A 115,343-nucleotide genomic window follows, 5' to 3' on the forward strand; every position below is an offset into this window, starting at 1 on the left:
ACTATGGCCACTTTCTGGTATTTTGGTTGACTGGATGCATGGTGCTGAGAGTTATAAAGAAAAACCTACAGTAAAAGAAGAGTTGGAAACCGCGTCTAACGTCGCTTAAAAAAGACTTTTCAGAAATTATAAAAAACCGGCACTTGCCGGTTTTTTTGTTGATATTGACTATACTTAAGTAAAATAATCAAGGCCGTATTGAAATGCCAGAAATTCGTGAAATAATGACAAAAGCTCCATTCTTTTTGTCACAACAAGCCAATGTCAATCGCGCCAGAATGCTCATGGCCGAAAAGAAAATACGCCACATTCCAATAAAAGATGCCGAAACCGGTAAACTCATTGGAATTTTAGGACAGAAGGCAGTACTGGCTAATGCCATCAGTATTGTCAGTCAACATGGTTTTGAGCAATTAGTACACCGAGAAAAATCAATCGATATTGCCTCAATTATGAATACCCAACCTGATATCGCCCAAGCTGACACGCCGGTATATCAGGTTGCAGATCTGCTGTTACACCAAAGAAATGGCTGTGTTGCAATTTTAGAAAATGAAAAACTGGTTGGTATTGTGACTTCACGAGATTTTGTCAAACTGGCGGCAAATAATATATAAACCTCCAATATAACAATCTAATAGGCAACAAGTCTTTTATTAACTTGGTGGCTTAAAAGACAGTCTGTCACTCAGTAACTGTTTGCCTGACAATTTATACTCATGTCGATTTCAACTATTACCGGATGGCTGTCATTTAGCTGCTTATCTACTGGCGTATCAATCGAATATTTGGCATTTGGTTTTCAAAGTTACTGCGCCAGGGATTAATATCTAAACCACCACGTCGTGTATAGCGCGCATACACCGTTAATTTTTGTGGCCTACAAAATTGCATAATGTCACTAAATATTCGCTCAACGCACTGCTCATGAAACTCATTGTGGTGACGAAAAGAAACCAAATAAGCCAACAAAGCTTGATGACAAATTGGCTGACCTGTGTATGAGATTTGAATTGATGCCCAGTCAGGCTGGTTAGTGATCAAACAGTTACTTCGCAGCAAATGACTAACTAACGTTTCTTTAATCAGAGAGAGGGGGTCATCTTTGTCGGCAGACGATAATTGTAAAAGTTGTGGTGAATATTGGTAACTATCAATCGAAACTTGTTGATCATCTAATAGCACACCTTCCATTTGGTTCACCTGAAGATCGGATGTATTCAGTGATTTAATAATAACCTTAACTTTCACTTGCGTGACACTCTGTAAATCCTGCTCGATCAGTTGTGCCAACGCTTCGACAGTCGGAAAGTGCATTTGATTCAGCGAATTTAAGTACAACTTTAAGGACTTTGACTCAACAATAATCGGGCTATTAGCTGCAAATCTGAACTCTGCAACTGCCACTTGCGGTAAACCTTGCGGATTGAGCCAGCTTATTTCATAAGCATTCCAAATATCTTCACCCCAGATTTCACCTTTAATATAAGGCATTTCACCGTGTGGTAACTCCATTCTTTTGGGAGATCGCTCAATTGCATAGAGTAACTCTTTCGAATAGGGTGATTGATAATCGGTGAATTTACCCAGTGGAATTTCTGAACTCATAATTAGACTCGTTTAACAAGATTTGCTAATTTTTAGACGATTATTTTACCAACACTTTTATGTCGTTCATTGAATAACTCAACTTTTTGAATTATCCGGCTTAGGTAGCGGAAACGGTGTAACAACATTGCCTTTAGCATCCCCTATTTTCGCCACGCCTCGCTTTTCAACCTGATCAATCCTGATAATTGCATGTACTGGCACATGAGTTGCCATAACGCCTTCAAATTCCGCTTTGAGCTTTTCTTCTCCGGGATCAACTACCAGACTGGTTCGCTCATCAAACAACATGCCGCGAATCTCAACAAAACCATAAAGTGCACCTTGACTGACATTTGATGCATATATCTCATAGGTTTTACCATTATTTATAAATACAACCCTATAAACAGGTGCTTTGCTCATTCATACCTCAGCAACAATTCGGCTTTAATTCATTACTTAAACACGATTGACATAATGTTTAAGCAAAATGTGACTTTGAATCGGCGCATTTTATCATATAATAGCGGGCTAATTTAAAGCATCATTAAACAAGCTAACAAATATGTGTCCTTCTCAACATCCAGAAGCAGTAAAAATACGCCAACCCTTAACCGTTCAAGCCGAGTTAGATGGTCAAAATCTAAAGTTTGAAACCAGTTTTGGCGTTTTTTCTCCTAAAGAAATTGATGAAGGGACACGTTTATTAATTCATCATTTATCATTAGAACCTCACTTTGATTGCCTTGATCTGGGGTGCGGATATGGACCAATCGGCATTTGGATGGCTAAAAATGCACCGCAAGGTCGAACGATACTACTCGACAAAGATTTCGTTGCTGTTGAACATGCACAACGCAATATTACACTGAATCAACTCACCAATGCAGAAGCCAAATTAAGCAATGGTCTGTCAACGTTAAAGGATGAAAAATTCGATTTAATTGTCTCTAATATCCCAGCTAAAGTTGGTAATGAGATGTTATATCTCTTTTTATATGACAGTTTGCATCACCTTAAGCCAGGCGGAAAATTTGTTGTAGTCACCATTAATGGACTCCGTCAATTTTGTAAAAGAACCTTCAATGAAATTTTTGGTAACTATGAAAAGATCAAGCAAGGTAAGTCATATACCATTTCGGCTGCAACAAAATTGTCATAATCCATTTAATGGACCATAAATTTGCTTTTTTATACGAGATTTTTGTCATTTTATAATCAATCGAGATTGCTTTTTCACCAATTTGAGTATTCCACAATTTCTGTGGATAACTTTGGGGAAAAGAATTTCAAAAGTCCTTCCAAGCCGCATTATTACTAACGGTTTAACAAATTGGTCACATTTTGCACACGACCTATATATTCTATATAAATCAATAGGTTACACATATTTTTAAGTAGATTGCTGAGATATCGACGGTCAAATCTTTTGTGCAGGGCGAAACTAAAAGCAAAATTTTTTTTCTGTGGATTTTTATTGACAAAACACCGTTACATAGATACGCATGACAACTATATGACAGGAAATATGTCACAATCTTTATTTTTAAGGGATGCAATGTCTAGTGCCTACTTACATTAGCAATTACTGCTAAATCAAACCTTAAAAATGATAATTTATCGGCCCTTTAAAAATTAAAAAACCAATAGCTAACAACTATTGCTGCAACGACACCAGTTAAATCAGCTATCAATCCACAACCAATTGCGTGTCGAACTCGGCTCACACCGACAGCACCAAAATAGACAGTCAATACATAAAATGTCGTCTCAGTACTACCTTGCATAACTGCCGCAACCTTTGCAGCAAATGAGTCGACACCATGTGTTGTCATCGTCTCTACCATCATGGCTCTGGCCCCGCTTCCGCTAAACGGTTTAATCATTGCAGTCGGCAATGCGGCAACAAAAGCGACATCAAATCCTAACCAACTTATTACCCACTCAATTAAAGATACAATTTGGTTTAAAACACCAGAAGCGCGCATCACACCAATAGCAACGAGCATGGCCACCAAATACGGAATAATTTTAACCGCCAACTCAAACCCTTCTTTCGCTCCCGCAACAAACTGTTCGTAAATCGCAATTTTTTTATAAAAAGCGATACTCAAAATCGTAAAAATAGTGGTGAATAAAAGTCCATTACCCAAGGTTGAAGAAGCTATTGCCATTTGTTCATCGGGAATACTCAACATCCACAAAACTAATGCACCAACCAACCCTCCTATACCCAGTAAATAAGCCATTACAGTACGATGAAACAGATTGATTTTCTGGATTAAAGCAACACTGATAAGCCCCGCTAAGGTTGACCCCAAAGTAGCCAACAAAATTGGTAAGAACACTTCACCAGGATGCAGTGCACCTTGTTGTAAACGATACATAATGATTGTTATAGGAAATATAGTGACGGATGAAGTATTTAATACCAAAAAGAGAATTTGTGGATTCGTCGCGGTTTCTTTAACTGGATTGAGCAACTGGAGACTCTGCATGGCTTTAATACCCATAGGCGTTGCCGCATTATCGAGCCCCAACATATTTGACGCCATATTCATACTGACATAGCCCAGAGCGGGATGGCCGCGCGGCACATCTGGCATCAAATGCGTAAATAAAGGCGCAAGCCCTCTTGCCAGCCAGTTGGCTATGCCTGACTGCTCAGCCAGCTTTAAAATACCACACCAAAATGCCAAAACACCGATTAAACCGATAGCGATTTCGGCACTTAGCTTAGCCATGTTAAAGATGCTTTCAATTATCCTGTCAAATACCGAATAATCAGCTAATACAAGAAAAGAAAACAACGCGGAGATAAACGCTATAAAGAAAAATCCAAACCAGAGCTTGTTGAGCATATTGTATTTTTATCTTATTATTCAATCGATTAGTTTTATCATGTTGCTTTGTCAGAGACAAGCGATACGCCAGCAATTACCCGTTGTCATTTATTCTCAATCGACACTAAAGCCAACAAACCAATTTGTCAGAGAGTTCAATTGATCATTGGCTGATCATTTACTGTTCACTTACTGATCATAGGGCAATATTAATAAACCTAGTGGTAAACCGCCCCTAACGCTGTGAAATTAACTTTTTATCGTTATTTTGTATTCATGCAAAAATCTTATTTTCTGGCAACCTCGCGCTCCCTGCACTTTCATTTTGAGCCAAATCCCTTTGCTTTAATCACGGTTTTTTCTGATTATTTTACTTTATGGCTAAACTCTGAAAAGCCTGGTCAAGCACCTACAATCTACCTTGAGTTAAATCACTCGGTAACTTACTGGGTAATGTCTGATACAAATTGAACAAAGGGTTTACCCCATTGATTTGTGTTCTGTATAATTGCCCGCCAATAAACAAATGTGAACTTTAACCAGCCGCCATGCATACAGACCAGTCATTAGCCAACGAGCAACTCGACCCAAAACTAAAGATCGAACTAAACAAGCTGCAAAAACGTTTACGCCGTAATGTCGGCAAAGCCATTGATGATTTCAAAATGATCGAAGACGGCGATAAAATAATGGTTTGTTTATCTGGTGGTAAAGACAGCTACACCATGTTAGAGATATTGCGTAACTTGCAACAAAGTGCGCCAATTCAATTTGAGCTAATCGCAGTCAATCTGGATCAAAAACAACCAGGATTTCCCGAAGAAGTTTTGCCCACTTATTTATCAGGCATCGATATTCCCTTTCATATTATCGAAGAAGATACCTATAGCATTGTTAAAGAAAAAATCCCTGAGGGTAAAACCACCTGCTCACTATGCTCCAGATTGCGTAGAGGTATTATTTATTCATGGGCACACAATAATGGCATTACTAAAATAGCATTAGGGCATCACCGCGATGATATTATCGAAACATTATTTTTAAATATGTTTTTTGGCGGCAAAATGAAATCCATGCCCCCAAAACTACTTAGTGATGATGGCCGAAATGTTGTCATTCGACCATTGGCTTATTGTAAAGAAGCCGATATTGCCAAATTTTCTAAGTTAAAGCAGTTTCCAATCATTCCTTGTAATCTCTGTGGTTCACAAGAAAATCTGCAACGTAAACAAATCAAACAGATGTTACAAGCCTGGGGAAACCAATTTCCGGGACGTCTTGAAAATATATTCAGAGCAATTAACCATGTCACCCCATCTCACTTACTTGATAGTAGTTTATTTCCATTTAAAGAGCTGGATAAAAACTCCACAATTAAGCACGAAGCCGATACCTTGTTTGACGAGCCCAACTTCAATGTTCAAAAAAAACTGGAAATCAATACGGATATTTTGATCAAAGAAGTAAAATAATTTTACCGAGTTTAATTACAGTACAGGATCACAATCCCAGTTTAATTATCTCGCGCTAACAAAGGCTCCAATTCTTTTGCCGCTAATTCAAAGTCCAGAGCGCTGACTTTTAGCTCAATATCTTCTAATACCTGGCGAATATTTGCATTATGACAATGCTTAATTCGCCGATAGACATTAATCGCTTCCATATTGGAAGCTTTTAACAGTTCGTACAAATGCTGAATATCTTTTTGCAAAGCTTGCGGATCAATGTGGATGGTATCATCTTCCGCTTCCCTTTGCTCTAACTGTCGACGCTCTTTATGCAACATACTCAGTGAATCTGCATAAATCAGTTTCATATTTTGTACTTTATCAACATAATCTGCTTTAAGTTTTTCATCAGGAACCATTTGACCCATTAAAGGTACAGCCGAAGCATCAGATTGCACATTGTGCTGCGGTTGATTGGTAGAAGCAGAGTATTGCACTTCACTATTATTCATATTCAATAATTGCTCTATTTCAAAGCAATGTGACGATAACTTATAAGCCCCTAATGTGGCAGATAATCCTTTTAATGAATGAACAGCGATTGTCGCATCTTCAAGATCTGCTGGCCACTTATCAGTCACCTTTTGAATCAGTTCAGGTGAGTCAACAAAAAACATATCCAGCGCACTCAAGTATACTTTTTTATTATTATCTATTCTTTCCAAAGCAGAATGCACATCAACCAGTACATCATTGAGCTTATCGTTATTCAAGGTTTTTTCGGATTGTTTGAGCGTATGATCATCATTAGGTATTTCGGTTAATTCACTTATATTTTTATCATCAGCTTCGAGCTTATGTTCGCCTTCACTATTGCCTTCACCGTTGCCTTCATCTAATTCATCATTAACCACGTGACGATTAAAAGTTTGACGACAAATACTACCAACTAGCTCATCCAAATGAAAAGGTTTCGAAATATGCGCGTTCATTCCCGATTCAATTGCAGCCAATTTATCTGAAGGTAATACATTTGCAGTCATTGCCAGAATGGGTAGCTCAGTTAAATTTAATTCGTCACGGATTCGCTTAGTTGTTTGATAGCCATCGATACCCGGCATTTGAATATCCATCAATACCACGTCAAAATCTATGGGGGGATGACGCAATATTGATATCGCTTTGTAGCCATCTTCAGCTTCAAAAATATTAGCACCCTCATCTTTCAAAATCTCGCGCGCAACCAATCGGTTGGTCGCGTTATCTTCGACCAATAAAATATTAATGCCATTTAAACGCTTAATCGTCGATTTAACCGGCGCTTTTGGCATTTTTTCACTATCATTCGAACCATCACGCGAGAATATTTCAGAAGCCCTGTTCAACAATACCGAGGGTGTAATCGGTTTTTCAATGATTCCTTCAATAACTTTTGCGCCATTATGATAATCAGGCAAGTCTAAATCTTTACCATAAGCAGTAACGATCAAAATGCGATTGGGCGCATTAACATCTTCAATATCTTTTATTTTAAGACTGGTATCCCAACCATTTAGCACCGGCATATCCCAATCCATTAAAATTAAATCAAACGGCTTGGTTGTGGCACTTAACTTTACGCAGTCAAGTGCTTTACTACCATCCCCTGCTTTTGTGACACTCCACCCAAGTGTTTCTACAACATGACTATTGGCTTCAAGTGCTTCCTCACGATCATCAACAACCAAAACATTTAAGGTTTTGAGTGCTTCTGCAACTTTTGCGTTATTGCTCAAGCTGGCAACTTTAAAAGGTACTTTAAAAGAAAAAGTACTTCCTTTATTCAACTCACTCACTACCGATATTTCGCCCCCCATCAAACTAATTAACTTTCTCGATATGGCAAGACCTAATCCTGTGCCACCATATTGTCTTTCAGTCGAGGTTTCGGCTTGGCTAAATTCTTCAAATATCTTTTCTATTTTTTCTTTATCAATCCCAATTCCAGTATCTCTTACATCGCAGCACAACCAGTGGGTATTACGAATTTTTTTATAAAACAGCTTAACTTCGACAAAACCCACCTTAGTAAATTTAATGGCATTACTTGCCAGGTTAATAATCACCTGTTGTAAACGCAGTGAGTCAAGTGTGATATAATCAGGAAAGTTTGGATCAAGATTAATAATCAACTCTATCTCGCTGTCACCTATATTTGAGGTGAGTACTGAACAAACATTATCAATCAAATCACTAACACAAAAAGGATGAGGGTCCAACTCAAGCTTGCCAGCTTCAACTTTTGAAAAATCTAAAATATCATTTAAAATTCTCAATAATGATTGCGCAGCAGCATTTGATTTGACCACAAAATCCATTTGTCTAGCATCAAGTTCAGTCGAGCGTAATAATTGTAATAAACCAATTATTGCATTCATCGGCGTACGAATTTCATGACTCATATTGGCTACAAATTCGGACTTGGTTTTACTGGCTAAATCAGCCGCTTTTTTTGATGCTTGCAGATTTTCTTCATAATTAACCTGGTCAGTAATATCCCAATTGACGCCAATTGCCAATAACGCTTTACCTTGTAAATTACGCTCAATAATTGCTGAAGCTTGAATATGTCGTACGCTACCGTCCGGCTTTTGAATTCGAAAAACTTGTTCAAAAGGCGTATCATTTTCAACCGCCTGTTTTAACTCTGCCACCATTTTTTCCTTTTGCTCTTCAACTAGTGCATTATACCAATGCTCATAGCGTAATGAATCACCTATTTCTTTTTCATCCAACCCGTAAATTTCAAACATCTGCTTGTTCCAAACTAGCGTGTTTGTTTCTATATTCCAGCTCCAAATTCCAAGCTGAGCGACTTCGGCAGCCTTGGTTAACTGGTCTTTCAGCGTTTCTAGAGCTAGTCTATTTTCGACAATTTCAGAAATATCCTTAGCCAGAAAAATATAGCCGGTAATATTTTCATTATCATCCATTAAGGCGGTAACAGACTGATACACCGGTACAGGCATATCTTTGGCATTTATAAAATTCCATTCAAATTCATTCTTTAACTTGAGTTTTGATTTAATCACACACGCATCGAAATCTGGCTCTACCACCATTGCTAACTCATTTGAAAGCGACTTGGCTCGATTAATTAATTCGCTTTGTTGATGCCATAAAGTAGGATTGACTTTGCCCACTATTTGCTCGGCCTCATAACCCAACATTTTTTCAGCAGCTGGATTAAAGTGAGTCACAATTCCAAGATTGTCAGTGACAATCATGGCATGATCGGTATTATCAAAAATTGCCGACTGCATTGCCAAATATTCAGTTATTTTTTCCGCTCTATCTTCAACTTGTTTTTCAAGCGATCGATTAAGCTCTTGAATTTCAGACTGAATTTTCTTTTGTTCACTAATATCTCTAATTATTTTCGAAATACCAACAATTTTGCCCGTGTCATCTTTAATAGGCGATGCAGAAATTGAAACGGTTAACTTCTCTCCTCTTTTAGTTACTCGCTCAGTCTCAAATGGTTTAACCAGACTACCCGTTAATAATTGCTGCCTGACAACACTGTCTTCATATTCATGGTCGCCTTGTATTACATCACGGGTAAATTGATCGAGCACTTCATCTTTGGCAAAACCAAATAATAAAGCTGCCCCCGTATTCCAGTCAGTAATACGGCCTTCTACCGATTCTCCAATGATTGCATCTTGACTGCTATCAACAATTGAGTGATTACGCGCCTTTTCAAGATTTAGTAGTTCTCGCTGACTAATCGTGTGGCGATAAATTAAATAAAAGACAGCCAATAAAATAAAACTGCCCGATACAATTAATGAAGCATAAATAGCGGCATTTTTTGCATTAGCTAATATTCGTTGTTGAGGTAGCATAACAACAGTTTGAATACTATTGCTACCCAAGGTAAGTGTTATATCATCAACAAATGCAAGAAACTCTTCTGTTTGGTATTGATAGTTATTTAACAGACCTTCACGGTTAGTTGTTATAACGCTAAAATCTTCTGACCAGCTTTTAACTTGATCTAGGTTTAATTCGAAAGCAAAGGATTTCTGTGGATCAGGATGATAGAGATAGTGATCACTATCATTTAAAATAAAAAACAAAGCTTCATTAGGTATATTTGTCGCAGCGATTTTAAATAGATTCTCCACATTATAATTAATGATGACAAACCCAAAAGCTTCACCTTGTTCATCAAATACTTTTAAAGCCACACGCAGTGTCGGATTATAGGGAACTTGAATTTGGCCGTATTCACGATTTAAAGTAATATCAGAAAAATAAATTCCTTGAACATAACTTTCAACAATCTGTTTAAAATAATCTCGACTTGACTTCTTTTGCAAACGAGATTCCGGCGTAATGACAATACCTGTATCTAACTTATCAACTCGTACCAACTCTTTACCATCATTGGCAATGCCGACAAAACGAACTTGGTAAGCATCTGAATGGGCTTTTAAGTAACTGGTAAAAATACTTTGTAAGCGCTTTTTCCAGATTTGCCCGGTGCTACCATCAAGCGGATCAACCCCTTGATTATTGCTGGCTCGTATAATTCCCTGAATTGGAGGAACACTCTGTAAAAATAAGATATTACTGCGAAGTTCTCGCAGCTTTGCTTCAATAATGCGGCTGCGGAAGCGCGTCTCAAACGTCAGAGAGTTTTGCGCTTCAAGCAGTGCACTATTCAGGGTGGCATTATATGAAGTATAAATTCCAATACTTAATAAAATAAGCAGCACCAAAACCCAATAATAATAGCGTCCGGAGACATTCATATTTTGTCCATATCGTCATTTTGGCTGTTGTCATTGACAGATAGTTTCAATTAACAATGCAATTGTTTTCTTAGGAATTTTAAAAGTTTAGACAATATTTAAAGTGACTGTAGGGATAGCAAACAAGATTCACTCATTATATTATAAAGCGAGATATAACGAACAAAAAATACACATAAAAACCTATAAGCACACTCGAAACCAACTCTATTCAGCTATAGTTATTATATGTTCACAATAATTCAAGATGTTTATTGATTGAAATGTTGAGTGGACCAATGATAAATCAACCGGCAGCGAAATCTGTTATTCTGATCGTCGATGATTTACCTTCAAATATTCGTATACTTAATGAAGCCGTGAAGGATTTAGGCAATATTTACTTCGCGACAGAGGGCCAGTCTGCCATCCAAAAAGCGCAGGAATATCATCCTGATATTATTCTGCTCGATATTGAAATGCCTGGTATGAATGGTTATGAAGTGGTTGCCAGAATCAAATCAATACCAGAACTTGCTGACACTGCCGTCATTTTTGTAACCAGTCATCAACAAAATACCCATGAGGTAAAAGCACTAGAATCAGGTGGTGTTGATTTTATTCAAAAGCCTATCAACTTATCGGTAACTCGAGCAAGGGTCAAAACACAACTCACGCTGCAAACACAGAAAAAAGCAATTTTACAATCAGCTAACGACTTATCACTATTGGTAAATACCCTACCTGCTTTCATTGCCTATTGGGATAAATCAGAAACGAATATTTTTTGTAATGATCAGCATGGCGCGTGGTTTGGCTTAAAGTCGAGTGAGATGCAAGGCAAAGATTTACAACATATCGTCCCTAATAGTGTTTACCACAGTTTGCGCCCGCTGATTAATCTGGTACTCAGAGGCAAGCATTCAACAATAGACATTCCCTGCTCTGGTCACGAAGCTAACACCATTTATGGACAAGTAACGATGGTCCCTCGAATTGCCAGTTCGCCCGAAGAAGGTTTCTTAATGTTAATTACCGATATTACCCGCCGAAAAATTGCGGAACAATCGCTAGTTGACGAAAAAGAAAGAATTAGAATCACACTAAACTCCATTGGTGATGCGGTAATAGCCACTGATACTGAAGGTTTAATTACCTTTTTAAATCCTATTGCAGAAGATATGACTGGCTGGACTTCTGATAATGCACAAGGACAACCCATTGAAATCGTCATGCCACTATTCGACAGTGAGAACGGCCACGAATTGCGCAATCCGATTCGCGTTGCCCTCGAAGAAAAACGCATCATTGGGATGGATGTCAATTGTGTTTTAGGTCGCAGCAAAAATAACCAAATTGCACTGGAAGATTCTGCCGCACCGATTATCAATCACTTAAACGAAGTAACAGGCGCTATCATCGTGTTTCATGATGTGAGTGAAGCGCGTGCAATGGCATTAAAAATGACCCATCTTGCGCAACATGATGTGATTACAAATTTACCTAATCGACTGCTACTCAGAGACAGAGCACTACAAGCTTTACAAAAAGGTAAGCGTACTGGTCATAAAGTTGCGCTGTTAATGTTTGACATTGATGATTTTAAAAATATTAATGATCTCGTCGATCACGACGGCGGTGACCTGCTACTCAGAAAAATTGCCGAAGTTATCACGCAAGAATTACGCCAGGAAGATACACTTTGCCGGCGCGGCGGAGATGAATTTATAATTCTATTATCCGATATTGAAAACAACATAGAAATTACCCAATTTACCAGCAGACTATTTAAGGTTTTTACGAGAAAATGGGAGATCAAAAATCATCAGTTTCAGCTGACCATTAGCTTGGGCGCAGCAGTTTCTCCCGATGATAGTCTAGACTTAGATGAACTTTATCGACATGCCGATGCTGCCATGTTTACTGCCAAACGTAATGGACGCAACCGTTATCAGTTTTATTCAAAAGAAATTGAAGCACGCTTACTGATTAAAAAACATCTTGAAAATGCGGTAGCTAACCAGGGTGAAAATCATGGATTTGAAGTCCACTATCAGCCGAAAATCGATGTTATTCACAATCGAATTATAGGCGTAGAAGCGCTGGTACGCTGGCGTAATCAAGATAACAAAATAATCAACCCGATTCAGTTTATTCCATTGGCAGAAGAAACGGGATTAATTATTCCTCTTGGTGAGTTAATATTAAAACAGGCCTGTGAACAAGCTTATCAATGGGAAACCAGTGGTCATGGTATTGGCGTTGCTGTCAACATTTCATTAGTACAGTTTGAACACAAGGACTTTTTTAATACAGTTACCCAAATTATTGAACAAAGTAAAATATCACCACATTTAATCGAGCTGGAAATTACCGAAAGTGTATTGGCCAAAGACACTGAAAAAGCTCGAAAGTTAATTTTAAAACTACAAGAATTTGGCGTTAAAGTTGCGTTGGATGATTTTGGTACAGGTTATTCCAGCTTGGCGTATATCAAAGACTTTACCTTCGATGTATTAAAGATCGACCAAAGTTTTGTTAAAAATACTCTAGAAAATAAAAAGGACCAGGCGATTATTTTTGCCATTATTCAAATGGCCAAAGGTCTCGATCTTAAACTGGTAGCAGAGGGTGTAGAAACCAAAGAACACTCAGACTTTTTACTTAATTTGGGGTGCAATGTCATGCAGGGTTACTATTACAGCAAGCCGGTAATTGCCAAAGAAATTGATAAACTACTACAAGAATTTTCTGCCGTTGCGCCTGCAAAAAATTAATTAAAAACTTTATTGATAAATTGAGAATTTCATAAAGTAATTTAACGTTGACTTTTGCTTAAAACAAAAGATAAATCGTGTGCGTCCGGTCAACCACGCCTAGCTAAATTATTTGAATGCTATTAGCGTCTTTTCAACAAGTTAAAAAGGCGAACCAATCATTCGTACTGAAAGACCAAACTAAGAAATAGTTTTGTTATTAAGAGTGAGCTAGCTGGAAACGATTTTCTTAGTTATAGAAGTTAGGAAAATATTTTCCTATCATCAGATTTTTAGTAATCCGCTTGATTCAAATTATTTTAGTTAAAGTGGCGATGCTATTACTAACAAATCCATTAAGCTGCTTGCGTATTAGCTTAAGCACTTATTTAGTTGTTTTTAATATTTCTCCAACCCAACTTGATGCCTCTACTTGATGATCATTAAGCTTCACTTGTTGATAAACCTCTTTTATATCAAGTGTTCCAAATTCTATTTTTTCCGCAATATCTAGAATATTTCCCATTGGACCAGAGTGATTTAAGATTGCATCATTAATCTCTTTAGAAAGCCCGATCTGTTCTAGCAACCAATGCTTGTCTGCTCGAAGTACAAGATCTATCCCAGAAAAGAGGCCGACTACAAAGTTAGTAGCTCTGGATCAACATCAATATCTTCAAGGATCTCAATGACAATTCTATCTGGTTGTAAGGGGATAAATATATCAGACATAATGAGAGCTCTTGTTAGATTAACAAATATCTTTACATAAGGCTGGTTCACACCGTTTACAATTCCACAACAATAGTTAGAAAGTAGCTCTAAAGTTGCATTGTCTCCATCGACAATATCCACAACATTCTGGTCACTATTGCGATAAAGAATTTCATAGCCATACAAAGCATTAACATCAAAAATGGGTTGTTTTGCAAATAAAACGTCTTTTTTATCATGTTCTAACTGTTCCGAGCAAGGTTACTTGAGAGGTAGTTCAACAATTCGCCAATAGTGATCTAGCAGCTGGGTGAGCGCATCAAAACCAGTGTCTAGATTTTCTTTTACAATATAGCCAGCAATATGTTGCTTATATGCTAAATATTTATCTTCATCAGATTTGCTGGTGGTCAGTACAAAAATAACACTAGTGGATAAAGACGAGCGTTTTCTGACATACTCTAAAAATTCAATGCCATTCATTCTGGGCATATTTAGGTCTAGCAAAATTATATAGGGCTTTTCTACTACCTTATCCTCTAAGAGTTCGAGTGCTTCTATCCCGTCCCGCGCCCGGATTAATGGATTTGCTATCTTGAGTTTTCGTAAAGCTCTCTCGATGCCTTTGGCATCAACATCATCATCTTCTACAAGTAAAATACTCGCGGTTTGATAGTTTTGCGTATTCATAGGTCATCCTTAGGCTTGATATCTTTAGGCCAAGTAAAAATAAATGTTGTTCCCTTTCCTATATCAGATTTTAATTCAATCATTTGATTAAGGGATTCGAGAGTTTTCTTGACAATGCTCAGTCCCATACCGCTGCCTTCAACTTCGTCACGAGGTTTTAATGTCTTAAACAATTCAAAGATCTGAGCATGATGTTTGGGAGAAATGCCAGGGCCATTATCTGAGACTTCAAATGCGTATTTATCTGGCAATTCTTTATAGTCCACTGTAATTACGCTATCCTCTTTATCGTTATGCTTAATCGCATTTCCAATTAGGTTTCTAAAAATGGTTTCAAGGGGCGTGACTAGCGTAGTCAAAGTTGGTAACGTAGAGTTAATAGCGAGCTTGATTTCACCTTCTGGGTTCATGAGTTCAAAAATTTGGTCGAGCAATAGGTTTAGATCGACGGAACAAATTTCACCTTGTTTTCTACCGATTCTCGAATAAATAAGTAAATCATCCAATAACTTTTCTAATCGCTTTGTTCTACTTTTCAGAAGCGATAAATTTTCTTTAGTATCTTCGCTCGCGCTTTCTTGAATATCCTCTTCTATCCAAGACGACAACTGAATTATTCCTCTTAATGGTGCTTTAAGATCATGAGATGCAACATATGCGAAGTCATCTAAATCTTTATTACTACGCCTTAATTCATTTGTTATCACGATATACGCAGAGATATTGGTTATTGTTGCGATAATTTTGGTTCTGTCTTGAATTTTAAAATTGGCAAGGCCAATTTCAGCAGGAAATGTTGAACCATCTTTTTTTAAGCAAAATATCTCTTTACCATGTCCCATTTGTTTGTCTTTTGGTTTTTTCATAAATTCTGTTCGATATTTTCCATGAGAATTTCTAAATTCTTGCGGAACAAGCATATCTACATTCATCTCAGTCAGCTCTTCCTCGCTATACCCAAACAACTCAGACATTTGTTGGTTCACTTCTGTGAGTTGGCCGAATTGATCAACAATAGCAATACCGCAAGGCGCAGAGTCGATAACATTCTTATAGAACTCTTCACTTATTGCATGTTTTTCAGTCATTAAATTGGCTAAGTTTAACGCGCGTTTATGAGATTTTGAGAGCATAATAAAGAACGCCAATAGCATTGAGTCAATAGATAGTCCGGCTATCAAAATTACTACAGGTTGATTGGTCGATGTCTCTTTCCTAAATGACGCCGCGGTTTGGATAGTAAATGTCCAAGGTCTACCGTACATGCTTAAAGAGACTACTTTTGAGAACTGTGGCTTTTCTTCGAAGCCATTAACGTTAGCTTTAAGTTCGTTATAGAGCTCTACATTTTCATCAAAGACACTAAAAAGTAACCGCCTGTTCTTTTGCTCCAGAGTGCCTGCAATTAATTTGTACATAATGAATGGCGCATATACGTGGCCAACAAAATTACTCCTTCTTTCTTCAAGAGAACTGGCAGGATCACCCCGATAAATTGGCACATATTGCAAAAAGCCTGGTGTTTTCTGTGAATCTTGGACAAGTATTATTGGCGCGGTTATTTGGGTTTCTCCGGTATCACGCGCAAGCTTAGCTGCTGTCCATCGGTTAGTTTCAAATGCCATATCAAGGCCGACGGCTTGCTTATTGATTTCGACAGGTTCTACATAAGTTATTGGCCAAAATTCGTTATTCTCGTGATTGGGTTTTATCTTAAAGTCTGGCCGAAGCCTTCGCTCGTTTTTTAGGAAAGCATCGAGTTTGTTTGGCGGTACATAGTAGATTATGCCAATTCCATTAATTCCAGGATAAGTAGTTTCTAGTTGCAGTATGTTAGCAAAACGCCTCCATTCGATTACGTCTATACCTTGAGATTGTGAGTGATACGCGGCGGCACCGGCCCTAAGAGCGTCTTCATATCTCGACATTCGTTCAGAAATAAGCGCTAGAAGTTGCTCTGATTGAAATTCAAATTGTAATTTAACTTTTTCCTGAACTTGCGAATGTGAGATATACCAAGCAATGAATGTAAGAACGAGTGAGCTAAAAACGATTACCCAGTGATACCAATGCAACCCTTTTAAGTTTTCTTTAGTTTCAGTCATTTTTGTGGTCCATTTAAATGCTAATGAAGGAGATTACAGGAAAAGCTTTTCTGCTTCTGAGGAAGGAATTGGTTTCGAGATAAAATATCCTTGCACAAAATCGATACCTAGCTCTTCGCAAAGTTGCATGTTTGACTCTTCTTCAACACCTTCTGCAACAATCTCTAGTTTAAGTATTTTTGCCATAGATGTGACACCTTCAACGATGTTTTTGTTCTTTGTGTCTTCAATTGATTTTGGCATCAAACTTCTATCAATTTTTAATGTTGAGATAGGGTAATGACGAAGATGCGATAGTGACGAAAAACCAGTACCAAAATCATCAAGTGATATGCGACACCCTAGTTCTGTAAGTTTTATAATTACTTCTTTAACAACTTTGGTATTTTCAAGAAGAACCGTTTCAGTTAACTCAATGTCAATTAAACTTAAATCAACTGAATAACGCGAGCCAAATTCCTTTAATTTATCGACCAACTCAAAGTCATAAAGCTGCGATGAGGAAATATTTATCGCCGCTCTTAGCGGCTTTTCTCTGTTTGTGTTCCATAGGCTTAACTGGTGAATGACACTTTCCATGATCCAAACTCCTATATCACTAATTTGGTTGGACTCTTCCGCAATCTGAATAAATTGATCTGGCGCTCTAATCTTTCCATCAATATTCCAGCGAATAAGGGCTTCGAATCCCTTTAACTCTCCATTTTTAGGTCTTACTATTGGCTGGTAATAAACTTCGAGCTCGTTATTCGTTATTGCCGTTCTCAACTCCGACTCAATTCTTAATCGATTTTGGAATTTATACTGCATTTCAGTTTCGAAGAAACAAACCTGATTCCGACCAAGTTTCTTCGCTTTATACATAGCAATATCGGCGCACTTAAAGAGCTCTTCACTGGTAACGCCATTGTCGGGATGCAGGGAGATCCCGATACTACATGTTGCATTGATTGGGGTAGAAACAATTTCCACTGGTTTTTGCATCAGAGTAATGATTCTTCTGGCCACTAGATTTGCGTGTTCGGCATATTCCAAACTACTAAGCGTAATGGCAAATTCGTCACCGCCCAATCGGGCAAACAACTCGCTTCCTCTTAAACACCCTTTAATTCGAGATACGATTTTTTTAAGCAGAAGATCTCCGACGTCATGCCCAAAGGAGTCGTTAACCAATTTAAAGTTGTCGAGGTCGATTAAAAGTAACGCTAACTTATGGTTGTTACGTTGATTATTTGCTATCGCTTGTTTTAATGTTTCATCGAAGTAATAACGATTAGGAAGATTAGTCAGGGTATCCGTTTCAGCTAACGCTTTAACTTTTTGATAGGTTTTAAATAATTGCTGCTCAAGCTCAAATCGAGTAGTGGCATGTTGGATCGCTCTTCGAAGTCGAGATTCAGTGATTTCAGATTTGATCAAAAAGTCTTGAGCTCCCGCTTTGATACAGTTTATCGCTAGCTCTTCATCTTCCGAAGAACTCATCATAACGATTGCGGTGCTGGATTCTTTGGGTTCGTTTCGAATTTCGACAATCATCTCGATACCATCTCTTTGTGGCATCCGATAATCTAATAGAACCACATCAAAGTTTCCCTCTGAATATGCAGCCAGTCCCTCATCGACAGTTAATGCTTCCGTGATGTTTACTTCTAAGTTACTGCTGGAAAGCGTCCTTTTTATCTGCATTCTGTCCAGTTTGTCATCATCTACAACCAATACATTCATAATTTTATAAACAACCCTTTAGTAAAGTCTGTTTAACTCAGTGTTTTGTTATAAAGTTTACTTAGAATATTGCTACGAATCTGATCTAGATGTTTAGATTGGTAGCACTCCACCCAAAAACAACTCAAAACAAGATTAAGCAAGTTATTAATGTAAGCACATTTACGCCAAAAAACTGTTTATTATTCAAAACCTAAGTATAGAACATTATTATGCAATGTATGGAAATGTTCGTGTTACTGTGCCCCCATTACTTTTGTCCAAAGATAACTAATAACAAAACAACTATCCTTTTCCAATTTGGCGTTCAATTTTTATTAGCGTTTCTAAAATATCAGCCATAATTTCATGAAACACAAAGTCATTATTTTCATCATCTCCAACAATTCTACTAGGTTTATTTAAATAACCTGTCATTTCAATTAATCGACTATTAAGATATTTTCTAGCCTCTTGATGGGTAATATAACGATAGTCTTGGCGTTTTTCCTTTATAACAGGAAAAAGTTTTTCAACTTGCTCTAATGGTAAGTCTCTATATACAACAACCTTAATATCATAACTGACAGGCTGGTGATTTTGTGGATCGGGCCATTGCCAATACCTAACGCCTAGCGGTGAATCATTCTCAGAAGGTCCAAAATCAGAGTAATTAAGTACAATATAATTTTTGGATGATAATGATTGTTCTTTTGCGTTTTTATTAGCAGTAGAAGTACAAGCACCCAATAAGATAATAAATGTACAATATAAAAAATATTTTGTTAAATTATTCATTTTGTTATTTACATTCAGTCAAATTTTTAAGTGTTAGAGAGGCTATTGAATCTGGAGGTACAATTAACATATTTGAATTCCAAATAAACTTACTTATTGGGTGTTTACTATATACATTACTACCAATCGCGTTCCAATGAGCTTCATAAACATAGCCATTTGAATATAACCAAGTGTGATCACCCTGTCTACTAAGACCGTAAGCAAATTTAATTTTTTTTAACTCCGCTAAACCTATAACATTTAACTTTCTAGGGCCTTTGTAATCATATAAGGCTTGAAATTTCGGGTGTTTCTTGGGAGTAGGGTTATAGTCAAGGACTAAGTATGAAAGAGGAACACCAACATATGCGCAATTTTCTATAGCCTTCGCTGTAGCAAAGGTATGCTCTTTACTTCCGTCATTAGGGTGAAACCGATCGGGCGTTAGGTATATTGCCTTCCAAGATAGCTGATTAACTAAGTACTTAGCCAGCATATCACCGTAGAATAATGGTTTTTTATTATTTCCCCTCTTTGCTAAACCTTTAGATGCTAGATTACTTGCAACATCAGTTCTTCCCATTTGAATATATGTGTCTCGGAGTACATTTAATACAAATGTAACACAATCCGTTATTGTGTATTTACTATAGTCACCCGGATTATTCTTTACATAGGTACTCCCAACTTTCATACTTCTATCGTTAAATCGAACAAGCATATTATTACGTGCAATAGTTGAGTTCATTAAAATTCATCCTTATTAAAATGATGAAAAAAATAATATCTATTCATCAACATTACCATAGTCTCATAAACCACTTTCCATTAGATGAAAAAATCTCAAAAAGAGCTGTTATTCTCATTGTCAATCCGCCGCTTTATCGCAATTCTCTTGAGTGTAAAATACTGCTCATCATCAATATCTAAAGCAATCATAGTTTCTCTAGGCTTACCATCTTCAATCGCTTTAAATAAATCATCTTCGGTAATTTTTAATTTTAAGCATCGGATCCACAGCTCCAAATCAGCAATACGCTTATCAATCTTTTTTGCAAAAACCAAAAAATCTAATGACTGAGATTTTTTATTAAGCAATATCTCCATTTTCTTTTCATAGTTCATTCATGTTCCTCCTGTTATTTTAAATAATATCTTGATAACCTTTATGCCAATTTTCTAATTCTTCTAACAACCCATTGAGCATCCACTCAGGAAACCACTCAAGCCGACAAATTTGAATATTTTGGTCATAAGCCTTAATTCTTTGTGTTGACCATTGATATAACCCTTTATCAGAGCCATCACTGATATAACCCTCAAGTGACATTAAAAACCAAAGTTGACGCAACCTATCTAATTGATAAATAGAAACTTGGTTTAATTCACTTTTGATACTTTTTTTCTTTGGCTCAAAGCCAAGCCATTGCATCTTATTGAGCACCTGCATTAGCTCTGAAATATTCATCTCTTCACAATAAATTTTTCCAGTTAATGAATGTAACAAACGGGTGTAAGCAAAGGAGTCTAAATTCAAACTCGCTTTACCGACATCTATCATTTTGATGTAATAATGTTTAGATAAATACACGCTATTGACCTCTGTATAAAAAAGAGAGGGCATCCCCTGCCCTCCAAATATTACTACAGGCTAATTGAATGTTCGTTTTTTATTTCGAAAATGGATAACACCTTTTGAGCAACTATTGTTTTTATCTTCGAGTTCAGAAATACAATCACCACACAACATTTCAAATAACACATCACAAGTTTCTACTTCTCTCCACCCCATATGATGAACCGCACGTAAAAACTCTGTAGGCGTTAAATTTAGTACCACAGGTTTATGCTCAACGCTACAAAGACTACACTTGACACTTGGTGGATCTCCAATCGCAGTTAACTTAATCGTTCTCTTTTTTAAAGCCACTTTAATTTCCTTGTTGTTTTAAAGTTAAGAAATTTCAGATGTCATTAACTTATCTGCTTTTTCTGTTAGCTCTTTGGCTAACTTCAAATGTTGTGCAGCAAGCTGTAAGTTTTGCCCCTTTGGATCAGTTGCTCTAAACTGAATGGGTTTTAATAAAGCATTAACAAACTCAGTACTTTTTAAAGCCCAACATAATGCGGGTAAGTAAGTCATTGGAAAATCTCGATCACTACCAGGGGCAAGCCATTTATTCAGTTTACTTTCTGTAATATTAGATTTACCGCCTAACGATTTATTCATACGGCTAACAACTCGCTTTCGCGTTAAACCGGCTTCAGTGATTGCATGGTTAATTGCATTAAGAAAAATTGCATTCACTTCACAATTCGGTGGTGTTTCACTTTCTAATAAACTGCTTATTAATTCTGGTTGCTTTTTCATTATCTCTTTCCGTAATTTAGGTGGTAAAAAATATTGAAATTATTTCCTTTTAATTAAGCGAAATACGTCATAGAATTGCGGTCGAATTTTGAGCTTGTTTATTTGAGATCCAATAACCTTAAAACATTTATGGCAGCCACTTGGGCAGTGGAATTTAAGTAAATATTTTGTGGGTATTGTTAAATGAAAAACGCTCGAATTTTGTTTTAACCATTTTTCCAATACCAAAGGAGAAATATTACAATTAGTAGATAATTGAAAAAGAGACTTTAGCCAATTTTTAATTGGGATCGATTTATTGATGAAATTTTTCATGTAAACTGTCACTCCCAGAATTGAGTTGTCTACCTATAAGGATTCTAATACATTTCGCGAAAAAATATTAGAATACTAATAGGTATTGTGTCAAGTCTATTAGTGATATTATTATTTTTAAAAATTAGCTAAAGTTTGGATACTCATGAAAAATGCGGTAACTATTGAGTTTGATGAAGTAATTCAAAGACTGAAAGAAGAGCTTGGTGAGGAAAGTGATGCGGCTTTATCTCGCGCTTTAGGCATGTCCAATTCTGGGATCGCTGTTGCGCGTAAAAGTAAATCATTACCTATAATTCCCATAGTCAATACCTGTTGTGAACTGGGTATTTCACTTGATGAGATATTTTTAGGTAAAACAAAAAGCAAAAGCTCTGCCCAAGCTGCTAACACTTTTACTCTTGACGATATTATTCGTGCAAGTAAATTAGTTGTTCGGACGTTGGAAAGAGTTTCAACCAATAACTCACTACCAACTGAACGACAGCTCGATGCTTATAAAAAGTTACACACGGTTTTCATCAAAGCAGTTATTGAAAATGATTTTGATGAATCGATTGTAACTGCCATTGCGGAGGCTTCTATAGAGTTGGTATAAAAGGAGTCTCTACCATGTTATTAAAAGTTAAAGTTTTATTCTCAGTTTTTGTTTTTACCATTTTATTTAGCACTTTAGTTTCAGCCCTTGAACCATTAAAAGAAAATCGAGCCAGAATTTTTGCATTAAAAGCCACACTTTTACTGCCGGAATATGAGTTTTTAGATGTGGATATGAGTTTTGATTGTGGAAGTAAATATGAGAGCACGGCAATGATCATTACTAGTTTTGCAGGTGCCCAATTACTTGCCGCTTCTTATACCCATTTATATGGTAAGGAAGCAGGCGAAATGGTGATGCAAACATGGCAAAATAAAGTGAATAAAGATGATCCTCGCTTGCCAACTTTTATTTTTGTATCACCAGCAACTGGAACTCATTTTGATTGGAGACAGTCGGTTAAAGTTACAACGAATAAAAACTTATCGCAAACTGGCTTTAGCTTAACAACAAGAAATAATAGCGCAGACGGTATGCCAAACTTATATGCGGGGTGTGGTTCTCGTACTCATCATCGAAATTGAATATGAATAAATAGATTGGATAGTCTGCAAGGCTTCTTGGCTTATAACGATAAACTTTACAATACACTTTCAAAAAACAGGGAAGGTAATGAAAACAAAAAAAGCATTAATTCTAATATTGTTTTTTCCTTTAAGCTGGGTTATTTTTGCAAAAAATGCAATGTACTTTATGTCGATAGTAGAAGACTCTGCTGGCTATATTTATTTTATTACAGATACTGGTATCAAGCGATTTGATGGATACCAGTACGTTGATTTATCAGACATTTCCAATTTGCCCTCAACATGGAGTGACTCTGCTGTTTATCGGGAAAGCAATGACTCGTTATATGCTGCTTTTTTTAAGGAAGGTATATGGAAGCTTGATCTAAGTAGTAACCAAGCAAAAAAGATAAGTGACTTAAAGGCTTCAAAAATAGTACTTTCAAGTAAATACCTTATGGCGAAAGTAGAGAAGGAAGTATATTTAATCAATTTGTCTAACCTGAATACTCGTAAATATGACTTACAAGAAGTTATTGATATTGCTGCGATAGAGGACCAACACTTCGCGATTACTCATAAAGGATTATTTAAAGTCAATAGTGAACATTCAGAGTTAATAGAGTCGTTTCAAACAACTAAAGCACATTTAGCATTATTTAATCATAAACTAGCTTATAGCACAGACTATAAATTAACTTTGCTATCACTGAAAAATAACACACCATTAGCTGTCAGAACATTTGAAAATGAAATTACTGCGATAACTTCTTATAATACAAACTCCTTTGCTATTGCTCATGGTAGTAATATAGATATTTTAAGCAGTGATAATCTAGACATCGTAAAGACTTCTATCAATCGTCTTAATCAAGTAAGCCGAATTCTATATGAAGACAAACAAAGTAACTTGTGGTCGACTGATACCACTCAATTTGAAGTGATTGATCCACACTTAACACTGTTAAGACTTCCAATACCTTCTCGTTACAATGTCGTTGAGTTGGTAGAAGAGAAATTATGGATAGGCACAGATCATGGATTATATTATTCAGATAAAGGGCTTTTTAAGCCGATTACTGAAATTAATGACCAGCTACCACTACTAGAGCGTAGTATTACAGATATTCTCTATACCAAGAATAAGCCCATTATCATTGCAACAACAGCAGGTGCATATAAACTAGAAAACAATATTCTGGCTAAAATATACGATGGGTATGTCTTATCACTCAGTTATATTAACTCAGAATTTATTTTAGCAACATCAAATAAGCTTGTTGGATTTGATGAAAATTTTAATCCTGTTAACTTTGATTTACTCAATGACAAATTGCCTCATAAGGAAGTATTGAATGTAAAAAAAATTAATAATACATTATATATTATGACCGCAGATGGACTTGTTCAAAAGACACAGAATATAATTACAACTCATGATATTTCCCCTCATAATTTAACAGATGTATTTGCCAGCTTAGGTAACATCTATGTAACTACATGGGGAGATGGATTATTTAAAAAAGAGGGAAATAAATGGGTAAGCATGGGCGGTCCTAAAAAGATTTCCTCTACTATTGCTTATTATGATGAAACGCTTCTTTCTACATCAAATGGACTATATCAATTTAAAGATGAACAAATAAGCCTTGTACCTAATTCTGCTGGACAAATGTTTATTGCTAACAGTTTAGCCGTTAAAGATAATCTGGCTTATGCGTCAAGTAACAAAGAATTGATAACAGTTGATTACTTTAAAGCTCCTAGTTTAAATCCACCTAAGTTTACTCAATTTCCAACCAGTGATACACCTTATGATCAAACCTTCACGATTGCTGCGAACAGCTTTGATTATATTCATGGAGAACTGATTCGCTATGAGTATAAATTGAATAATGGTGATTGGGTAGATGTGAAGAATGGAAAAGTAAAACTTTCTTATTTAGACACTGGTTACCATAATATTCAGATGAGAGCATCTTATAATGCTACTCAATGGAAATATAGTGAGATGAGATCTTTTAATATTACTGGTCCCTGGTATCGCTCGAAAACCTTTATATTTTTAACGGCTCTAATTTTTAGTGTTGTTGCTATTTTACGATTACTCTATATTTTTAGGCTGAACAAACAAAAAAATAAAGTTTTTAAAATAATTAGCAAGCAACAAGAAAAACAAGGGTTAGTAAAAACCTATGCTGAATTAACAAAGGCAAAAAACGCGCTAAGTAAAAATAACCCAATCATCACCAAACATACACTCAATATTATTGAAAATGCCATTAGTCAATTTGAAGAGCTTTTAGATAACTATAGTGCAATAAAAGCTTTAGGAAACACCAGTTTAGAGGATAGCTTTACTGGCTTAGATGCATTGGCCTGTATGCAAATTAAATCACATGAGTTTCAAATATCACTTTGTGAAAGATGCACAATAGAAACTCGCAACATCATATTTTTTATTGCCCACACTTTAGTACATAATAGTCTACAACATGCAAAAGCTGATTTTATGCAATTGACCGTTACCTGCGATGCAGAAAACGTAAAAATCTTTGTTCAAGATGATGGAATAGGTATCAAATACTCTGATTACACCTTTAACTTTGGTGTTGGTATTGCAATAATTAAAAACATTGTTTACGAGCGAAAAGGAAAACTAAAATTTAAAAACTGGCGAAAAAGCAAAAGCTGGCGAAGTGATAAAAACTGTCGAAGAAGAAAAGGGACCTTTGTATCTGTAGTTATTCCGCTTTTGCCGTCTGAGGTAAGCCGACATGCGCGCCAACTAAAGGAAGCTGAGTCTTAATTAATTTGAGTTAACTTTCCTTCAAACCGCTCCTCACAGACTGGCCCTTGCCATTTGCTAGTAGTTATCGTCTAATAACCTCACAGTGTTCGACGGTGACTTTCCTACAGAGGACTTTCACCTCATTAGTTAATGCCCATGCCGGGAGTATACAAAGCGTTGCACCAGACAAGCCGAAGAACGCGGCGTTAAAAGAGAATTTACTAAAGGAGACTATTTTGAAAATTATTTTTTTGAACGTATTGTTAGTATTAACAATTGGCGTAACGGGATGTGCTCAAGCTGGAGGTGGTGGTATTAAAATGACCGTTTCAGATCAGCAGAGTCTTGCGATTGAAAATTTGAGCCTAATTGCCAAGGATTTCTGGCAGGCATACCGAAGCGATGATGTTAGTAAACGACGTCTAGCCGAGATGTATCTGATAGGTGTTCTTGATAGCACTGAAGGTGAAAAATGGTGTGGCTATAAAATTGCTCTTCCACATTCAGTTTTAGATCAAATTCATATTGGCTTTAAAAACGCTTCAAAAGAGATGATGGACGATAGAGCTTCTAACACCATTAATAAAATAATGTCAAACATACTTCCATGTAAGGAAACAAAATGAAACCAACATTCAAAGCATTGAGCGATAATTACTACTCATCAAATATCAATTCTACAAAGTATGTAGACGGTGAAGATTTATATGCGGAAATAGGATATAAACAGGCAGATTTGATAAAGCAGAATTCTGGTTACGTGAATACATGCGCTACACGGGTAAGTCTTGCGCTACTAAAAACAGGTATATCATTTACTGGCCGCCTCCCGGTTAAAATAGGACCATATAAAGGAAGGAAAGTAGAGACAGGGGCAAAGCTTTTAGCCGATCAACTTATGAGGCGGGATGTCTTTGGCCGTCCTGAGTTGTTCAAACCTTCAGAGTTTTTATCTAAGGTAGGAAGCAGAAAAGGCGTTGTTCTTTTCTGGAAAATTATCGGCTATGGCGGCGGCCATATAGACCTAATAGATATCCAGAATAAGGTAGCAGTGTGTAATTCTGCTTGTTATTTTCAGAGCAAAGAAATATGGTTTTGGGAATTAATGTGAGGTGGTCGGGATCAGCAGCAAAACCTATCAACGCTGGGGGCAACCAGACAACCATGGCGATGGTCGTCTGGAGTACAGCCGAGAGCCTCATAACAAACTGTCGGAGCTAGAGCGGCAGCGTCACTCAGGTGAAGATATTGCGATACTGGCACAGCGCAAACAGGTTTATCTGAAAGCAAAAGAGAAACATCCCGAGCGTTGGAGTAAAGAAATTAAGGATTGGGATGTTACAGGTGACGTTTATCTGAACTCTAAAAAAGGCAAACGATTAAACAGGATAAATTGGCGGCATAATTTATACCTAATGAAAACCACTTTACTTAAATGTTTGGTGAATCCTTCAATTCCTCTTCATAATAACTTGAGCGAGTCGGATATTCGTGAGTTTGTTAAGCGTCGAAAAATTAGTGGATGCACAAAAAGCGATAATGGTCGAGATTCTACGTTATTATAACCCTGTTAGACCACATACTTTTAATAACGGCTTAACACCAAACATAGCGGAAGATATTTATTGGAAAAACTCTAAATCTGTGGCCAAAGTTACTTGACCACTACATTTTTCAAGTTCTCGGCCCCAGTAGTTTGCTGAACCACAAGCTTCCTTCGCAATCACCGCTCCTTCTGGTACTTTTTTTACAATTGCTGCTAACCATTTATTCCGAGAATACTTTCCCTTCCATTGAACTTCACTGAATCGGTCAACAGCATGTATGTGAAAAATAGATTTAGCAATATCAACACCTACTCGAGTTATGCTACCCATGAAATTCTCCTCAATTGTTTATAATGACTATTCAAATACCATTGTCGCTTAAAATAGCCAATTGGTCAGCTTGAGGAGGAGTCCATCCCATTGCTTACGTTTATCTAATAGCTATTTTGCATCAAAAAGTATATCGCGCACCAAGCAACCAATTTTTACCGGTTCGCGGCGCTAAATCTTTTAAGAATGAAGTATGATCTCGCGCCTCTTCATCAAGTAGATTTTTACCCTTCAAGAAAATCAATAATTCTTCATCAGCAAAATGTAGTCGATAAGCCATTTCCAAATCGAGCATCGAAAAACCTTCTGTTGGCAATTCATTTGCCGCGACATCTTTTTGTTTTTGGTGTTCAACCAAACTAAGGTTTGAACTGAAGTCGGCGTAGTCATAGCTGAAATTTACACCATATTTTAATGCAGGAATTCGCGGGATATTTTCACCGTTACTAAACTCTGCTTTGACCGAATCAGCCATTACGCCTATTTTAAATTGATGATTTCCCTGATTGAATAATAAATAAGATAGCTGTAGCTCAATACCTTTGAACTCAGCGTCTCGCTGCTTATAACAAACCAGTTGTAATTCATCATGCTCAGCTTCTTCGATAGCTTCATCAGTTAAACAAGGATCGGTAATTGCCGCATTAGCAGCATAAATAAAATCATTAAATTGATTCCAGTAAAGATTAATTTCTCCGTTCAGTCTTTCATTTTCAAATCGATAAGAAAAATCCAGGTTTTGCGAAACTTCTTTATCTAAATCAGGATTACCAATCTCAAATGATCGAGTGGTAATGTGTGGTCCAAAAGAAAGGACTTCTTCAGCACTGGCAAATCGAGTGGCATGTGAAAAATTTGCCGCAATTATATTGTGTTTGCTCAAGGTATACACTGAACCAATGGAACCACTAAATCCATTATTACTATGCTTAAACCCGGCGGTTGATATCTCTTGTGACTCGAAACGGCCACCTAACTCCCACTTAAAATTACCGTAATCTTTTTCTTCAACTAAAAAGATCGCGCGATTTTTTGTTACCGACTCAGGAACAAATGCTTCTTCTCCAATGGCCGAAAAATCTCGTTGAGTCAGTTGTACACCAACAATGCCACTCCAACCATTGACTGTTTGGTGTTGTAAATATGAACGCAATTCCCAGGCTTCATTTTTAAACTGAGTACCAATTTCATCTTCTTCAATTTCAGCGTGTTTGTAATCGGTTAATGCTGTACCAATAAACCATTGTTGAATACCAGCAAACGGTTCATTTAATTGGGCTTGCAAATCATAGCGTCTTTGCTGCATATCAACCATCACGCCTTCTTCATGCATTTCAGCGGTGTGTTCTTCTTCATTAGTGGTCTCTTCTTCAGCATGTTCTTCTTCATGATGCGCATGGCCCGGTACACCATACTCCTTATTCACCTGGCTAAACGCAACGCCAACATGTCCCCAATCGCCTAACCAGGTTGAACCAATACTCCCGCCTCGTGATTCCGAGCGGGTATTTGCCAGCAGGCCAAACCCTTCTTCTTCAGCATGTTCTTCTTCGGTGTGTTCTTCTTCAGCATGGCCTTCTTCAAGCAGCTCTTGCTCATGCAAAATATGAGACTCGGCCTGCCCAGGAATTTTGATATCATCGGTTTCACTGGTATACCCATCAAGATGCCAGTTCCAGTGATCTTCACCACCATCAAGGGTGACAACCCCCGAGCGCTCACCGGTTGCCGAATCAGCAAGACGCATTTCAACTCCACCGGTAAAACCCTCCATAGGTTCTGAATTAATTTTTCGATCAGAAACATTCACAATCCCACCAATTGCACCGCTACCATATAACAAGGTTGCAGGACCTTTAACCACTTCAATTTGATCAGCAAGCAATGGCTCAATACCGGCATCGTGATCTGCGCTGGTTGTTGACGCATCTTGTACAATCATTTGATTATTCGTAATTTTTACTCGTGAACCGCTAAGTCCCCGAATAACGGGCCGGGCAACAGCAGGACCAAAAGAAGACAGGCTAATGCCAGGCTCAAACTGTAAAATGTCGCCTAACGTACCAGCTTTACGCATAGTCAGTTCATCGCCAGCCATAACAATGGTTGGTGTTGCCATATTCAAAGCGGTATGCTCAAGCGGGTTAATCCGCACCACAATTTTATGTTCAGCTTCATCACTCAACGACACTTGAATAAGATCTTGTTCTCCTTCAATCACTTGAATGTTTTGGTGGAAGTGATTATCCCGTCCTCCTTTGACATCGATAGTGTATTCACCAACCGGTAAATCCAATATGAAAAATCCCTCATCATCTGTTCGCACCTGAATATCGGTTCCGCGAACTTTAACCAAGGCATTAGTTAATGGCACGCCGTCTGTGTCAGCCACTAAACCCTTAACTTCTTTTGCGTTTACTCCACCAGCAAACAATACCGCACTGACAGCGGCGGCAAGCATACATTTTTTCACAATAAAAACTCCGGAAATACATCATTATCAATGTCTAGACCAACCTTAAACGGATGGATATAAAGACCTGCAAACTTATTAATTATTATGGTAAGACTTTAGTGAGTGGGTGGACCGCGCGGAGAAATAGCAAAGCAGTTTTCCTTTTTGAGGTTTCGCTGTAAATTTTGCTCTAAATGCTGATATTCAAACTGCAAAACAGTCAATTCAAACTGATTAAATTCAATTAAAGTATCATCATTGCCATAGACTTGAGAAAGACACTTATGATTAACTGACAATAAATGCTCTGCACTGAATTCGTGCTCAACTGAAGCAAGTTGCACAAACAACCAACCCAGTAACACAAAAACAATTGCAAAATGATGTTTTTTAAGTGCGAACATTACAACAGAAACCTAAAACAGCGTTATCACTAAATGAAACGCCAAATGCTAATTTAATACTTTTAATCAAATATTTTTAATTCAACATTCATTAACTTAACTTTTGCTGATTTAATATTTGCCAATTCAATATTTAAATAAACCAATGTTACATCATCAGTGAGCGCCATTTTTTGTACTCGTAATGATATAACGTATCAATGACAAATAGTTTGCCACAAAGCTTTCATTAAAAACAAGTAAAAAATCACCCTACTAGATAGTGAGGATTAACACGGCTGTTGAAATGCCACCGACTTCCCCATTACAAATCTCCTACCTGGCATCATATTGCCCCTTTAAATAGTGAATAATTGTATTTAGTAAAGAATATTACTGGTGTTTGAACTTTGTGAGTGTGACTGAATTTTATGAATTTATGTTAGTGGATTGTTTTATTGAAATCATTTTAGTCAGTTTATAATTGTAAACCGACTCTTTAATGCTTGCCGATGTAGATAGTCCGCAATCGGGCTATCTTATCAGGCAGGGTAAAAACGCATCGGGCAATTTACTCGGACGAATTTAATCTATTTTAGTAATTCATGATCTTTAGGTAACTGTTTTGAAATCCAAATCGCTAATTTATGCTTCATATTTACCTGAGTTTCCTGATCTTTAGCTAAAGGCTGGACCAATTTATCATGGACCAGCAAACGGTACAAACTCTCAACCTTTTGTTTAGCGGCATTAGTTTGAGAAAACCCTTTGTATCCCCGATTCATCGCATATTTTTCACCAACTTCAATGGCTTTTTTCAATAACGCCGCTTCATTTTTAATCTTTTTCATTATCCTTATTTCACCTGACTATTCATTTTGTACAAAAAGAAACCTATGCATTTAACTGAATTAACTGATTTAAATCACATAACGACTCTTTTAAAAAATCCTGTTTATGAAAGATGCCCATAATTGCATAATCCAGCACAATTGCAAATGACAAACCTGGTAACACGAAATCAGTTATAAAACAGTTAGTGCTTAATCAAGTGGACAGTTTTGCGTCATATTAAATAAAAGTTAGTAAATTCATATAATTACATAAAGCTCTTAATCAAATGGTGGTTTATCAATTGACCAATGATTCAGCAAAATAAAAGCGAACAGCCAATGGCTAATTCGCTTTTGTGCCAGACTTATTTGGTTCTAACTTATTTGTAACTGACTTATTTGTAACTGACTTATTTGTAACTGACTTTATGACTCGGAGGCAATTCATTATGGAATGCCCCCCTGGGCCGTCACTAAATCTTGATAGTTTAGTTTCGCCAGTAATTATTTGCTTCAGCGATTATTGCAAATTCTTTATTTACTAATTCTGCAGCCTGCATCAATAATTGGGGATTTTCGGCATACATATTACGCACTTTCATTTTCGCTGCTGGATCTCGCTGAATTGTACCAATAGTTTTTCTAACAATTTTAATCGCCAATTGACGACCTTCCAGCGGTGTTTTGGTAATCAAACTTGGCATATAGTCTTTCTCAGCCTCTGCGCTGACCGGTGAGATGCCACAGATCGACAAGCTTAGAATGCTGACAACGAAGGTTTGCTTAAGTAGTTTATTCACGTTTATTCCCCAGTAATTGAATGTTTATATGAAATAACAAATATCAAAAACAGTACGTATACATATTTTATTTATACGTATTATGCCTACACATATCATATTTGCACAGACTAACTTTAAACAGACTATCTTTAAACAGACTATCAGTTTAAAGATTTTTTGTTATCATAATATGAGTGAACAAATATTTATCAATTATTTATAATCAGTCAATTGCATTGAACCACTTAGACACCGGTGATTAATTTATGGGCCCAGTACTTAACGATCAAATTTGCTTTGCACTGTATTCAACTTCAAATTCAATAACTCAGGCTTATCGCGAACTTTTGCATCCGTTACGTCTCACTTATCCACAATTTGTTGTAATGATGGCGCTATGGGAGCAAGACAACGTGTCAATCAGCACCTTGGCAAACCGCATTGGGCTAAGCAAATCAACGATGACACCATTACTTAAAAGGCTTCAATCATCGGGGTATATCAATCGAGGCTATAAAGAAGATGATGAACGAGAGAAACAAATTCAACTGACCGAATCGGGTGTTGCGATAGCTCAAACGGCAAAAAATATTACCCAACAAGCATTTTGCGCAACTGGTCTTACCTGTAACGAAGCAGAGCAATTAATTGCAATGTGTCAAAAACTGAAAAGTAATCTGACACATATTGAGTAAAAGTCATCCAGCTTTGTTATTGTGCATGGCAGACTTTTTATCGCTTAACAAGTAGTCGCTAATATCCCAAGTGGTAGTCTGTTTTATTTTACTACAGCGCTTTTATGTGAAAAATTACCTAATATTTTGTTTTATTGGCAAAAAATAAGGTGTTATTTAATAAATTGTTGCATTTAAGTTAAAACTTTTAAAACAAAAACTCTCCTACCACTGGAAATAACCGTTATGATCAGTTAAAAATGCTTCCCAAATTACAAATTCAGTAAACAGGCGAATACCTATATGTCTTTGAATGAAAAGTTTGCCCAACTAAAAAGCACACTTAGTCAACAAATAATCGGCCAAGAGCGGTTAATTGACCGATTACTCATCGCTCTACTTGCCGATGGACATCTGATTGTTGAAGGTGCTCCCGGATTAGCAAAAACTCGGGCAATTAACGCATTATCTAAAGATATCGAAGGTGATTTTCATCGTATTCAGTTCACGCCAGACCTGCTTCCAGCCGACTTAACCGGAACAGAAATATACCGTCCGCAAGACGGCAGCTTTCGATTCGAAAAAGGCCCTATTTTTCATAACCTGATTTTAGCCGACGAAATTAACCGTGCACCGGCTAAAGTTCAATCAGCCTTACTCGAAGCAATGGCTGAGCGTCAGGTCACCGTTGGCAGTAAAACCTATCCTCTTGCGCCATTATTTTTAGTCATGGCCACGCAAAACCCAATTGAACAAGAAGGAACTTATCCACTGCCTGAAGCGCAATTAGACCGTTTTTTAATGCATGTGAAAGTTGAATACCCTAATGCAGAAGCTGAAGCCTTAATTTTAAAGTTAACACGTGAAGAAGCACATAAATCCTATCGTGAAGTACAGACTAATGAATTAAGACAAGAAGATTTATTTAGTGCCCGCGATCAGGTACTCGACATTCATATGTCTGATGAACTGGAAAAATATATTATTCAGCTGATTGTCAATACACGCGATACAGCTGCTATTGATAGTGATTTAAACCGTTGGCTAGATTACGGTGCTAGTCCACGGGCAACAATTTCCCTTGACCGTTGTGCAAGGGCAAGTGCCTGGTTAGCTGGCCGAGACTATGTCACTCCGGAAGATGTCCAGGATATTGCCAGCGATGTATTGCGCCATCGTTTAATCTTGACTTACGAGGCGGAAGCAGAAGGCATCAATACCGATCATGTTATTGAGCGGCTAATTCAAATAACGCCAATTGTCTAAATGCGGTCAACTAATTTATTCATAGGCCATCATGATCAATGTATAACGACACTAATTTACCAGGTTAAATGACAACCGTTTATGAGCGAATGGGCTAAATCACCACATCATATTATTGCCAGTCATCACGAAGAACTCGCTGACGATTTTAAGCTGGGTATTGATTTAACCTTGGGGCAATTAATTGAAGCCAGACACAGCCCCATCATTCAATGGCTGTCCCCCAATGCAAAAGTCAAAACTAATCGAGTCGGAGGTTTTCGGTCGCGTTTTAAAGGGAGAGGCATGGATTTCGATGAGTCGCGTATTTATCAAATTGGCGATGATATTCGTAACATTGATTGGCGCGTTACTGCAAGAACGGGCACAACTCATACTAAATTATTTAAAGAAGAGCGCGAACGTCCTGTATTTGTTATTCTAGATCAAATGCCCAGTATGTTTTTTGGTACAGCGCAAGTATTTAAATCAATATTAGCCAGTCGTATTACTGCACAGTTAATGTGGCATACTTTGACTAATGGTGATCGCTTTGGCGCATTATTATTTGGTGAAAAGCATCACCTTGAAATGAAGCCATCAAACAATCGACGTAATTGTATGCGGTTGTTAAATCGTATTGTAGAAAGCCACCAACAAACTTTACTTGATGTATTTCAATCAAATAAACAACCCGAGGCAAAACCAGATTTTGCATTTGCCGATACGCTCAAACGGTTAAAGTATTTAGCAAAACCAGGTACTTTAATCCACATTATCAGTGACTTTAATCATTTTGATGAACAAAGCCGTGCGCATTTAAGTAAATTATCACAACACACCGATGTTCATTGCATTTTAATTAATGATCCGATTGAAAAAAACTTACCACCAGCCGGTTTTTACGGTATTTCAAATGGCTCGCAAGTTGGACTGTTAAATACCACCAACAATCAGATTCGCCAACAATACCAAAATGCTTATCAAGCCAAGGTTGAAAAAATAAAAGCGTTTGCGCTAAGTCATAAAGGAATATTTACTCAGGTTGATACCAACTTTCAACAAAACTCATTAGGTCATCAACCTACAGTTGCTCAGCCAATGACCCAACAGGAAAATCCGTCAAGGGGAGTAAAATGAGCCAACAAGCCAACCCACTTGATCAACTACGCGATATTCATTTACCAGCAGCCGTAGATCCCTGGCAACTTGCACCGGGTTGGTGGATCATTATCAGCTTAATCATCATTGGGCTTATCATGGCAATCACCAAATTGATCCGCAAGCGGCGCCAGTTAAACCGATATTTAAAACCGGCGGCAATCGAACTTGAGCAGCTTGCAGCCTTACCTGCTGAGAATCTTTCTGTCATTAAGGTTTCAGAATTAATTAAACGGGTTTGTCTGGTATTTTATCCTGCTGAAAAAATTGCCTTATTAAATGGTAAAGACTGGGTAACGTTTATTAATCAGCAAACTGGTAGTGCTGTATTTGATGAACAAATTGAGCGTTTATTCAGCCAAGTGATTTATCAGCCGCAGCAGCCTATTGATGGAAAATTATGGCAAAAAACAATTCAGCAAAGTCGCCAAGTAATTGAGCATATTATTTACCAATCACTGCGCCGGAAAAAAGGACAGCAACATGCTTGAAATTGCTTATCCTTTAACGTTTTTATTATTACCATTACCGTTAATTATCTGGTTTTTTAAACGAACTAAAAAACCCGAACTGGCAGCGATACGAACACCACTGTTTGATAGCTGGCAATCTCTACAAACCCAGACACAATCTAGTCGTACTGATTTGCTCAATAAACTATTCGTGTTGTTAGCTTGGTGCGCTTTAGTCACAGCTGCGGCGCGTATTCAATGGATTGACGACCCCATCACCTTACCTAACAGTGGTCGAGATTTACTGTTAAGTATTGATATTTCTGGCAGTATGGAAGAAGAAGACTTAACTCTAAATGATAAACCCGCTAATCGGTTAATGGTGGTTAAATCGATCATTTCTGACTTTATTACACGGCGCGAAGGTGACCGTATAGGACTGGTTTTATTTGGCGAAAATGCCTATTTACAAACTCCACTGACTTTTGATTTAAAAACCGTCCGTTATATGCTCGATGAAACAGAGATTGGTTTAGCTGGTGCATCACGCACAGCTATTGGTGATGGGATTGGGCTATCCGTCAAACGTTTGCGTGAGCGAGCTGAGCAAAATAGAGTGTTAATTTTGTTAACCGATGGGCGTAGCAACTCAGGAGAACTCGAGCCAATTGAAGCGGCTAAATTAGCAAAACATGCCGGTATAAAAATTTATACTATTGGTGTTGGTGCAGATGAAGTCATCCGACGTTCATTGCTTTTTGGTACGACCAAATTTAATCCTTCAGCCGAGCTTGATGAAAAAACCTTAATTGAAGTGGCAACCTTGACAGGTGGAAAATATTTCAGAGCACGCTCAACTAAAGAGCTTGCCGAAATATACGCACTCCTCGATGAATTAGAGCCTGTTGAAGATGAACCCGAAGTTTATCGTCCGATCCAAGAATTATATTATTGGCCTGCCCTACTCGGCTTACTATGTTTTTTTATGCCCATGTTAATCAATAGTCTGCACACATTGTTTCGGCGAATGACCAACTCACCCAATGCTCCTACGACAGTTAGGATAGACAGTCAGCAGGAAAGCAAGCGAGGAAGTTATGCAGATTGATTTAACCCAATTTCATTTTATACGCCCGGAATGGCTGTATTTGCTGATACCCGCGATCATTTTAATTGTCAGTGCCAGACATTTATCGAAACAGCGTTCGAACTGGCAAAAAATCATTTCGCCGCACCTACTTCAATATCTAGCAGTTGGTTCACATCAACAAAAGCTGCGCCATCATTTTTGGCTAACCAGCCTGATTGCTATTGTAACAATTATTGCAATTAGCGGTCCGAGCTTTCGACAAGTACCTGTTCCCATTTTTCAGAATGAATTAGCGCGCGTAATTTTACTCGATTTATCTTTATCGATGGATGCAACAGACATTAAGCCTTCAAGACTAGAGAGAGCCAAATTTAAATTAATGGACTTACTGGAAAAATCAGATGAAGGTACTGTCGGCCTGATTGTTTATGCGGGTGATGCTTTTGTTATTAGTCCATTAACTTCTGATGCAAAAACTATCGCCAATATGGTACCCACTTTATCAACAGGAATTATGCCTGTGCTTGGTAGCCGTCCAGATTTAGCGATTGAAAAGTCAATTGAACTGCTGCAAAACGCCAAACATAATCGCGGTCAAATAATCTGGCTTACTGATGGCGTCGAAAGCTCACAGGTTAATCCCATCATTAAGCTGGTGAATCAGTCAGATTACTCGTTATCAATTTTAGCCATAGGTACCGATCAGGGAGCTCCCATTCCATTACCCGATAAAAGCGGATTTTTAAAAGATGCCAGCGGCAAAATTGTGGTACCGATGTTACAGCTTGGTGAACTCAATGAAATTGCCCAAAACACTCAAGCAGGAATTATCAAAATGACGGCTGATGAGCAGGATATAGCCTATTTAAACAAAGCACACGAATGGCATACGCAGGCTAACGAAGCAGAACAAGACAATGAACAATTGATCAATCGCTGGGTCGATGATGGTTATTGGCTTATCTGGCTAGTCATTATAGGATTTATTTTTAAGCTGTTACGCCAGCCTGTCAATCAAGGCAGCGCTTTAATGCCCTTATTCGCGGCAGTATTATTGAGCAGCGTGTTTGCAAAACCAGCTCATGCACTCGAATGGCGTGACCTTTGGAAAACCAAAGATCAACAAGCACAGCAAGCCTATCGCGAAGGCGACTATGGACAAGCTGCACAACTTTTTAAAAATAAGCAATGGCAAGCGACATCACAGTATAAAAATGGTGATTACTCAAATGCTGCCGGAAATTTCGATCCAGCACTTTCCAATGAGTCACTTTATAATCATGCCACCAGCCTGGCTAAAGCTAACCGACTGCAAGAAGCGCTCGATGCATACGACCAGCTACTTGCGAATAATCCTGATCATGAGGATGGAAAATATAATCGCGATATTGTTGAACAGTTACTCAAGCAACAACAAAATGAACAGCAAAGTAATCAGAATTCTGATCAGGAAGATCAAGATCAAAATCAGCAGCAAGATGAGCAGGACGCAGAGTCAAATTCAAACAGTGATCAGCAGGAAAATAATGCTGAGCAGCAAGATCAACAACAAGGCGAACAACAAGAACAAGAATCCGCCGAAGATGAACAATCACAGGCGCAACAACAAGCCGAAGTCAGTCAAGATGAACGAAGTAAGTCAGAAAAAGATCAAGCACTTGAACATTGGCTCGAAAAAATTCCTGACGATCCCGGCGGTCTGCTCCGTCGCAAAATGTATCGGGAATATCAAAAACGTGGTCGCCAACAAAAAGAAGAGAAATTGTGGTAATGCATCAGTTAAAACTTATCTTTTTTATATTATTTATTAACACACTGTTAATTGCCAACAGTGAGGCTAATGAGGCAGTTGCTACGCTTGATCGAACTGACATTGCAGCGGGTGAAACCTTTGTTTTAGATATACGAATCGACTATGAGACAGATGAGCAGCCGGATCTATCATTAATTCCGCAAGACATTACGATACTTTCAAATAGCCAATATCAAAATATACAAATCGTGAACAATGCACGTTCCGTTGTTAAAGGTTGGAAATTAAAACTAAAAACGCTCAAACCTGGAAAACTGACCATTCCTTCAATTACTGTCGGTAATCAGGCAACTCAACCGATTGAATTAAATATTAGAGATGCCAGCGATGAGTTAACTTTAGGTGGCCAGAAAAAAACCATTTTTTTAGAAGCAGAAATCGACCAATATGAGCCTTATGTACAGCAACAAATTATTTATACCGTCTCATTGTACCGCGCAGTTAATACGCACTATGCCAGCCTGAGCGATCCCACTGCCAATAACAGTATTGTTGAAAAATTAGGAGACGATAGCCAATTTGAAAAAGTTATCAATAATCGCCGCTACAGCGTGGTAAAACGCCAATATGCAATTTTTCCGCAACAAAGTGGTGAGTTGACCATTAGTGGCGTTAATTTTAATGCCGATGTGAACGATAATAGTCGACGCAACTATGGCACATTTTTCAATACAACTCGTCCAGTCAGTATTTCAACAAAACCAATCAAAGTGAATGTACGCCCACAACCAACGAGCGCACCTAACCCTTGGATTCCAGCGCAAGACGTTATTTTATCTGACAAGTGGACGCCTAATACCAACTCGTTAACAGTTGGAGAGCCGATCACTTGGACACTGTTGCTAAGCGTTCAAGGTTTATCAGAATCGCAACTACCTGAAATTGCAGTCCCCAAAGTTGATGGCTTACAGTGGTATCATGATACGCCGCAAAAAGATCGACAAATCAATGGTAAAGGCATTGTAGGTCAACGCGTCGAAAAGATCGCAGTCATACCGGCGACACCTGGCAGCATCACCATTCCAGAAATCAGTATACAGTGGTGGGATATTAAAACTGATTCACTGAAAACAGCAACTATTAAGAGCAGAACTTTTGAAGTATTGCCCGCTGAAAATAGCGCAACAAATACACCCAATCTTAATTTGCCTTTACCGGTTGAATCAATACCTCACCCCATACAACCTGCCAGTGATGAACAATTAACACTGTGGCAAAACATCGCAACTGGCTTTTTCACACTCTGGATAATCACCCTATTGGCCTATTTCAATAAAAGATCAACTACGCCAGCAAAACTGGTTAATGCCGAAGAACAACAGAATCAGCTTCGAGAATCTTTGAATAGCAAGCAACAATACCAAAAATTATGTGGTTCACTAAAGTCAGGTAATGCGCAGGCTATCGAAAAAGATTTACTGCGATGGTTAAACACCTGTGGATTTGATCAATTGCAATCCCTTGGTGCAGTAATCAAGCAAGTTAAAGTCGATACTATTCGAGATAAATTAGCCGCGCTACAAGCTCAACGTTATTCGGCAACATCACAAGAATCTGTTGCACCGCTAACAGAGAAAGAATTAGAACAGTTAATTTCTGATTTATCACCTCAACGAGAGATTGCGGCTTCCAGCAATATACCTCCGCTCTACCCCCGATAAGTTCGTCTGTTCAATTTTAGCCTATTAAAAAAACGCACTAAATTTTCTTGATTTAGTGCTTTACTTTACTAAAATACAACTATATATTGTGCCGGATGAGCGACTAGCACTACCAGATATAGTAATTATCTGATTTTGAACCGCTTTATTTTTACGCACACTTAAATAACACTTTATTGCACGCTTTTCACCAGTTTATCCAAAGAGTTATTCACAGCATGTGATTAGATTTTGAAACCTGGTCGAAAAACATACGGCCTTAAAAGCGTGTTATCAGGCTATTAATCTTCAAACTAAAATCAATTTGGAAGCGAGGAATTCCATTAATGACTGTATCTTTAAAAAGAAATCAGATCCCCGAAAATTTTCAAATCGACTTTCAGCATACTTCAACTGATATTTGGCAAACCAAGTATCAATTAAAAACGAAAGACGGTTTACCGGTTGATAAAACTATCGACGAAACTTATGATCGCGTTGCTCGAGCCTTGGCTGAAGTAGAAGAAAGCGATAAAAAAGAAACAGTCTATAAAGATTTTTTGTGGGCTCTTAGGCACGGCGCAATTCCTGCTGGCCGCATTATGTCAAATGCTGGTGCTCAAGAACACAAACCTGCCACATCAACTATTAACTGTACCGTATCGGGGACAATCCTCGACTCAATGGATGATATTTTAGGAAAAGTCCACGAAGCCGGACTGACCCTAAAAGCAGGTTGTGGTATTGGTTATGAATTCTCAACACTGCGTCCTAAAAATGCCTATGTTTCCGGTGCTGGAGCCTATACTTCGGGTCCACTGTCTTTTATGGATATCTATGACAAAATGTGTTTCACCGTTTCCTCGGCGGGTGGAAGACGTGGCGCACAGATGGCAACCTTTGATGTCAGCCATCCGGATGTTATGGAATTTATCAAAGCTAAACGCGAAAATGGTCGATTAAGACAATTCAACCTTTCGCTACTCATTACTGATGAGTTTATGCAAGCAGTGATTAATGATGATGACTGGAAACTCATCTTTCCTGTTTCAGAAAAAGAAGTGACGCTTGATAAGCTCGACTTGAATGATAAATCACAAATTGTTTGGCGAGAGTGGCCAACAACTGAAAGCTATATTACCAATGACTACGGGCAGGTAGCCTGTAAAATTCATAAGATCATTAAAGCCAAAAATCTGTGGAACCTGATTATGTCATCGACCTATGATTTTGCAGAGCCCGGATTTATTTTGATCGACCAGGTTAATGATAAAAACAACAATTGGTTTTGTGAAAATATTCGTGCAACCAATCCTTGTGGCGAACAACCTCTCCCCGCTTATGGTTCATGTTTATTAGGATCAATCAATTTAACCCGTTTTGTACAATATCCATTTACTGAAAACGCCAAATTTGATTGGGATAAATTTCGTAAAGTCGTAAAAATTTTTACACGGATGCTAGATAACGTTGTTGAAATTAATGGTTTGCCACTAATTGGACAGCGCGATGCAATTTTATCTAAACGCCGTCATGGTATGGGGTATCTTGGTTTAGGTTCAACCTTAACGATGCTACGCAAAAAATATGGCTCAGCCGAATCAATCGACTTTACCGAACAAGTTACTCGTGAATTAGCCATTGAAGGCTGGCGAACCGGACTTGAGCTAGCTCAAGAAAAAGGCCCAGCACCAATTATGGAACAAGAGTTTGAAGTAACCGGCGCTATGTTGCATAAACGTCCTGAAATGGTTAAAGATGGGTATAAGGTTGGGAATAAAATTAAAGGTAAAGTACTTCATGCAAAATATAGTCGCTACATGCAAAAAATTGCTGAAGTAGAACCGAAATTAGTAGAAAAGCTCGCCAAAGTTGGTGCGCGATTTACTCATCACTCGTCAATTGCACCAACCGGTACAATTTCTTTATCATTAGCAAACAATGCCAGTAATGGGATTGAGCCAAGTTTTGCTCATCACTATTCACGTAATGTCATTCGAGAAGGCAAAAAGAGTAAAGAAAAAGTTGATGTCTACTCATACGAGTTATTAGCTTATCGAACACTGGTCAATACCGATGCGATGCCTTACTCTGATAATCCAGAGCAAGCACTACCGGATTATTTTATTACCGCTGACGATATTACACCAACTCAGCATGTAGATATTCAGGCTGCTGCGCAAAAATGGATTGACTCATCCATCTCGAAAACAGCAAATATTCCGACTGATTTTGCTTATGACAAATTTAAGGATATTTATTTATATGCCTATAAAGAAGGCTTAAAAGGCTGTACAACCTTCCGGTTTAATCCAGAAGTTTTCCAAGGAGTGTTGGTTAAAGAGAATGACCTGGAAAATACAACTTACCAGTTTAATCTGGAAGATGGCACAACGATTGAACTGAAAGGTAATGAAGAAGTTGAATATGATGGAGAAATCCATACCGCAGCTAATTTGTTTGACGCATTAAAAGAAGGTTATTACGGTAAGCTTTAGGCTTTACCTTATTGAAGATAGGATACGAAAGTAAAATGCCAAAAATAATTTCACAACCCATCGTTGGATATAAAGTAAAAACCGAAGAAGAAGCCCCTGTAGTTGAAGAAAAAAAATCTTCTGCAGAAATTGTACAAATGCATGAGAGTGTTAAGCGTCCCGAAATGCTTTTGGGTTCGACTTATAAAGTAAAGACGCCATTATCGGATCATGCACTTTATGTCACCATTAACGATATTGTTCTTAACGCTGGGACTGAACATGAGTTACGCAGACCTTTTGAAATATTCATCAATTCAAAAAATATGGATCATTTTCAATGGGTCGTTGCTTTAACGCGTGTTATTTCAGCAGTATTCCGTAAAGGTGGCGATTGCACCTTTTTAGCAGAAGAATTAAAAGCGGTTTTTGATCCGAAAGGTGGTTATTTTAAAGCGGGCGGTAAGTTCATGCCTTCATTGGTTGCAGAAATCGGTGATGCCATCGAGTCTCACTTGAAAATGATCGGACTATTAGAAGATCCTGGTTTAGATGAACATCAACAAGCATTAGTCGATGCAAAACGCGCCGAATATGAGTCTTTACAACAAGGTGGCGCTGCTGACCATAAAGGCGACTATCCTGATGGTGCACAGATGTGTAACAAGTGTATGACCAAAGCAGCCGTATTAATGGATGGCTGTATGACTTGTCTAAGCTGTGGTGACTCTAAATGTGGGTAATATTCATTTAAATTAATTTAGTTTTACTAGAAAAAAGGCTCATTGATTGAGCCTTTTTTAATTTCATTACCTTTCAACAAATCATATTCAATATCAATATTAGCCAACTCAGTTAGCACTATCGCCTTATATGATAGCAGAAAGAACAAATAGCGAATAAGAATCAGTTTGTTAAAATTATTTAGGTCATTCATGATAGTGATGAATATAAAGTGATGGATATAAAGTGATGAACATAAAAAATATGATTCAATATACTCATGCTGTTCATATAAATATACAATGATTTTATCGGCGCTGCTGTAATAAGTATTGCTAAAATATTTAAACAGAATCAAAAATTATGCGAGATTTCGACCCACTCCGGCACAGCACGATTCGTCCAAGCGGCAAAATGCATTTTTTCACCTAAATAAAACTGACGATAAGCGCGAACCGCATCGCCATCAACTTTATACTTATCGGGCATAGCTTGCGCGAAAGGTGTTAGTCCATTTCGCTGATAATAAAGTTTTTCAATTTCAGGTAAAACCGCCATAGATTTATGGTCATGAGTTTTTGCAAAACGATAGCGGTATTCAGCATTAAGTGCGATAGTTAAATCAATTAACCATTCAAAATTATCAAATGACGACTCAACCCACAACACACAAGGATGCTTCATATGCGTTGACTTGTAGGGTGTTTTAAATCCTTTTTTATTTAATGCGGTACAGAGTAGCTGAACGCTTTCTAATATCATTTTAACGACATGTTTATCACAGTGATATTCAGCACAGCGCTGAATATCTTCATCGAGAATAAATATATTCATTTAGGTTTAACCTGATAAGTATTGTTTTTTTTAAAGCAAATAAAGCACTATCAGGCTACATACGCTAATTATAAGATTTTGGAGCACCCGAATGACATAATACTAAAGCATCAAACAAGCACTCAATTAAATTGAATAATCAGAATAGTAGAATTTTAATACCAATTAATATGAGTATCACGCCACCTAAAAGCTCAGCTTTACTCTCTAGCCAGGTACCATTTTTTATACCAACTATTACCCCAAACCAGCTCATTATGAAAGTTATTATACCAATCAGTAGACAAGCAATAAAAGCATTCACGTTCAGTAAAGTTAAACTAAAGCCAGCGGCCATCGCATCAATACTCGTTGCAATTGCCAGCGTCAACATCACTCGATGAGAAATTTTCACAATATCTTCTTCAATGCCTTCACTAATTGACTCATAAATCATTTTTGCACCAATTAAGAGTAATAAAGCAAAAGCTATCCAATTAGCATAATCTTCAATAAATCCTAAGACGCCCTTTCCACCTAAGTAGCCAATCAAAGGCATCAAGCCTTGAAATAAGCCAAAATAAATTGCGCAAGTTAACCCTAAACGAAATTGGCTTTGCTGATTTTTAGAACCTAAACCAACAGAAACAGCAAATGCATCCATACTCAATGCAAACGCTAATACAAATACTTCAATCAAATTAAATCACTCAATAACTTTATTAATAATCATTCGGTTTATTACTGATTTAAATTACAGCACTTCACCAATAATATTTGAAATAGAAACCATTCCAAAAAATCGAGAATCATAACTGTTATCCCGGTTATCTCCCATAATAAAAACCTGATCAGGCAAAACTTGAAAAGTATTACCATCTACTAACTGGCAACTTTCTGAAAATCCATTTTGGTTGTGCAAAATATTAAATGTTACATTCTCTATCTTTTGCTCATAAAGAAGTAACTCATCTGAATTAGCAAGCTGTTCATTCTCTATCAAATGATGCTGATTATTCAATAGCTGACGACCTACAACAACCTCATTACATCCCTGTTCATTACAGTGTGTAATTTCGAATGAATGCCCAGTAAAGTGAAGCGTATCACCCGGCACACCGATAATTCTACCTTGAAACGCCTGCGGACTGTCGATCGACTTTAAGTATAAAACGGTATTACCACGTTTTGCCATTTCGTACATTGCGCTATTTTCATTGATATATAATACATTACCGTTTAAATAAGTTAATGCTGACTTTCTTTTATCAACATATAAAATATCATTTCGGTAATAATTAGGCGCCATGTTAACTGAGCTCACCTGATAAGTTTCAACTAAAAAGCTTTTTACCAAATTAATCCCTATTATATAACCAAAGACATAGGGTAATACCACATACCAGCGACTATATAGTGGCATAAGCGTATGTGGCTTAATTTGCTTATAACAACGCCAGCAATCAAATATGCCGACAAGGAGAATGATTAGTTGTATCAGCCAGATAGATTCAACTGAAAATTTTTCTATTATTTTTAAATCGGCATAAAAGGTCGAAATAGCGAGCAAAACAAATGCTAAATACACTAATCCCCTTTTAAATCGACCCAAATACAACATGCCACAAAATGGCGTTCCCAAAATACAAAATATGAGTGCTAGAATAAAGCTTTTTGGTGGTTGACTTGAAGTATTAACAGTGCCTGCTTGTCCCGGCTGATAATAAGAGTTATCCATATGTTACCCGTTTAATACCTTTTTATTCACTCAGTATATTATGAACTGAATGACTTTAATATTAACATAATTTGTTATCAAAGTTCATGCAGCGACACGGCGTAAAAATCGATAAAATATTGGCAATAGCTTAAAATAAAAAAGCAAACCTTTACAATAAGGTTTGCTTTAATGCAGTCTTAACGATGTGCCCTAGAACTTAGACACATCCGTATTATTAATTAAAAAGTTGTTGAAACACCTAACATTACAACCCAAGGGTCAATATCAACATCAACACTGGCGGCTACAGAGTCATTGATAATAACATCAGCAGTTGTGTCAATCTGAATATAACGAAGGCTACCAGTAAATTTCCAGCCATCAGTCATTGGTGTATCAAAGCCTACTTTAAATGCAAGACCCGTTGAAGATTCCAGATCTAACTTAGCTTGTGCATTTAATGCTGTGTCTAATGTGCTACTGCTCTCTTCTTCAAAGAAAACGGTATAGTTTAAACCAGCACCAACATGGAATTGGGTTTCTTCACCCCATTGGTAAACCAGACTGACCACTGGAGGTAAATGTTTAGTTTCACCTAATTTGGCACCTGATAAAGAACCAGTACCAACAATATCATGAGAAAATGGCAGTGCGCCTAATACTTCAACACCCCAGTTTGCATCAACCATATAAGTTGCACTAAATGCTAATCCTGTATCTGAATCAACACCAACGCCGCCACCTAAAACTTCTCCACTGTCATCATTAGGAGAAACATGCGCGACGCCAACGCGGAAAATCCAGTTATCAGCATTGTCTTGTGCAGCAACGAAAGGTGTCGATAAGGCAGCAGAAATTGCCAAAGCAATGGTTAGTTTTTTCATTGTCATTAACCTTAGTTATAATGTTAGTTAGAAGCGCGCACAGTCTAATCAGACTGACCGCAAAGAATATTGATAAATATCAATTGATTTTGAAATTTTGCGGCATTCTAAATTAAAAAGATTGATAATGACATGTGAATTTAGTGACTATTTTGTGAACTGATAGACAATAATTAAGATGCTTTTTAAGATTTCTTCTATTGATTACAAACTGACATATTTTTGCGCTTAATACTTAGATTAAAACCCGCTTGCATATCAGTTTATTATAAAACGTTCAACTAAAAAGTTGAGCAAAATCAATAACTTTAACCACAATTTATTTAGGTTTAATTTTAAATATCCTGGCTAACAAATGGTAAAAAAATATCGATAATCAGCATTTAACTTCGTGTATTTATCAAGCAACTGACTCCCATGGTTGCGACATTTTTCTTGTCATTTCGGCATAATCAAACTGTTGACTCTGTTGATTTTGCTGCCACCAAAATTTTTCGTCGGTAATAAAAATTGTCTTAACCAGATTGCTTCTGGCACAAATGCTAACTCACATTTTCGCTTTTTTAATTTGATTATTTTTATTTTTTAGTCACATTTTTAATAGATAACCAATTTACTTTTCACACATGCAATATCCACGTAATATGTTCTTAAGTTCAACCCATTTGAGTCTGTCCACTTGGTATAGGAAAATCACCAAGCTCCGGTACTGGTTCAAGTAAACTTTTGTCAATTTCTACCATACCCGATTCAAGCGCTACTGAGGTTGTTTCTTCCCACATTCCTCTTTGACCAATATTCAACTGCGTTTTTTGCGTAGTGAGTCGGCGCAACGCAGCGTAAGTATTATAATCAGCCCCACCAACCTGATATCGACCACCTTGTTCTCCATAAACATAAAAACTTGGATTACTTGACCACCACTCTACTTCTCGAGCAAGCAATCCGATATTACGTCCTTGAGTGGCAACATAAACCGTGGTCGAAGATTGCGGCGTTTTAAATTCAGCTTTCCAGGGTTTGTTGCCAAATCGAGTTTGTATGGCAACAGTTAAACCGCCCAGTTTCGGATCAGGTTGTTCCGCAGTTGGTGCTTCACCTCGCCCCTGCATATCAAGTAATGTTTCGGTATTGGTAATCATGTGACGAACATAAGTTTGCATTAATTGCGTCAACAGCGGCACTTCAACCCACCTTTCAGTGGTTTCATTTTCCCAATCGGTATCATAGCCACCGGCTTTCACCAACCACCTGCGCTCAGAAAAACTGCCATCGCCCACCCAAGTAATTGCATCTTGGCCACCATCAATAAAATAAGCGGCAAACTCATCATAGTTTCGAATATTTTGAGCTAAAAATACGCCGAGTCTGAGTACTTGCGCATCAGGCAATGCTGGATCATTATCACTATGAGCAATCCATAGACCATCCCAGCGATCTTCTTTTAATCCTTCAATAACAGTTGCCGGATTACTAAAATAATCATTTGAAAATATCCCCTCATCTACAGCCCCTAAACGTGGCATTACGCCCATTTGGTTCCACCAGGCAATACGTCTTAAAAATGGTGCAACATGTCTGCGACGGCTGGTATTGTGGGCCATTTGATAACTTTGATAACCTTCCATACCAATATTAGCCAGTTCTATACCCGCCAGTAGCCCGCCAACTCCGCGAGCCCCTATTCGGCGTCCCCGCGACATACCAGCTAACGAAACAGTATGACCATTTGGCAAGATATTTTGTTGAAATATATACTGCGCACGCAACCGGCGAAAAGCCACATCCCTGGGTCTTGGTCCGCCTCTTTTGCCATATAAAACACTATCGCGAATAGTCGGATCCATTTGTGAAAGCATATAACTAAAAGCGGTATCAGAATAAGTGCCGTTTCTTAATGCCGCTTCCAAAGCAACTTGTCTAGGCGCTTGATTAATGTTGCGCCGTCGATACTGACGCAAAGTTTCAAATCCAGCAGGCCCAATCATGGTTTCCGCTGGCGTCGTTGCAGGAATGGCAGCCAGTGCACGCTGATAAGCTGCGCCCTGTGTCCCTGCGGTATAGTCACGTGCCCCCGCAGCGGTAGTACCACCGCTGGTTCTAACTCTGGCAGCCGCTTCACTGGCTTGCCGAATACTGCCTCGCAGCGTCTCCATTGAGGTGTCAATTTCACTGATTGTCCTATCCACATCGACACCACGGCCACTAAATACTGAGCGCCAGGCACGTAATGTTGACTTTGACTCATGTAAGGTTTGTAGTCGCTGAATAGCACCAGTCAATGGGCTTTGGATAGTGGTTAACTGTGTCGCTCGGCTACCGTAAGCGGTCACACTATCGCGGGTTGCCGTAACACCCGATGAACCTTCTCCAACGGCTTGTGCACGCTCACTGATCGTGACGTTAATACCCAAGCGACGCATCAATTCGATCGTATCTTGCCTAGTTTGAGAATGCTGCGTTAAATCAGTCTGCACAACCACATTAAGTTGTCCGTTTTTATAGAGCGTTGCATCTAGCATTGCCATTAAGCCGCGAATATCCCCGGTTTCCATACGGCCCGCATGGTGACTGAATCCATTAATTGTAGTGACGCCTCTAAAAAAATCATTAAAACGAGTTGCTCCCATGGCATTACGAAACAGTTCGAGATCATTAAATCGCACATCCCCTAAAGTAATCACCCTGGCACCGTCACTACGACGGGTCACTCGCGTGATAAAGCTGGCGGTATCGACTTGTTTAGCGGTGACTCTTGAACCACTAGATAAATGCTGCATTGCGCCTGGCAGCGATAAGTATTCAATGGTGACATCACCATGAGTTGAACGAGTTAAAGTAAATTCATTGGTACCACTGCGATTTTTGCTGATTTGTCCGGGTACCCAACCGGTCCAGTCACCACCTTGATTGCGCAACTCTCGAATAGCACGCTGTAAATCACGTCGAATAGTGCCGGTAACAAACTCTTGAGGAATGGCAATGCTGCCGGGTGACAGATTAAATTCGACTGCAATACGTGCGATTTCAGAAACATGGTCTCGATGAATATGAATAATTTTCAGTTGCGATATTTCACTTAACCCCATACGCCCCATCAATCCATGTACCTGATCCATATAAATTGCCGCCGTCACTCGAGCCCCACGTCCCGCATCGAGCTGAATGGCTCGACGTGTACCAATTCGAATAAATCGAGAACCTGATGCGCCGGTTGAGGGTACGCCCATAATAGTACCCTGATCAGCCAGTCGTCCATTAACGCCTTGCGCTGCTTCTAGCGTTGACGGTTGATGAGTGAGAATAAAGCCACCAGGTAACAGTGCCCACTGTCCACCCAGATTAAGTAGTGCTAAATGATCACCTGAAGCCTGCCATTCTGACTCATCATTTTCAATCAGCTGCTCTAGCGGATCTCGAAAAACATTGGCTTCACCGACCGATAAAGCACCCAAAGTTTGCTGCACGACGTGAGTGGCTTCATGCGCCATAAGTTGCAAATCGTTGGCACTTTGTCCTGCGCCCAAAAAGATATGGTTATCGGTTGTAAATGCCTTAGCATTAATCGAATTGGCCGCTTGCCGGGCTTGCGGGTTATCATGGACTCTCGCATGACTTAAGTCGGCATTGACGACAGGTTCAATACGCGTACGAATTGACTCACTTAACGGTTTGCCAGCCCCAGGTGAACCAATGGCTTGTGCGGCCTGTTTTGTAACGGGTGCACCGCCATCATGGTGTCTTTTAGGTTGTAGCAATGCTTGTCTTGATCGTCCCGACTCACTGCTGGCAGAATACTTATGTGAAGGTGAGCGATAAGGTGTCAAACGCGGTTTCAGTGCAACCGCTGAATCATTAATGGCGCTTTCAATTTGCTGAGACGGGTTTGTTGCCGTCACTTGCTGCGCGACTTCATCGGCTTGTTTCTCTTGTGGACTGTCGATGGCACCAATCTTGAGCTGCGGTTGAATGAAAGGCGATGGAATATGCGTAGTAAAGCTAGTTTGTGCTTGTTTTGCATGATTCAAAAACAGATGATGAATATAAGCTGGATTGTTCGAGTTAACCAGCGGACTTGCTGCCTCAGTTGTGAGGTGTTGCTTAACTACCGTGTCGGCATTTGCAGTACTGGATTTACGGGCATTACCCGAAGAAGTCACCGATTCGGCATTGGATTGACGATTTGAAGTAATCATAAAACGCTAACACTCCTGACTCAATTCACAACAGCTTTCTACAAGATTTTTACCATAATTATTTTTCAGTTCACCAACTTACTTTACACTCGACATTTTAGTTTTACACCGATCAATTTGCTCTTAAGCTAATCACATTGGTTTTAAACTCAGATTTTCGGTTTCAGACTCAGATTAAAAACAAAACACTTCAATTGATATTCGATTGATTGATAATTGTAAAAATGCTTTAGGTTAATTCAAAATAATCTTACTTTTTAAAAAGTTTAGATATTTTTCATCTTCTTCACCCAATAAATCGAGTTCGGAGCCCATATAGCAACGGGTTAAATGGTCGGCCGCTTTATCCAAATCATTCACTTCATAATAGGCTTGTCCCAAACGCAAATGAATATAAGGGTTACCCAAACCGCCAGGACAAGCCAGCGCATATTCAAGTGTTGAAATCACATGTGCAAAATCTTTAGAATAAAAGTACACATCACCAAGTGCAGTCATAATCCAGGTAGCCGCTTCCCATTCGTGTTGTGGTTCTGGCAACATATCCCATGCTTTTTTATAGTGTTGGTAAGCCTGATTTAAATCATTTTGTTGCATGGCTGAATCCCCTTCACTACACAACTGAGTGATCTGTTCATAGGTCTTTTCATCAAGTTCGAGTTTCAAAATCTTTTCCTTTAATCTTTCATCAATATTATTACTGCTAGATGATTATGCCATTTATCATGAGTTTCATAATTACCAGTACGACCAATAACTACGGCGATATGGTTGGCGGTGGTAAATCAGGTACTACCGGCGGCAAATAGGTTTCGCCCAATCGCGCTCCTGCTGAACGATTGATACTTCGAGGTTGAAACTCATAGTTTGAAGAGTCCAACATAAAAGTTCGTACCGGTTGACTACGCGCGCCGTGAAAACGTCCCACTCGATTCCACCAGCTCACAGCATCGTCAATATGCCCCATATCAATCGTGTGATCAATAGCATACCAATTTCCGTCACTGGCTTGCACCTCGAGTCCGTGACCCGAGCCAGATGAAAATTCAACCGGTTGCCAACTTCCATCAGGTGCTCGCACTTCGAGGCTGCTACTACCGCTAGTGCCCGCGCGTAATTCTCTCGGACCTCTGATTTTACCCTGACCAAACATGCGCCTTAATACTTCTCGACCAGTTCTGGAGTATTTACTGGGAGTTGAGCCCATGTACAGCAAGCGGCGAGAAATACTGGCATGACTGCCTGCCCCAGCAATGCGGTGGTAATGACCATCTAAAAAATAAGAAGTCGTTGGGTTGTCTCGTGCCCACTGTGGTGGACTGGCTCCCGCATCAAGGCGTTGTTGAATAGTTTGCGCCCCTGCGGGTAGTTCAACATCGGGTGCGGCCAGTCCTGGCGACGCTGTTGAAGCGGTTGATGTTGCAGCGGATGGTGTACCCGATGCCGATACCGTCGACGATGGCGGTGGTAAATCGGGCACCGTCGTTGAAGTGCTGGGTAAATCAACCGGTGTATCGCCGGTGGCTGCCGAAGCAGGCACATCTGGAGCACCGGATGCTGGGACATCAGCAGTCAATCTTGGAGTCCCATCAGCATCGGCGTCCAGTCGAACACGACCGTTTGGTCCGGCACTGATATCTCGCGCGCCACTAGCGACACCAAACAGCATCACTCCGCCCGTTAAAACCCCTGTTAGTACTAACCTTGTTAATGCCGCATCTCGCTCTCCGGGTGGCAATGATGAGTTATTTTTCAACGCATTGTATTGCGCTAAAAATTGTCCGGTTACCGCAAATACTTGAATCAAATTAACCGAAAAATCTACCACCTTGGCTCGAAACAAATAACGTCCGGCCAACAACGCGGCGTTGGCCAGTCGCGTTCCAGCCTGAGCCGAAATACTGGCTATTTTGCCCATGCCTAGAGTAAAAATTGATGCGATATCGGCGGCAATACTTATCCCACCGATCACCAAGTCACCCGTAGTCAACATGCCATGCTGCGACCGCTCGTGCCAACCAGCAAGTGTAGAACCAATACTCGCAGCCGCAGCCAAACCAAACGCCAGCGGCACACCGGCGGCACCGGCGGTAAATAAAATTAGCCCCAAGACTGCCAGCGCAATGCCTAAAGCCGCCAAAAAGCTCGACACAGTCCAGGGTTCTGTTGTTCTGAGTGACCAGATTCTGCCACTTGGCATAGTCCAATAAAGTTTTCCCTTTGAAAAACGCAGTGCTGAATTCAATTGCTCAAACAAAGCCGTTGGCGGATCGACCTGCCTGCCTGCAGCCAGAGCGGATGCATCAGTATCACTGATTGGCTGAGTATTCGAACGCCGATCACTGGCCATTAAGTCTTCGAGTACCCAGTTATTACCTTGTCGATACAAATAAAACTGCCAGGGAATTGCTTTTGCCACGTTGTCAGTTTGGCCATCGTCCCGGCGGACATCCATGAATTGATCTTCTGGATAAAATACCGCTGGTATGCGCACGGCATCTTCATGACGGCGTTGCAGGTCCTGCTGTCGGCTGAGTAATGACTGAAAATATTCAAATCCCTGACGAGCCTGCGAATTTGCAGGTAATCGATAAGTCAGTAAACCGTCCATTGATGCCGTTGAGTGAGCAAAATCCTGCAATACTGCTCGCCAGTCGGCATCAACCTGAGCGGCATAAACCCGGCGTAATCTAGCTCGCAACTCAGCCACAATTGACGCGGGTGCACGATAAGGCGGCGAAGGACGCGGAAAACTGATCGACATACCAGCGCAAAATGCACGCTCCCCCGGTTCTCCTATTGGTGAAGAACGCATTGCACTTTGTTGCGCGCGCCAGCTTTGCATATCTGATTCGTATTGTGTCTGCTCTTGTTCTGCGCGTGTCCGTTGACGTGATTCAGTATCGCTAACAAACGGAATAAGATAGGTATAAAAGTCAGCCATCGCCCGACGAGGCACTTCGACATCAACATCTGAAACATTTTCTGTCAGTAAATCGGTATTAATCGCTACGGTACTTTGCTGAGCCGCAGCCCAACTGGACTGTAATTCAGGATTACTCATTTCAACCAGCATGGCAACGCGCTGCTGGGTCAGCATACCTTGGGTGCGTCCCATTTCACCACTGAGTGTTGTTTGCTGTCCGCGTAATGTGCCACGGAACTCTCTGTCTCGAGAGCTGGTCCAGCGGTCACGCGTCTGCCTTTCCCGTTGCAATTGCTCATAAACCATTCGCCCCATTGTCTCAGCGTATCGATCCGCAATCGGTCCATCAGGTAAACGAGAAATTAAATTAAGTGGTGGTAAATTTTGCTGTTGAACCACATGGGTTGCTTCGTGAGCCATTAAAGGTAGATCAAACGGGCTTTGTCCTGCGCCAAGAAAAATATGGTTTTGATGGGTAAAAGCCTTCGCATGTAATGTTTGCGCAGCTCGATTAGCCTGACTGTCGTTGTGCACTTTTGCCTGCGACAAATCAGCACCAAGTACAGGCTCTACTCGGTTTTTCACCACAGATGGAATACTCATTCCCCCAACGGGCGATCGTATCGTATTTAGTGTTAATGCAGTGGCTGAATGTGCTACTCCCCCGCCGTCAACGCCGATACTGCTCACAGATTGTTGCTTTTTAGCGAGTTTTGGCGAAATTTTACGTTGCAAATACTGACGAGGCAAATAAGCAGCAGAGGTTGGCGCTACCTGATTGCATGTCGGTAAACCTACAGCGATTTTGTTATTGCTTAGTGCCGATTCTTGAACAGCCACCTGAGCCGCAACTTGGTCCGCCTGCTTTTCATATTCGTCATCAGGTGCACCAATCATCAATTTTGTTTGCACTATCGGTGAGTTCAGTTCTTCATTATCTTGTTCCTCAACAATTGCTCCGTTGTCCGTTGCATTGCTTTGCGGTTTGCGTTGAACAACCTTTTGATTACCATGAGATGCAGTATTTACTGATGTTTGGTTAGTTGGCAAAATTGTTTTTTGAAAATTTTTCGTACTTGCCGGGGCGCTGGTATTTGAAGGTATATTTGTATTGGAAAGTGTATTTGTATTGGAAAGTGTATTTGTATTGGAAAGTGTATTTGTAGAATTTTCTATTTGACTATTGGTAAATTGGCTATGAGCAAATTGAGCATTGGCAATTTGAGTATTAGTAGCTTGCGAAGCCAGGCCAGTTCGTTTTAAAAATATGGGTAATGTAGCTATTGACTCTGCATTATCAATATCAGACTCAACCGTTGAATGAAAAGATATATTATTAAGTAAAGCTTTTTGCTGATTCGCTTGTTTTGAATTTAAGTTTCGCTCTGATTGTTCAATTGATGTCTGATTTTTTTTCGAATTAAAATGCTTTAGACTATTTTGCTGATCACTCGACTTTGATTTCTTTTGACTAAAGCTCATTTGATATTATCCTGTCGTCGATTGCATTTTCATTCATAGTGTTCACATTCAATGAATGAGTTGCGCGAGCTCGGGAGAAATCTGTTTTCCCAGCTTTCGATACTCGATAGTTAACGCCTGAATAATATGTGACAACTGAATTGGCGTGCTCTCACTTTTTGCCAACACGGCAGCCGCTAACACCGCATTGCGAATATGTCCGCCGGTTAAATCACTTTTAACCGCAACCTGATTAATTTCTTTAGTCGTTAATTGGTGATGTGTGCCCAGATGCTTTAACCAAATGGCTCGACGCGTCGATGGCTCAGGATGAGCAAATTCAATGATGGCATCTAAGCGTCTAATAAACGCTTCATCAAATCGGGTTTTACTATTGCTGGTCAGCAATACGATACCTTTATAGGATTCGATTCTTTGTAATAAATAGTTGGTTTGGGCATTAGCAAATCGATCATTGGCATCTTTAACATCGGTGCGTTTACCGAACATTGAATCTGCTTCATCAAACAGTAAAATAATTTCATCTTTTTCTGCTTGAGTGAGTAACTTCGCGAGATTTTTTTCTGTCTCACCAATATATTTACTGGTTACTGATGCCAAATCCACCCGGTATAAAGGCAATCCTATTTCACTCGCCAACCAGCTTGCCGCCAATGTTTTTCCCGTACCTGAAGGACCAACAAGCAGCCCTTTCACTCCCATTTGATAACGAGCATTAAACGTAATACCAAGGTTGTCAGCCAAATGCTCGCGGTACATACAACGCTGTTTCAATAAATCAAGCTCTTGGCGGGTTTGTTTCCGTACAACCAAAGCTTCACTGTCCACCTGAAAACGAATTGGTTCAGCCAGCCCACTCATCGGTCCCCCGTCATTTAACCAGGCGACACTTCGAATATCTGACAATTCAATGTACTCTCGCTGTGCAATCCTTGCCTGATGCTGCGCTAATTGACCTAATGTTTCAATTCGCGAAGCCGCATGAATATGATCACAAGAAAGCTTGTCCACCAAAGCAGTATCCGTAATATATTTTGACCAAAGTAGTTTTCTCTCCTGCTGGTTTGGATAAGGAATCTGCCAATGGATGATTTGTCCTGAATCACATGCAAAAAATTCATCAACACCAGCAATAACAATTATCGGTCCTTGAAAACCAACAATTTCTGGCAGTTTTTTATTTTCCGGGAGATTATTTTCTAAAATCAATACTGGTAATAAATGGTGACAGTTGAGTAACACAGCAATCCCATCATGCGCTTGTTGCCAATTATGAATAAGTAACATTTGTTGTCTTAAATGTTCGCTGATAATTAGTGCCGCAGTAACTGCCTCTTGGCGTGCAACACTGTGAATAACTAAAATGCCTTCAGAAAAATGCGCCAGTGCAGCTGCCTGAATTTGTGCCTGATGTACAACTGACTGACTTAATCCCTGCATGTTTGACCAACAATTGAGTCTTTCAGTACCCGGCCAAGTTGCACTTTGCTGAGTGAGAGCAATCGCTAAGTTTAGCGGCGTAATAACTGATTGTTCGGGCAAAGGTAAATCAGATTGCAAACATTTCAATAATCCCAGTTGAAATGCACGCCCTTGAATGAGCTGACTAATCGAATGACTAGCAAAACTATTCAACATGGAAACATGACTCGACTCCGGCCATATACCGGCAAATACCGTATTGAGCAATCCTAAAGTTGGTCGAGAAAAAGCGAGTGGCTTTTGCAAGCAAGCCAGTATTCTTCCAGTAATAACATCAAACTCGACCATAAGGGTGAGACTGACAGTTAACATTTCAATTGGGGTTAAACCAAGTTTTTTAAGCGCAGCAATAAAATAGCTATCTTCGGCATTAGGCGCAGCAATATAGTCTTCAATAAATTCAGACCAGGAATGGTTGTTTAGCAAAGGCTCGAAATAAAGTGTGTATTGATACAGAAAATTGATTTCATCTGAAATCTGGTGATGATTATTTGAAACTGGTATTGATGCATTTTGGGTAGCAGGACAATCGATTTCATCTGAAGCTTGCTCTTGACTCAGGTTTTTGCGCTTTAATAACAGAAGTATTTCATCTGACAACAAACCCGCCAACAATCCATAAACGATAGTTTTCATTGTTAAACTCATTGAGCTTTCCTGCTGCGCATAACTTTCTGCCTGGTCAGACTGATTGTTTACACAATTCGGTTCTTCTTGTGGCGTCAATAACGCTTGATCGATTTGATTTTGAGGATTCTGCATAGTTTCGCCTTAATCCTGATAATGAATCGTGACAACTTTACCAAGCCAATTAACCCATCCTGGGTTAATATCGAAACCGGCCAGTCGTATCGCAAGATTTAACTGTGAAAAGTCGTAAAGCACGTCAACATGAGTTTGTGTGAAAGCAATTTTTCCTTGCCGCTTAATCAACCATTTAGCCGATTTTCCCAATTTTTGGCGAATAGAAAATAAAATATTTTTTATCCAGTGGTACATAATTTGCTGACCACTTGCAGTCGTCGAAAGCGGTTGCTCTTTAATGACTTGACGCCATAATTTAGGTAATGCATAAATATAATCAGTTTGTAACAATATGGGTTCAATAGATTGCGTTTGAGGCGACTGTCGTTGAAAATAAAGATGCTCAGTATTAAACCAAGCAATAGCGGGATCGATAGAGTCAATAGACAAATGCCGCGAAAAGTAATGAATAATCGCGCCAGGCAGCCAATATAGCATTGGATATTTCTCAATAAATGTTCCCATCGATAGCTGGTTCATTATTTGAATCAACAATGGAAGTCCGGCAAATTCAGTTGACTTGGGCATACCATCAGTGAAATTTTTCTCAATCGCAATATATAATGGTTTTTTATCTCGGTTATCTAAGCCTGAATAATGATAAGACGGCGCTCGATTTTCTTTGTTAGAAACAATTCCTTTCAGTTCATGAGTGGTCGACTGATTGGGCAGACTGATTGATGAATTTTGATATTGATTATCTGAATCTATTATTGCCTCTTGAACCTGCGGCCAAGCAATTTGATCATGACCTGGTTCAATTTTATTTGACGAATTGCCAAGTGAATGATCAGACTGGCTATCATGAGATGACATTTTAATTTGATCACACTCACGGTGACTCATATTTTGCTTGATAAAATCATTATTAGGATAATATTTATCAGATCGATGAGTATTTTTCTCAGTGATGATATGACCAGTAACTTTATCTTTTAATAAATCGAGTTCGTACCAATCAGGCTTATTTTCGAGCCGCTGCAAAAGATGAATTGCCTCTTGTTGCTGAGAGACATCCATTTTGTATATTCCGCCAGTTTCCTGACTGGTATTTGAAGCCAAGTAAAAATCAATCACTCGCCATGTTGCCAAAGATGATTTTAATTGCTGTGCAATGTAACACACACTAATATGACTCACTCTTTGAGATGCCATTATGCATAGCCAGTTTAATCGCTCATCAGTCATCAAGCATCGTGGCATTAAACCACTAAATAACTTACACCAACTCGTTGAAAATTGACTGCTTAATTGTTGATTTATTTGATGCTTAAGTTTAATCATTTGTGTCGTGAAATTGTTTGTGCTCAACATGTCATCATTAGCTTGCATTTTTGATAACAGGTTTGCTAGCAAAGTAAGCGGCCGACTCGCCAATTGATAATCAGGATTAAAATCTATGGGTGAATGTTGCTGGTTATACTTATCCATCCACTGTTTGACAGACTCAGTTTTAAGATGCGCCCATAGGTTTTGTACAGTTTGGTGCTCAAGCAAACTCTCAAAAACCCGACCCATTGCATGTAACGCATTCTCTCTTTTAACCAATTGTAACATGCAAAAATTGAGCATTTCCTCTGTTGAAAAATCTGGTTGCCAATGTGGTTTAAATATACTTTTCCAGTACCATGCCGTTAGTTTTTTTTGATGACAGCTTGCTCTAAGTAAAATTTCAAATGGCACAATATCATCGGCAAACTTGACACATTCAACCGAAGAATAATCAATATTTGGCCAGCTGATATCTTGAGGAAAAAGCTTTAATGACTGTTGGTCAATATGATAGCTAATTTGTGTTACCCCAAAATTCTTGGCCACTTTATCCAAAATTAATTGTTTAACAATAATGAGCGAAAACGAAGAAAGCCTTGGCAAACTGGCTGTGGCTAGTGCATCAGTTAGCTTTACTCGTAACGCATTAGCCTGAGCAGTATCTGGTGCTCGGATAGTTAACTTATTAACTTGTCGATAGTTCAAAAAACTCTCGCTTAAATTTTAGTTATTTTAATCGTTATATTATTTGAAATTCGCATTTAATTTCTTCTTTTCTATGCAACCCTTTAAAATAATTTTAGTTTTTTCTCGTTTACACTTTTTGTAAAAAACGCGCCTGTGCGCCACTATCAATATCAAATCGTTGATCGTTATTTGTTGATTGCAATACTTTAACTCGGGCAGACTGGGCAACGATATCCTCTACGATAGCCTGTACCACCATATTTTGACCTTGATAAATGGCGACCTTCATACCAACTTTAGGCCGTCCTTTATTGACAATTAAATCAAACATATCACCTATTTTTCCTTTAACCGGTTTAGGCAAGTGTCCGCTGATAATACTGCTAACTGGTGCATGACTGGCAAGCAAAATACAAACCCTCACGAGATCATTCATTAAATTCAAAGCGTCACTATAAGTTTGATCTACTCGACTAAATAACCAATCAACAAACCCTTGAAGTTCACGCTGTAATTCAAACGGTACACCTCCCCAGCCATCTAGAATCGATAAGTCGCCGAGTAGCACAGGTTGATCAAAAATACTGATTTGATCGGCCCACTTAAGTCGAAGTGCAGGTTCAATTTGGGCTAAACGATAATTCAAGCAAACCGCAACATCTTCTAAGTTTTCCATTCCTTGTATTGCTTTACGCGCCACACTTGAGGTTGCTTTTCCCGCATCAATAAGGTCAGCCAGAGACAAAGAGTCATTTGCTTTTTCAGTGGTTTCTTTCCATGAAAAACCAGCGAGATGCTGCTCATTTAAATGCATTTTCTGGGAGAATGTATTTTTTCTGATTTCATATGCAGACTGCATAACTTTATTAATCGACAAGCCATACTTTTGCGGTGTATAACTGGCTAGCTGATTAGTCGTTAATGCTTTTTCAAGCTGACTTAATTGTAACTGGGCACGTTTAGCCGCATACGCCATAATTTGGGCAATACGTTCTGGTCGCTTGATTTGCTTAATTAAGGGCTTGGCATAATTAAGCCACTTCAGAGGAACTTCGCGAAATAAGTCCAGCATTTCGGCTAATTCTTCTGTTGCTTCATAGTCTTCTTTTAGACATGCGGGCACCGGATTTCGATATTGCGCAAATAAAGGCTTACTGATTACATTCTCACGTAATGATACCATTCTCGGTCTGACAAATATTATTTGGTTAACCTGCGTTGCCAAGGTTTTCTTGCGGCGTAAATTAATCTCATTAACTCGCATTTTTTCTTCTTCATAAAGTGACCGAGTAACCGCTAAATCATGTCGATATTCAGCCAGCTTATCATTAATTGCACTCAATAGTTTTTGCCAAGCGGTTTGTACCGGAATTGATTCCCCAAGGCTTCTTTTTATTTCAATCAGTGCTAATTCATAAATGCCTGCGCGTTGTTCAACTAGACGTAAAGTAGCAACCGCTTTTTCTAATGAGGCAATACCAGCCGAAAAGTAATCGGCTTCATCCGCATCAACAGGCTCAGGGTCAAATATTCCAGAGCGGGTAAGATACGCAAGATCAGGGTGAGTTAAATCAATGACACTCCGTTTAGTGGGCATATCCTGTACCAACTTGATCAGTTTTTCCAATTTTAATAATTCATCACTATGTAATTGTTTTCTTTCAATCGCGGTAAGGGCATAAACTCGAACGACGACATCAACGCTTCCTTTTGAAGTACGATTTAAAAATGCGTTTTTAACATTAAGTTTATTTACCGTTTCCGAATTTTGAATTTTTTCTATCGCATCAAGAATGGCTTGATATTCAACTAACGTAATAATCGCAAACTCATTCGTATCAAGTGTTATCGTCAAACCACTTAAATCAATTGGAATTTGGCTTAAAGACTCATAGACCGATGCTTTAGTGCGTACTGCATTATTTCGCAATTGTACACTGGGTGATTGATAAACTCGTTCTTTTAAGCCTAAGTTGCGCAATGGCTCGATTGGCGTATAAATTTTATCAAAAACGTTTTTATACTTATCTTGAATTAACTGATATTCAGGTTGAATCAGCAGTCCACTGTCGATGGTGGCAACTTTATTGAAGTCGATGGCAAATTGGCTATCTGCGCTAGTGGCTTGTTTGTCGCCTGTAAAACGTTGATTGTCAGACTTGGTTCTCTTTTCGGTAAATCCTTGCTCGCTACCAAAATCATAAGGATAGTTAGCACGAGCTATTCGAGCATAGTCATGATTATCGCTTGATGCGCGTTTAAAAATATCAGTACTATCTTGATTATCGGATATAGCCGCAGTTGGTTTATCGCTATTTTTTGCATTTACTTCCGTTGTATCGGCTTCGGTCACACCAGTTTCCAGTGAAGCATGACTTGCTACAGCCATCTCATCAAAGTTTTGGTAATCATCCGTTACCCGCTTTACTGTAGATGGGCTTGGAGCCCCCACTACCGCTTGCTTAAAAAACAAATTAATGTTTTTTGCAGTTGGTTCGCTAAGCTGCCCCTTTAGAATATTGGCCAGTGCAGGTGAAGTTGATAAACGGCTGGCTTTTTCATTGCCCAACAAAGCTTGACGCAAACGATATGATTCAGCCTGTAACTGCATAAAGCCCGAGTCCAGGTGATCATTAGTTTTTTCAATTTGCTCAGTGTAATGTTTAGCTAAATGAATTAGCCCCTTAAATTTTTGTTTCATCAGAATCGATGGGTGGAATTGCTTTTTTTCCTGATCAGACCAAAAGTTCATATTTTTATCAATCCAATCATATAGGTTTTGCAAAATATCAAGCGTCTGCTGTGAAAACTTTTCATCATCATTCAGTTGATAATCATCAACTATCACATTCGGGTCTGATTCATCAGGCAACGCTTCATTGTCCTGTTCGGTGAAAATAATGATATTTTGCGGATCAATCATGCCTTGTACAATCTGAGCCATTTGCTGAATTTGCAAACGATGCTCTTTTTCTATCTTGATTTTAGCCACAAGCTTTTTTAACGTTTGAATAAAAACCGGATCAACGGTTTCGCCGAATAACAATTCTGCTTCATAAAAAGCTTGTGGAACTGGTACATAAATTTTTACACGGTCGGGCTGATAAAGGTCAAAGCAATTTAATGATGCGCAGGCTTCTAGAATCACTTCCACTTCTTCAATTGGTACTGGCGCCGCTTCAATTCGAAACTGACTAGGAAAGAACTCACACACTCGATTTTCAAAGTCAACGGCATCTCTCGGTAAAAAACCCATCGGAGGCAAGTAGCGAAAATGCGCAATGGCAGGATAAATTGATTGTTGCTCATTAATTAATGTTTGCAAATGCTCAGTAAATCCCTGAATTCTCGCCTGCCACAGAAAAGGTGTGCCATTCTGCCAATTTTTGGGCATTACACTCAGTGGCGCTCCCCCTTGGCGAATCACTGCAAAACGATCAATAAAAGCAACTTCTCCGCCAGGTAAAATCTGACTTAATCCAAGCGGAACACCGATTTCTTCCCAAGGCGCAATAAAAGAAGGGTCATTTTGTTGCTTTTGATAAATCAGATAACTAAGCGTATTTCTCAGTAATGCCGGTTCAACATCTGGTAATGGTGCGAATGATTCAGGCCACGGAAACCATAACAGGCGCGCACCATCGGTGTAAAGCTGATCATCAAAAGCATAGCTTTCGACATCTTGTTGACAAGTATTATTCCGATCAACCAGCATATCTTCTGCTTTTATCGGCTGTAATAAAAAAATACCGACACCTTCGATAACCTGCTCAATAGATTCAGGTGAGTTGACTGACGGTATTTGATTAACAGCAATCTGACGGCGCTGATTGACTGCGATATCATCGCCATAATGGGTAACACCAATACCGGCTGTTAATTCAATATGCCAGATATCTTGCAGACTTTCGTCCGCTTGTCTGACAGGCAATAATCGGGCAGAAAGCGTTAACCCATCGATAATACCCGCAGACAACTGACGACCAAATAACGCCAGATGTTGATCGTGATGCTTCACTTCAATATCCATGGCAGCTTTAGTCAGTGTTCGTCCACTCACATAATTTAGTCGCCGCAAAGTAATTTCGTTACTGGCCAATCGATTAGATATTTCTGGTACAACGTCAATCACCCGTTCAGAATCCAACCACTGTGGCACCTTGTGCAAGCTCATTGTTGTAATTCCTTCATTTTACTTTTAATAAATTTTGCCAAAGTGGTTGGTGTTTGTGGTTTATCACCACTGACTCTGGATTTAATTTCTTCCGCAAAGTTGATCAAGGATTCTTCTGGTAAATGTTGCGCAACATAATCTAGTTCGGGGGTACTCTTACTCAAGGCCAGTGCAATTGTTGCTTGTTGGTCTAATTGCATCATGGGTTCTATTTTACGAATCCCTTCGCCAACATTTTGTTGGGTAAAGCGATCATTGATTCGATTAACAGCTTGTTCACTCAATCTTTTTTCTGCTTTATACTCAAGTAACGCACTGCGCATTAATAATTCTGACTGTGTAAACTTAGGTATAGTTAATAGGCGCACCATATTCATGTCGGCAGCAGCGCTACCTTTTATTTTTAAATGGACAAAATCATCATATAATCCCAAATCAGTTAAGTAACGACGCATTTCAGTTTCGTCGCCGAATTCATCGGCTAGAATATTAACAGCTTTACCGGCAACCTCTTCCTTGTAGCTTAAATGCCTACGCCGAACAAACCAGATGTTTTCATGCACACCAAGTAAACTTTGCCAGTCAACTTCATTGAGTTGTGCAATCACATTATCTGATGGCTGAATATACTCGGGTAGCTTACGCTGAATTTTACTTAATCGTTCTCTAGGTGACATTGTTGATACAGCTCGTTCAATGCGTGTTTTGTTTAATATTTTTGCGGGCACCTGTTTTTTGAGGCTGTTTAAAACACTATTAAACTGAATTCGTGGTACAGGTATTAAAATCATCACTGCCGTCGCATCAATTTGCTTTGCGTCGGCATCCAATTCAATTGGTGGTAGTAATAGACTTTCTTCAATAAGCGGAGCGACTTCATCATCAGGAATCACCGAGATTTCCACATCCATTTTGTCAGGGAAAAAATATTGGGTGCTGGATTGGATATCAATACAGGCGGTTGGCATTTGTCCAGCTGATGGTAATGACAAAAAATAATCACTTGCCGCAAATCGCGAATCATTACTGCCACGCTGTTGTAAAATATCAAAATACATTTGTTGATATTGTTTAAAATGCGCATGACGCAGTCCGCGAGGCGCAATTCCTAAACCGAGGACATCACTAAATGCACTACCCATTTCTCGCCGAGCCAAATGATTATCGATCCACTTTATCAGTCCATTATTAATTTGGATCAATGCTAGTGGTAACGTATTTGGTGGAATTTCAAGTGATTCCTGTCGATTAAACAAGCTATCTGCTAACTGCGCTCTGACCGATGCACCATTGGCAAAGTGGCTGAAGTTCTGTTTTATTTCGATCAGACTAAGTGCGGTTGCTTCAATAATATCACCATCATGAAACTGACGTTTTTCGCCGATATTGTCTGGATACGCAGCAATAGGATTAGCGGTATATTCCAATGGTCTAAGTACCACCAAATAAATGCCATTTAAACTGCGCAGAGGTGCTTTGGGTGACTGGCTTAATCCTAACTTAATATTTAATTGGCGAATGTGAGTAATGTTACTCAATTGAATATTAAGTAGCTGGGCAATAACCACTCGCTCCCCCTGTTCAGTCACCCCAAATCCCGGTGTGATAGTTAGGCGATTATTTTCTCCATCCATACTCACCATTAATCCTTCTACCACGCCGGTACCGGTGGCAATTGACAAGTCAGCTTGGCGTGTCAAAAAATATTCTGTCTGTCGATTAAAGTCAGCCGCTCGAGCAAAACGCCCGTCAAACCATAGCGGCCGAACACGTTGTGAATCGAGAAAAACGGTGTTGGCAGCGTTTAGCGAGGTAAGTTCATCAATATCAATTTTCTCGCGCTTTGAGTGGTATTTATCAATTGCCATAGTCATTATTCTCCCGCTTGTTGAATCCAGCTCAGTTCATGAGTTGAATAAACAAACCTTCTCAGTTGATTATCAAAGTGAATTGATAAAGAATCGTTGTAAGTCACAGGTTCAGTCGTTGCGGGAATGCGCAATCGAGCTAAAAAAACTTCACTGCCATCTTGATCTTGCAAGTGTTCCTGATCTTTGTTGAGCTGACCATCGATGGTGCTCCACTGTGTATTTTCACGCCAGCCAAAATCAAGTTTAAAGTTTTCAACTGCCGACTTTCTTTGTAGTTTAGAATTTCCGGTTAAATCAGCAATACCTTTGTTAGGCACAGGAATATTTTCAATACCATCATCACGAATACGTAATTCCAATTTGAAAGCATCACGCATTCTGGCAAAGGTAAATGCATCAGTTACCTCTTGATTGCCATGACTGAACGCAGGTGTTTTACCACGTTCACAAATTGCAAACTTAATAAATAAATCGACAACGATACCTGCGGGTATTTCCCCGTCTGCTTCTCGAAAAGCTTGTGACATTCGCGTGAGTCCCAAGCTGGATTGCAGTTGTGCATTGAACCAGTCAGCAATATTGAGGCAGTAATTTTGAGGAACTTCGATCATACGCCCAAGACGATCAATTGCCAGTCCTGGCTCGATCACTAAAGTGGTAATATCATCAGGCTTTTCTCGAACCTTTAATCCCGCAACCGTACCTGAACCATGCAAATAAGCGAGTAATCTTGAAAGCCTTCCGCGGTGATATGTTTGCTCTGCTTTAAAATCTACTTCATCGAGCAGCACGCCGTTTTCATAGTTCACCCGGTCAGGGGGGATATTGTGCATTAGCGGATCATCAAAACGTACACTCATTGGTTTACTCCGTAATTTTACAAGCTGTAAAGCACGAATCGCTCTTCTGACTGTTTAAGAGAGCGATTAAATCTTTACATTAATCGCTCATCAACGCTTGGCTGACGAATAATCTGACCATCAGCACCAAAATAAAAATCATCTAGTTTTGCGGGTTGAAGTCCCGGTTCAGGTTTTAAGTAGGTATCTACACCAACCAGACTATACAATCCCACAATAAGTGGTTGGCTGGCTTCAAGTACTCGAGTTTGAATATGTGCAGGTGCTTCTAGCGATACTACTTTTCTAATCAGTTTAAAAATTGCCTCAGGTTTTTGTCGGTGCACTAAAATTGTAATTCGATTAGCCAATCGCGCGAAAAATTCGATAACGGCACTTTTTTCACGTCGATTAATCAACATACTGGCATCGAATAATGCCAACAGTTCTTGTTCAATCTGATTATTCGCTAAAGCTGTTTCACCAAGAAAAAAGGTATCTCCCAAATAAGAATTAGCACTAGTAATACTGTTCATCATTAAGGGATCAAACTTTTCTTCTAAATCAATACCTATAATCGTGGCAAAAGTCCGTCTAAGTTTGAAGTCTTCCAAAATAACCAGTTCGCCCCGTTCGACCATGCCACCCGTTGCAATATTTAATGCCAGCGATAATCCTGCATAAGTACCACGTATTCGATAAAGCGGCATCGCCTGTTTTATCATGTTACGTCGCTGCGCCGTATTGACACCTTGTTCAATACTTAAACCAACCCAATTTGCCAGCCAGTCTAATGACTCGGCAGGTACAGTATCCGGATTAGTCACTAAATGTGCATGGGCAATGCGGTCTTCTAGTGGTGTTAATACACTTTCAAATAGGCTCAGGTAACGCTGTAAAAAATCGCTACCACTCGCGCTCCCAGTTTCATCTGCTTTTTCACCAAAAAGTGTTTCTTGATAAATTTCAGGTAAGTAATGTTTCAAATAAGAAAACCGCGGTGAATAAATACGAATGGCCGCTATTTCCGGTGAAGCTTGTCCATTACCAAACAACTCCACTTTCACCTTTAGAAAACGCCCTTTGAGCTCTCTTACTCGGCGCCCTGTACGCTGAACCAGTAAGGTAAATAATCCACTTTGTTCTGGTTGATGCTGACAATAAAGTAAACTTTTATTTGATGGAGATTCAGATACCATCGTACAAAATGCTGCTTTAGGAATTTGTTGAATCGCAGCAGTCGAAAAATGATTCAAGGTATGAATATGTGCAGGCAGTTGCTCAGCTGGTAATTGAGTAAACGCAGGCACATAGCCGAAGTCGTGAGGAAATGCTTGAGCGACATCAAATGCCAGTTGCTCATCGCTGGCCATCAACCAAATACGAATGCCTGTTTCGGGTGGGATTTTTGCTTCAATGTAAATTCTATGCCAGCAAGTTGCAGGCTGTTGGCTATCGAAGTTTTGCAACAAACTGGCAGAACCCGATTTTGCCAGATTGGGTTTTGAAAGCGCAAATAGTGGCTTTATATTTAACCGTTCATTACCAGCCAAATAATAGGCTGGTGAAATCAGACTATGAGCAAACGGATAATTTTGGGTTAATCCTTGCTGGGTATTATTGGGTTGATCACTCACAACTAATGGATAATGAGCCCCTAAAGCTTGAAGCGCAATACCAGAATGTTCAATCTGATTAATCGGAGGCAGTTCGTAAACCACCGCTTCACCATAATCAACAAATTTTACTGCCCATAAATGATTTTTAACAAATGATAAAGAAATAGGCGCTTTCGCAGCAAGCAACTCAACCGGTGCAGACAGACCCGAAGCGGTAATAAAAATAATATAAGCATTAGCTAAATCATCATCAGGCCAGATTAAAATGCCAACTTCACCACGGTTATTCGACGCCATCGCAACAATTTGATGAGCGGGATTAAACTGACGCGATGTATCTTTAACAATCTGACAGGGTTGTTCATTCTCATCGCAAGGTCGTTCAATACCTGGATTGTAATTAGTATTTGGTCGGTTTAAGTGCGTATGGGAAAACGGCTTTATCAGTAATTGTGGTTGAGAATGATGCTGATGATACTCAGCCGTACGATTAATTATTTTGTACAGCTGCTGAGACTGTCTGTCTAAAATCCAGCCCCCACCCTCAGGTAATAATGCCAGTAAATCTGCTTGTGCTAAATCGGGTAAATTTAAAATAATCTGCTGGTTGCTGTCTGCCGGATTAATCAGTCGCAGTTCGTCAGGTTGTGCTTGCAGTTTCACAATGGCATATAAAGCGCCATCAGGACTCATTGCGATATCGACAAAGGTTAATTGTTCATCATTGATTAACTCATAAGCATCAGGTAGCGCACCCGCAACCAAAATTCGATGTCGCAGTTCATCAACATAGGCAAAATGCCCCAAGCTATCTACTGTACTAGTGGGTAAATTAAATGCATTTCTCGCGGCAACTCTATCGGCAGGAAATTCTCGATTTGCACGCGTCGATAATAATTGCAATACACGCTTATCATCATCCCATTCAGTCTCATACAATTCGGTTAGTTGCTCGCCACGGGCAATCATCCAAAAAGGTAATCCATTGGCATCCATTAACATATCTCCGGTACAACAGGAATGGGAATGCCTGGTATTTGGTGATTATCAGATTCCGAATCAACACTCGTTGCAGCGGTCAGTCCGTCATCAACAATCACGCTATTAAGTTCGGGTAATTGCCAACTTGATAAAGTAATACGCTGGGTTTTATTTTCACCAATTTGATCAACTATCACCCAAGCTTGTTGTGCGTTTAGCACAAATAAATTGATATCATTAACCGTGAGTACTCCCGACACTCTAGCCACAACAACTTCCAATTCTTGACTGTTAACTGTTTGTCCTAGTGGCCATCCGGTTTGTTCTCGACCTCCGGGTGTTAATGGCCATAAATAATCACGTAGTGCATCTCTAACTTGTTGTAATACTTCATCTCGGGCATAACCATCTTGATACGAAATCGCCACACTTAAACTCAATGCAACATATTCAACACCTATCACATAAAGCTCAACGCCCAAAGGTCGTCGCGGTTCGAGGAAAGCATGGACCTGCTCGAGTATATTGCGATCGGGCCGAGGATTGGGCGCGGTGTGTAAATTGGCTTTGGGTAGCACGGCCACACTAATCACGCCTGGAATATTTTGCAACCGCTGCTGCGGTTTAAAGCGCGGCAATACTTCAACTCGGCCAATTTCAACACCCGGCGTATTCATTGCCAACCGTTGGTAGTCTTCTCGATTGACCGCGCGATCACCATGCTTTAAATAAGCAGGAATTCTTTTTTCGGCCTGGTCTAGCGTTTCAGCATTGCGGCCACCAGTCGTTGCAACTGGCTGGATTATTTTAATTCCCGGAAAAGCAATCGCTGATAAATTATTGGCCGCCAGATTCCCTTGCTCTCCTCCTCCCGCTCGCATATATTTAACACGAATACGTCGATTAATTTCAGGTTGACGCCCGGTAATATTATTTCCAAATTTCACGATCCCTGCTTCACTATCTAAACTATAAACACGATCATCACGACCTGCGCTGGCTAAGAGATCAATTTGCTGGTAAGGCCGGAAACCATCGTTATTTTCTTCTACTTCAAGCTGTAAGCTGTTTTTATCGATAGAACCAGCAGGCAATTGAAATGCTTGATCAGAAAAACCATTGGCAACACCAACCACAATATTGTGATAAGATTTAAGTTGATCAATTGATATTGCATTAATACCTAGCCAGGAAACAGCTAACTGATGTGTTGGTTCACTTGGTTTGAGTCTAATCCAACCAAGTAGTTTTTGTGAAAGTTGTTCATCATCAATCCTTGGGGGTTTATCACCAACCCCTGCTCTAATATCTTGCTCCACATTATTCGCAGGTATCCCCCAGTCGTCACTATCAGGCAGTGCCAATTGAATAATACCAGCACGCGAAAAGTTTGCGGTGGTATCTAGACGTGTATCAAGAGTAAAATATTTTGGCTCGCCATTTTGTTGCAAATAACGAGTAGTCATTTGCCATTGCCAAATTTCTCGCTGCTGTTGTTTTTTATGAATTCGCTCACCAAATTCGGGGACAAGCATTCGCGGTTGAAATCCAATATTTAGTAATCTTTCACCATGTGAACCTCTGGCTAGAGAATCAATTACCTCGTTTTTCATTGCCTGGTCATTAACCAATAAGGCAATCCATAAACAGCCATCAACACTTTGCTGAATAACATCAATCCCTTTTCTGTCGGCTACACCATCGGCAAAGTATGGTGTGGCAATATAAGGACTGCCTTTATTAATGTTATATACCGACTGCAACTCATCAACAACGCCTGATAAATTTGCCAATTCGTTATCATCAGGTTTGCGTTTTAAATAAACTTTGCCTTGAAGTGGCATAACACTGACTTCATCACGTGTTTCAAAAGTAACCGGTCCAGGAACGCTGGTGTTTAATGGCACATTTATCGGTTGGCTTGCGGCTTGATTGGCCAAACTCAAACTCAATAAGCCTTTCGCTGGTGCCGCAGGAATCATGGGAATATTTAACAGCCTTAAAAATTCTAATCGTTGGCGTTCTGGAATTAAATTTGCACGATATAAAATGGTGTCGCCAAGCCAAGCAAATAAATCAATTAAAGTGCGTCCGGGATCGCCAATTCGGGGATTTGTCCACTCTGGAGTATGCCCTGGAATTTTAGCAAGCATCTCATTGATCAGATCTTGTGCAGTTCTGTCATCCAGTTTTATTTTTGGAATGGACATAAAATTAACTTCCCAGATTCATGGTGAGTTTTACTTCTTCTCTTGTACCGGTACGCTTAATGACATAGAAAATTTCAATTCTGATCGCATCGGGCTGCTCTTCGATTTCATTCACTAATACATTTTGTAATACGATACGAGGCTCCCATTGAGTTAACGAATCGACAATCGCATCTTGAATTCTTCTTCGAGTCACCAATTGATTTGGCTGGTGTAAAAAATTCTTAAGGCCCGCACCGAATTCCGCATGTAATAAAAGAGTACCTTTTACAGTAAGCAAAATTACTTTGATTGACTGTTTAATACTTTCTTCTAGTGTAGGGAAATGAAGTTCACCATTAACCGGAGTCACTAATAGGGGCCAGCCAATAGGTGCTTTTGGCAATCGATTTGATTGACTCATTAGTATTGGTTCCTTTTGGTTAAAATATTATGCATGTTTTAATCTTATTCATGTTTACTTTTTTATTTTTTTACTGAATTTATTCGTTATTTAACATATTGTTCACCTGGCTTGTAATTATTTCGGTTTAGGAAATGGAATACATATTTTAATAAAAGGTAACCACCAAAAAAGTAAATTCAACAGGACTAAAAATATTTGTAATACTATAAAAGCACATATTGTAATTAACGGAATACTAAACCCACAGATCATGCCAAAACCAATCCCTGAACCTTCATTTTTTTTGCCATCTAAAATATCATTCAAATTAATGGTATCCATAAATTTTTGAATTGATTCAGGCACTTTAAATGCCACATTAGGCTTTAGTTTTTTAAGGGTTTGCGTATTAATATCAGGTAATTCTATTTGAGTTGGCGCAACCCCGTCGTGTGACTCATACCAGGGCACAATTTTAAAGCGATGCGTTGGTGCCGACCAAATTGTGTTTACAGGACACCCAGATTGCCCGGCAACACGAATAAACGCATATAAACGGTATTCATTATTACCAGCATAACGGGTCTCACCCGGCGCGACACGCTGCCAACGATGACTCATAGTCGCATAAATAGCATTCACCAATGATTGCTGTTGAAGTGTGTTGAACTGAGGCCATTGCAAAGGAGTAAATGCGGCGCTTAGCGTTTGGGATTGTCCTTGTTCATCTTGAGGGAAACCATAAAACACTTGGAATGCCGCTAATAGAAACTGATAATAATTAGTCGATTGACTATTTCGTTGTGGTGAGAAACTCACCGGTATTTGTTGTAGCAAGTGTTTAAGGTTTTGTACTTCCTGGCCGCCAGTAAATAACCCTACTTCGTTGGCCAAATAACTCAGCAATTTTTTTAATGCGGCAAACGGTGGTGATTGCGCGTGAGTATCGCGAAACAATGCATCTGTAGGGGGCTTAGGAAAAGAATCCGTAAATCGCTCATCGCCTCCTTGCATCAATAAGACAGGTAGACGTTGTAAAATATTTTGTTTTGTAAACGGCGGCGGATTGATACTATCATCTTCTACCATTTCCTGACTGGCTAAGTTCATCACCCCATAAAGCAATGTTTTTCTGGTTTGCTGCATGATTTTAGGTGGTGTTAAAAATAGACTTTGATAATCTTCGCTGTAATCTTGATAAGGATTGATTGATGGTGAAGCTTGTTCGAGTATCAACCGATTACTACCTAATATTCTTTGCTGACGAATATTAGGATCGACATCATAGTTACGTAAGCAATCGGTGTATTCAGTATCAATGGGATTCACTGGTTTCCAGCCCACCACTTTACCTTGCGATTTCATCCAGCCATATTCCTGACCTTTTTCACTAACTTTACGGATGACAAACCCACTCGATAGTATTTTTTCTGGCGCCAATCTGGGCTCACCATACTGCAAGCAACAAGCATCCAACAAAATCAAATTAAATATTCGATGGACAGGTTGATATAAGCGCATCATATCATCGGATGTGGCGCTCACCTGTTTTTGAAGTAGTTTTTCCTGTCCACTGGCTGAAGATAAATTTGCGAGCAGACTTTCTACAAAGTTTTGTTCTTGAAAAGCGAATATGTTCGGCTGTGTTAAATCACCTGAAGATTGATTTAAATAACTGCCTTTCAGTTTTATTGGGTGATTTACCATACGTTTCCTGCCCCTGGTGTATAGGTAGAACTGACCACCGTTGTTGCGATCAATGTGTCACACTTAACGACGCCGCTAAAACTGGACATGCCAGCATTAACCGTCACCATTCCCGAATCAACTTTAACAGTTGAGGCGCTTACCGCAACTTCAGCAGGGCTATTGACCGTGACACCTGCGGAATCAAAGGTAATGGTATTGCCCGCACTCTGACAGATAATTTCTCCACCGCTGTTATCAGAAATTTCGACGCTCACACCTTGTGGCGTTGCAAATATTATTTTTGGCTGTCCTGATGCGCTTTCTTCAATTGCAATGCGCGTTCCTTTTTTTCCAACAAAACTCCAGCGATCAATCGCATCCCCAGCGCCACCCAAAGTTTCTGGTGCTTCATCTCGGCCATTCCAAAGAGAACCAATGACAACCGGGTAGCGCGAATCACCGTTAATAAAAGTAATCAAAACCTCATCACCAACATCAGGAAACAAAAATGCCCCTTTATTTTTACCCGCAAAGGGCACAGCGACTCTCGCCCATAGCTGACCTTGTTGTTGAGCCACGCCATCAAATGCCAATAACTTAATTTGTACTCGATTCCGATTTTCAGGATCTTCTACCGAGATCACTTCAGCCAATTGAGTTTGATCTTGCGCATGTAACGGCATCAGATTTGATAACTGCATTTAACCTCCAAAATACGCTGACTGCGCAACAAATTCGGTCAGATAACCACCGGCTGTAGTAAAGTAATGAGTCACTTCAATCACATAATATTGATTTTCAAAACGCTCACCGATACCATTTAATTGAATATGAGATCCCACTTTTAAGTTTGGATTACCTAATGATTTACCTTGAGCACGCACAAATCCTCGTGCGCGTTTGGCATAGGCACTGTTAACCAGAATTTGTGCTTCACTTTCATTCTGGACAGAGGTACGACATAGGTGTTCTTGTCGGTTGGCAAAGTATTGCGTTAGATAGTCGGCACCGATGCGCCCTTCACCAGGTCCAAGATCGGCATTGGCATTACTCTGCACTGCGATTTGCTGCCCTTGTTCGCTATCCCATCCAGCATAAGTGACTTGATTAACTTGATGTGCTAAATCAGCACATAGGCGACAACTGAGTAATTGACTGTTTAATTCTAGTGTTATTTGATTCTGCTGAATGGCGGCTCGAGATTTAACAACGACCTGGCCATGATTCATTTGTATATCGGCGTCATACCGTTGAATCAAGCGACGAATAAATCCTAAGTCAGTTTCATTATATTGTAGTTGTGCATCTAGTGAGTGTTGCAATCCATCAATATGATTATTCAGTCCATGTTCTCGCAATATATTTTCAATCATTGCTTTAAGAGTGGCCGCAGGATGTAATTGGGTTTTTCGCATCATACGTAATTGTTGTAAGCCGTCTTCGGCCAAGACAACCAGTTGGGGCTGTTGATCGATTTCTCTTACCCATTCTAATGCACTGATCACGCCAGAAAATATTTCAACAGGATCATTATTATCACCACAATAAATTTTAATTCGGCTACCTAAAGCTAATTCAGTTTCCGCACTACTTTCAAAACCAAATCCAACACCTTGCCCTTGAATATTGGCTGTATTAAAAAAGCACAATTCGGCGCTACATAAACCGCCTTCAGTTTCTTTGACTTGCATAGCAACTAACGATTCTTGTATGGTTTCGTTAGCAACTCCATTAATTTCCAATTGTGGAATTGCTTGATAAATACTACCGACTGAAATAGCTGTTTCTTCTGTCACAATAGACTCCGGCTTTTTTGTTTACTCAACCGATAAGCGTGCTTGTCGCGATTCGTAATGCTTGAGTATTTCAATATAATTTGTGGCCGCTGTTTGTTGTTCACTCTCACTCAAATCCTGATTTTGTTGATTCACCGCAGCTTCAGCTGGCTGCTCTATTTGTGCGACAACTTCATCAAAAATAATACTCATCGATTTCTCTCTATTTTAAAGTTGATTAATCATCAAACTTGATGCCAGCCTCAAAATCAGCATCTAGTCCCACATCAGCCGTTAGTCCGGCAGAAATTCCCATTGCACCACCAACACTTGCACTCCCGCCTAACCCCGCATCAATCCCAACACCTAATTCAATCCCTGCCCCACCACTTAAACTCACTCCCGCACTTATGCCGCCGGTTATACCGGCAGACACTGATGTTGTTAAATCGACTTTCGGGGCAGATATTTTTTGTGTTGTACCCACTTTTAAGCCACCAAATAAAGATTCTGTTGAACCTTGGGTATTGACCGAAAAATCAGAATTAGTTCCTCCCATCGACGACAGTGAGCCAGATGTTTTTAGTGACGTATTAAAAGATGCATTAGCAGTAGTATTTACATTGGTATGAGCTGAGAACGCTTTTTGATTCATGACCATCAAATTATCAACTTCTGGTAAGCGTAGATTTTCAATACCGTTCATTTCAGCCAACGAACGTGCAGCATTTTCATCCCCTAATTGACGCGCTTTATCAGCCAACGACAAATCTTTACCCATGCCACTTTGATAAGCATCTGTTGGCGCATCTAAACCCAGATTTCCTTGAGTATCGACTGCATCTTTTTTACCTTGCGAACTTGGTAATAAATTCTTTTGCGCATTGGTCATGCTTACCGTTAAACTTGATCGTAATGGCACGCCATCACTGGAAAAAAAATCGAGCTTTTCTTTAATATTATCGATATAACCTTCAAACTTGAAGGTCCCCCATTCAAATAAAACTTTAGCCGGTATACCAATTGAGTTATCACGTCGAGTCGCCTTTCGTGGATCTTTCGGATCCATCAGTTGTGCAATATCTAAGGTAATTTTACGTACATCGACACCAGAATGTGTCGTATCAAAAATCAGCTCGAAGCTCAACTGTGCTTTAGTTTCGGTAATAACTTGTGGCGGCTGTTTTCGCTGACCTTTTTGCACTGAGTTGGTATAAGTTAAATCGAGGGATTCAGGATTAAACTGTACCGCAATTGCAACCTGTTGACTGTCAGGCAAATCTTGTCCTTGTGGACTGGTTAGTGCAGTAAGCATCGCGATGCCATTACTCATGGGATAATCCTTCGTGAACCAGATGTAATTCTTCAACGCCAATTTGAGTCGATGTTGCGTTTAGATCTGCTGTTTTAAACTTTGTGGGCAGACAGTTCTTTAATTGCCATTTTAAAGCATACTCTCCATCTTGATCGGCAAAATTCATCAGCATAATTTCTGCGTCAAGTCGATAAGCATAGGCACCGCCAGAAACCAGATTAAACCAGTTCCACATGTCACGAGTTAAAGAAATTCCTCGTTTTAATATTACCGTCGAGTAATTGGTTCGACCGGCCAATTGTATTTCTCCTTGATTCATCCCACCGACTTTAATTGCTTTGGGCTCCATTGTTGCTTCAATACCTGAGCATTCGCTAAATGCACCAGAACAAACCGGTTTATTTTGTCCTTTATTACTGCCTTTTGCCGTCGCTACAAAGAAATCAATTTTAAAACGAAAAACCGGTAACGGAGCAGTAGTTTTCATAATGACTCCTCGGTAATTTGTAAACTCCCCTTATGATCAAAATTTAACGTGATAATAATTTTTTCAATTGGCAACGCTGGTTGAAACATGATTTGTACAATTACACGACCATTATCATGATCTTGCCTGGTCATTGTGGTTTTATCACAGCGTACGCTAAATGCCTCTTTAGCTGTCTTACCTTTTAATGCATTCTGTCGATAAATATCCATCAATAGTTGTGCAACACTACGTTGGATATGGTTCCATAAAACTGCCGAATTAGGTTCAAATACCGCGCTTATTCCTATTTGTCGAGTCAATCGATGAATCAACATGGTTAATCGTTTTACACAGGCATATTGCTGCTGCTTGCTGTTAGCCGGTGTTACGTCTGACTGAAGTTGTATTCCATTTGGCGAATGGGTAATCCAACAAATTCGTTCCTGTAAATATCGATCATTTAAGTCGGTTTGTTTTAACCCGAGATAAGCTTTAGGAAATAAATCAAACACATCAGGAAAAAAATTACCGGCCAGACTAAAATAACTTTGTTGATGTCGTGCTTGATTTGCCATTAAACCAGCTAATCTTCCCTCTGGTAATTCTGCGCGTGCAGGTAAGTGCTTTGATTGATAGGTCATTAACCAGGGAAATGCCAATTGAATTTGATCAGTATTGAAAAAATCGAATAACTCATGTTGATTGTTAATAAACAGTGATTGTTGTAGATAATCTTCAAATGGCTTTAAAATAGTTGCTGCGGGTAATGGAATACTGCTTATCAATAAAGTATCAGAAAAGTTGCGTATTAAATATTGACTGATATGACGGATAATCCGGGCCCAAACCAAAAAGCCAGTTTCATCACATACCGGCGCCTGAAACAACACTTGCTGATTATCTTTTTCACTATTTGGTTCGACGATGCACGCGGTAAATTCGGTTTGCTGACCAACTACCTTAATGCTTTCAGTTGTTTTTTGTTGACAAGAAAGTAAATCGGGCAGGTCGGGCAGACTCACAAAAGAAACATCATTTAGACTATGCAATAGTCCTAATCCATGCCATGCATGCTGCTCTTCTTCAGAACCATTCCAAAGTGGTAAGGTTAGCTGAGTTAACTGAGCAATTTGAGTCAGACCTCGGGAAAGTTTTTCATTTTGATAAAGCAATCGGCTAAGTGCCTGAATCTTGAGTGCGGTAGATTCGCCAGGAATAAGCGGATCCCCTGCTCGAATAACATAACACTTTTGACCGCCCTGCTGAAAAAAAGCACGCACGGTTGCACCAAGATAAGTATCTAAATAACCATTTCGAGCAACTGTTGAGCGAACAAATCCAAGGCTTTTATTTTGGTAAATATTAATGCTGCCTGTCGAGTATTGATCAATACGTTGAATTGTCAACGCATATCGTTCTTTTTCATTTGACTCATTGGCAATATCTTGATCAAAAACATCTTGATCAACAAAATCTTGTTTATAAGCAAAAGCCCCGTTTAGCTGCTGATTGATTTCTATCACCAGATCGTCAAGCGCCCATTCTCCGGGATTAAAAGTTATAATTTCGGGAGGTTGGTTATCGATAACAACATAAAGCTTTTGATCGGACTGTTCAATCAATACAGACGCCGATAAACTCGAACTGACAATTTCGGCGCGTTGGTTAATACGTTTATCCGGTGCAAACAACTCAGTAAACAAACGCCAAGAATCGATTGGAATTGGAATATCGAGCAATTCAATTAGAGGTTCACCAGATTCATTTTGATGAAAAATAATCCGCTCATACCAACGATGATTTATCAACCAGGTTTTAAGCGAGCCTGGTAATTGATTCAATGGCTGCATTGGTATAAAACCAGCAAAGCAGGCAATATCCATACGAGTAACTTGCGTCGAGCTAATCGGCGCTTGTGTATCAAAATGAATTCCTGGCGCCAGCATATTAGTTATCAACCCTCAACTGGATAACAGTTTGATATAACTTGATGGCAAGTCGTTTACTCACTGTAACTGATCCCTTCGGCAGACAATACCAGCTCTTCCATCGCTACATCACTGCCTCCTTTAGCATTTAAACTGGGACCCGAATATTTGGTTGGTACAGCCGCATGGAGTACCCAGCGAGAAACTGCATTTTCGTGACTTTCATCCATCAAAGTAATTGAAATATCACGCTGTCCTTCCCAACCACGATTACGTACCAGGTCGATCCATTCCCAAAGATCTTTTGATTTAATGATGCCACGTTTTAAAGTGACATCATTGACTTTGTTTATATTTGGAATTTTTCGCACATGATTTTGTTTATCAGTGCCTTCACGATATTCTGCCATGGTAATTTCGGCACCAATACCCGTTACCTCAGAAAATCCCGCGGAAATATCTTGTCCATTAAATTCAACTAAAAAATTAAACGCACTATAAGGTGAAGTTCTTTCTGCCATGGTAATTCTCCCATTGATTTATTCGTGCGCTTATTGCGCGTCAGCCGTTTTTTGACCAATTCTAAAAATTACAAATTCAGCCGGTCTTAACAACGCCACTCCAACTTCGCAAATTAACTGGCCATTATCGAGATTTGCCTGTGTCATGGTTTCACGACCACAGCGCACTTGAAATGCTTGTTCAGGCGTCGATCCCAATAATGCACCGTTACGCCATTCGTTGCGTAAGAAACTGTTCACCGTATCTGTAATGTTGGCCCATAATCGGGGACCATTCGGTTCAAAAACCGCCCATTGGGTACTATTAAAAATTGAGTGTTGCAAATAGATCATCTGACGTTGCAAGTTAACGTATTTATATTCGGGATCAGAGGTCGCGCTGCGTGCTCCCCATACTCGATAACCTCTACCAAAAAAGAAGCGCAAGCAATTGATACCTTCTGGATTTAACACCTCTTGTTGTCCATTGGTAATATCACGCTCAAAGCGTATTGCTCCCCTAACAACTTCATTAGCAGGCGATTTCCAGACACCTCGATTAATATCGTTACGCGCATAGATACCCGTCATAAAACCCGATGGTGGAAGATTGATTTCTCTGGGCAGATTATCTTGTCCGGGCCGCCATAGCGGATTGGCAACAGTTACCCAAGGGTAGTAAAGCGCCGCATAAGTTGAATCAACGGCGGCTCTTACTGCGCGAGCTTCATTAATGGTTTGATTGGGTGGTGTATCAAGTACCGCATAGCGGTATTTCAATCGTTCACAATGACCAACCAATTGTCCTTGTACTGTTGCAAAGGTAGTCGGATTAAGCGCGGAATGTCCGGGAGCGGCAACGATTGAAATATCATCGATAGTCTCTAACATATCTAATGCGTCGGCATAAGAATTCGCTTCGACTTCTGCACTGGTGGCTAACGGTTCAACGCCATCATTTCCACCAGTTAAAGTAAAACGGCTTATATTGGCTGCCGCAAAAAGCTCTTGATGTAATGTAAAAGCATCGAGTGCCGCATTGTCATCATAGTAATAAAGATTTTCCAGTGCTTCTGATTTTGAAGTGGGTGTTTCACGCAATACATGGCCAACAAATCGAGGATGTGCACTAATAAATCCCAAATCTTCATAGCTGGCTCGAACACCATCGGCATCAACCGCTTCCAAATTAAAGAGCACTATTTCTTGCGTACCAACGGGATTCTCAGCAAGCGGATTATCATTTGTGTCACTCCATGTACTACCATTTTTTACATAGAGGGTTTGTGTCGCCCCATCAGATCCAGACTCGGGCGCAGCGGTTAATCCGAGAATTGTCATCACACTGGTGGGTGCCGCATTATTAAATCCTAATGTTACATCTTCGCCTGTTGCCTGTGTTGCAATCAGTAAGTGACCATCACCATTTGTCGCAACACTGACATCTAGTGCAGCGGTCGTACAAATTGCCGCGATTTCGCCTACTGTCACACTTTCAATATTGGCAACATTACCATCACCCTCATCTTCCTTATTAGCAGCAGCAGTAAAACCCAGTTGATCAATTTGATTGACACTAATACTCGCGGCGGTCCCAGCCAAATCAGTGCCAACTGTAATTTGATTGGCATTTAAAGTGACATAAGCATGGCGAATTTCAGCGTTAAGTAAATTGACTATATCTTGTAATGGGGTTGCGCCATTGGGTAAAGCAATACTTTGTTCTGCGCCATTAATGGTGACAGTAAAAGTCAATCCGGTGGTATCAGGTGGAGCCCCAACCGCTTCCCCCGTGACTTCAGCATTGACGGCATTAAAAGTAATGGTTTCTTCACTGCCGTCAATATCCAGCGTTAACGTTGCACCATCGGTTAAATTAAATGGTGCGATACCACCCGTTTTTCTTGCCGGTTGTGCCACTGCATCTGCGTCACCTACAGTCAAACTCAGTAAAGATCCATCGGGTGCATTATTTCGCGTCGCATCGGTAACCAGCTTCCGTTTTTCATATACAGTAACATTACCGTTATATCCAGACCCCGGATGCCTGGCGACAAATCGTGTAGTACCCGCTCCAGTTATGTTTGCAGCGGCAATACCATTACTCAGTTCTTGAGGAATAAAAACCCTTGTCACATAAAGGCGTTTACCACCATTATTAAAATAGGCATAGACAGCATGCGCCATAAAGTTTGTTGTTCCACCTGCAAAATCTAAATCAGCAATCCCGCCATAAATACGTTCAAACTCTCCAGGATTAGTAATCACTTCTGGTGAGCCACTCAATGGGCCCTTGCGCGTAGGTCCAACAAATGCCGTTGTGCTGGTACTCACACCTTCAATTGATTTAGAGCGAAAGCTTACTTGTTCGGTAAATACGCCGGGAGCGAGATACTCAGGCATAACAGTTCTCCTATAAATTTATGGTTCGTCATCTGTCACCGAGACCGTGATGGTCGTCGTTTCAGTTCGGCCCGTTTTTAAAGAAAGTAAAGTCGGTTCATCATTGTTACGTATCCAGACTGCTGCATTTTGTTCCAGTTGATCGGTATCAACTGGCCAAGGTAATTGCGGATCAACAATCACTTCAATTCGCACGGGTGTGGTAACATTAGTTACTTCACCTACCGCCGCAAATTGCTCATCTAGTTCATTACTATTGTTATCTTCGTTTTCATTATCGTTGTCATCGTCGAGTTCATCTTCTTCCTCAACATCTTCTTCCTCAACATCTTCTTCCTCAACATCTTCTTCATTTGTCTCAACAGAAAAATTTGTCACAGGAATACCTGTAACGATAATAATTGCTTCACCGCGTAAATCTGATAATCCGGTTGCCAGCAATACTTCATCTTCAATCCTGATTACACGTAATAATGCACCTTGTAACGGACGTTGAGTCTCCTCATTCACCTGCTGAGTGAGGCTTGCACGTATGACACTCCAATTTGTGTTTAAACGCGCTTTCGCAGCACTATGCAGATTGATCTCGATTGGTTTGCCAACACTGTTTTCTTGTTGATTGACTGGATTGCGCGGTAGTTTTATTGAAGCAAAACGAGGCAAATAGTAGTTTTGTGGATCTTCGATCAGTATTTGAAAGGAGAGGCTTTCTATTGCTGGCTCAGAAGGCACCTCTTCAAACTCGCTGGTATGGGCATCTAATCCTTGTGCATTTTGAATTACAAAAAGTGCAGAGGCATTTTGAAATAATTGCAGTTGATTGGTTGAGACTTTAAATGCTGAACGCAACACCACGCCAGTTGCAGCGTCAATCAATTTCAATGCTCCTAGACAGCGCCGATTAATCGATTGAAATGCATTAAAGCTCATCTTCAATCACTCCATACCGAAACTGACTGGCAACCACAGGGCTGCTCTCTTGCCCTTCATCAGGGTTGATTCGCACCACTCTCGCCACATAAGGAATTGATAATCGATATCCAGGCGTGACAGCATCCCAAATACGCATCATGTCTTCGTTTGTTAAATCGATAGGGACAAGATGAATTTGGTCTTGCGGTTCCCACCCCCCAGAAGACGATAGCGTTGACTGATCTAAAATAGGAAACTGATTGAGTTTAGACATTGCCCACGCTGCAATTGTTTGTTCGGTTAATGCGCTATCACTCCAGATCGTAATCAAGTAATAAAGGGAAACAGATAGCGGCAGAGGCACTTCATTGGGTCGGTTTAAACGTGGCTTATTCCTTGTATGTTCATCGATGGCTATACGATATAAATAGACAGAAAGTGTTGTTGGAATTTCATCAATTGCATCGAGTTCTCCGCTGGATAAAAGTCGAAATTGGCAAACATGTTCCGAACGTAATGGTTCAGGATAGGTGTCTCGTAAAAATTGTACCAACGAGTCACCAACAGAGTGTATGCCAAACAAATTAGCCAACCTGTTTACTCCCACAAACGCCTACATACTTTAAATACCGATAATCCCAATAAGATATCAGCACCCCAGCATAATGAATTATAAACATTAAAGAGAAAGGTAATACCATGATTGAAAAAGATGGCAATTCAGATTTGCTTAAATTTTGCTTTTTTAGAAAAAACAAAAGTGCTAGACAAAGAAATCTATGCAAAACAGTTGACACTCCCTAAAAACAAAAATGATGAATCTAATCAAAAAAAAATAAATACATTTATAAATAATTTAATTAATAAATTAGAGTCAAAATCGACAAGCCTTTTATAAAAAAACAAAAATCCACAAAAAAATAACTGAGCTTTCTCTAGTTTTTTATATATTCTTTAATAAACACAGCACAGTTAGCTATCGTGAACTTTAAAAATATTCGCGAGTTTACAAACTGATCATTCCTGATTAGTCAGACTTTTTTAACTTGATTTTTGTTACTCTAATTATAATTTACCTGTTGTTATTTTCTTTTTTCCAATATGCACTTTCATACTCGCGCGCTCATTAAGCAAGAAGTAATACATATTAATACTATGTAGCAATCCAGATACTCATCTATCGATCACTAACTATAAATTCTCATATTTGCCTTTAAGGCATAAGATGTACAATTAGTTTTTTATTAAGCTTTCGCTTAAAGGTTAATGACATAAATTTTATCTTAAGCCAATAAAACAATTTAAAAAACTAATTAATGAACAAAGTATAATAAGCTTTTTACAATGTGCTTGTTGAAAGTTTACATACTAAAAAGCTTAAAGCCTGAGCACTACCCCATCGCTATTAACAACAAACTCTATTAATAACAAACTCTATTAATAACTTTATATAAACTCAACGCCAATAACTTCAACAATGTATTTAGCGATAGCTGCGGTAATACGTTACTTTTTCTAAATTATACGATACTGTTTACTTTGTTTTTTGGTTCAAAAAAATTTGACCACAATTTTATTGTGATTACAAACCATCATTTAAAAAAATTATTTATGATTACGACAAAACACAGAAAGTTGTTTTCTTTCGACTTTATTTTTTTAATGTGGTTGGAGTTTATCTTTAAGAATAAACCATAATTTGCGGCTTGCTGAGATATTTTCAAAAATACATTTTTCGAATCAACATAAAGCTGGATAGCTTATTTTTTATTAAATTATTTTTTTTAAACTTATTTTCGCTGCTATGCAAAAATTTTAACACTATGCCTAGTCAATATTTTTTTATTTGCATTATTGGAGGTTGAAAGTGTGAACAAATTCGACTTAATAATCATTTCAAATTGCTTTATATCAGAGAGTCCATTTGTATATATATTCGAACTAATTGATTAATTAAATCAACAAAAATTAAACTTTAGAATTATGCATGTGCCGTTGTACAATATTAAATAAAGCATTAACTATAATGCGTTTATTTTTATTCGACTTAGATTGGTACAAAACTGAATTCATTGCCCATTAAATGACTGTCGATTTTGTAAGGTAGCTATCAATATTACTCACCAATATTACCTTTCAATGCCATCTATTCATTGAGTCCAAAAAAAAAGGTTCCAACCAGGAACCTTTTTTAGTAATTTTTAGCGGTAACCTCAGTAATAACTACAAAGCTTCTTTTAACTCAGGTAACACTTTGAACAAATCAGCAACTAAGCCATAATCTGCAATTTGGAAAATAGGCGCTTCTTCATCTTTATTAATTGCAACGATTACTTTGCTGTCTTTCATTCCAGCTAAATGCTGTATTGCACCAGAAATACCTACAGCAATATAAAGTTCAGGCGCAACAATTTTTCCGGTTTGACCAACCTGATAATCATTTGGTACAAAGCCCGCATCTACAGCAGCGCGCGAAGCACCAACAGCCGCACCAAGTTTATCAGCAATTTCTTCCAACATAACAAAGTTATCGCCACTAGCCATACCGCGACCACCAGAAATAATCACTCGCGCAGCAGTTAATTCGGGACGCTCTGATGTAGTAAGCTCCTGTGATTCAAATTTTGACTTATCTGAAACTAAACCATCAGCCGCAATCGAAACCACTTCAGCTTGACCACCGGTTGGCTGAACGGCATCGAAAGCGGTACCTCTTACCGTAATGACTTTTACTGCGTCTGATGACTGAACCGTTGCGATAGCATTACCTGCATAAATTGGTCGTTTAAAAGTGTCGGCACTTTCAACTCCGACAATATCTGAAATCGGTTGAACGTCAAGTTTAGCACCAACCCGAGGTAAAAAGTTTTTTCCAAAAGTTGTTGCTGCTGCGAGGATATGACTATAGTCTGCCGCATTGGCAACCACGATATTGGTCAGGGTTTCAGCCGTAATATTGTTAAATTCAGCATTTTCAGCAACTAAAACTTTATCAACCCCTTCAATTTGACTAGCCGCCTGAGCCGCCGTTTGACAGCTTGTACCAGCAACTAGCAGATGGATGTCACCAGTAATTTGTTTTGCTGCGGCAACCGTTGATAAGACAGAAGTTGCAATACCGTCATTATGATGTTCTGCAATAATTAAAATACTCATCTTAAATCACCTTGGCTTCTGTTTTTAATTTTTCAACTAATTCAGCAACACTTTCGACTTTAATACCAGCCTGGCGCTGTGCGGGCGCTTCAACTTTTAACGTGCTAATTCGTGGTGTGATATCGACACCTAATGCCTCAGGTGAAGTTTCTTCTAGAGGTTTACGTTTGGCTTTCATAATATTGGGTAGAGAAGCAAAACGAGGCTCGTTAAGACGCAAATCAGAAGTAATAACCGCAGGCAGGTCTACTTTAATAGTTTCCAATCCTCCATCGATTTCTCGTGTTACCATTGCGCTACCATCAGCAACATTGACTTCAGAAGCAAAAGTTCCTTGCGGCCAATCGAGTAATGCTGCCAGCATTTGACCCGACTGATTATTATCACCATCGATAGACTGTTTACCCATAATGACAATTTCAGGCGATTCCTGAGCAACAATTTCTTTGAGGATTTTGGCAACAGCCAATGGCTGTACCTGTTCATCTGTTTTAACCAGTATGGCTTTATCAGCGCCCAATGCTAATGCTGTTCGTAATGTTTCCTGAGCTTGTGTAGGACCTATTGACACTACGACAATTTCGCTGGCAACGCCTTTTTCTTTGAGTCGCACAGCCTCTTCGACAGCGATTTCGCAAAAAGGGTTCATCGACATTTTAATGTTTGCAGTTTCCACACCGGAATTATCATCTTTTACACGAACTTTAACGTTGTAATCCACAACCCGTTTAACGGTGACCAAAATTTTCATACAAATACCTTAGTTTGGTTGGTTGATTTTTGAGCCCAAATTCAAACTTTTGCATTGTTTTTTTGCACTCAATAATTCAATATCCTTGATAAGTTGAAATTTCTAAATTTTGCATAGAATAGACGAATCCACCGATCTTGCCGCTTTACGCGTTTAACGTCAACCAAAATAAGGTATAATAGCCCACTTTTCAGGGCCTTAAGCGAGTTTAAACTGACTGAATTTACTCGATTTTGTGCCTAATAATTGCATCTTGTGATAAAAGCCACGTAACGTCTGATTATGCCGATTCCGGCACGTTTTCGCTGGCACAATGACACATCAGTGCAGATTTGAATTATCATTTTCGAAACGGGGGAAAGATTTGTGGAACGAGAATCTATGGAGTTCGACGTTGTTATTGTAGGTGCAGGACCTGCGGGCTTGGCAACAGCCATTCGTTTAGCACAACTGGCTCAGCAAAATGAGCAGGAAACCATGATTTGTATTGTCGAAAAAGGCTCCGAAGTTGGCGCACATATCTTGTCGGGCGCAGTATTTGAACCAACAGCACTTAACGAACTTATTCCTGACTGGAAAGACAAAGGTGCCCCGCTCGCTACACAAGTCACCGAAGATGAAATTTTTATTTTACGCAATGCAACCAGTGGATTAAAAATTCCTGGATTGTTTGTCCCCAAAACTATGCATAATGATGGTAATTACATTATTAGCTTAGGTAATTTATGCCGCTGGCTGGCAGAACAGGCTGAAGCACTGGGTGTCGAAATATTTCCAGGGTTTACTGCTAGCGAAATCCTATATCATGAAGATGGCAGCGTTAAAGGAATTTTAACTGGTGATATGGGCGTTGCCGAAGATGGCTCTCAAAAAGATGGCTATATGCCCGGCATGGAGTTACATGCCAAATACACCGTATTTGCCGAAGGTTGCCGCGGACACTTGGGTAAACAGCTCATTGAAAAATTTTCACTGGATGATGGTAAAGAACCACAGCACTACGGGATCGGTATAAAAGAATTATGGAAAATTCCAGCAGAGCAACATGTACCGGGCAAAGTTGTTCATACCGCGGGCTGGCCACTCAATGAAAGCGGCACCGCGGGGGGTTCGTTTTTATATCATTTAGAAGATAACCAGGTCGCTGTGGGGTTAATTACTGATTTATCTTACTCAAACCCGCATGTTTCTCCGTTTGATGAATTTCAACGTTATAAACATCATCCAGTAATCAGTCAATATCTTAAAGGTGGCGAAAGAATTTCTTACGGTGCAAGAGCAATTACAAAAGGTGGCTTACAATCTCAACCTGAAATGGTTTTTCCTGGCGGTTTATTGATTGGTGATGACGCAGGGACATTAAACTTCGCCAAAATCAAAGGATCTCATACTGCCATGAAATCAGGTATGATTGCTGCAGAAACTATCATCGAAGCAATTTCTGCTGGGCGTTCTGCCGATAAACTTGAAAAATTTATGCCTGCTTATAACGCTTCTTGGGCATGGAAAGAACTTCATGTTCAACGCAATTTTGGGCCCGCGCAGCATAAGTGGGGCAATATTATTGGTTCAGCTTATGCCTTTATTGATATTAATTTATTTAATGGTAATCTACCTTGGACTTTGAGCGATCCCAAACCCGATCATGCTCAGCTAAAAAAAGCTACGGATTGCCCTAAAATTCACTATCCCAAACCTGACGGCGTGTTATCTTTTGACAAACTCAGCTCAGTTTTTATCTCAAATACTAACCACGAAGAAAACCAGCCAGTACATCTACAATTAAAGGACAATAACATCCCGATTCAGGTTAATCTGCCCGAATTTGATGAGCCCGCACAGCGTTACTGTCCAGCGGGCGTGTATGAGGTGATTTATGATGATGAAGGCAACAACCCTCGCCTACAGATTAATTCACAAAACTGTGTACATTGTAAAACCTGTGATATCAAAGATCCGAGTCAGAATATAAACTGGGTAACTCCAGAAGGTGCTGGCGGTCCGAATTATCCTAATATGTAAAATATCCCGCATAAATAGTGGATTTTGTAAGGTAAATAGCCAGTTCTAAAAACAATAAAGCCATGCATTGCATGGCTTTATTGTTAAAACGAAAGAATTTCTTTGCTCTTATAAACGCTAAATTATACTTTAGACTGTCGGCGACGCAATCCTGCCAGAGTCATCAAAACCAATAACCCGCCCCAAGAAAAACTCCCTGAACCACTATCTTCCTTAATCACTAAGTCCTGACAAGGCTTGGGGGCAACACCATGCCGAGGCACTAACTTAAAAGCACGCTTCTGACCATTTAAAAAGCCGTTACCAACTATCACACCATTATTGTTAATTGCTCTTGCTTCTTGTAAAACCCAGTCGGGTTGACCGATCTGCTCAGCATCAGGATCAGCTTTACAATCGATTAGAGTATTTAAATCTTTAGTTTCACCATTTTCATAAATAAAAGCATGATATTGAACTGGAGCAATTTCGATAAGCGAAATACCGACAACCTGATTTTCACTATTAATATCATAGGGAGTAGTAATTGCCGCAACGCTTTGTGGAAAATAATCTTCCTTTAAGTTTGGAATATCTGTCAATGTTTCTGTGTTCGTATCAAATAAATAACCAGTAAAATAAAAGGAACGATCAACATTTCTCATTCCTGCAATGATTCCTTGCTGATTAATTGCCATAGCACGGTTAGAACGATCCTCAGCAGATGCAGGTATTTCGATCAATTCGGTAGGCGTGTTAACATTTACATAGTAGCCTCGAAGTGTATTGAAGCTATCTTTATATTGCTCAGACCAGCCAATTGCAAGACCATTATTATTTATGTCAACCAATGCCGCACTAACATAATACTGGTTATAATTTAGCGGTTCCAAACGGGTTAAGATATCATTTACAGAATCGTAAACAAAACCGCGCTTAGCAGATTTAGTCGCGTCTCCACCTGAAATATACTCATCGTCAGGAGCATTATAATCAGCAACACCAACAATAAAAGCGCCATCATTTATCGATAAAGCACGCATATTTAATGGTGTTTCTTCATCTAAAGGTGGTACAAGTTTCAATTCGGGGTTAATAATGTCAGTGTAAATTGCTCTATCTATATTGACCGACTGATCAGAACGAATAATTGTTTCTGATGAAAATCCTACCGAAACGCCATTATTGTTTAATTTAAAATAGGCGCTTAAATCGGTAGTTTCATTGACAATGGCAGGTAAATCAGTAGCCATACCATCTTTGACAGCAACACCGTGAAAAGGAATGTTATTAGCGGAGTATGAATAACCTACAATTTCATCAGCATCATTAATATCATAAACAAAAAATGGTTTATCTTCGATTTTACCTAAATCAATAACCGTATAAGATTCAACGGCACCCAGGCCGAAACTGGATATAGCCAGAGTGCTGGCTAGTACGCTTTGCTTCAAATTTATCACAATAAAGATCTACTTCTCTGTTAAGTTTCTAATTTTAAATGACTGCATCGGGTTGATTTTCCGGTACAGCATTTTGAAATCGCTCTAATTTTAAGCAATTATCATTAATGGCAGATAATTTTGGAAATTCTTCCATAGGAAAATTAAAACGATTCGCATTGTATATTTGAGGTATAAGACAAGCATCAGCCAATGTTAGTTCGTCGCCAAGCGAATAATTTCCCTGAATCTGATATTTTTCCAATAAAGCCTCATAAGCTTTGAATCCCTCACGAATCCAATGGTGGTACCATTGAATTTTTTGTTCATCAGAAGTCTTTAGTTCACCAGATAAATACTGTAGCACTCGCAAATTATTTAAGGGGTGAACATCGCATGCAACCAGTTGACATAATTGACGAGTGAGTGCACGTTTGGCAGGTTCAGTCGGTAATAACTGAGGCAGACAATATTTCTCTTCAAGATATTCAATGATTGCAATTGACTGACCGATGGTAATATTTTCGTCAATTAGCGTGGGAACCAATTGCTGTGGATTCAACGCCTGATATTCCGGTTTATGCTGTTCTCCACCATCTTTAACCAAGTGTACACTTTCCTGAGTATAAGAAACCTGCTTTAAATTGAGCACTATACGTACACGATAAGCGGCGGTTGATCGCCAATACCCATATAATTTGATCATTTATCACCTTTATTATATCAATGCCTTGGTTCAAAGAAGGAATTGCTAACAGGTTAATTGCAGCTAACCAAAGATTCGAACAATTGACCATCTGACCATTGCTTTAAGCAGAGCATTTTACACATTTCATTCATAGTCACAAAGTTTTTAACTACAAAACACCATTCATAATGGTGTTTGCTTAAATCAGGTAATATAAGTGAGGTTAAATCTTAGCGCTATTCCCATTCATCTTCCTGTTCATTTTCCAGATGATGCAAATGACGATCGAGTTTATTTAATAAATGATGTAATTGTTCTTTTTCGGAATACGAGAAACAAGATTCAATTAACTCGCCAGTTTCAATTCGTTTAGGAGTGATTAAATCATGAAATGCAGCACCTTCGGGAGTCAGATAAATCAGCTGCTTTCTTCTGTCGCGTTTAGAAAAACGGGTATCAACAAAATTTAGTTTTTTCAATACCTTAACGGCTCTGGTAACGGTGGCTGCATCCGTTTTTAATGCATCAGCCACATGACCATTCGTTAAACCACCATAAGAACCTAACACCGAAATGACTCGCCATTCTCGTTCACCTATGGGAACACCCGTTTCCGCTAACAGACTGGAAAGTTTATTTCCTGCTTGTGACATCTGTGCAGCTAACCGATACATTCGATAAGGCAAAAAGCTTTGTAAATCAATAGTATAGTCTACTTTGCCCGCTGGCTGTCGATCACTATTTTCCTTAATGTTGTCTATTCCCTGAATTTTGTCAAACGGCTCATCATATTGAACATTTTCTGGGGTCTTATCTTCAGTCAAAACGGCTAACCTCGGTATTAATTTTAATCAACGGCCTAATGACGTTAAATATTACCCCTAAATGACGTTAACTTAAACTCCCCATTTTCAGATCAGGCCAAATTTGTTTACCTGCGATAGATTGTTGTTTAACAAGTAACTGAGTAACCTTTTCTACACCGAGTTGACGTGCATAAAACATGGGTCCACCTTTATGTCTCGGAAACCCGTACCCATGTAACCAGATAACATCAATATCTGATAATTGTCTGACAATACCCTCTTCGTATAAGGAGAGTCCCTCACTGATCAATGCCAAAATCGCTCGTTCAACAATATCGTCGTCGGTAAATGAACGTTGCTCAATTGCTAGTTGTTGTGCCTTTTGCGCAATCAATTCACTGGCCTTCGAATCACTAACGGCTTTGCCACTTTCATCGTAATGATAAAAGCCAGCACCTGTTTTGCGACCAAGACGCCCATTTTCTACCATAACTGCCGCCGCACGGAAATATCCAGGATCATGCTCAGGAAATGGCTGCGCACTTCGTGCATTATGGCCAATATCAATACCAGACAAATCTTGTACTGCAAGTGGTCCCATTGCCATCCCCCAGTTAGTCATAGCTTTGTCAATCTGTTCAATGCTCGCGCCTTCCAAGAGCATTTGTTGAATCTCACGACCGTAGCGGGTATACATCCGGTTTCCGGCAAAACCAAAGCAAACACCAACCAGTACCGCAATTTTGCCTAGTTTTTTAGCAACCATCATTGCTGTTGCTAACGCTTGCTCTGACGATTTAGCTGCGCGCACAACTTCTAACAGTTTCATAATATTGGCTGGGCTGAAAAAGTGCATACCAATAACCTGTTCAGGGCGGCCAGTCGCCAAGGCAATTTCGTCGATATTTAAATATGAGGTATTCGTTGCCAACACACAGTTTGGCTGACAAATTTGACCTAATTGAGCAAAAATCTCTTTCTTAACTTGAATATCTTCAAAGACGGCTTCAATAACTAAATCACACTGCCGCAAAGGTTGATAATCCAAGGCGGTAGACAGGCGTTTTAAACCAGCCTCATATTGATGCTGTTTAATGATGCCGCGTTGCTCTGCTGTTTGCAGGTTTTTTATAATTTTGTCAGTTCCTGCTGCCAATGCACAATCATCACGCTCAATTAAAATAACATTAAATCCACTGAGCAAAAATGCGGTAGCAATACCAGCGCCCATCGTTCCACCACCAATCACCCCAACAATTTCAACTGGCAGAGGATCGCTATTAAAGTTTACTTTAGCTGCGGCCTTTTCTGCAGAAAAAGCATAGCGCAGTGCTGCCGACTGCGCAGAGTCTCGAAGTTTTAGAAAAGCGTCACGTTCAATTTTCATTCCATCAGTCAGCGATTTATCACATGTTTGTTGTAATACTTCAACAGCCACCACGGGCGCTTCTTTACCTCGGGCTTTTCGCTTGATTTTTTGAAGTGCATCAACCCAGTCAACATCATTAATTATTGGGCGCTCTCCCGACCGTTTGACTGGTAACTGGCGCTCACCTAATTTTTGTTTAACAAAATCAATAGTTTGATCACACAAATCGCTTTCAAGTGGAAATATTGCGTCAATCAATCCACTCTCAGCCAATGAAGTCACCGCATGATGTTTACCCTCGGTAATCATTTGTAAAGCTTTAGCCCCCCCGACAATACGAGGCAAGCGCTGTGTCCCACCAGCACCTGGAATTAAGCCCAAATTCACTTCTGGCAGCCCAACTTTTGCATTAGCTAATGCGACTCGATAGTGACAAGCTAACGCCACCTCGAATCCACCACCAAGTGAAGTACCAAACAATGCAGCAACTACTGGTTTATTACAATTTTCGATTTGGTTGACTACATCAGGTAAAAAAGGCTCAGTTGGAGGTTGGCCGAATTCTTTAATATCAGCGCCGGCAATAAAGGTTTTCTGTGCACACTGAATGATAATTGCTTGAACAGCAGGTTCATTTTGAAAGCATTCAATCCCTTGAGTAATACCCTGTCGTACTTGTTGTGACAGCGCATTGACCGGCGGATAATCAATGGTGATCAGTCCAATATTGTGTTCAATTTTATATGACACAAATGGGTTGTTATTTTTGAGCATTAGTTTTCTCGCGAATTTTTGTTAATTAATTAACGCAAAATCTAGTCAATTGATGATTAACGCTTTGCAATAGTTGCTTGATGCATTTGGTCGAACTTACCATTTGTCATGTCATTTGGTCTTTAGCCTTCATGGCCTTATCGAAAACGTTTTTTATAATCATCGCTGGCAGTAGGTAACAAGCCGGCTTCATTGTACAAGTGATTACCAATATATCGACTAGATGATCGCGTCAATAAGCAATAAAAATCACCCACCAGGTTGGCTGCAATATTGCCAGCCCAGTTTTCGGGTAACAAATTTTTGGGTAATTCGTGGTCACGCAATAAAATACGGCGATACTCATGAATTAATAAACTTCTTAATAAAAATCCCTGTTGATCGGTTAATTTATGCTGTTTATTTAACACTTCATAAATTGGTTGATAACAATCAATGAATGTTTGATAACTGTGCTGCAATTGATCAACTTGCCATTTTTCAAATACCAGTTTGCGCAGTACATCTTGGGAGTCACTATCAAAGGTATGACTCGAAAAAATAATAACAGCATCACTGATATCTAACTCTTGAATGGTTTCCTTTAATGAGTCTGCATCAATTGAAGGGTGTGCATAGGCGCCACTGGTTAACGGGCTAAATCCCAGCCATTGCAATTGACGTTTTAGACTGACCAATTTATCTTCTGGCACAAAACTTGGCATAACAATTAGCCAGCCGGAATCTTCCCCATTGTGCTGTAAACTGTATATTCTGCGAGCGGCTTTGGTGTAATGTCTGTTTGCAGTTGACGTAAATGCGTAAAAACTCCTGCGTCCGACCTTATTCACCTGCAACCAGTCATCTTGAACCAAACGATATACCGAGGTACGAATCAGTCGTTCGGAAAACCCCAGCGGTTGCAGGGATTCAATTAAACTGCCTAACCAAATCCAGCCGCCATGCGGTGACACAACATCGCCAAACACCGTCACAATATGTGACTTGCAACTAATACCGGCACGCAATGCTCGCTCGCTAATAAATTTTTTTATATCACTCAATTGAAACTACTTTAATTATGGGCTAATAAATTTCCCTTAAAATAGCATTAAGAAAAATCAAAGTCGACTTCAACCTCATCAGAAACCGGATGTGCCTGACAAGTTAATATCATACCTTCTGCAACCTCTTGCTCGGTCAGCGAATGGTTCATATCCATTTCAACCTCGCCCTTAATAACTTTCGCTTTACAAGTTGCGCACACACCACCTTTACATGAAAATGGCAAGTCAGCACCATTTTCCATGGCAGCATCAAGAATATTTTTGCCATCGGCGGCCAATGCTAATGTCGTCTTTCTACCTGCAACTTTAACTGAAACTTTTGCAACCTTACCACCAAACTTTTCGGCGCGTGCTTGTTGATTCTGACGTGCTTTATTCAATGCCGCTCCGGCGAAAAACAACTCATAGTGAATATTGTCTTCAGTAAAATTTTGCTGTTGTTTTAAATAAGCCACGACTTCATTAATCATTTCTTCTGGTCCACACAAAAACACATCATCGATAGAAGATAAATCGATTAACTTTGCATGGCTTAGTGCGCTAAGTTTTTCACTAGATAAACGCCCATTAAACAGCTCTGCTTCATTTTCTTCCTGGGTGAACAAATTGATCCATTGAAAACGTTGCATATCATGATTTTTAATAAAACTAAGCTTTTCACGAAACATCATGTGCGGCGTCGATTTATTGCCATAAATCAAAGTAACCTGAGACAAAGGTTCAGCATTTAACAGGGTTTGAATTTGTGAAAGAATAGGCGTAATCCCACTACCAACAGCAATAAACAAGTAATGTTTCTCTTGCTTGGCATCGACTTCAGTATAAAAGTGCCCTTGTGGTGGCATCACATCTAATGCCATACCCGGCTTAAGCTGTTCATTGGCAAAATTAGAAAATATGCCCTGCTCAATTCGTTTAACAGCCACCTGCAAACGTTGAGCTTGCGCACTTTGACAAATCGAGTATGAACGTCGAATATCCTGCCCATCAATTGTTGTTTTTAATGTTAAATGCTGGCCTTGAATATAATAAAAAGTATCTGCTAATTCAGGTGGCACATCAAATGTTATGGCAACTGAATCTTTGGTTAGTGGCTCAACAGCCTTAATTACTAAAGAATGAAATTCTGTATTCATAGGTTAGAACCTTTATAAATTCATCTGTTAATTAATATCAGGAATCCGTATTTTTTAATTATTCAGATAAAAGCGATTAAATCGATTAGCCAGGACTAATCAGTCAATTAAAAGTGCTTAAAATAGTCAAAATACTCGTGGCAACTATGACACTGATAAAGTGCTTTGCATGCGGTCGAACCGAATTGACTAACCAGCATTGTTTGCGAACTGTCACAGCGAGGACACTCAACTTTGTCTTGTTTATCTGGTGGTGCTATTTGTATATGTTTTAAATGTGCTCGACCTTGAGGTGACATCATGTCTGTAGTCCAGGCAGGCGCCAGTACAACGTCAACTTTTACTGGTGAATAACCAGCGTTGCCTAATTGTGCAGCAATATCATCACTCATTGCCTCAACAGCTGGACAACCACTATAAGTTGGCGTAATAGAAATATGCCAACAGTCTTCAATTTTTTTTACATCTTGTAAGACCCCCAGATCCCAGATAGTTAATCCTGGTAACTCTGGATCATAAACTTCATCGAGCAATGTCCAGATTTCTGGATACGTTGAATTACGTCGATGCTGTAATCGCTGTGCAAATATTGGAGCAAGCGTAGGAATTACCTTTGATGAAATGTTAGCCATAATCAATTACACTCACTAAATAGCAATAGTCCAAAATAGTTGAATCAATTAATATTTTTACAGCGACCTAAATGACTACCAGTTAAGTCCGGGGTAAGCTCGCTGTACATATTGCAGTTCGCACAATAAATGTCCTAAATGCTCTGTATGCACACCTTCTCTTCCACCACGAATCTGCAAAACGCTTGGATTAATAGTGATATCAGATTGCTTAAATATCCGTTGCACATATTCATCCCATGAAGACTTAACTTGTTGTCGATCTACAGCGATATTTTGTGTGGCTAAACGCTGTTCCCATTCACTCATAACAAACAATTCACCAACAAAGTTTTCCAGCTCTTCAACCGCATCCAATACTCGGCGTCGGCTTTCTTGTGTTCCTTGTGACAACTGAATAATCCACGGCTCACTTCGTTTTAAATGATAGCGACTTTCTTTAAGTGCTTTGCTGGCAATGGCGGCAACTCTTGCATCGGTAGAAGCCGTAAGCGCCTCAAGATAAAAGACGTAAAAAACGTCAACATAAAATTGGCGAACCATCGTAAATGCAAAGTCATTAATCGGTAGTTCATGAATTAATAAATTCGTATACTGACGTTCATCCCTTAAATAGGCTATATCGTCTTCGGTTTTGTTAGCACCTTCAATTTCAACAGCATATTGATAAAATAAACGGGCTCGTCCGAGATAATCAAGCGCCACATTTGACAAAGCAATATCTTCTTCGAGATAAGGCCCATTACTACACCATTCTGACAACCGATGGCTTAATACAAGAGCATCGTCGCCTAAGCCAACGGTAAACTGATAAAGATCTTGTTGATTTTGATTCATGTGACTTCCCTTACATATTATTGACACTATCAGGTAATTGATAGTGCGTCGCATGTCGAAAATCTTTATCGTTCATTGGCTCAACAAAATTTTCCACATCCTCTTCTTGTGAAGCGGTAATATTAGATGACTCAACCACCCAAATACTGACACCTTCCGAACGACGAATATAACAGTCTCGTGCATACATCAAAGCATGTTCTGGACTTTCTGCATGTAAACTGCCGACATGTTTATGATCTAATCCACGATTAGAACGAACAAAAACTTCATAGCTGGCTAGTTGTTCCTGACTCATATAATTCTCTCTTATTAATTTGACTAGGCTGCTGATTCAGCAGTCTGTGAATTTTGTTTAGCACGATAAGCTCTGACGGCTTCACGCACCCACTCACCGTCATCATGTGCACGTTTATGATGCTTGATTCTTTGATGATTACAGGGACCGCTACCATTAATAACCTGGTAAAATTCTTCCCAATTAATTTCTCCCGAATCATAATGGCCTCGCGATTCATTCCACCGAATTTCAGGATCTGGCATTTCAAGTCCAAGTACTTCAATTTGTGGAACAGTCTGATCAATAAATTTTTGTCGCAATTCATCATTAGACTGACGCTTAATTTTCCACTTCATAGATTTGCCCGAATGTGCAGAATCACTATCATGAGGGCCGAACATCATCAATGATGGCCACCAAAAACGATTCATTGCATCTTGTGCCATTTGCTTTTGTTGTTCGCTCCCCTTCGCCAATGCATACATAATTTCGTAGCCTTGACGTTGATGAAAACTTTCTTCTTTGCAAATACGAATCATCGCTCTTGCATATGGCCCATAAGAAGTTCGCTGCAGCGAAATCTGATTAACAATTGCTGCGCCATCAACTAACCAGCCAATCGCCCCCATGTCAGCCCAAGAAAGTGTAGGGTAATTAAAAATAGAAGCATATTTTGCGCGGTGAGTTTGCAACGCTTCGATCATTTCGCTGCGAGTGATCCCTAATGTTTCTGTGGCACTATACAAATAAAGACCATGCCCTGCTTCATCTTGCACTTTAGCTAATAACACGGCTTTACGACGCAATGTTGGTGCACGCGTTATCCAGTTACCTTCCGGTTGCATACCAATAACTTCAGAATGGGCATGTTGCGACATTTGCCGAATTAAATTCTGACGATAATCTTCTGGCATCCAATCGGTCGGTTCAATTTTTTGCTCCTGTTCAATCTTTCGATCAAACTCGGCCTGAGCCGCAGCATTATCAACAGTTTGCATGGTTTTACTCTCCAATTTTCAAAATGTCATCGGAATGACCAATTTAATTTATGATACTAATAGATACGCACAAATGCAATTTATGTATCATATAAATTTATAGTTTGACCTGACTGGATATCTCATTTGATAACTTATTCAGGACTGTTAATCGAATTTAATATAAAACTATTTATGATCAGTTAGTTACGATAAATTAGTGATAACTATCCGATAGTTCTATAAAAATATCACTCAATCATTTTGATTTAATTAAACAATGTTTATTATAAAAATTAGATTGAGTAATATCTAAAACAGCTTGATATTTGAAGCTGATTGGCATTTACGCACGTTCAATAATTAACGCAATACCTTGTCCAACGCCAATACACATGGTGCATAATGCATATTTACCCTGACGTCGCTGTAACTCATAAGCTGCGGTGGTTACCAGCCGAGCGCCACTCATTCCCAATGGGTGACCAAGTGCAATTGCACCACCATTTGGATTAACTCGAGGATCGTCATCTGCAATTTTCAACTCTCGCAATACCGCTAGTGCTTGTGCGGCAAACGCTTCATTCAGCTCAATAATATCCATCTGTGATAATGTTAGTCCGGTATTTTTAAGCACTTTTAAAGTTGCACTAATTGGACCGATTCCCATTAATCGGGGTTCAACACCACTAGTGGCCATACCAACAATACGCGCAATGGGTAACAATTGTTGCTGTTTGATTTGTGCTTCATTAGCAATTAGCAATGCGCATGCCCCGTCATTAATTCCTGACGCGTTACCTGCAGTAACACAGCCATTTTCTCTGAACGGGGTGGCTAATTTCGCTAATCCCTCAAGTGTACTGGGTCTTGGATGCTCATCAACAGAAAAAAGTCTGGTTTCTTTTCGATTGACAGGAACGGTAACCGCAACAATTTCTTTTTCAAAAATTCCATTCGCCAATGCAACTTGTGTTTTTTCTTGGGTTTTTAATGCAAAGCGATCTTGATCTTCACGACTGATATTAAATTTTTCAGCAACATTCTCAGCAGTTTCAGGCATTGAATCAACGCCAAAATTTATTTTCATTTGGCGGTTAATAAAACGCCATCCCATCGTGGTATCAAAAATTTCTGCTTGCCGCGAAAATGCGGTATCAGCCTTGGGCATAACAAATGGCGCACGCGACATTTGTTCGACACCGCCAGCAATAGCGAGGCTTTGTTCGCCACAAGCAATGGCTCTGGCTGCGCTGCCAATAGCATCCATTCCTGAACCACATAGTCGATTAACGGTCACTCCAGGAACACTTTGCGGTAATCCTGCTAATAATAAACTCATTCGTGCAACATTTCGATTATCTTCGCCAGATTGATTAGCACAACCATAATAGACATCATCAACCATCTGCCAATCAACTTGTGGGTTTCGAGTCATTAATTCACGCATAGGTATAGCACCTAAATCGTCAGCCCGAATACCCGATAAAGCCCCACCGAAACGACCTATTGGCGTTCTTATGGCGTCACAAATAAAAGCATTATTCATTATTTAAAACCTTCTAGATTATCTTTTATATTTGCAGCTAATGATTTATTGACTAATTTAGCATTCATCACTGCCAGTAATTTTTCACTTTGATTTGTCACCTTAACATCGCAATAAATCACTTTGCCACACACGCTGGTCACATGCGCTTTTGCAGTCAAAAAATCATTAAGATATGCAGGCGCCAAATAGTCAATCTGATTACTTGCAGAAAGAACAATTTCACCTTGTGAAGCACTAGCAAAAGCACTGGCAGTATCTGCAAAAGTAAAAATAAAACCACCATGACAAACCTGATAGCCATTTGTCATCGATTCATTGACCCACATTTTTAACTGACATTGTCCTGTATCGACCGAATGAATTTTAATACCCAATAACCTTGATGCGGGATCATTTTTTAATAAATTCTGTACAGCATCATTCACGGATTAATGCCTCATGTTAAATTCTTTATTTAGTTGAATATTATATAGTAAATAGCTTTAGCGACCTTTAAAAGCCGGTTCACGCTTTTCCATAAAAGCGGCCACCCCTTCTCGGTAGTCTTCGCTGCGTCCTAAATGTTGCATTAATAATCTTTCCTGCTCTAATTGATCATTTAAGGTATGATCAAAAGTGTTATGCAGTAATCGCTTGATATTTGCCAGTGCTTCAGTGGGCTGAGTGGCCAGGTGTTGTGCCAGCTTTTCGGCTTCAGCCAAATAAACTTCATCCTCCTCAACACCATAGATCAATCCCCATTGCTGAGCCTGTTCAGCTTTTAATTTGTCACCTAACATAGCCATTGCTTTAGCTCTGGGTAGTCCAATAGCTCTAGCAAAGTGCCAGGAACTTCCCGAATCTGGAATCAAACCAATTTTTGCAAAAGAAAGAATAAAGGAAGCTGATTTTGCTGCTATAGTAATGTCACATGCCATCACTAAACTGGCCCCCGCTCCAGCGGCAACACCATTCAGCGCGCAAATAACCGGCATTTTCAAATTGACAATGCGACGAATCAGTGGATTGTAAAATTTTTCGACTGACTGCCCCAAGTCGGGAGCAAACTCGTCAGCACTTACAGCACGATCGTTTAAATCCTGACCTGCACAAAATCCGCGCCCTGCACCAGTCACTAAAAGGCAGCGCGTCTCACCATCAGTTGCAATATTATCTAACGCATTTTGCAATTCCTGATGCATTTCAACATTAAAGCTATTTAATCGATCAGGCCGATTTAAGGTCAATTTACAGACGCCATTTTGTTTTTCTACAATGATGGTTTGGTACATAGTTATGCCTCATTTATAATCAACAGCACTAATTATTCTGTTTCATCGGTGAAACGCTTCACTCGTGAAAAAATTTATCAATGACAATGAAAACATGTCATTAAACGATTAATATCAACTATTTATTAAATAGATTAAGTTAAAGTAATAAATCAATCCACTAATTTAAAACATTCTGGAGAATTCTCGTGCCAATTTATGCTATTGACAATTTAATTCCCGTTGTCAAACAAAATACTTTCATTCATCCCAGCGCCGAAATAATTGGCGATGTTATTATCGAAGAAAACTGTTACATTGGCCCTGGCGCATCACTGCGCGGAGATTTTGGCCGTATTTATGTCGGTCATCACTCCAATGTTCAAGACAATTGTGTGATGCATAGCTTTCCTGATAAAGACTGCCACCTTGCACCTTACAGTCACATTGGACATTGTGCTGTATTACATGGCTGTCATATTGGCGAAAATTCTCTTATTGGAATGAATGCTGTAGTTATGGATGATGCATTCATCGGTCAAGAATCCATTGTTGCCGCCTGTTCATTTGTTCGAGCTAAGTTTGTTGCTGAGCCACGCTCGATGATTATGGGTATTCCTGCCAAAGTTGTTCGCCAAATAACTGATGATGAGATTAATTGGAAAGCTCAAGGTACCCAAGAGTATATACAACTTGCCCAACGTGCAATTAAAACACTTCGAATTGTCGATCCCTTAGCGCAACAACAAACCGATCGCCCCCGTTATCAACATTCAAATCACCAGACCAAAAGCTAGTTTTTTCAAATTAACCGGTTCGTTATTAGGCTGTATTTTATTTTTAAATAAGTCTATTAACGAACCAAAATATTCCATATATTTATAATCAGTTTTTTATTAAATCATTATGCTTCATTTTGTCTTTCAACCAGTGTCAAAATATCATAAATAGCAACCGCTTCGTTATTTTGATTAATGACTTCAACATCCCAAACAACAACACCCGTGACATATTTATCATCAGGTTTTTTTGATTTTTTAATTTTTCGTTTAACTGTTAGCTTAACCTGAATCGTATCACCAATACCTACAGGCTCAACAAAACGCAAATTATCAATACCATAATTGGCAATCACCGGTCCTTGACCTGGATCGACAAACATTCCTGCCGCTGCAGAAATCACAAAATAACCATGTGCAACTCGTTTTTCAAAAAATGAATCTTTAGCTGCAATCTCATCAAAGTGAGCGTAAAAATGATCGCCTGACAAACAGCCAAAATTCACAATATCCGCCTCGGTGACAGTTCGACGGTGAGTAGTTAATGATTCACCGATAGCTAACTCTTCAAAATATTTTCTAAATGGGTGAACACGATCAGAAGTAGTTTTTGCACCGCGTACATATTGATTGGTTATTGCCATTAATGAAGTTGGTGAACCTTGAATGGCACTTCGTTGCATGTAATGTTTAATCGCTCTAACTCCACCAAGTTCTTCGCCGCCACCCGCACGTCCAGGACCACCATGTACCAAACTCGCTAGAGGCGAACCATGTCCGGTCGACTCTTTGGCACAAGCCTGATCAATCACCAGCATTCTGCCGTGGTGTGATGCGGTATTTAAAATGAGTTCTCGAGCATGTTCTTGAGACTTGGTAAAGATGGAACCAGTTAACGAACCTCTCCCCATTTTTGCTAAAGTAATTGCTTGGTCTATTCCATCATACGCCATTAGAGTACTGACTGGGCCGAAAGCTTCTATAGTGTGAGGGATTGAATTATTTAATGGGTTTTGGCAGTGAAATAACGTGGGCGCCATAAATGCCCCTTTGCTATTTCCAACACCAACTGATTGAAAATTTTCGAGGCCATTTAAAATAATTTCACTTCCTTGCTTAAGTTGCTCAACCGCAGCCAACACATCATCACGTTGGTGTTTGCCCACCAAAGCACCCATGCGTACACCGTCTTTTTGCGGATCACCAATTACCGTGCCTTTTAATCGTTTAATCAATGCTTCGCTGACAGCATCGGTTAATGTCACAGGAATTATAGCGCGTCTAATCGCAGTACATTTTTGTCCGGCCTTAACCGTCATTTCACGCGCGACTTCTTTAATATATAAATCAAATTCAACATCGTCGGGCGTCACATCGGGCGCAAGAATACTACAATTAAGCGAATCAGCTTCCATTGTAAATGGAATACTTTTAGCAATAATGTTTGGGTGTGCTTTTAGCTTTTGTCCTGTAGCGGCTGAACCCGTAAATGTTACGACATCTTGCTCGGTTAAATGATCAAGTAAATCGCCAACGCTGCCACAAATTAACTGAACGGAGCCTTCGGGCAAGATTTCAGACTCAACAATGGCTTTAACAACGGCTTCGGTCAAATAGCAAGTGACGGTACCCGGTTTAACAATTACCGGTACACCAGCAATTAAACTTGGGGTAATTTTTTCTAACATTCCCCAAACCGGAAAGTTGAATGCGTTAATATGTACACTAACGCCTTCTTTAGAAGTTAAAATATGCTGACCGACAAATGTACCTTCTTTTGATAATTGTTCAGTAGCCCCTTCTACAATAAAAGTATCATTATTTAATTCTCGACGCGCAATCCCTGAATAACTGAACATGGTCACAATTCCACCTTCAATATCCACCCACGAATCTGCTCGAGTCGCACCAGTCATATAAGATATTCGGTAAAATTCCTCTTTACGATCAAGCAAATATTTTGCCAGTAATTTTATTTTTTCAGCACGCTCATGAATGGTTAATTGACGGAGTTGAGGACCAGCAACTTCTCGCCCATAATTTAAAAACTGATCAAATCCACTGGTTAACGAAACAACATTGCCAATGAATTCATCATTCACCGAATTAACCAATGTGTCTTCTCGTCCATCTCCACTACACCATTGTCCAGCAACGTAACTTTGAATTTTCATGTTTCAATCCTAATGGTTCTATTATTTTTCCAACTGATAATCAATCGCTATCTCAGTTGTTTGCTAAAATTATGTGTTTGTTAATATCTCAATAATTAACATTAAATTTTCTGTATTTATCATCGATATATTTCTAATCTGGATATTTACAGATTACTGTCCCCAGTTTTCAATTATATCAACAAATGCAGTCAAAAATTGGTTGGTTTGATGCGCATCAAGTGCACGATGATCGATACTTAATGAAACATAACACTTGGGTCTGATAACCATTTGATCTTCGCCATTGATACTTTCTACCACCACTCTTTTTTCCAGTTTACCAATTCCCAAAATAGCAACTTCAGGTTGGTTGATAATAATTGGTGCTGCGAACAAACTACCACTGACGCCATGATTCGAAATTGTTATAGTGCCATTGCGCATATCAGCTGGCGTCAATTTACCCTTACGTGCTTTTTCGGTCTGTTGATTAAGACGATAAGCAATTTCAAATAATGTCATTGCCTGAACTTGCTCAACCACTGGAACAACCAGTCCCGCATCACCCAGTGCCGTGCCGACCCCTACATTGACATCATCAAAAACTTCTAAAGCATCTTCATGAAATCTGGCATTCACTTGAGGCACCACTCTGATCGCTTTGGCCATTGCCGCTAAAAAATAAGCAGTAAATGTCAATTTTACGCCCATATCAGCATATTCTTTTTTATGCCATTTACGATGTTCAATTAAGTTAGTCATATCCATTTCGAAAACACTGGTCACATGGGGTGAGGTATGCAATAGACTTTCAACCATGTGACTAGCAATGGACTTACGCATTTGCGAATGTTTAATTTTGTTTCCAACCAACTGTCGACTTGGGCGATTCTCAATTATTGAATATGGAGATTGCGACACCTGACTAACTGACACCGAAGAAGCGATATGGGCAGTGAAAGCCTGAGGATTTTTCAAATAAGCCAGAACATCATCACGCGTAATTCGTCCGCCTTTTCCCGTTCCACGAATAGGCTCCAACTGCAAATCATTTTCTTGAATCAGTCGTCTTACCGCGGGACTAATCAACTTGCGTTGACTTTGCGTTATCTGCGAATCGGCCTGTCCTTCCAGCACTGGATTACTTAAGGTGACTGCATCTTTGCTATCGTGTGGGGCCGAACCGTTGGTTGACGGCTGTGTGGAAGATTGCGCAGAAGGTTGTTGCTGGCGCGACAAATCAGCTTCGTTAGTCAAACCGTTTGAGGTTAACGATTGCTCATCAATTTTACCTAGCACTTGCTCAGTCGCTACGCTATCACCAACTTTTGCGTCTAATGAAGCAATAGTACCTGATGCCAGCGCACAAACCTCCATGACCACTTTGTCCGTTTCAAGTTCTGCAATCGGATCACCATTTTTAACACTATCTCCCTCTTTTACCAGCCAGTTTGCTAAAATCGCCGAAGTGCCCTCAAGCTGCCCTTCAGGTAAAATAATATCAACATAATTTGCCATGAAGGTTCCTCAACTAAATCGCTAATAAAGCTAAAATGGCGGCTTCGATAGACTGCTGTGTTGGTACTGCCGCGTTTAATAAGTGAATATTATGCGGGTTAGGTGTATCGGGCATGGTCAAGCGTTCAATGGGTGCATCTAAATCAAAAAACGCCTCTTTTGCGAGTGTCGCCGCTATTTCTGCACCAAAGCCCGCAGTCAAATTATCTTCATGCACGATAAGACATCGCCCAGTTTTCTTTACCGATTCCAAGACACAGGTTTTATCCCAAGGTTGAATCGTTCTTAAATCAATCACTTCAACGCCCCGATCAAGGTTTAATGCGGCAGCTTCACAGCGTTCAACCATTGCTCCCCAGGTTACAATCGTCAGTCGGTCGCCCGTGAGCAAAGTTTTAGCTCGACCAAATTCAACAATGTAATCATCGCCAGGATAGGGTCTTCTGGCCCATCGATTATCCAGCAAAAAGCGATGTTCAAAAAATATGGTTGGATTATTATCACGTAGCGCATATCGCAAAAGACCCACCGCATCCTCGGCATTTGAAGGCATAGCAACCTGCCAACCTGTTTTATGAGCCCATTCAACCTCATCAGACATCGAGTGCCAAGGATCACCTCTACCTGCAAAACCACCAGGAATACGTACTACCATGGGTGCAGCGAATTGATTGTTAGTTCGCCAGCGCATAATCCCCGTATCAGTGAGTTGCTCGGCAGCAGGTTCGGCATATTTACGAAATTGAATTTCGGGTACTGGCATCAATCCCGCCAGCGCCATCCCGACCGAGCGGCCAATAATGCCTTCTTCAGATAAACTAGTATCAAAAACCCGATAATCACCGTACTTTTGATTAAGTCCGAGAGTCGCCGCATGTACCCCCCCTTTTGGACCGACATCTTCACCAAAAACTAATACTTTAGGGTTTATTGACAGCTCAAAATCGAGAGTCTGACGAATAGCAGTTAACATGTTAAGTCTTGCGCCTTGCGGATTCGGTTCCTGACTTACCACAGGAAAATTATAGCCACTGGCATATAATCCACCTCGCAACTGAATTTCTGGTTTACCTGATGCATCTTTTTCGGCGTATACATAACGTTTGAGCTTTTTGGTATCGGGTTCAGGTCTTTGCTTGGCCTGCTCAACTGCATCTCTTACTTGTTGATAGGCCTTTTCTTCAATATTTTTCCATTGCTTGGCTGAAATAATCTGGTACTGTTCCAGAAAATCTTTTAACTTTGGCAACGGATCATTAGCCTGTTCTTGTTCAACCATTTCAGCAGGCTTGTATGTTTGTGTATCTTGGAAGGTATGTCCACAAAGCCGAGGAACGCGCAATCTTAGTAAACAGGTTCCCTTTCCTGATCGGACATAATCAATTGCATTTTTGATCAATTTAGGGGCTTGAACAGGGCAAGTACCATCACCATCAATAATTTTTAAATTCTTGTATGCCGCCAGATTAGCAACCTGATCTCCACCAGGCGTCTGCACAGTCTGCGGAACAGATATGCCATATCCGTTATCTTCGATATAAAATAAATGCGGTAAATTATTCGTTGTAGAAATGTTAAGCGCAGCCCAGAATCCACTGGTTGACATAGAAGAATCGCCACCCATTGAAACACCAATTGCGCCGCGGTAGCTTTCATCTTTTAGCTGATCCCGATGATAAACAATGGATTGAGCCCAACCCGATATAGGTGAAAATTGCGAGCCCACACCACCACACATAGGAAATAGCATCGCGCCGTCACGTTTTTTATTGGGGTAGTTACATACTACGCCAATATCGCGACCGTCACTATAACCACCAGATTTTGCCATAGGGGATGCTACTGCATCGACAATATCCAAGCCTAACGATAAAACAAAGGGACGCGAACGATAATAACCAGTTGCTCCGTCATGAGGATGATTAAGTAACGAGCCAATAAGTATTTGTGCTAAATCATGACCCCTTGCTGAGAATTGATTAAATACCAATTTCGCAGGTACCAGTTCTTGCTCTTCAATATCATCCATCGCTCGTGAAAGCAGCAATAAATGGGCAACATTTTGCCAATTAAAATCGGGGCTGGGCGCATTCATATCGATCGCTTCTACGGTCATAGTGTGTGCCTTGTCGTTGTATTTCATATTCGGTAATGATGGATTTAAATGTCAAACCTCGGTTTGCTTTAATCCGCGTTAAATTTCTGTGCTACGCATGTATGGTTATTATAGAGCACCTTAAATTGGATTCTCAACATTTTATTTGCACTTACAACTATAAACAAATCTTTACAACATTTTGAAATCAAGTATAAGCAACTGATTGCTAAAGAAATTTCAACTTTAAGACAGGCTTATATATTGTTTTATCAGTCAGAAAATTTACAACCGTGTTACTTTTTACAGATTTTAAATAGACCGTATTGATTTTTATTTTTAAAAATCAATAGGTTAGATATACCGTAGAAATATAAAGAGTGCGCTATAACTAAATATAGTTAAAACAATACGGTAAATACGTTACCAAATCGCTGGGTTTACTTGGTAGTACTGGCTCAATTGTTGATAAAGTTCAATAGAATCTCGTTGCAGTTGTGTTGGTTGTTCGAAGAAAACTTCACTGGCGACAGCGAAAAACTCAGCAGGATTAGTTGCGCCGTAATAATCCAGTAAAGAAGGTTCGCCTCGCACTGCACGCTGCTGTAACTCTTGGAAAGCCTTGGTTAAAATACTCGACCAATTATGCTGAGAATTATTTGGTAAATAAGGCGCGCCGTTTGCGCTGCCAGTTTCTTGATCGAGTTGATGGGCAAATTCATGTATGACCACATTTCGTCCATCATTAAAATCTTTTGCTCCTTCTTTTGAATCCCGCCAGGATAGTACGACTTTTCCGTGATTCCATGACTCACCACTTAACACGCGTTTTTGGTTTTGTAAAACGCCCGCGCCATCATGTCCACTATGATGGGTAATAAAAGCCACCGGATAAACATAAATATAGCGTAACTTTGAATAATAATCGGTAGGTCTATTTAATATAAGCAAACACGCTTGCGCTGCAATGGTGACACGTATCTCGTCAGTAATTTCTATTCCTTTAAAACCAACAAATTGTTTTTCAGCTAAAAAGACTTGAATGTGTTGTTTTAACTGAAGTTGCAAATCAGCAGGCATACGATAAAAATACGGCACATTGCGTTTTAATATTTCTCGCCAGGATTTTTCAAATGGCCGCTGACGAATTTTCTGCCTTTTATGAGCAATCCAGTAGGGTTTTAACAACACATAAGCAATTAATAAAACGGCCAACAAGCCAATAATCATTAGTGGAGACATGGACAATTCAATCACAGTGATAAGCTGTTTGGTAGTAGCAACTTAATTGTGTCGATTGATAAAAACTTCAAGGTGAATAATAACAAAGCCTCCGAATAGAGGCTTTGTTTTTACTAACAGTATTTGTATTAACAAAAATTAGTCAATATCTAATAACTAACCTCTTTGTCCACTAGAATTCTAGACGCGCAGTTAATGACAAATACCGAGGACGTTGTAGAATTTCAGCTACGCCATAGTCGGGGCCAGTCCACTCTCGAACATCGATTGGTGTATCTGCCGCAAACAGGTTATAAACTGTTGCTTTTAACAATAGTCCCTCTAAAATTTCTTCATCTCGATAAGTGAAAGACAAATCAAAATTATGGGTCCAATCTAACTCTCCAGCAGAACCACGAGGAACGGGATTACCAAACTCATCGTAAAATGCACCAATGTATGAACGACTCTGACACGCAGCCCAAGGACTTGTTGGCGCACAACCATCAACACCTTCTGGATGCGGAGTTAGTTTGTTCAAAGGTCGACCTGAGGCACCTCGATACGCTATACCTAAAGACATTGAATCATTGATATCGTAAATACCTGACAATTTAACAGAATGACGGCGATCATTCGGTAAATTACCACTGGCATAATCGAGCGCTTCACCATAGTCATAATCAGAAGTCCATCCCGGATCGGCTTGTCCATTAGTGGTTTTAACTAGTCCTTCTGTATTGCCATAACTATGAGACCAAGTATAAGCGGCATAGATTTCGAAATTTTCGGTAACGGGACCTTGCAGGGTAAAATCCCAAGCAATATATTTGCGTTCTGCTTTTGGCAATAAATGATCTTCGGCGGTTAACGTTATTTCATCAACGTTACCATCACCATCAAAGTCATAAGCAATTTCGACATCATCACCAGGATTTGACAAGACATAAAAGCTTCCTTGGCCAGTATTATCAACAATACCAAGTTCTGCCAGTTTATTCACAAGAACAGGACCATAGTCAGTATCTTCGACAGAACGTTTCAACTCGTTATAGGTTCCGGTAACACTTGCTTGATAGTCATTAAACTGTGTTGAATAACCAATCGAGAATTGCTCAGAGTACATCGCTTCTAGATTTTTAGAAGCAATCAGGTTGGGGTCAGTTATCCCTACTTGACGGAAAAAACGTGGAATTAAATTATCACCGCGAGATGGTGAACCATCAGCTAATAGTGCTGGTGCTTGTTCAGGTGTAGGATTCTCATAATAATCAAAGTATTCAATGGACGAACTACCTTGCGTGATATTCATGCGAGCAGCAACCGGTTGAAAGTAACGACCAAAAGATGCAAATAGTTTATCCTGTCCTTTACCACCAATATCCCAGATAGCAGAAATACGCGGTGCTACATTACCGTCTAAATCGGCATAAGCTTCGCCACTGGAAACCGTATTTTCGAAGTCTACAAATCTGACGCCAAGATTCAATGTCACTTCATCAGTAATTGACCAGACATCCTGGATGTAGAAAGCTTTTGAACTAACTGTTGAATCAGAAAATCTGTTCCGCACTCGACGACGTACAAATTCAGTTCCACTAGACACGCCATCGGTAACAGCCGATGCCCCTATACTACCTACGCCAGCAATACCATAATCCCACCAGCCAGTAGCAGCACTGTTATCGACCTCATTAATATCTCCAACCACTGCGCCATTTTGGCGATTATTAACATAAACATCGATTTCATATTGGTCAACGCCAAATGAAATAGCATGATCATCAAGATCTAAATGAAAATCTGCGCGAAATTGATCACGAGTAAATTCCTGTTGCTCAATAACACTGTCACTGTGACTGCTATAACCAATACAAGTCCCTGTCGAGCAATCATTTACTAATGGCAAATCATTCGCTGGTTTTGGAATTTCTTCTTCTTCAGTACGGCCAAATACAACATCTAAGGTTAAATAATCAGATAAATCTCCATGATAAGTAATTCCAATAAAATTACCACCATCTTCGGCATAAGATTTACCATCATTTCCGGCACTAAGTGAACCAATAGTATTTGTATCTTTGTTATATGGCAGCGTTAAACGCTCAGTTTCTCGCTTGGTATTAAAAGTGGTTAATCCAATAGAATGTTCATCAGTAATAAACCATTCAAAATTCGCAAACCAACGATCTGACTGTCTTTCACGTTCAACAAATACCGTATTATTTGCCCATTCATCATTATCACGAATCGGATTGAACAAAACATAGAAGAACGCTTTATCTTCAACAATTGGTCCACTGGCCCAAATATTTAATTCAGTATATTCTGAATCATCACGCTCATTATTCTGGCTGATACCAGGACCAGAACTATAAGAAGCAGGATCACTTTTCAAGCGTATCGAATCATGTGCAGTATAACCAAATTTAGGATCGTATCTGACCTGTGAACCAAATCGAAATTCATTATCACCAGACTTAGAAACGGCATTAATAATTCCACCTAATGCACCGCCAAAATCAGCGGTAACACCACCAGTTTGAACATTGGTTTGCTCTATGGCTTCCCAAGGCATTCTAAACGAACCTAAACCAGATTGGATTTGGGTAATGTTAATACCATTGAGATAATAACCATTTTCAGCAGATGAAGCACCGCCAATAGATGAAGCACCATTAAAGTTTTCAGGCGATCCGTTTTCAACTGTTCCCGCAGTCATTAACACCATAGATTCAAATCCATTTTCAACAGGCATCATTTTAATATCTTCGTAATCAAATGAACGACCTGAAGTTGTTTCTGACATATTTAATCCCTGGATTTGTGTACCAACAATTCGTACAACATTTCCTGAGTCTCCGCCACCTAAAACAGTTTCAATAATTGCTGGCTCCCCGACGACAATTCGTATTGAACTGGTGTCGTTATCATAACCATTGCCAGACACAATAATTTCATATTCCCCAACAGGTAAATTTCTTAATACATAATCACCAACAGAGTTAGTCACAACTGTTCGAGTAATTCCTTTTCCTTTATGTTTTACTGTAATTACCGCATTAGCGATATCTATACCCGAGCTTGATTCAACATGTCCTCGAAGTTCGCCGCCTGTGTCTGCAGCGAGCACTGCCGCAGAGCACAAGGATAAAGCAAAACCAGCGAGTACCTTAGTACATCGTCTCATGAAAGGCTCTCCTAATTTTAATTGTTAATCATATTTTTTGTTAAACGTTTTTCGTTAAACATCGTAGTTAGGTTTTTGCCAGATAACACAAATTACACCTTATCAAAGCAGCCAATTAAAATTAAAATCAAAATTGAATTTTTGTTTTTTATTTTAATTTTTAAAATGTTGTAATTATTCCAGCATAAAAAAAATAGCATAACTCAATCAACATTAACAATATCGACAAATTTTAAGTCATTTGACAAAATATTTTTTTCATTCCCACTTAAAAACTCAATATAAATGCAAGAATTTTGCTTTATCTCACGACCAACAAATTGATCAACTTAGATTTTATTTTACATCATAAAACAATAAAATTTCACAAATTGAGATTGTTTATAGGATATATTTGAGATTTACCCGAAAAATACTTGTTTTAACTTTTTGGTTTAATAAATTTTAAAACCATCCGATCTGTTTGATCACGTTTTAATTTAACATCTCTAACAAAACTATAATCTCGCGTATCTTCAATGGTTAATAAAATCGATGAGTCAATGGCCAACTCAAATCCTACAGAGGTAATTTCATTAATTACCGTTTGTTTATCAATACGATGCAAGCTTTTAGCATCCATAATTCCGCGTCCACCTTTTGCGTTGTGATCAATCACCAAATAAGTTCCACCCGGCTTGAGCACATTAAAAATACGACGATTCATCATGGATCGATTAACCCCCTGCCAAACCGTATCGTGATAAAACAACACCATTAAAACTGCGTCAATTTGCATTGGTAAATTAATTGTATCTAGCTCATCAGTATTTTTGATTACGCAATTTTTCCATATTGGCGTTTCAAAACGCGCAAGCCAGCCTTGCTTGGGATTGTGGAGAAAGTTTGCAAAGCGGTTAATTACATAAGGAGGATTATGACTAACCACTAATCCATTGTTACCAACAACTCGAGCGAGCAGCTCAGAATAATAACCACCGCCAGCCACCAAATCGACAACTCGCATGCCAGGTTTTAAATCGAGTAATTGTAAAACTTGCTCAGGCTTTCGATATTTATCTCGTTTAACTTCATCGGCTGGACGCGGTGGTGATGATAAAATTGTTGATTTTAATTTGTCATCAGCTATCAGAAAATTTGGCAGTACTAATGTAAGCACAACCAATAGTCTCAAACCATTTTTCTTCATGTTATTCTCCTATACTTTTTTAATTGTTTATTTCGCTAATATAGCAATTACAAACCGAGATATTATGAAATCTTAAACGAAATTTAAAAAAGCATATGTTGAAAAATGTATCTAGACATATTTATAGCAGCTATTTTGCTCTGCCGCAGAAAATCCATCAATTATTTACCATTAGTGAGCATACCAATCATGAAAATGACTAATAACAATGTATATACAATAAATAAATCTCTCGTACTGAATTGTATTAGTGAGCAAAAGCTTAAAACATGAAAGCTAGAGCGGATGTATAACTAGGTAAGCACTTTTGGTTGTTCATGATTCTGAGAAACCGCCACCAAGTAGCAACGTTTATTTGGTACGGCCTTGCTGTTGCGGTGTATTTTTAGATAATCATGTAGAGTGGTCTCACCACTTTGCTTAAAATGATAAGATCCAAAAGAGAAAAAAATGATTAATATTTATTATTTGGCTTTACGAAGAATTCCATAAAAAACTTAAAGGCTATAAATAATGTATGATTGTGCTTATAGCCCCATTTATCGGTATATTTATTATTACCATAATGCTATTAGTTAGTTTTTTAGTTGCTTTCTAGGTTTTCCTTTTTGGCTTCTAACGCATCCCAAAGTTCATAATCTTTGGTTAATTGCTGTTGTAACTGCTCAAATTGCTGAATAATTTTATCTGCTTGGTCACGTTGCTGATAAAAATCAGGCTGTGACATTTGTTGCTCAATTTCTGCAATTTGACTTTCCAAGTTTTCTAGTTTTTGTGGCAATTCATCTAATGCACGCTGTTCTTTGTAAGACAGTTTAGTTGCCGTCTTTTTGGGCTTTGCAACTTCCTTAACTTTGTCAGAGGCTTTATTACTTTTAGATTGAGTTAATTCAAAATAATGTCGCCAATCTTGATAGCCACCGACGATATCGATTATTTGATGAAGGTTTTTAGCTTTATCGTCAGCTGAAATTAATTGGTCATCAAATACTAATAATGATGTACAGCAATTATCTAAGAATAAGCGATCATGGCTGATAATAATAACTGTCGCTTCAATTTCTACTAACATTTGTTCAAGTATCTCTAATGTTTCAACATCTAGATCATTAGTCGGCTCATCTAAAACAAATAAATTAGCAGGTCGGGTGAATAGTTTAGCCAAAAGTAATCGATTGATTTCACCGCCAGATAAGCTGCTTGCCGGCGCTCTCACATTATCTGCAGAAAAGTTAAACTCTTGCATATAACTGATGACATGTCGCTCTTTTCCATCGACCACGACAAATTCCCGACCATCTGCAATATTGTCAGCCACTGTTTTCTTCAGATCAATCGCTTCACGCAATTGATCAAAATAGGCAACTTCAAGCGAATCACTAACAGTTAATTGTCCAGCAAATACTGGAATCTTACCTAATAAGGTACGAATAAACGTTGTTTTTCCACTGCCATTATTACCCAGTATACCTAGCTTATCTCCCTTTTGAATGATTCCCGAAAATGGCAAATTCAGTGCTTTGTCAAACCCCACTTGCAATGCTTCCATTTTTGCAACAATTTTACTG

The 115,343-nt window shown here is 39.3% G+C and carries 90 protein-coding genes (1 of these 90 only partly in view); 22 read left to right on the forward strand and 68 right to left on the reverse strand.

Going from position 1 to position 115,343, the window contains the following annotated elements; all coding sequences use genetic code 11:
* Positions 1-203 precede the first annotated feature (203 nt).
* Positions 204-617, forward strand: coding sequence for a CBS domain-containing protein (locus tag ABVT42_RS03455; RefSeq protein ID WP_353873737.1), 414 nt, complete (start codon positions 204-206; stop codon positions 615-617).
* A gap of 148 nt (positions 618-765) precedes the next feature.
* On the opposite strand, the gene queF is transcribed toward ABVT42_RS03455, so the two are convergent.
* Both queF and ABVT42_RS03465 read right to left on the reverse strand, forming a co-directional pair.
* A complete protein-coding gene (gene queF, locus ABVT42_RS03460) occupies positions 766-1,608 on the reverse strand; it encodes an NADPH-dependent 7-cyano-7-deazaguanine reductase QueF (protein WP_353873738.1) in 843 nt (280 codons plus the stop codon).
* 78 nt (positions 1,609-1,686) lie between these two features.
* Positions 1,687-2,013, reverse strand: coding sequence for a DUF1820 family protein (locus ABVT42_RS03465; RefSeq protein ID WP_353873739.1), 327 nt, complete (start codon positions 2,011-2,013; stop codon positions 1,687-1,689).
* Between the two features lie 142 nt (positions 2,014-2,155).
* On the opposite strand from ABVT42_RS03465, the gene ABVT42_RS03470 reads away from it, so the two are divergent.
* Positions 2,156-2,752: a class I SAM-dependent methyltransferase gene (locus ABVT42_RS03470; RefSeq protein WP_353873741.1), complete on the forward strand. Its 597-nt coding sequence runs from the start codon at positions 2,156-2,158 to the stop codon at positions 2,750-2,752.
* Between the two features lie 466 nt (positions 2,753-3,218).
* Here the strand turns inward: ABVT42_RS03470 and ABVT42_RS03475 are convergent, their stop codons facing one another.
* Positions 3,219-4,334 (reverse strand): nucleoside recognition domain-containing protein, encoded by a 1,116-nt coding sequence (locus ABVT42_RS03475; RefSeq protein ID WP_353873742.1) that lies wholly within the window; start codon positions 4,332-4,334, stop codon positions 3,219-3,221.
* A 647-nt stretch (positions 4,335-4,981) separates the two neighbouring features.
* On the opposite strand from ABVT42_RS03475, the gene ttcA reads away from it, so the two are divergent.
* Positions 4,982-5,905: a tRNA 2-thiocytidine(32) synthetase TtcA gene (gene ttcA, locus ABVT42_RS03480; RefSeq protein ID WP_353873743.1), complete on the forward strand. Its 924-nt coding sequence runs from the start codon at positions 4,982-4,984 to the stop codon at positions 5,903-5,905.
* 41 nt (positions 5,906-5,946) lie between these two features.
* Here ttcA and ABVT42_RS03485 read toward each other — a convergent pair whose 3' ends face one another.
* A complete protein-coding gene (locus tag ABVT42_RS03485) occupies positions 5,947-10,680 on the reverse strand; it encodes a PAS domain S-box protein (protein WP_353873744.1) in 4,734 nt (1,577 codons plus the stop codon).
* A 278-nt stretch (positions 10,681-10,958) separates the two neighbouring features.
* On the opposite strand from ABVT42_RS03485, the gene ABVT42_RS03490 reads away from it, so the two are divergent.
* Positions 10,959-13,436 (forward strand): EAL domain-containing protein, encoded by a 2,478-nt coding sequence (locus ABVT42_RS03490; protein ID WP_353873745.1) that lies wholly within the window; start codon positions 10,959-10,961, stop codon positions 13,434-13,436.
* A 364-nt stretch (positions 13,437-13,800) separates the two neighbouring features.
* Here the strand turns inward: ABVT42_RS03490 and ABVT42_RS03495 are convergent, their stop codons facing one another.
* From ABVT42_RS03495 to ABVT42_RS03545, 11 genes are all read right to left on the reverse strand, one after another.
* Positions 13,801-14,004, reverse strand: coding sequence for a hypothetical protein (locus ABVT42_RS03495; RefSeq protein ID WP_353873746.1), 204 nt, complete (start codon positions 14,002-14,004; stop codon positions 13,801-13,803).
* A gap of 50 nt (positions 14,005-14,054) precedes the next feature.
* Entirely contained in the window at positions 14,055-14,270 is a 216-nt protein-coding gene (locus ABVT42_RS03500) for a hypothetical protein (protein WP_353873747.1), read from the reverse strand.
* A gap of 120 nt (positions 14,271-14,390) precedes the next feature.
* Positions 14,391-14,819, reverse strand: coding sequence for a response regulator (locus ABVT42_RS03505; RefSeq protein WP_353873748.1), 429 nt, complete (start codon positions 14,817-14,819; stop codon positions 14,391-14,393).
* A complete protein-coding gene (locus tag ABVT42_RS03510) occupies positions 14,816-16,924 on the reverse strand; it encodes a CHASE domain-containing protein (protein ID WP_353873749.1) in 2,109 nt (702 codons plus the stop codon). The genes ABVT42_RS03505 and ABVT42_RS03510 overlap by 4 nt, the downstream gene beginning before the upstream one ends.
* Before the next feature lie 33 nt (positions 16,925-16,957).
* Positions 16,958-18,649: a two-component system response regulator gene (locus tag ABVT42_RS03515; protein WP_353873750.1), complete on the reverse strand. Its 1,692-nt coding sequence runs from the start codon at positions 18,647-18,649 to the stop codon at positions 16,958-16,960.
* A 285-nt stretch (positions 18,650-18,934) separates the two neighbouring features.
* Positions 18,935-19,426, reverse strand: a complete 492-nt coding sequence (locus ABVT42_RS03520; protein ID WP_353873752.1) for a hypothetical protein — start codon at positions 19,424-19,426, stop codon at positions 18,935-18,937.
* Between the two features lie 4 nt (positions 19,427-19,430).
* Positions 19,431-20,156, reverse strand: coding sequence for a hypothetical protein (locus ABVT42_RS03525; RefSeq protein ID WP_353873753.1), 726 nt, complete (start codon positions 20,154-20,156; stop codon positions 19,431-19,433).
* 95 nt (positions 20,157-20,251) lie between these two features.
* On the reverse strand, positions 20,252-20,533 hold the full coding sequence (locus tag ABVT42_RS03530) for a hypothetical protein (protein ID WP_353873754.1): 282 nt from the start codon (positions 20,531-20,533) through the stop codon (positions 20,252-20,254).
* 19 nt (positions 20,534-20,552) lie between these two features.
* Positions 20,553-20,999, reverse strand: coding sequence for a phage protein GemA/Gp16 family protein (locus ABVT42_RS03535; RefSeq protein WP_353873755.1), 447 nt, complete (start codon positions 20,997-20,999; stop codon positions 20,553-20,555).
* Between the two features lie 60 nt (positions 21,000-21,059).
* The gene (locus ABVT42_RS03540) at positions 21,060-21,338 is read right to left on the reverse strand and encodes a hypothetical protein (protein WP_353873756.1); all 279 of its coding nucleotides are present in this window, start codon (positions 21,336-21,338) and stop codon (positions 21,060-21,062) included.
* Positions 21,339-21,362: 24 nt separating this feature from the next.
* The gene (locus tag ABVT42_RS03545) at positions 21,363-21,779 is read right to left on the reverse strand and encodes a hypothetical protein (protein ID WP_353873757.1); all 417 of its coding nucleotides are present in this window, start codon (positions 21,777-21,779) and stop codon (positions 21,363-21,365) included.
* 460 nt (positions 21,780-22,239) lie between these two features.
* On the opposite strand from ABVT42_RS03545, the gene ABVT42_RS03550 reads away from it, so the two are divergent.
* From ABVT42_RS03550 to ABVT42_RS03575, 6 genes are all read left to right on the forward strand, one after another.
* Entirely contained in the window at positions 22,240-22,692 is a 453-nt protein-coding gene (locus ABVT42_RS03550; RefSeq protein WP_353873758.1) for a helix-turn-helix domain-containing protein, read from the forward strand.
* Positions 22,693-22,706: 14 nt separating this feature from the next.
* Entirely contained in the window at positions 22,707-23,216 is a 510-nt protein-coding gene (locus ABVT42_RS03555; RefSeq protein ID WP_353873759.1) for a hypothetical protein, read from the forward strand.
* An 88-nt stretch (positions 23,217-23,304) separates the two neighbouring features.
* Complete coding sequence (locus ABVT42_RS03560) at positions 23,305-26,007, forward strand: ATP-binding protein (RefSeq protein WP_353873760.1); 2,703 nt, start codon at positions 23,305-23,307, stop codon at positions 26,005-26,007.
* A gap of 218 nt (positions 26,008-26,225) precedes the next feature.
* On the forward strand, positions 26,226-26,615 hold the full coding sequence (locus tag ABVT42_RS03565; protein ID WP_353873761.1) for a Rap1a/Tai family immunity protein: 390 nt from the start codon (positions 26,226-26,228) through the stop codon (positions 26,613-26,615).
* Positions 26,612-27,100 carry a T6SS effector amidase Tae4 family protein gene (locus ABVT42_RS03570; RefSeq protein WP_353873762.1) on the forward strand — a complete coding sequence of 163 codons (489 nt, stop codon included), beginning with the start codon at positions 26,612-26,614 and terminating at the stop codon, positions 27,098-27,100. The genes ABVT42_RS03565 and ABVT42_RS03570 overlap by 4 nt, the downstream gene beginning before the upstream one ends.
* 1 nt (position 27,101) lies before the next feature.
* Positions 27,102-27,554 (forward strand): IS66 family transposase, encoded by a 453-nt coding sequence (locus ABVT42_RS03575; RefSeq protein ID WP_353873763.1) that lies wholly within the window; start codon positions 27,102-27,104, stop codon positions 27,552-27,554.
* A gap of 57 nt (positions 27,555-27,611) precedes the next feature.
* On the opposite strand, the gene ABVT42_RS03580 is transcribed toward ABVT42_RS03575, so the two are convergent.
* The 5 genes from ABVT42_RS03580 to ABVT42_RS03600 form a co-directional block, all read right to left on the reverse strand.
* Positions 27,612-27,866: a hypothetical protein gene (locus ABVT42_RS03580; RefSeq protein WP_353873764.1), complete on the reverse strand. Its 255-nt coding sequence runs from the start codon at positions 27,864-27,866 to the stop codon at positions 27,612-27,614.
* A gap of 121 nt (positions 27,867-27,987) precedes the next feature.
* Positions 27,988-30,339 carry a TonB-dependent receptor gene (locus ABVT42_RS03585; protein ID WP_353873765.1) on the reverse strand — a complete coding sequence of 784 codons (2,352 nt, stop codon included), beginning with the start codon at positions 30,337-30,339 and terminating at the stop codon, positions 27,988-27,990.
* Positions 30,340-30,437: 98 nt separating this feature from the next.
* Positions 30,438-30,725, reverse strand: a complete 288-nt coding sequence (locus ABVT42_RS03590; RefSeq protein ID WP_353873766.1) for a hypothetical protein — start codon at positions 30,723-30,725, stop codon at positions 30,438-30,440.
* Positions 30,726-31,294: 569 nt separating this feature from the next.
* Entirely contained in the window at positions 31,295-31,555 is a 261-nt protein-coding gene (locus tag ABVT42_RS03595; RefSeq protein ID WP_353873767.1) for a DUF5062 family protein, read from the reverse strand.
* Between the two features lie 470 nt (positions 31,556-32,025).
* Complete coding sequence (locus tag ABVT42_RS03600; RefSeq protein ID WP_353873768.1) at positions 32,026-32,337, reverse strand: hexameric tyrosine-coordinated heme protein; 312 nt, start codon at positions 32,335-32,337, stop codon at positions 32,026-32,028.
* A 248-nt stretch (positions 32,338-32,585) separates the two neighbouring features.
* Here ABVT42_RS03600 and ABVT42_RS03605 point away from each other — a divergent pair, with 248 nt between their 5' ends.
* The 9 genes from ABVT42_RS03605 to ABVT42_RS03645 all read left to right on the forward strand — a co-directional run bounded on the left by ABVT42_RS03605 (position 32,586) and on the right by ABVT42_RS03645 (position 43,614).
* Entirely contained in the window at positions 32,586-33,014 is a 429-nt protein-coding gene (locus ABVT42_RS03605) for a MarR family winged helix-turn-helix transcriptional regulator (RefSeq protein WP_353873769.1), read from the forward strand.
* 282 nt (positions 33,015-33,296) lie between these two features.
* A complete protein-coding gene (locus tag ABVT42_RS03610) occupies positions 33,297-34,259 on the forward strand; it encodes an AAA family ATPase (RefSeq protein ID WP_353873770.1) in 963 nt (320 codons plus the stop codon).
* 81 nt (positions 34,260-34,340) lie between these two features.
* On the forward strand, positions 34,341-35,378 hold the full coding sequence (locus ABVT42_RS03615; RefSeq protein ID WP_353873771.1) for a DUF58 domain-containing protein: 1,038 nt from the start codon (positions 34,341-34,343) through the stop codon (positions 35,376-35,378).
* Positions 35,375-35,890, forward strand: coding sequence for a DUF4381 domain-containing protein (locus tag ABVT42_RS03620; RefSeq protein WP_353873772.1), 516 nt, complete (start codon positions 35,375-35,377; stop codon positions 35,888-35,890). Before ABVT42_RS03615 ends, ABVT42_RS03620 begins: the two co-directional genes overlap by 4 nt.
* A complete protein-coding gene (locus ABVT42_RS03625; RefSeq protein ID WP_353873773.1) occupies positions 35,883-36,959 on the forward strand; it encodes a vWA domain-containing protein in 1,077 nt (358 codons plus the stop codon). The genes ABVT42_RS03620 and ABVT42_RS03625 overlap by 8 nt, the downstream gene beginning before the upstream one ends.
* On the forward strand, positions 36,949-38,712 hold the full coding sequence (locus ABVT42_RS03630; protein ID WP_353873774.1) for a VWA domain-containing protein: 1,764 nt from the start codon (positions 36,949-36,951) through the stop codon (positions 38,710-38,712). The genes ABVT42_RS03625 and ABVT42_RS03630 overlap by 11 nt, the downstream gene beginning before the upstream one ends.
* Positions 38,712-40,415, forward strand: coding sequence for a BatD family protein (locus ABVT42_RS03635; protein ID WP_353873775.1), 1,704 nt, complete (start codon positions 38,712-38,714; stop codon positions 40,413-40,415). The genes ABVT42_RS03630 and ABVT42_RS03635 overlap by 1 nt, the downstream gene beginning before the upstream one ends.
* A 326-nt stretch (positions 40,416-40,741) precedes the next feature.
* Positions 40,742-42,892 carry an adenosylcobalamin-dependent ribonucleoside-diphosphate reductase gene (locus tag ABVT42_RS03640; RefSeq protein WP_353873776.1) on the forward strand — a complete coding sequence of 717 codons (2,151 nt, stop codon included), beginning with the start codon at positions 40,742-40,744 and terminating at the stop codon, positions 42,890-42,892.
* Between the two features lie 35 nt (positions 42,893-42,927).
* A complete protein-coding gene (locus ABVT42_RS03645; protein WP_353873777.1) occupies positions 42,928-43,614 on the forward strand; it encodes a TSCPD domain-containing protein in 687 nt (228 codons plus the stop codon).
* A 334-nt stretch (positions 43,615-43,948) separates the two neighbouring features.
* Here the strand turns inward: ABVT42_RS03645 and ABVT42_RS03650 are convergent, their stop codons facing one another.
* The 26 genes from ABVT42_RS03650 to ABVT42_RS03775 all read right to left on the reverse strand — a co-directional run bounded on the left by ABVT42_RS03650 (position 43,949) and on the right by ABVT42_RS03775 (position 83,522).
* Positions 43,949-44,428, reverse strand: a complete 480-nt coding sequence (locus ABVT42_RS03650) for a pyrimidine dimer DNA glycosylase/endonuclease V (protein WP_353873778.1) — start codon at positions 44,426-44,428, stop codon at positions 43,949-43,951.
* A 139-nt stretch (positions 44,429-44,567) separates the two neighbouring features.
* Positions 44,568-45,107, reverse strand: a complete 540-nt coding sequence (locus tag ABVT42_RS03655; protein ID WP_353873779.1) for a manganese efflux pump MntP — start codon at positions 45,105-45,107, stop codon at positions 44,568-44,570.
* Positions 45,108-45,161: 54 nt separating this feature from the next.
* Entirely contained in the window at positions 45,162-46,145 is a 984-nt protein-coding gene (gene lepB, locus ABVT42_RS03660) for a signal peptidase I (RefSeq protein WP_353873780.1), read from the reverse strand.
* Between the two features lie 221 nt (positions 46,146-46,366).
* On the reverse strand, positions 46,367-47,011 hold the full coding sequence (locus tag ABVT42_RS03665) for an OmpW/AlkL family protein (protein ID WP_353873781.1): 645 nt from the start codon (positions 47,009-47,011) through the stop codon (positions 46,367-46,369).
* 656 nt (positions 47,012-47,667) lie between these two features.
* Positions 47,668-51,207 carry an eCIS core domain-containing protein gene (locus ABVT42_RS03670; RefSeq protein ID WP_353873782.1) on the reverse strand — a complete coding sequence of 1,180 codons (3,540 nt, stop codon included), beginning with the start codon at positions 51,205-51,207 and terminating at the stop codon, positions 47,668-47,670.
* A gap of 234 nt (positions 51,208-51,441) precedes the next feature.
* The gene (locus ABVT42_RS03675; RefSeq protein ID WP_353873783.1) at positions 51,442-51,873 is read right to left on the reverse strand and encodes a tetratricopeptide repeat protein; all 432 of its coding nucleotides are present in this window, start codon (positions 51,871-51,873) and stop codon (positions 51,442-51,444) included.
* A 91-nt stretch (positions 51,874-51,964) separates the two neighbouring features.
* Positions 51,965-55,615, reverse strand: a complete 3,651-nt coding sequence (locus ABVT42_RS03680; RefSeq protein WP_353873784.1) for an eCIS core domain-containing protein — start codon at positions 55,613-55,615, stop codon at positions 51,965-51,967.
* A gap of 48 nt (positions 55,616-55,663) precedes the next feature.
* Positions 55,664-57,859, reverse strand: coding sequence for an ATP-binding protein (locus ABVT42_RS03685; RefSeq protein ID WP_353873785.1), 2,196 nt, complete (start codon positions 57,857-57,859; stop codon positions 55,664-55,666).
* A gap of 9 nt (positions 57,860-57,868) precedes the next feature.
* Entirely contained in the window at positions 57,869-59,878 is a 2,010-nt protein-coding gene (locus ABVT42_RS03690) for a hypothetical protein (protein ID WP_353873786.1), read from the reverse strand.
* A 109-nt stretch (positions 59,879-59,987) separates the two neighbouring features.
* Positions 59,988-64,034 carry a hypothetical protein gene (locus tag ABVT42_RS03695; RefSeq protein ID WP_353873787.1) on the reverse strand — a complete coding sequence of 1,349 codons (4,047 nt, stop codon included), beginning with the start codon at positions 64,032-64,034 and terminating at the stop codon, positions 59,988-59,990.
* Complete coding sequence (locus ABVT42_RS03700) at positions 64,031-65,902, reverse strand: hypothetical protein (RefSeq protein WP_367023466.1); 1,872 nt, start codon at positions 65,900-65,902, stop codon at positions 64,031-64,033. The genes ABVT42_RS03695 and ABVT42_RS03700 overlap by 4 nt, the downstream gene beginning before the upstream one ends.
* A gap of 5 nt (positions 65,903-65,907) precedes the next feature.
* Positions 65,908-66,765, reverse strand: a complete 858-nt coding sequence (locus ABVT42_RS03705) for a hypothetical protein (RefSeq protein WP_353873789.1) — start codon at positions 66,763-66,765, stop codon at positions 65,908-65,910.
* Positions 66,766-66,839: 74 nt separating this feature from the next.
* Positions 66,840-69,359, reverse strand: coding sequence for a phage tail protein (locus tag ABVT42_RS03710; protein WP_353873790.1), 2,520 nt, complete (start codon positions 69,357-69,359; stop codon positions 66,840-66,842).
* Positions 69,359-71,554, reverse strand: a complete 2,196-nt coding sequence (locus ABVT42_RS03715; RefSeq protein ID WP_353873791.1) for a baseplate J/gp47 family protein — start codon at positions 71,552-71,554, stop codon at positions 69,359-69,361. The genes ABVT42_RS03710 and ABVT42_RS03715 overlap by 1 nt, the downstream gene beginning before the upstream one ends.
* Positions 71,555-71,558: 4 nt before the next feature.
* Entirely contained in the window at positions 71,559-71,957 is a 399-nt protein-coding gene (locus tag ABVT42_RS03720; RefSeq protein ID WP_353873792.1) for a GPW/gp25 family protein, read from the reverse strand.
* Between the two features lie 117 nt (positions 71,958-72,074).
* Positions 72,075-73,646, reverse strand: a complete 1,572-nt coding sequence (locus ABVT42_RS03725) for a hypothetical protein (RefSeq protein WP_353873793.1) — start codon at positions 73,644-73,646, stop codon at positions 72,075-72,077.
* A complete protein-coding gene (locus tag ABVT42_RS03730; protein WP_353873794.1) occupies positions 73,640-74,329 on the reverse strand; it encodes a phage baseplate assembly protein V in 690 nt (229 codons plus the stop codon). The genes ABVT42_RS03725 and ABVT42_RS03730 overlap by 7 nt, the downstream gene beginning before the upstream one ends.
* The gene (locus ABVT42_RS03735) at positions 74,330-75,424 is read right to left on the reverse strand and encodes a phage late control D family protein (protein WP_353873795.1); all 1,095 of its coding nucleotides are present in this window, start codon (positions 75,422-75,424) and stop codon (positions 74,330-74,332) included.
* A gap of 21 nt (positions 75,425-75,445) precedes the next feature.
* The gene (locus tag ABVT42_RS03740; protein ID WP_353873796.1) at positions 75,446-75,616 is read right to left on the reverse strand and encodes a hypothetical protein; all 171 of its coding nucleotides are present in this window, start codon (positions 75,614-75,616) and stop codon (positions 75,446-75,448) included.
* A gap of 25 nt (positions 75,617-75,641) precedes the next feature.
* Complete coding sequence (locus tag ABVT42_RS03745) at positions 75,642-76,736, reverse strand: CIS tube protein (protein ID WP_353873797.1); 1,095 nt, start codon at positions 76,734-76,736, stop codon at positions 75,642-75,644.
* Positions 76,729-77,205 (reverse strand): phage tail protein, encoded by a 477-nt coding sequence (locus ABVT42_RS03750; protein WP_353873798.1) that lies wholly within the window; start codon positions 77,203-77,205, stop codon positions 76,729-76,731. The genes ABVT42_RS03745 and ABVT42_RS03750 overlap by 8 nt, the downstream gene beginning before the upstream one ends.
* Positions 77,202-79,133, reverse strand: coding sequence for a hypothetical protein (locus tag ABVT42_RS03755; RefSeq protein ID WP_353873799.1), 1,932 nt, complete (start codon positions 79,131-79,133; stop codon positions 77,202-77,204). The genes ABVT42_RS03750 and ABVT42_RS03755 overlap by 4 nt, the downstream gene beginning before the upstream one ends.
* A gap of 56 nt (positions 79,134-79,189) precedes the next feature.
* On the reverse strand, positions 79,190-79,636 hold the full coding sequence (locus tag ABVT42_RS03760) for a phage tail protein (RefSeq protein ID WP_353873800.1): 447 nt from the start codon (positions 79,634-79,636) through the stop codon (positions 79,190-79,192).
* 30 nt (positions 79,637-79,666) lie between these two features.
* Entirely contained in the window at positions 79,667-82,018 is a 2,352-nt protein-coding gene (locus tag ABVT42_RS03765; protein WP_353873801.1) for a phage tail sheath subtilisin-like domain-containing protein, read from the reverse strand.
* A gap of 18 nt (positions 82,019-82,036) precedes the next feature.
* On the reverse strand, positions 82,037-82,948 hold the full coding sequence (locus ABVT42_RS03770; RefSeq protein ID WP_353873802.1) for a hypothetical protein: 912 nt from the start codon (positions 82,946-82,948) through the stop codon (positions 82,037-82,039).
* On the reverse strand, positions 82,938-83,522 hold the full coding sequence (locus ABVT42_RS03775; protein WP_353873803.1) for a Pvc16 family protein: 585 nt from the start codon (positions 83,520-83,522) through the stop codon (positions 82,938-82,940). Before ABVT42_RS03775 ends, ABVT42_RS03770 begins: the two co-directional genes overlap by 11 nt.
* A gap of 111 nt (positions 83,523-83,633) precedes the next feature.
* Between ABVT42_RS03775 and ABVT42_RS03780 the strand changes: the two genes are divergently transcribed.
* Positions 83,634-83,828: a hypothetical protein gene (locus ABVT42_RS03780; protein ID WP_353873804.1), complete on the forward strand. Its 195-nt coding sequence runs from the start codon at positions 83,634-83,636 to the stop codon at positions 83,826-83,828.
* Positions 83,829-85,153: 1,325 nt separating this feature from the next.
* On the opposite strand, the gene ABVT42_RS03785 is transcribed toward ABVT42_RS03780, so the two are convergent.
* Together ABVT42_RS03785 and ABVT42_RS03790 are read right to left on the reverse strand one after the other, a co-directional pair.
* Complete coding sequence (locus ABVT42_RS03785; protein ID WP_353873805.1) at positions 85,154-86,086, reverse strand: electron transfer flavoprotein subunit alpha/FixB family protein; 933 nt, start codon at positions 86,084-86,086, stop codon at positions 85,154-85,156.
* 1 nt (position 86,087) lies between these two features.
* A complete protein-coding gene (locus tag ABVT42_RS03790; protein WP_353873807.1) occupies positions 86,088-86,837 on the reverse strand; it encodes an electron transfer flavoprotein subunit beta/FixA family protein in 750 nt (249 codons plus the stop codon).
* A gap of 366 nt (positions 86,838-87,203) precedes the next feature.
* On the opposite strand from ABVT42_RS03790, the gene ABVT42_RS03795 reads away from it, so the two are divergent.
* Positions 87,204-88,859: an electron transfer flavoprotein-ubiquinone oxidoreductase gene (locus ABVT42_RS03795; protein WP_353873808.1), complete on the forward strand. Its 1,656-nt coding sequence runs from the start codon at positions 87,204-87,206 to the stop codon at positions 88,857-88,859.
* A gap of 122 nt (positions 88,860-88,981) precedes the next feature.
* Here the strand turns inward: ABVT42_RS03795 and ABVT42_RS03800 are convergent, their stop codons facing one another.
* From ABVT42_RS03800 to paaG, 13 genes are all read right to left on the reverse strand, one after another.
* Positions 88,982-90,301: a DUF3466 family protein gene (locus tag ABVT42_RS03800; RefSeq protein ID WP_353873809.1), complete on the reverse strand. Its 1,320-nt coding sequence runs from the start codon at positions 90,299-90,301 to the stop codon at positions 88,982-88,984.
* A gap of 34 nt (positions 90,302-90,335) precedes the next feature.
* On the reverse strand, positions 90,336-90,986 hold the full coding sequence (gene maiA, locus ABVT42_RS03805) for a maleylacetoacetate isomerase (protein ID WP_353873810.1): 651 nt from the start codon (positions 90,984-90,986) through the stop codon (positions 90,336-90,338).
* A gap of 218 nt (positions 90,987-91,204) precedes the next feature.
* Entirely contained in the window at positions 91,205-91,792 is a 588-nt protein-coding gene (locus ABVT42_RS03810; protein WP_353873811.1) for a MarR family winged helix-turn-helix transcriptional regulator, read from the reverse strand.
* A 67-nt stretch (positions 91,793-91,859) separates the two neighbouring features.
* Complete coding sequence (locus tag ABVT42_RS03815; RefSeq protein ID WP_353873812.1) at positions 91,860-93,917, reverse strand: 3-hydroxyacyl-CoA dehydrogenase NAD-binding domain-containing protein; 2,058 nt, start codon at positions 93,915-93,917, stop codon at positions 91,860-91,862.
* 137 nt (positions 93,918-94,054) lie between these two features.
* Positions 94,055-94,960 carry a PaaX family transcriptional regulator gene (locus tag ABVT42_RS03820; RefSeq protein ID WP_353873813.1) on the reverse strand — a complete coding sequence of 302 codons (906 nt, stop codon included), beginning with the start codon at positions 94,958-94,960 and terminating at the stop codon, positions 94,055-94,057.
* 47 nt (positions 94,961-95,007) lie between these two features.
* A complete protein-coding gene (gene paaE, locus ABVT42_RS03825) occupies positions 95,008-96,099 on the reverse strand; it encodes a 1,2-phenylacetyl-CoA epoxidase subunit PaaE (RefSeq protein WP_353873814.1) in 1,092 nt (363 codons plus the stop codon).
* A gap of 107 nt (positions 96,100-96,206) precedes the next feature.
* The gene (gene paaD / locus ABVT42_RS03830; RefSeq protein ID WP_353873815.1) at positions 96,207-96,731 is read right to left on the reverse strand and encodes a 1,2-phenylacetyl-CoA epoxidase subunit PaaD; all 525 of its coding nucleotides are present in this window, start codon (positions 96,729-96,731) and stop codon (positions 96,207-96,209) included.
* A gap of 75 nt (positions 96,732-96,806) precedes the next feature.
* Entirely contained in the window at positions 96,807-97,568 is a 762-nt protein-coding gene (paaC, locus tag ABVT42_RS03835) for a 1,2-phenylacetyl-CoA epoxidase subunit PaaC (protein ID WP_353873816.1), read from the reverse strand.
* 10 nt (positions 97,569-97,578) lie between these two features.
* On the reverse strand, positions 97,579-97,866 hold the full coding sequence (gene paaB / locus ABVT42_RS03840; RefSeq protein ID WP_353873817.1) for a 1,2-phenylacetyl-CoA epoxidase subunit PaaB: 288 nt from the start codon (positions 97,864-97,866) through the stop codon (positions 97,579-97,581).
* A 23-nt stretch (positions 97,867-97,889) separates the two neighbouring features.
* Positions 97,890-98,846 (reverse strand): 1,2-phenylacetyl-CoA epoxidase subunit PaaA, encoded by a 957-nt coding sequence (gene paaA / locus ABVT42_RS03845; protein ID WP_353873818.1) that lies wholly within the window; start codon positions 98,844-98,846, stop codon positions 97,890-97,892.
* A gap of 325 nt (positions 98,847-99,171) precedes the next feature.
* Positions 99,172-100,374 (reverse strand): 3-oxoadipyl-CoA thiolase, encoded by a 1,203-nt coding sequence (pcaF, locus tag ABVT42_RS03850; RefSeq protein WP_353873819.1) that lies wholly within the window; start codon positions 100,372-100,374, stop codon positions 99,172-99,174.
* Positions 100,374-100,802 carry a PaaI family thioesterase gene (locus ABVT42_RS03855; RefSeq protein ID WP_353873820.1) on the reverse strand — a complete coding sequence of 143 codons (429 nt, stop codon included), beginning with the start codon at positions 100,800-100,802 and terminating at the stop codon, positions 100,374-100,376. The genes pcaF and ABVT42_RS03855 overlap by 1 nt, the downstream gene beginning before the upstream one ends.
* 57 nt (positions 100,803-100,859) lie before the next feature.
* The gene (gene paaG, locus ABVT42_RS03860) at positions 100,860-101,648 is read right to left on the reverse strand and encodes a 2-(1,2-epoxy-1,2-dihydrophenyl)acetyl-CoA isomerase PaaG (protein WP_353873821.1); all 789 of its coding nucleotides are present in this window, start codon (positions 101,646-101,648) and stop codon (positions 100,860-100,862) included.
* 188 nt (positions 101,649-101,836) lie between these two features.
* Between paaG and ABVT42_RS03865 the strand changes: the two genes are divergently transcribed.
* Positions 101,837-102,424, forward strand: a complete 588-nt coding sequence (locus ABVT42_RS03865) for an acyltransferase (RefSeq protein ID WP_353873822.1) — start codon at positions 101,837-101,839, stop codon at positions 102,422-102,424.
* A gap of 107 nt (positions 102,425-102,531) precedes the next feature.
* Here the strand turns inward: ABVT42_RS03865 and paaZ are convergent, their stop codons facing one another.
* The 7 genes from paaZ to ABVT42_RS03900 all read right to left on the reverse strand — a co-directional run.
* Complete coding sequence (paaZ, locus tag ABVT42_RS03870; RefSeq protein ID WP_353873823.1) at positions 102,532-104,580, reverse strand: phenylacetic acid degradation bifunctional protein PaaZ; 2,049 nt, start codon at positions 104,578-104,580, stop codon at positions 102,532-102,534.
* Positions 104,581-104,733: 153 nt separating this feature from the next.
* A complete protein-coding gene (locus ABVT42_RS03875; protein ID WP_353873824.1) occupies positions 104,734-106,080 on the reverse strand; it encodes a dihydrolipoamide acetyltransferase family protein in 1,347 nt (448 codons plus the stop codon).
* A 13-nt stretch (positions 106,081-106,093) separates the two neighbouring features.
* The gene (locus ABVT42_RS03880) at positions 106,094-108,196 is read right to left on the reverse strand and encodes an alpha-ketoacid dehydrogenase subunit alpha/beta (RefSeq protein WP_353873825.1); all 2,103 of its coding nucleotides are present in this window, start codon (positions 108,194-108,196) and stop codon (positions 106,094-106,096) included.
* 402 nt (positions 108,197-108,598) lie between these two features.
* Positions 108,599-109,417: a M90 family metallopeptidase gene (locus ABVT42_RS03885; protein ID WP_353873826.1), complete on the reverse strand. Its 819-nt coding sequence runs from the start codon at positions 109,415-109,417 to the stop codon at positions 108,599-108,601.
* 172 nt (positions 109,418-109,589) lie between these two features.
* On the reverse strand, positions 109,590-112,586 hold the full coding sequence (locus ABVT42_RS03890; RefSeq protein WP_353873827.1) for a TonB-dependent receptor: 2,997 nt from the start codon (positions 112,584-112,586) through the stop codon (positions 109,590-109,592).
* 421 nt (positions 112,587-113,007) lie between these two features.
* Positions 113,008-113,775 (reverse strand): class I SAM-dependent methyltransferase, encoded by a 768-nt coding sequence (locus ABVT42_RS03895; RefSeq protein ID WP_353873828.1) that lies wholly within the window; start codon positions 113,773-113,775, stop codon positions 113,008-113,010.
* 583 nt (positions 113,776-114,358) lie between these two features.
* Positions 114,359-115,343, reverse strand: partial view of an ATP-binding cassette domain-containing protein gene (locus ABVT42_RS03900; RefSeq protein ID WP_353873829.1) — the 3' portion only. Its footprint extends 926 nt past the window's final position; the window shows 985 of its 1,911 coding nt (coding positions 927-1,911); its start codon lies off the right edge, out of view; the stop codon is at positions 114,359-114,361.

The organism is Aliikangiella maris (genome assembly GCF_040719265.1).
Lineage (GTDB): Bacteria > Pseudomonadota > Gammaproteobacteria > Enterobacterales > Kangiellaceae > Aliikangiella > Aliikangiella maris.

Coding starts and splice junctions, on each gene's coding strand:
- ABVT42_RS03740 (WP_353873796.1), bottom strand. CDS start 75,616: ATGAGTATTATTTTTGATGAAGTTGTCGCACAAATAGAGCAGCCAGCT.
- ABVT42_RS03595 (WP_353873767.1), bottom strand. CDS start 31,555: ATGAAAAAGATTAAAAATGAAGCGGCGTTATTGAAAAAAGCCATTGAA.
- ABVT42_RS03700 (WP_367023466.1), bottom strand. CDS start 65,902: ATGGCAATTGATAAATACCACTCAAAGCGCGAGAAAATTGATATTGAT.
- paaB (WP_353873817.1), bottom strand. CDS start 97,866: ATGAGTCAGGAACAACTAGCCAGCTATGAAGTTTTTGTTCGTTCTAAT.
- ABVT42_RS03520 (WP_353873752.1), bottom strand. CDS start 19,426: ATGAATAATTTAACAAAATATTTTTTATATTGTACATTTATTATCTTA.
- maiA (WP_353873810.1), bottom strand. CDS start 90,986: ATGATCAAATTATATGGGTATTGGCGATCAACCGCCGCTTATCGTGTA.
- ABVT42_RS03815 (WP_353873812.1), bottom strand. CDS start 93,917: ATGCTCAAAAATAACAACCCATTTGTGTCATATAAAATTGAACACAAT.
- ABVT42_RS03755 (WP_353873799.1), bottom strand. CDS start 79,133: ATGCTGGCGCCAGGAATTCATTTTGATACACAAGCGCCGATTAGCTCG.
- paaZ (WP_353873823.1), bottom strand. CDS start 104,580: ATGAAAATTCAAAGTTACGTTGCTGGACAATGGTGTAGTGGAGATGGA.
- paaA (WP_353873818.1), bottom strand. CDS start 98,846: ATGCAAACTGTTGATAATGCTGCGGCTCAGGCCGAGTTTGATCGAAAG.
- ABVT42_RS03880 (WP_353873825.1), bottom strand. CDS start 108,196: ATGACCGTAGAAGCGATCGATATGAATGCGCCCAGCCCCGATTTTAAT.
- ABVT42_RS03750 (WP_353873798.1), bottom strand. CDS start 77,205: ATGAAAACTACTGCTCCGTTACCGGTTTTTCGTTTTAAAATTGATTTC.
- ABVT42_RS03610 (WP_353873770.1), top strand. CDS start 33,297: ATGTCTTTGAATGAAAAGTTTGCCCAACTAAAAAGCACACTTAGTCAA.
- ABVT42_RS03895 (WP_353873828.1), bottom strand. CDS start 113,775: ATGAAGAAAAATGGTTTGAGACTATTGGTTGTGCTTACATTAGTACTG.
- ABVT42_RS03580 (WP_353873764.1), bottom strand. CDS start 27,866: ATGGGTAGCATAACTCGAGTAGGTGTTGATATTGCTAAATCTATTTTT.
- ABVT42_RS03510 (WP_353873749.1), bottom strand. CDS start 16,924: ATGACTGAAACTAAAGAAAACTTAAAAGGGTTGCATTGGTATCACTGG.
- ABVT42_RS03555 (WP_353873759.1), top strand. CDS start 22,707: ATGTTATTAAAAGTTAAAGTTTTATTCTCAGTTTTTGTTTTTACCATT.
- paaG (WP_353873821.1), bottom strand. CDS start 101,648: ATGTACCAAACCATCATTGTAGAAAAACAAAATGGCGTCTGTAAATTG.
- ABVT42_RS03875 (WP_353873824.1), bottom strand. CDS start 106,080: ATGGCAAATTATGTTGATATTATTTTACCTGAAGGGCAGCTTGAGGGC.
- ABVT42_RS03790 (WP_353873807.1), bottom strand. CDS start 86,837: ATGAAAATTTTGGTCACCGTTAAACGGGTTGTGGATTACAACGTTAAA.
- ABVT42_RS03605 (WP_353873769.1), top strand. CDS start 32,586: ATGGGCCCAGTACTTAACGATCAAATTTGCTTTGCACTGTATTCAACT.
- ABVT42_RS03505 (WP_353873748.1), bottom strand. CDS start 14,819: ATGAATACGCAAAACTATCAAACCGCGAGTATTTTACTTGTAGAAGAT.
- pcaF (WP_353873819.1), bottom strand. CDS start 100,374: ATGAATAATGCTTTTATTTGTGACGCCATAAGAACGCCAATAGGTCGT.
- ABVT42_RS03560 (WP_353873760.1), top strand. CDS start 23,305: ATGAAAACAAAAAAAGCATTAATTCTAATATTGTTTTTTCCTTTAAGC.
- ABVT42_RS03640 (WP_353873776.1), top strand. CDS start 40,742: ATGACTGTATCTTTAAAAAGAAATCAGATCCCCGAAAATTTTCAAATC.
- paaE (WP_353873814.1), bottom strand. CDS start 96,099: ATGAATACAGAATTTCATTCTTTAGTAATTAAGGCTGTTGAGCCACTA.
- ABVT42_RS03720 (WP_353873792.1), bottom strand. CDS start 71,957: ATGAGTCAATCAAATCGATTGCCAAAAGCACCTATTGGCTGGCCCCTA.
- ABVT42_RS03570 (WP_353873762.1), top strand. CDS start 26,612: ATGAAACCAACATTCAAAGCATTGAGCGATAATTACTACTCATCAAAT.
- queF (WP_353873738.1), bottom strand. CDS start 1,608: ATGAGTTCAGAAATTCCACTGGGTAAATTCACCGATTATCAATCACCC.
- ABVT42_RS03550 (WP_353873758.1), top strand. CDS start 22,240: ATGAAAAATGCGGTAACTATTGAGTTTGATGAAGTAATTCAAAGACTG.
- ABVT42_RS03670 (WP_353873782.1), bottom strand. CDS start 51,207: ATGATTACTTCAAATCGTCAATCCAATGCCGAATCGGTGACTTCTTCG.
- paaC (WP_353873816.1), bottom strand. CDS start 97,568: ATGAATCAAAATCAACAAGATCTTTATCAGTTTACCGTTGGCTTAGGC.
- ABVT42_RS03650 (WP_353873778.1), bottom strand. CDS start 44,428: ATGAATATATTTATTCTCGATGAAGATATTCAGCGCTGTGCTGAATAT.
- ABVT42_RS03730 (WP_353873794.1), bottom strand. CDS start 74,329: ATGCAGTTATCAAATCTGATGCCGTTACATGCGCAAGATCAAACTCAA.
- ABVT42_RS03515 (WP_353873750.1), bottom strand. CDS start 18,649: ATGAATGTATTGGTTGTAGATGATGACAAACTGGACAGAATGCAGATA.
- ABVT42_RS03705 (WP_353873789.1), bottom strand. CDS start 66,765: ATGAGTGTACGTTTTGATGATCCGCTAATGCACAATATCCCCCCTGAC.
- ABVT42_RS03695 (WP_353873787.1), bottom strand. CDS start 64,034: ATGAGCTTGCACAAGGTGCCACAGTGGTTGGATTCTGAACGGGTGATT.
- ABVT42_RS03715 (WP_353873791.1), bottom strand. CDS start 71,554: ATGTCCATTCCAAAAATAAAACTGGATGACAGAACTGCACAAGATCTG.
- ABVT42_RS03665 (WP_353873781.1), bottom strand. CDS start 47,011: ATGAAAAAACTAACCATTGCTTTGGCAATTTCTGCTGCCTTATCGACA.
- ABVT42_RS03485 (WP_353873744.1), bottom strand. CDS start 10,680: ATGAATGTCTCCGGACGCTATTATTATTGGGTTTTGGTGCTGCTTATT.
- ABVT42_RS03545 (WP_353873757.1), bottom strand. CDS start 21,779: ATGAAAAAGCAACCAGAATTAATAAGCAGTTTATTAGAAAGTGAAACA.
- lepB (WP_353873780.1), bottom strand. CDS start 46,145: ATGGATAACTCTTATTATCAGCCGGGACAAGCAGGCACTGTTAATACT.
- ttcA (WP_353873743.1), top strand. CDS start 4,982: ATGCATACAGACCAGTCATTAGCCAACGAGCAACTCGACCCAAAACTA.
- ABVT42_RS03710 (WP_353873790.1), bottom strand. CDS start 69,359: ATGGATGCCAATGGATTACCTTTTTGGATGATTGCCCGTGGCGAGCAA.
- ABVT42_RS03615 (WP_353873771.1), top strand. CDS start 34,341: ATGAGCGAATGGGCTAAATCACCACATCATATTATTGCCAGTCATCAC.
- ABVT42_RS03475 (WP_353873742.1), bottom strand. CDS start 4,334: ATGGCTAAGCTAAGTGCCGAAATCGCTATCGGTTTAATCGGTGTTTTG.
- ABVT42_RS03760 (WP_353873800.1), bottom strand. CDS start 79,636: ATGGCAGAAAGAACTTCACCTTATAGTGCGTTTAATTTTTTAGTTGAA.
- ABVT42_RS03625 (WP_353873773.1), top strand. CDS start 35,883: ATGCTTGAAATTGCTTATCCTTTAACGTTTTTATTATTACCATTACCG.
- ABVT42_RS03630 (WP_353873774.1), top strand. CDS start 36,949: ATGCAGATTGATTTAACCCAATTTCATTTTATACGCCCGGAATGGCTG.
- ABVT42_RS03785 (WP_353873805.1), bottom strand. CDS start 86,086: ATGAGTATTTTAATTATTGCAGAACATCATAATGACGGTATTGCAACT.
- ABVT42_RS03680 (WP_353873784.1), bottom strand. CDS start 55,615: ATGAGCTTTAGTCAAAAGAAATCAAAGTCGAGTGATCAGCAAAATAGT.
- ABVT42_RS03725 (WP_353873793.1), bottom strand. CDS start 73,646: ATGGTAAATCACCCAATAAAACTGAAAGGCAGTTATTTAAATCAATCT.
- ABVT42_RS03685 (WP_353873785.1), bottom strand. CDS start 57,859: ATGCAGAATCCTCAAAATCAAATCGATCAAGCGTTATTGACGCCACAA.
- ABVT42_RS03525 (WP_353873753.1), bottom strand. CDS start 20,156: ATGAACTCAACTATTGCACGTAATAATATGCTTGTTCGATTTAACGAT.
- ABVT42_RS03645 (WP_353873777.1), top strand. CDS start 42,928: ATGCCAAAAATAATTTCACAACCCATCGTTGGATATAAAGTAAAAACC.
- ABVT42_RS03890 (WP_353873827.1), bottom strand. CDS start 112,586: ATGAGACGATGTACTAAGGTACTCGCTGGTTTTGCTTTATCCTTGTGC.
- ABVT42_RS03455 (WP_353873737.1), top strand. CDS start 204: ATGCCAGAAATTCGTGAAATAATGACAAAAGCTCCATTCTTTTTGTCA.
- ABVT42_RS03885 (WP_353873826.1), bottom strand. CDS start 109,417: ATGTCTCCACTAATGATTATTGGCTTGTTGGCCGTTTTATTAATTGCT.
- ABVT42_RS03470 (WP_353873741.1), top strand. CDS start 2,156: ATGTGTCCTTCTCAACATCCAGAAGCAGTAAAAATACGCCAACCCTTA.
- ABVT42_RS03770 (WP_353873802.1), bottom strand. CDS start 82,948: ATGAGCTTTAATGCATTTCAATCGATTAATCGGCGCTGTCTAGGAGCA.
- ABVT42_RS03765 (WP_353873801.1), bottom strand. CDS start 82,018: ATGCCTGAGTATCTCGCTCCCGGCGTATTTACCGAACAAGTAAGCTTT.
- ABVT42_RS03745 (WP_353873797.1), bottom strand. CDS start 76,736: ATGAGTAATGGCATCGCGATGCTTACTGCACTAACCAGTCCACAAGGA.
- paaD (WP_353873815.1), bottom strand. CDS start 96,731: ATGGCTAACATTTCATCAAAGGTAATTCCTACGCTTGCTCCAATATTT.
- ABVT42_RS03635 (WP_353873775.1), top strand. CDS start 38,712: ATGCATCAGTTAAAACTTATCTTTTTTATATTATTTATTAACACACTG.
- ABVT42_RS03590 (WP_353873766.1), bottom strand. CDS start 30,725: ATGTTCGCACTTAAAAAACATCATTTTGCAATTGTTTTTGTGTTACTG.
- ABVT42_RS03465 (WP_353873739.1), bottom strand. CDS start 2,013: ATGAGCAAAGCACCTGTTTATAGGGTTGTATTTATAAATAATGGTAAA.
- ABVT42_RS03530 (WP_353873754.1), bottom strand. CDS start 20,533: ATGAACTATGAAAAGAAAATGGAGATATTGCTTAATAAAAAATCTCAG.
- ABVT42_RS03620 (WP_353873772.1), top strand. CDS start 35,375: ATGAGCCAACAAGCCAACCCACTTGATCAACTACGCGATATTCATTTA.
- ABVT42_RS03490 (WP_353873745.1), top strand. CDS start 10,959: ATGATAAATCAACCGGCAGCGAAATCTGTTATTCTGATCGTCGATGAT.